The organism is Mesobacillus persicus (assembly GCF_900109925.1).
In the GTDB taxonomy this organism is placed as follows: domain Bacteria; phylum Bacillota; class Bacilli; order Bacillales; family Cytobacillaceae; genus Mesobacillus_B; species Mesobacillus_B persicus.
Window position 1 is genome coordinate 230,687 of the sequence record NZ_FOBW01000003.1, and the last position, 115,343, is coordinate 346,029.

The window sequence follows — 115,343 nt, forward strand, 5'->3', positions numbered from 1 at the left end:
GAATTGAACCGTGCTTAGTAGAGAAGACAAAAAGCAGCAATCGTCTTGGTTGATCGCTGCTTTTTATTGGCTATGGCTGTTTGTTATTAAAACTAGTTAAATTATCTAACTCTGACTTTATTAAATACCCAAGGAATCCCAATAAAAACGATAATACCTGAAATGACCGAAAAGAAAATAAACTCATTGATAACGTCCGCTAAATAAAGGATAAATAATAAAGTAAAAAAGAGGATTCTCCAATAGAATACAAATCTTTTCAAAGTATTTCCTCCTAATCTTCGAAGTTTGAACTGAAACCTACCAAATGTTACTATATTGCTTTCAGCGAGTTTTTGTGAGGAAGAACGCCTATTCTTAAAGTATATATACTTTAGTTAGAATTAGGTGTTTTGGCAGTTTGACTACTCAAAAATGTACATAGAACCATTCACATCAACAGGGATAACTCGAACATTGACATTTCATCGTGTGAGAGGCCAAAAACCCTTGATATGAATGGTTCTTTTTTAAGATTGTGTTGACTAAGAAATAAAAGACAAGAAAATCACTTAATACAACTAGATATAAACATAGAGGCATCTTGATTTATAAAAATACGCTTGCCATGATGGAATGTCTTCATTTTTATGTATTTAAATCCGACTTCGGATAATTTCCTTTTCAGTTCATCATGCGAAAAACCGTTATGAACTTTCGGATGATGGATTTTATCGTTTTTGTCAAAATCAACGATGATTAGCTTGCCATCATTATTTAAAATGGCGAACAATTGTTGTAAGATTTTATCGGTATCCGGAATATGAAGAAGGACTAATGACATTAAAACAATGTCTGCCTTGAGTTCAGGAGTTTCTTGAGTAGTAAAATCTGAATAAAGCACCTTTGAGTTGGTTATTCCTTTGTTAGAAATTTTGGCCTTCGCAACCTCCAACATTTGCTTTGAAGAATCCACCAACAAAATAGAATCTACTAAGTCTGATAACTCTAAACTAACTAGGCCAGTACCACTCCCATAGTCAATTAAAGATTTTAATTTACTATCTCCTAATTCTGATTTTACTTCCTTAACAATCACTTTAGCTAATTCCATTCGTTCTTCTGTATCATATCTTTTTGCCATCTCTTCAAAAACGTTATTATCCATATTCCACTCCCTATTTATCAAAAATGAAAGCTACATAGTGGTCATTATAGCAAAAATCATTATTGAGAGGCGATTCCCTCAAACACTTTGTGAATTGGCCCGATGGTCTCGGAATCTTTGAGTATTCTTTAAGTTGGTTTGGGAAATGAAGGTGTGAGGAAAAGATGGGTTCAGAATTAACTGAAATAAATTTGTCACAAGATTTTACGAACAAACCATTCATAATGAGGTACAATAACACATGTAGATAGGTAAAACCTATTTCATAAAAGAGATAAGGTTTTTCATCTAGATTCAGCGAAAGGAAGTGGAGATGGAAGCACTGTCCATAGGAACGAATAAATGTGAACGGTTGAGCGTACGCCATTGGGATCATATTGAAATATAAATAAAAGCGAGGGAACTTTCATGTGGGTAATTACTGTGTATGGAAAAAACGATATTCAAATGTTTGAGTTTGATAATCAAGAAGAGGCAAAAGAATCTTTTAAGAAAATAAAAGGAAGCAAGGTGCTTAGTGAGGTTATTTATTATAGCGACTTTGATTCAAAAATTATTGAAGAAGCTTATCTAAATTCAAAAGTTTCTTAAAAGAGGCAACCCTTTTTAACTTACATTAATACCACTAAAAAAATAGTTTCCAGTTTCTAAATCGCCGAAACCTCAGTGTGCGGGGGAACCATCTGGATTCAATCGAATCCAAGGGGTGAATCCTTTTATAGGTAGGGCTACTCATGGCCCGAATCCGACAGCTAACCTCGTAAGCGTTATAGAGAAAGAAGGTGGAGCTTATGGCATCCAAGAGATAAGTGTCTACAGGTCATGATAAATGAACTTGTAGACACTTTTTTGTTTTGTGTCAAAGGAGGAAGCAAAAGGTCCGTCCCCATTATGTTTTTCATCAGTTGTCTCTTGAAATGGCCCCTGGTACTTTTTCCAACCATTCTCTTTGTATAAGGAATTTTGTCACCTTTTCTGAGAAGACACCAGCTCTGCCAATTTGTGTTGTATAGGCTGCCAGTAGATCGTGCTTCATAACAGAGCCAAGTGAGAAACCATATTGGGACAATAGGGAGCCAAATAAACCGGCCATATGGGAGACCATGATGCGGTCAGAGAAGACTCTTTTCTTGGAATCTGTTATTTCTGCTGAATAGGTAGGTGGGACGGGTAGTTCGTCTTCCTTTAAAAATTCAGCCAATGTATTATATTGTTTTTTTACAAGCTTAACACCTTCATGGAATAGTTCGGCCGCATCTTCATGAGTTGAAGTTTGGGCAAAGCCTGTAAAAAGAGTTTCCATCATGATAAGGAGATTTAGGATTGAATAAAGATTGGCTATTTCCATACTATTCATTGGGCGAGTAACTCCAAACCATCCATATAAATAACTGGTTCTTTGAATGTCTTCAGGGAATGACGGTGTAGGCAAAGGAGGAGTACGCCAATACATTCCTTTGTTTAGAGTGAGATCTACCACCTTTTCATTTAACTGAATAGCAGAAGTTAAACAATCCTTATGGTATTTACGTACATCCTCTCTCGTGGCTAAAGCTAATGATTTGGAATGAAATTCAAGACCAAGCTGACCTGCAGTAAACAGATAATAGATCATAAACCGATCTGTAAATAGAAGATGTGAGCTGTTATCAATATCTTTTTCAGAAAAACCACTAGGGATTGGAAAACCCTCGTTCGTAAGAATTGTTTTTCTAGTAGTAAGCATGTCGGTCGTGTTTTGTATAGCAAAGCTATATAGATTCTTAATCTCTTCGTCAGTGGCCTGCTCCCGAAAAACGGATAAAAACCACTTTGACATTTCATTAATTGAATAACCTGTCCAAAGATAGCCGAGTTCAGAGGCTGTGAGGGGGATTGAATTTTGGTTACTCATTAGGAGGTCACTCCTTTCTTCATTTTGATATATGGGCGTAGTAAATAACTTGCTACCCTTATCGGATTTATTGATTTTTTCAAAAACAATTTTTCACCCCAATATCCATTAAGTGAGTGGATAATTCGGTCCAATCCTTTATTGGATAGTTGCTCCATTGCGCGCCTCAACACGAGCGCGTCTTCATAGCTTTGGCGAAGCGGCTTCATTAATTCCTCATAGTTACCTAGACCGCATAAATCGTATGCAGCATACACACCACTTACAATAGATGCATATTGACCAAAGCCCATGAAAGGCATCATGGTGCCAAAGTTATTCCCAACATAAAAAGTATTTCCGATTCGAGCTGAATGGCAGATTCCCATGAGGTATTGGGTAATCTGAAATTGATCAGTGATAGGTAATTCCTGTTTAAGCTGAGACTGAACCATTGAATAAAAAGTATCCCAGAGTTCGCTGGTTTCTACATTTTTATTTTCAGGGAGATCTGGAATGGCGATCGTGATGTTTGCCTCTTTTTCTGAATATGGAATTAGAAAGCAATATCCGTAAGGTGCAATGTCGTAATCAATCCACGCCATTACTGTATATTTGTCAAAAGACCCTTCAACCGTTGCCCCTTTTATCGATACGGATAAATCTTCCCTGTAGTTATGTGTCTCCTTTGCATAAGCCCCATCTCCAGTCGCCAACACCACGTGAGTATATTCACTAAGTAATTCTTCATAGGTTTTCTCTGAGTGGTAATGAATGGTTGTCTTTGTTTGTCGTTCTAATTGCGATTCAAAAGCATCATGGTCCCTGCCCCGGATATTTGTAAACCCAAGATGCCCTTCGATGACTGCCTGTTCATTCTTCGAAAAAAGCTTCATTCTTTGAATCGCTGAGGTGGGTTTAAGAAAGATTCCATACTCGTCAGACAAGGAAGCAATGCAATCCTGGACGGGTCGTGTAAAGATATCAAGCAAAGCCTCACCGTTGACAAACCTGTCTCCTACTTCTCTTCTTTTCTCAAAAATGGTAGGAGTAATGCCGTTCTTCTCAAGGGTTATGGCACATGCTAAACCAGAAAGTCCCGCGCCCATAATAGCAATTTCCATATAAACTTCCTCCTAAAATGGCTACAATACGAGCATTCCCTTATAAAAGATAATAAATGTACCCATATTTTCCAAATAACTGGAAGTCGGTGAAGGGGCTTTCCATTTACTTCTTTATATAGCTTTAAGTTGGCGAAAAAGTAATAATGTTTTCGTAAATTGAAGTAAAAGGTACTGGAGAAAGGGTGCTAGACAACGGGAAAGGACATGCAATTAAAAGCTGCCCAGGCACAGGTTTCTTCGGTGGGAATTCCACAACTAATGCTAAAACTAATTTCTATCCTTTAGTTCAAGAAAAAATGCAAGAAATATTAGCTTCTATGCACTAAGGTTTAGTAAATGAGCTTTGGGTTAAAGTCATTCTGAATTGAAAGAAGGATGCAGTTGGTATGTAGGGTTCGCGGAGTGGGTAAGCCACTCTATCTAGCGGATTGATCATATTTACCTCGTAATGCATGTTTGACCGCACAGTGGTTTATCACCCGTGCGGTTTTTTAACTATTCATTTTTCCACAGTGGGCCTATAAAAGGAACAAAGACCTTTTGTTTCAATATATTTTTGTTATCGTCAGCTACTAGTATTTTTTATGACGTTTTTAGTTTGGGTCTTCTTTTTGGTTAATTTTTAGGAAAAACAGGTGAAAAATCAACATCTTCTATCCAGATATTTGCTTCTTTCTGCTTTTCTTGTTTTATCCATACATCACTTCTGTCCGTTGCTTCTTGGCTACGTACCCATATGAGATAGGATCCAACGACTTGCGGGTCTCTATCTAATTCGTTTTCTTTAGGAAATGTGATTTGCTTCTGTTTTCCTGAGCTTAAATCTATCTGATATAAAGAGGTGAACATGGTAGGAACTGGTCCCTCTTTCCACGCTTTGTTCTCCTGTGACCGTGCAACGATTACTTTGGAGGGGGATAGCCACTCCAAATCTAGGTCTACATATCCTTTCGGTGTGTAGTCTACTTGCTTGGTGGATGCCTCTATATCAACAACTTTTGTCATCTTATTTTCAACAAGAAACCGTCCTTCTCCCGAAATATACGCTAATTGGTTGGCTTGCGGTGCCCACTTAAACCAGTCACCAAATCCTAACATCCTGCCGATATCCTTGAACACATTTCCATCTGAAGACAAGACTAATAAAGGATTGCTGTCCATTGCCCAAGAAGGGGTTGGTGTGCCGAGAAAGCTGACCCATTTGCCGTCTTGACTCCATTTAAAGCTACCAACAGTAACAGCAAATAACTCATTTTCATTGATGGGGATTGAGTACAACCGCTTCGCTTTGTTCTCATTAAGATTCATATCCTTTGGAAGACGATACAACTTAATCGGCTCCCATCCAGTGGGAAGACGGTTTGATCTAGCAGACACAATAAACTCTTTCCCATTTGGATACCATTCAAAGCCACTCACACCTAACGACACATTTTCAAATCCATAAGGCCTGCCATCCCTTGTCTTTGTTACATTTAATACCCATCCGGATAGGTAAGCTAGCTCATTTGCAACAGGGGACCAAGTAAAGGAAGAAGTCTCAATACTAGGATAGGGTTCATAGTTTTCTTTCCTTTTTGTATCATAAATCCACAGATTAGATTTTTCCCCCCCCTCATCACCGTCAATATAGGCAATAAACCTACCATCATAGGACCACTGGGGTGAGTAGACATATTTATCTTTGGTAAGCTGTACTTCTTGATTTCCCTCTTTCATCCATAACTGGTGATCACGTACAAACGCAGCCTTCAAAGGCACTTCTGCGTTCGTCACTGAAATAAACTGAAATATGAAAAGCATCAACAATAACAAAATTTTAAATCTCATGGCATATCCTCCCACACATTAGATTTACCTAGATCCTTCAAGTTGATGCTTTTGTTTACGTGGGGACGGTTCCTTTGCTTCCGCTGGAACACATCTGAATCCGTTCCAGTGTTTTTCGCATTTATTGATGAATTTTGAGGATGTAAAGTTCAACAAAATGTTTTTTTATAATTCTGGGTAAAAGGCCCTTCACTCAGAGCATAAGCTCACATATTGTACACTGTAACCTATAAAAAGGAGCGGTAGTATGAGCGATGAGAGAATTTTAGGTTTGTTTGGCCAATCTGGCTACGGTGGTTATGGAGTTTTTCCAGGTTATGGAGGATTCCCAGGCTATGGCGGTTATCCAGGTTATGGAGGATATCCGGGTTATGGAGGGTACCCTGGTCATGGCGGCTACGGAGGATATCACCATGGACACCACGGACATCATCACGGACACCATGGACACCACGGACATCATCACGGACACCATGGACACCATCATGGAGGGCATCACGGCGGAGGTCACCATCACGGTGGACACCATGGGGGCTATAGAAATTAAAGATTCCTAAAAGGAAAAAAACTGGCCATCAGCAGAAACTAGCTGACGGCTTTTTTAGGTATTTAGGGTCAGTCCGGTAAGCAATCTGCCTATTAAAGGTTATCGGTATTAATTCTTGGGGTATCTGGCTCAAGAGCCGCTGCTGCCCTTGCATTTTCATTGTGTCGATCGTTATTGTCTCTTTCTAATTTACTGTCTATATCTACATTCCTGGAAGTTTTCCTTTTGTCAGCCACCTTATCACCTCCTATGGATAAGATGTCCAACTTTAACCTTGAAAATAAAAATAGTTATTTGGGGCAGTCCGGCATGAGTAGTAAAGTCATGAAATGTACATTCTCAGTTCTCTTGAGATTAGTGGAAATTCCGGAGAATATAGTATAATAAATATCCTTGGCAGGGGCACTAGTAGAAAAAGCAGAAACTCTATCGTGGTTTCTGCTTTTTCGTTTTGTATTAATTCATGGAAATTAATAACATCAACTTTTTAGTGAAAACGTACACCGATTGTGGAGCTGAAAAAAAGAGCCAGACATCTGCCAAAAGTCTAGTTGGTTGATGTCTGGTATTATTTGGATTTAGTGTTCAATGGATTCGAAAAGAAAAGATTGTCCATTTCGATAAAATCTCGGATCATAAACTCCAATTTGTTGGTCATCTTCTACGATGACAACAAATGGTGACCACTGCTGAAGAGTTTTGGCCGCTGGATTTTTTGAAAATAAATAGTCTAAGTCCGCATCCTCTTGGGATTCCAGTGAATACAAGGTTTGTTTCGATTGGAAGATCCCATCTTCATATATAGTAACAGTGCCTTCTTGTTTCGTAATCACCTGAAAGGTAGTCGGGATAAAGCCGGCGGATAGAGCAACTTGCTCATAATCATGAGTGTATTTTTGATAAAAGTAATACCCTTGCAAGCTTTGGAGAGCTATGTGTAGAGCGATGATAAGCCAGGCTGCTCGGAAATAGAAGGGTCTATTCGCAATCGGCTTCTTTTTCGATATAAAATACGCACTACCAATGATCACCCAGAAAACAAAATCAATGATTGGGATTGTTCCAAATGTAATACGCATTTGCGAAAAAGGTTCAAGGTAGCCCGTGCCCCAAGCATTAAAGAGGTCACTTGTCACATGAATGACAGCTGCAAGCCATCCTAGAAAAAACAAGCGCCTATCTTTAACTTTAAAGAAAACCAAGCAAAGCAGATAAAAGAGTAAAGCCCAGAGTGGGGTCAGAAAAATAGAGTGGGTAACCCCACGATGCCACATTTGATAAAGGCCTTCGGTATCCCAAGTTTGCGAAATGACATCAATATCAGGAATTTGACTTGCCCCAACGGTCGTGAATAAATAAGCCATCTTTGTTCTGCGATCCATCTTTTCTTTATCAACAGAACCGTATAAAGAGAGCCCGAAAAGTGTATGGGTAATTGTATCCAAAGCTATGTCCTCCGTTATAGGATGAGTGTTTCCTTATTATAACAAAGTGAGTGAAGAGACATACTCTTAGCTACGAACAAACAGACCGTGACTAGGCACGGTCCAGATTTAGTGCAGAAACTTAAGCAATTTGAACAATTTGTAAGGTTGGCAGTTTTAAAAAATAACCCTCAGGGAGTTCTGCGTGTAATTTTACGAGGTCTCCTTCTAGTAGTGAGACCAATTGTGTGGACGATAGAGTATTGGATGTGGTTGTTTCAGTCATCGAAGAGGCTACGATAATTTCATCATTTATTTGAAGGATAAATGTTGCTGGAGTGGTTTTTGGCTCTGCCTCTGCCTCTGCCTCTACATGAACCTTATAGACTATTTGGTACACTCCTGACTTTAAAACTTGTAAACCTGATGCAACCATTTCCATGTCCTGTAGGGGTCCAGCGACTGTAAAGGTCACGTTTCCTGTTTCGGTCATGGTGGTTTGAGAATAAGCAAAACCGTGAGCAGCAGTGAAAGTTCCTGGTGGTCCCGGTTCTCCGCGAGGTCCACGCTTCCCGCGAGGTCCCGGCTCACCCTGAGGACCACGTTTCCCGCGAGGTCCTGGCTCACCCTGAGGACCACGTTTCCCCCGAGGTCCTTCCTTTCCACTTTCACCATCACACCAGCAGAAGCATGGATGGCAATATGGACAAAAATCCATGTTGATTTCTCCTTTCATTAATAGTGTTCTATTAGAATCACATTCGTCTTATTTTTAGATTAATAGCCATCACTGCCTAATGTTAACCGGGACATTAAGAAGTGTTCCGCCCGAACTTGATTGAATGGAAATCGCACGGGTAGCATCCGGTTCAACATCAGATGGTTCAACACGATATTGCCATGCACCAGTAGCATCTACTGGCACTTCTGCTAGCACAGTCCCACCTAGTGTATTTCCTAGATAAATCGTAATGGTTGCGCCAGCACCAGCTACATTGGAAGTCCCTGAAATTCTCCATTCTGTATCACGGGTTCTAAATTGTGCTCTTGTGACAGTTAACGTATCAGCTACTGTGGACACAACCGTATCATCAAATGCGGATCCTGCAGGTCCTGTAGCCGTTAACCTAAAGGTAAGTGGGTCTGTTTGGAATGGAAAAGTGAACGTTGCGGTTGTCGTGTCGGCATTGGCTAAGGAGACTGTAGGGCCAGAAGTCTGTTCCCATTGAACACTCGTGACATCTCCGGTCACACTTCCTGATAAAGTAACTACCGATCCTTGTTGAACCGTTTGATTGGTTCCAGCATCAACGATTGGTACAGGGGCAGAATCAATGACTTCAACGTTAACAGAGTCAGTTGCAGGTCCTCCTTCGCCCTCCACCGTTAGTGTAAAGCTAAGGGTTTGGACAGAATCCGGTGCAGTAAAGGTCGGGGTGGCTGTGTCGGCACCAACAAGTGTCACCGGTGTTCCTGCAGTTTGAGTCCAACTATATGAAGAAATTGGACCTGTCGAGTTTGAACCGTCAAGTGTCACTTCAGCACCAATCAGAACTCTTTGATCAGCCCCGGCATTGGCTGTTACAGAGATAGGGGCATCGGGATTTCCAGTTACGGTGACCGGTACGGTTCGCTCACCACCAGCAGAGGAAAGAATCGTCACTTGATCTGGGGCAAAGGGAGATGTTGCCGTAACTATTCCTTCAGGTGGAACCACTATTTCACCTAAACCGAAATCAACGATTGTCAGCTGAGGATTGCTTACTTCATCACTAGACGCCGTCTCAATGGTTAAGGTTTGCGCATCCGTATCATAGCTTGCTAAAGCAGTAATAAAATCCACTGGTACGACTTCTTTTATACTATGAGGACTATTGTCACTGAGGTTTGCAACCGTAATTGAACTCGGAGGGGTCTCGCCAGTAAACGCAACACGAGCAAAATATTGGCCATTTGTTCCTTGTAAAATTGTCGGGTTCATTCCTGTACCCGATACTTGAATGGTCTGCGGGAGATTCCCATCTGACCAAGCAAACACATCAATGACGCCACCCGTATTGGCTGTTTGACTATAATTGACTCTTGGGACCTCGACTCCTGAAATGGTCGAAATCGTTCCTAAAAGGGAAAATACCCTTGTTTCAATTGTATTGTCAGGATTAAAACCTGGGGTCGTCGAACGGTCTGGTGAACCTATTCCAATTCCAGGGCCTTCAATTCGGAAAATGTTTTGTGGTTGTCCACCTGAATCGATAAATACACTTCCGATTACAGGATGAAGTACATTTGGGTCACCAATGTAACCTTCAGGTGCAACTGGTGTCACCGCGGGATCCCATTGTAAAAATGGTCGCACACGACTGTTAAGAGCGAGTTCAAACTCACCACCATTACATCCACCAATATCTTCAGTAAAATTAATTTCCGCAAACTGATCATCTTCATCATCTAACTGTGCAATAAAGGTATCCACGCCATAAGGATGAGTAACCGTATATTCTGCACCAGGTACAAGCCCCTCCACGCGGATACGGACTCTTCCAAAAACAATTTGATCTCCATCAACCGGTTCTTCGCTCACAAAGGCAGCTTCCAAAGCTAACACAAGGCGAGCCCGTTCCCCAGTACCAGTTGTCATTTCCGCTTCGGCTAATTGATAAAAAGCTTCGCTCGGAAAATTATTAGGAAATGAAACCGGTAAAGTAGGACTCGGTAAGTCTGCAGGCGTAATCCCTGAAAATGGATCCTGAGGATCTACATTCAAACCAAGACGTAGCCCGTTTTCATCCTTGTACCAAACCGGAAAACCATTAAGCGCACTAATTGGTCCAACTTTCAAATCGTATTCCTCCTTAAAAAGGGTGATATAACATACAAAAAGAGCAAAAAACTCCTCAGTATAGTAAATGTACAAGGTAGAAAGATGTGCTGGAAACAGGCTTAATTAAGCGAGGTATTTAGTTTTATCACAGGATAAAACGAAGGCCGAATCCGAATCCCGTTTGGCATTACACATGAAGAAGTGGAAGAAGTTTTCTCCATTGATAGGCAGTATAATAAAGGAGGGTTGCTCAGTGATGCTGATCATCGAAAGCGAAATAACTAAAGTGAAAAGTAATATAATTTAGATGAAAGAAGTGAAGGATTTGATTAAGTATAAATGTCTGCATCATGTAAGTCTTTCTGTTTCAGATTTGGAAAGAGCAAAAGATTTTTATGGGAAAACTTTATGTTTAAAAGAAATACCACGTCCTGATTTTGATTTTCCAGGTGCTTGGTATGAAATTGAGGGACAGCAACTCCACTTGATCGTTGCTCCCACTTCACAGACGATTCGTGAGGATAAAAGCTTATCCAGCAGAGAAGGGCACTTTGCCCTTAGAGTCGAGAACTACAATGATACGCTTAAATGGCTAATCCAGAATGAAGCTGAAATTCTTGAAAAACCAAACGGGAAAAGTGGATTCGCACAAATTTTCTGTGCCGACCCAGATGGGAATTTGATTGAACTAAATGTTGATCAAAGAAATCTATAAAGAAAGAGACACCGGAACATGCAAGAACTGCACTGTGTCCCAAAACCTTTTGAAGAGTTTTTAGGTCCCCTGGTGGAGTGAAGTGTTACTTCAGTGTATCTGAACTAGCTAGAAGCATAGGGATGTTCTTTTCTGTTTTCAAAGAACGTCTCTCTGCTTTAAAGGGAATTTCCTGAAAAATGAAGAATATAGTTCTTTAGATAGGGGGAATTCGAATGAATAAGATCCTTTTGCATATAGAGGGGATGGCGGTGTTGGCATTATGCCTGTATCTCTATGGATACCTTCAATTTAGTTGGATGTTGTTTTTGGTTTTGCTGTTTATTCCGGACATTTCAATGCTTGGTTATGCATTCAATCCCAAAACAGGAGCCAAGGTTTATAACTTATTCCATACATATAGCATATCGATCATTTTCGTGATATTCGGACTATTATTATCAAACCTAACCATTATCGCCATAGGATTAATCTGGACCGCCCATATTGGTATGGATAGAATGCTGGGCTATGGACTGAAATACCCAACCCACTTTAAAGATACGCATTTAAATAGGGTGTGACTAATTGCTTCTATAAATAATATGGGGGAATAGTAGATGGATAAAACCGTCGTTATTACTGGTTCAAACTCTGGGATTGGCAAGGCAGCGGCTTTCAGGTTTGCTGAAGAGGGATACAGGGTTGTCATGGCTTGCCGCAATCTTGAAAAAAGTAAAACGGTCCAGCAGGAAATCATCAAAGCAACCAATCATCCGCAAATTGACCTCCTAGCGCTCGACATCTCTTCTTTTGAGTCCATACACCGATTTCATTCTTACGTGAACGAAGCCTATCCAAAGATCGATATTCTCACCATAATGCAGCCTTTCTGAATCATGGCAATAAAAACTACCAGCTGAGCGATGATGGTATTGAAATCTCTTTCGCCACCAATGTTGTCGGGCCGTTCTTGCTGACCAATTTGCTGGCGGAACAGCTGGCAAAATCGGATGATGCCAGGATTCTCCATGCCTGTACCACCAATATTAGGCATTTTTTTGACCCTAAACGTAAAATTGAATTCGACAACCTCCAAGGAGAGTTTAAGGACACCCGACCCTACAGTACCTATAAGATGTATGGTGATTCTAAGATGGCTTTGTTGCTGCTCACATTTAGGCTCGCCGAAGAACTGAGAAACAAACAGATTTGCGTCAATGCCATTCAGATTCCGGCGATCAAACTCTCGAAGGATACCATCCAAAAGATGCAATCAGGCTGGAAAATCGCCGCAAGAGTTCAGAACTTTTTCAGTGCCCCGCGTGAAACAATGGCCAACACCTATTTCCATCTTTGCACATCGAAAGAATTCAAAGGAATCACCGGCAAGTTATTCGACGCTAAGCGAACAATCATGCAACCGTCTCATTATCCTGACACCTCAAGACAACAAATTAAGCAATTTTTTGACCAGACTGTCTATCCAAAATACGCTACCAGTGAAAAAAATATGGAGCAGGTATGGGAGCTCTGTTCGAAATTAACCGCCGTTGAGGCGTAATAGGAGGATCAATTTCCATTGACCGTCGAAGATTAGCCCCCAGTTCACATCCTTCTGGGTGCTTTTTTCTTTGCTATGAATCTTCAAGATCATCAACCTGATAGATGCTAAAAGGAAGTCAGGTTAATTAAAAATGCAGAAGGAGAACCGTCCCCATGCACTTTAAGAAATTAAAAATCGCAGCTCTGGAAATGAGCTGCGACCGAACAGGTTATTTAGTTTTGTCTAATAATTGCTTAAGAACGTGTTTTTTGTACCTCTCAACTTTACGTTCTTCGTAGGTGCGTATGCCAGCTTCTTTAAGCTTTTCAACATACCAGCCTTTGCTTCCATAATGCATTGAAAAACACCCTTTCTTTGCGTGAAGATTTAGGAATCTAGACTAATTTGTGAAAATGAAAACTCTGTAACGAATTTCACACGTGCCATTGTAACATCTATGAAACTGATAATGAAAGGGGTAAAAAGAAAAAAGTTTAAAAAAGTTCTAAGGCTTTTCCTCAAACTTTGTGGCTTTTAGATATAGAATAGAGTGTACCGTTAAAAACGGTTTTATGATTTACGAATAGAGCCTGCCTATCCAAAATGGAATAAGTGAACGATTAAAAATTAGTAAAACCCGATCTAATTCACGAACTTTATCATACGAATCTAATAGTTCATCGGGTACCAAAGTTCTCCCATAATCCCAAGCGTTCATTTCAATTTGTGTTTTAAGGTTTTCAATTTCTTCCTCATCCCCATACATAAGAGTTCGTAAGTCATATTTGTTTTTCTTATAATCTAGATAATAACCAATTTCATGAAAAAGAAGAATTTTTATAAGATTCTCTTGGGACTCTTTAATTTTAATACGACTTAGAAAACCATTTATATGAAGATAATTAAACTTTATGGTATTGGTAGAAACATTAAAACTCATTGGTGCTATGATGTCATTATTAAACTCATAATTCAATTTCAAATTAAGCTCGAGTAATGTATTTTTGATGATCTTTTCGATATCTCTGATATAAAGCATCTAATCTTCACAACCTTTTTTCTTTCAGCAATTTTCAAGTTTTATTTTATGTAAAAAGCAAACTAGATAAGACATAACTAGTATAGTATACGGTAAAAAGGCATAGGGGAAAAATGATTTAGCTCTTCTTAATCATACGTATTCCTGCTACCTAAAATGGTTTTTGTTATTTGGAATGAGTTGAGGTGAAAAGTTTGAGGCAAATTGCGATTTCTGATATTCATGGTTGTGCAGCAGAGCTTGATTTATTGTTAAAAAAGACAAAAGCTCAGCCAGAGGAAGTGATCTTCTTAGGAGACTATGTTGATTCGGGACCTGATAGTATTAAAGTTTTAGATATGGTGAGCGAGTGGTGTAGTCAGGGGGCAACGGCTTTACTAGGCAACCATGATGATTTATTTTTACAATGGCTAGAGGAAAAGGAAAACCTTCTTTACTATGGCGGCAGGAATGGAGGAATGGCTACCATTAATAGTTGTCTCCATAGACTGGGCATGGATCGGATTGGATTCTCTGAATTACTGAAGGATATAAGAAAAGAAAATCAAATAAGAAAAGTCATTAAAGAACGTTTCCAATCACACATTTCCTTCGTAAGATCACTGCCGTTATTTAAAAAGGATGGAGAGCTGATTTTTGTTCATGCTGGGATTAGTCCGATAAACGGGCTGGAAAAAACAACAAAATTAGAGCTTCTTCATCTTCGTGATGAATTTATTTATGGGTACAATAAGCCTGAGACGGTTATTTTCGGCCATACACTAGCAAGGAAAATACATAATCAAGACAATGTTTACTTCGGTTCAAACCGGGTCATCGGGATTGATGGAGGGTGTGCCTTCGGAGGGCAATTAAATGCACTTATCATCAACAATGGGGAGTTTAGTACAGAAACGGTAGGAAGACTAACAAAAGAGGAGTAGCCGTTCACTTCAATGATTAGTCTAGCTGCACCGTTATTGATGACAATAAACCTCGATAAGCTAAGGTTAAAACTAGGTTAATTTTTGAAAGACATATCACACGGGAGGAAATATATTGGTTATAAAAGCAATCTTTTTTGATCTTGATGATACCTTACATGATCATCTTTTTCCATTATCTAACGCATTGAAAGAAACGCTGCCTAGCTACTATGGGCAAGTGGACGCAGTGGTCTTATATAAACAGTTCCGCCACTTTAGCGATATTCTTTGGAAAAGTTACAATGCCAATGAATTAACTTTAGAGGAGCTTAGAATAAATCGAATCATTCTTGCTCTGGAAAGTTTGCAAATGACTATTACAAGAGAGCAGGCAAGTGAATTCCAAAGTCGGTATGAACATCACTTAGCTCAACTTCAATTATTCCCGGAGGTCCCTGCCTTGCTGGAAACGTTGAAAAATGACGGTTTTATCGTCGGGGTGATTACCAACGGTCCTGTTGAGCATCAGTATAAAAAACTTAAATCACTTGGAATCACAACTTATTTTCATCGGGATTTGATCTTTATCTCAGATGAGGTGGGAATCGCAAAACCCAACCCGCAACTATTCGAACACGTGGCTCGAAAGACAGGGTTTGCACCAAACGAACATCTTTATATAGGAGATACATGGGAAAACGATATTGCAGCCCCAATTAACGCAGGATGGGAGTCCATCTGGTTCAATCACCGGAATAGAGTGAGCGAAACAAATCATAAACCACTTGCATTCATAAACAAGCTGTCGTCGGTACTAGAAGTGATACAAAAGGAAGCAAAGGGACGGTTCTGATGCTTCGAAAGAAGCACCAGAACCGTCCCCATGTTTTTAAATGATCTTTTGTTTTATATCTGCATTATGCGAAATCGTTTGTTTTTTAGGGTAGTTCATAATAATAATCCCAAAAGCAACGAATCCAATGGCGCCAACAATCATAAGTGTTAAACTTTCTCCTGGTATCAGCCAGGCGGATAGAATGGTACCAAAAACAGGCGCAAGGAATTTGTATATGCTCACTTCTCCTGCTTTATTATATTTTAAGAGATTGGTCCATAGAGCAAATGCGATGGCAGAAAGAAAAGCAGCATAAATCAGCAATCCCCAACCAAATGGGGTAAAGGTAATCGCATGTTCATTTAGTTGTGGAACCCCAATGACTAATAAGACGATTGCCCCAATGGTTAATTGCCATCCGGTTAATGTTACAGGCGGGATATCTGTGGCTAATTCCTTTGTCAAAATCGTCGCCACCGCACTTGTCAAACCAGACAAAATCATAAATCCTTCTCCCGTCATTTGAAAACCAAACTCAAAGTCTTGCCCCCAGTTGGCAAGAATAATTCCTGTGAAACCTGCGACAATCCCAAGCGTTTTTTTCCAATTCATATGATCATCTTTATAGTAGAAATGCGCAATCACTACAGCAAGAAAGATTCCACTTGAGGAGAGGATTGCCCCTTGCATTCCGGAAACCTTCGATAAACCGTTATAAAAGAAATAGTACTGGACAGCTGTTTGCATGATTCCCAGTAAGATTAATATGAACAGATGAGATCGTTTAACCAATAATTGCTTGCGGTTGGTGACGAACAAAAAAGTTAATAAAATAACACCAGCTAATAAAAAACGGATCCCCGCAAAGACAATTTGTGCAATCGAATCATTTGCAGCAATCTGTAATTCACTATTACTAATTTTTAACACCGGAAAAGCACTGCCCCATAACAATGTACAAATAACAGCTATTCCTAAAACGCCCCATTTATTTTGAAAGACAGAATTCACTTAATACATCTCCTAAATTTATATGATTAACACTGGTTTATCATAGCACATGATTTATCCAAATACATGAGGGATGCTCAGAAGCAAAGGGACGGTTCTTTTGCTTCTTTGTGAGTCAATAGAAATTAAAATTCTTACGATGCTTGCCTCATTTAGGGTACGTCCCTCTGTATGTTCATCGGCTTATGAAGGGAATAAGGCTCTAGATATAGAAGGTAAATCATATCTAGAACTGAAATCGAAAAAGCAGACGAGGAATATTATCGTCACAATGAGAAAATAAGAGATCTACTAGAATCTTTTTCTGTAAAGATTCACAGTGATTTAATTGAAGTAGTTGAAGGTTGAGTATTTGTAAAAAACATAGCCAGCGTTTTCCGTTGTGATCAGCAGTAAACTAGGGCAGGAAGATTCCTTTAGCAATAAAAACAGCAAAATAAGCTAGTTAACCGAAATTAAACCCTTGGAGGTGAATGGATTGCAAAAGGAAGAACTAAAAAAGCGAGCTTTATCAATCGTCAATATTCCTGCTGATTTTCACCCTATTATAGAGGAATATGCAGAGGAAGAGGCGATGTTTTCATGGATAAATGAGGAACGCAATGAGGGTATCACCATTAATCTAGATCTCGGGGGTCAATTGACTAGATTATCAATTGAAATAGATAATAGTGATCATAATTCGGTTCCTTTGAATGTAGAAAAGAGAAAAGAACGAGCTGAGCAATTTTTACTAAAGTTTTATCCTGACACTTTGAACGAGTTAACCTTTTATGATAGGAAACAACTGGATCATGCTTATCGTTTTTACTATGAAAGGATGGTCATGGACTTACCACTAAGCGGTGCTGGCAGTTTTATTGACGTGGACCCAATGGGCAACATTGTTACTTTCTCTTATAAAAAAGCAGGGGAAATACCTAAAATACCAGCAACTCTGATATCAAAAGAAAAACTGATTGAACATATAGATAATAGACTTTATTTTCAAGAAACAATTTCGAATCTATATACAAATCTCCACAACGTAAAAGAAGATGAACTTCGTTTTGTTTATGAGCCGGAGCCATCTTTCATGAAATATAAAGCGGAGGTATTGACCCCAACCTTGAGTATTATACATGAGGAAGATGTACCTGAAACCTATGCTCCACTTCCAACTCCTTCAAATCCGGCCGTTCGAAAAGATGTATCAATGAAAGCTTTGATTGGAATCACGGAGGAGATGGAAATGATTCGAGAAGTCGATATGGGGGAAGAAACGGGAAAGGTTTGGCGGGATCGCAACTGGAAAATGGAGGAACAGGATTTATCGATAAATGGCTTTTTCAAAAGACATTCAGAAGATACAGTGAAAGCCTTCATTTCAAAGAAAACAGGTAAAGTAAGAAGCTTTTCGTGGTTTAATGAACGGAAGGGGGACCTGAGTCTTTCTCGTGAAGAATGCCTACAAAAAGCGACTGAATTTCTTGAAATGATCCTTCAAGATTACTATAAGTATCTTCAATTGAATGTTCGAGAGAATGAAGATGGAGAGGTAGACGATGCTAGCAAAAAAGAAGCATTTTCTTTCCGGATACATAATGGAAATGGCATACCCGTACAGTTAGAAACTGTAATTGTTGTAGTGAATCGTGAAACAGGACAAATTGATCATTATAATGGACCAAGTTTTGATATGGAACAGTTGAACCAAATTCTTACAGAACCAGCGATTTCAAAAAAGGAAGCAAGGGCCATTTTTTTCAATCACTTGGACTTTGAGTTGGCTTGGAACAAAGATTATGATGCAGAAGCGGAATCTTATATTCTAGTTTACCAAGCATGTGACCGGTTTACGAGAACTCCGATTAGGTATATCGATGCTATGACTGGTAGCGTGATTACTGCAAAAGATAAGTAAATTGGAAGGATTGAAGGAAAGGGGTCAGTCCCCCGAATGAAGTAAGCCTTTACTTCATTGGGGGACTGACCCCTTTTCCCTTTTTTCGTAGTTTTCTAGGCTATTATATATAGAAAAACTGGAAGTATATACAGGTAGTCTGGACCAATTTTTATGACTATTATAAATACATAGCAAATGAAATTCTTTAATGAATTGTAACAACTTTTACAGTAATATGGACGTGGACATAGTAAAATTTGCTTAGAAGAGGACCTAATTTAATGAACGGCTACATACGGAGGGATGGCATGACGAACAGAAAAGAGAAAGAAACATTACTTGGAAAGATTGATGAACTGTTTGATCAAGTGAATGGGGATGTTCAAGAACAATTAATCTTTTATAAGGAAATGTTTCTCACAATGATTCAAAACGCTCCTATTGGGATGTTTGTCCGAGAAGAAGGAAAATTCACCTATATGAATTCACTTTTCTCTCAATATGCCGGTTACGAAGCAGAGGAAATAAATTCAGGAAGAGTAACTCTAGATCAAATTATTCACCCCGATGATTTCCTAAAATACCGAGAAAAAGTCAGTGAAAGATTAAATCCACAAGAGGAAAAAGAACGTTATCGTCTAAGAGTTGTAAAAAAAGACGGAAGTCTCCTGTATACGGAAATTCACCAGATATCCTTTGAGCGAAATGGGAAAGAGGTTTTGGTTGGAAGCATTATAGATGTAACAGAAGAAGTAACTACTCACCAGAAACTTAAAGAAAACAAGGAACGATTTGAATCGCTCTTTTATCATAATCCAGATGCCATTTTTACAATCGACTTGGAAGGAAAGTTTACGGATGCGAACCCTGGGTGTGAAGTGATATCTGGATATTCGGCCGATGAAATCCAAGAAATGACCTTCCCTTCCATTATTATTTCTGAAGATTTGCCACTAGCCATTCATAATTTTGAAAGGTCGATAATGGGATTTACTACGACAAGTGATGTCACCATCACTAAAAAGGATGGTAGTCAAAGGTTCTTAAATGTTACTAGTTTTCCAATGAAAGTCGATGGAGAAATTGTAGGGGCATATGGAATCGCAAAAGATATCACCGATAAAGTTGAATATAATAAAAGAATGGAAGAGTTGGCTTTCTACGATCCGTTGACGAACTTGCCAAATCGAAGATTATTTTCGGATCGACTACAACAGGTAATGGAATATTCGAATCATAACCAATCTCAGGCCGCTGTTCTCTTCTTAGACTTGGACCGGTTTAAATTTATAAATGATTCACTAGGTCACCAATTAGGGGATGAATTTTTAAAAAGTGTTTCCGAACGGTTAAAAGACAATCTGCGGAACACAGATACAATTAGTCGATTTGCTGGTGACGAGTTTGCGATTGTGCTACCTAATATTAAGAAGGAAGAGACGATTAAACTGGCAGAACGGCTTAACCAGGTATTAGCAGAGCCTTTCTCTATCTACGGGCATTCTATTTCTACCTCAGCGAGTATTGGGATTGCTTTTAGTACTGGAGAGGAAGTCAATACGGATGATTTAATTAAAAAAGCAGATACCGCGATGTATTATTCAAAAAGATATGGGAAAAACAATTACACGATTTACTCTGAAGAGTTGGACCACGAGGCAAACTATAAGTTAACGATTGAAAAAGGTTTGAAGTCGGCGGTGACGAATAATGAATTCGTGCTTCACTACCAACCAATTATAGATTTGCAGACTGGGGAAGTCATCGGCATGGAGGCCTTAATCCGATGGAATCACCCACAATTTGGTCTATTATCTCCTGATCAGTTCATTCCTATCTCCGAGGAAAGCGGGCAAATTATTTCAATTGGAAAATGGGTACTCTCTATGGCTTGTACACAAAATAAAAAGTGGCAGGAAGAGGGGCATCCGCCGTTTAAAATAGCTGTAAACATTTCTACTATCCAGTTGCAACAGCAGAATTTTGTTGAAACGGTTGCAAAAATCCTCGAGGAAGTAGGGCTTGATTCGAAGTGGCTGGAACTTGAGGTAACGGAAAGTATCCTCATGGAAGATACGGAACAACTAAAAGAAAATTTAGCAAAGTTAAAGAAACTAGGCGTTTCCATTGCCATTGATGACTTTGGTACAGGCTATACATCCCTTAGTTATTTACGTCAATTTTCCTTTGATCGTGTGAAAATAGACCGTTCGTTTATTAACGATATTGTTGGCGATAAAAATGGCAAAACGATTACGGCAACGATTATATCCTTGGCCCAAAAGTTAAATATGGGAGTTATTGCAGAAGGGGTAGAAGACGATGTTCAATTATCCTTTCTTAAAAAAGAAAAATGCGATGCTGGACAAGGGTATTACTTCAGCCGTCCATTACCAGCAGACCTGCATCGGTTACCTAGAAGTGAAATAACGACGGTTTGATTATGGGTTTTCAGGGTCAGTCCCCAATGAAGTAGCGTTTGCTTCATTGGGGACTGACCCCTTTTTCTATGTTATTCAACAATCGTAAGTTTTACTTCTTTTCTGCCCCATTCCAAAGCATCATCTTGTTCCGGAATGAAGACATCAATCTTGTTTCCTTTAATAGCTCCACCTATATCTTCGGCGGTAGCATATCCATATCCCTCTACGTGGACTTTTGAACCGAGAGGAATAACAGATGGATCAACGGCAATTACTTTTGCATCGGGGTTTTCTTTTAAATTAACTCCTGTTTTCGTAATGCCGATGCAGCCCTTGCATTCTGCGGTATAGGCGGTTGCGGTAACAGTAAGTTCCTTGCCAGACGGTTCAACCTTTTTCGGTTCAGCGGATACTGTCTCTGTTTTTTCTTCTATGTTCTCTTTTCTTTCGGGAAGTTCTTGCTTCACCACTTCTTTAACCGCTTTGTTTTTTTCTACTTTAACGTTCTCTTCTTGAACCTCTATAATTTCTTCAGTCTCTGGGTTCTTTTTAGTAACCTCATTTGTTTTCAAATCTGTTTTTATCTCTTCTTCCATTCTTTCAGACTTAAAATCTTCCGATATATCTTTCTTATTATCATTATCGGTTTTCGTTTCTATTGCATCCTTTTCACTCGTGTATACGGTTAGATCTAAATTAGGATGAATCAGGTTTGACTCTAAATCGTTCCAATTCTTTAAGTCACGAACAGTAACGCCATAGGATCGAGAAATGTCCCAAAGGGTATCTCCTTTTTCTACCAGGAAATTTTCAGAAGGGGATACTTCAAGAGAATCATATGCATAAATGAGATCATCAGATAGACTGTTCCATTGTTTTAGGGAATCAATGGATACTCCATATTTTCTAGATAAATCCCAAAGCGTGTCACCTTTTTGAATAGTAATTTCTTCTGCTTGTACAATAGAAGCGGCTGGTATATAGATTGCCGCTGCTGCAATCAATGATAAGATTTTACGTTTCATTTTGTTGCCTCCCATCGGCTTTCTCTTACTTGAGGACTAGCTTACCATAGTTATCTTTCAGAAAAAGAACAGGGAGATATTAATTATATGTCGATAATAACAAACGGGTAACATTGTTTCAGAAGTAGGAGAAAAGACCTATGTAAATTCTCGAATTAGTGTACCCTTGTAACGCGACGAACAAGATGAACGTAAAAGGAAAGGAGAATCTGATATTTGGGGTTGGGGTACAGGGAGATGTTTGGAAGCAGAAGAACCGTCCCCATGCTTCACCTCACAACACTTCGCTGAATAATATATTCCCATAAATGATTTTTAGATGGACGTTGATTTAAATGGGAAATGAATTCAAATCAATCTTTGGTGCGTGGACGCAAGCAATTGGAACAGTGGTTTCGGCGATCGGAAGTACCCCCTTCCCATATGTGAGTGAACAATCGCTTACCAATATAGATTTGATTGGAAATGTTATGCAGGGAACGGGAAATGCTCTTCAAGCGGATGAAGTAGGAGAGCCACTAGAAAAACTCGGCAACGAAATTCAGGCAATTGGAAATAGTAGTTGTGTTACAGGAATCATTATCGATTTTAATGAGGAAACAAAACAAAAATTAATCATTACAGGGAACTGGTTACAAGCTCTGGGCGGCTTAACGGTCGTTGGTGATCAGCTGAAAGAGCGCTCAAATGGAAATCAGACACTTATTTTAATAGGAAATCTACTGCAGGCGATTGGCAATTCGCTACAAGCCACTAGTGTCACATATGAATTAAAAGATAAGGAAATCATGTATGGTGCAAAAGGAAATCAAGGAGGAGACACAAGATACACCCAAACCTTACATGTTAGTGGTAGCTGGATTCAAGCAGTGGGTTCAGTCATGTGCTTGATTGGACAATTAAAGGAGGAGAGCTGAGGTTTTGGGTGTTATTTTTGGGGTTTAGGACCTTGGTGAGCAAAGTGTTACTTCAGTAGGGTCCAACCCTGATTTTCGCAATTTACGATGACAGAAAAAATCCCACAGACCTCTTTATTCCACGATTTGGTGAAAATAAACATTTGCAATCCAATTGATAAAAATGGCTGAACCGTGGTATAAGTGTAAAAGGAGCAGAGACATTCTGCTTTTTAATTTTGGGTAAGGGCTGGCCTGATCCCATTATGAGAGGATTTGGATTTGAAATGAAAGAAAATTTCTGGCGTGATCTACCACGACCATTTTTTATATTGGCACCAATGGAAGATGTAACGGATGTTGTTTTTCGTCATGTAGTGAGTGAAGCTGGGAGACCTGATGTGTTTTTTACAGAGTTTACAAACTCTGAGAGTTACTGTCACCCGGAGGGAATCAATAGTGTGCGTGGGCGCTTGACTTTTACAGAGGATGAGCAACCAATTGTCGCCCATATCTGGGGGGACAAGCCTGAATACTTCCGGCAAATGAGTATTGGGATGGCGGAACTAGGATTTCGCGGGATTGACATTAACATGGGCTGTCCTGTCCCTAATGTGGCTCAGCATGGGAAAGGAAGCGGTTTGATCCGCCGTCCTGAAGTTGCGGCAGAATTAATACAAGCAGCAAAAGCAGGCGGTTTGCCTGTAAGTGTAAAAACAAGGCTTGGTTTCGCGGAAGTAGACGAGTGGAAGGAATGGCTAACACACATATTTAAACAAGATATAGTGAATCTATCCATTCATCTGCGTACAAGGAATGAAATGAGCAAAGTAGATGCTCATTGGGAATTGATTCCGGAGATTAAGAAACTTCGTGACGAAGTGGCACCTGATACACTTTTGACAATCAATGGAGATATTCCTGACCGTCAAACGGGCTTGGAGCTCGTAGAGAAGTATGGTGTTGATGGGGTAATGATTGGGCGCGGGATTTTCAGTAATCCATTTGCCTTTGAAAAAGAGAAGAAAGACCATAGTAGTAAGGAACTGCTTGATCTGTTACGATTGCATCTGGATCTCCATGATCAATACGAGTTGCGTTCGTTCAAAGCTCTTCATCGCTTCTTTAAGATTTATGTCAAAGGATTTAGAGGGGCAAGTGAGTTAAGAAATCAATTAATGAACACAGAGTCGTCAGATGAAGCTCGTGCATTGCTCAATCACTTTGAGGCAAAGTATCTTGATGGAGTGGGGGAACAGTAAGGGTCGTTAGGTTCCTAGATAACCCAAAACACAGGACTATGGCTTTTAGGGTCAATCCCTCGCTGGAGTAAAGCGTTACTTCAGTAAGGGGCTGACCCTTTTTTCTGTTATGGCAGGGCACGCCATTCAACTCCCTAAAAAATTCGTTAGGTTTTATATATCTTTGTTCTTATATACAAAAAGGCTTTTTGAAAAATTTCCTTAAGATCAATTTGTCCTTTTACTAGTTCATACTCGGCTTCAAATTGATTTCTATCACAAGGGTATTGTTCGCCGTCTGCATCTGTGATTAGATAATCCCCCGGTAGCCCCTTCATCGTACCATTGGATGTTTCAATTGTAATAGACCTTGTTAGCTTCACAGCCTCAACAATAACAGGTTTTTTTCTATACTTAGCCAATGGGTATCAACCTCCTTTTCATTACTAGCCTATGCAAATTGATGTGAATGGGTATAGGCTTAGAAGGCTGGAATAATTGTTAAAGGAACCCTATACGAGATCAGTCCCCCGATTGGAAGTAATGCTTTACTCTACTAGGGGACTGATTCCGTTTTTTTGACCAACCTCCGGCCAATCGACTTACTATTGAGAAGGGAATGAGGGTTTAGATATAGAAGATAAACATATCTAGAGGTGAAAGGAAGGATGTAGATGACTGTTATAGAATCAGTTAAGCGCCCTCAACAAACTATAGTCGAAGGGTATAAAGAGTTGGTGAAAAACTATGAGTCTGTGACTTGTGCTATCTCAGATAATATGGGAAGGGCAGGGGCAATGACTGCTGATATGAAACCATTGTTTGAAGGTATCCGGTTGGCAGGTACGGTAATTACGGCAAAGACAGTTGGTGGTGATTTATCTGCTGTGATAAAAGCGGTGGACCTCGCTCAGCCTGAAGATATTATCGTGGTAGATGCCCAAGGAAATGCGAATTCGGCATTTTGGGGAGAAAATATCACCATGTCTGCCATGAACAAAAGAGTGGCCGCGGCAGTAATCGATGGATCGTTTCGAGATGTAGAGGAAATAAGAAAATTGAAGTTTCCCGTCTTTTCGAAGGGAATCGTACCCAATGTCGGAGCAATTGCTGGATATGGCCATGTAAATGTACCGGTACAATGCGCAGGCTTGCCCGTACACCCTGGTGACATGATTATCATTGATGGAAACGGAATAGTCGTTGTGCCGAATGAAGAAGCGGAAGAAATCCTGAACAAAACAAGATCTCTATTGGAAGTCGAGGACGGGGTTCAAGAAAAACTAAAGGCTGGAGCTACGATTGGAGAACTTATTGATATTGACCAGTTAATGCAAAATGGATTTAACTATCAGGAACGTGCTCTTGAGAAGAGATGACGAGATTCGTAGAATAGGGTCCCCTGGACGAATAAGTGTTACTTCCGTGAGGGGCCGACCCTATTTTTGTGCTATGTATCTTTTCCATATTCCTATATGAAATTTATTGGAACCTCATAGTATCCATATTTAATTTCTTGTTTTTTACTACAATTTGATAGGAACCCCAAGCGACATATAAGGAAATCATAAATAAGACGAGTGCAAATACTGAATGAATAGCACCAAGCCAACCGGAAGTCGTATAGTATTGGAAGTTGAGAAAAAAGAATAACAAAAAGGTCACTGCTCTATAGAATTTAGGAATCCCGCCAGTATGACCAAAAATAAACATTAAAACTGGAATAAACTCAATTCCATTCATCACAGCTCGGTGTTTTTGCCAAAATCCACCATCAACAAAAACAGCTAAGCCTGCTAAAGCAACCTGTGTGACGATCCCAAGCAAAAGAATCCATGATAACAGGAAAAATAAGGTTCGAGAGTACTTTTGAATCTTAGCCTTACTTTTCTCACTCAATCTCATTTGGAAGTCCCCTTCATTTCTATTCTCAAAAACCTAGACATGCACACCTACCATGCATTTTTATTTTTTTAATAGTCTTAAATAAATATATAATAAAATGTGACGAAACCATTTTTAAATTATGAACTCTTTTTGTATGTTTTCTATTAATCCATGTCTAGCTGGAAAACTATTAGACATTTACCGATAAGAAGGGGCATTAGAAGCTTTAAATGAAAGTCATAAAGAGGTAATAAGTGAAATCCTATTTAATGAAGAATTCATAGCGAATACACAATTTGTTTGGAAGTAAAAGAAGGAATATATAATTAAACAGAATAATTATTGCGAGAAAGTAGCACATCGTAGACAGAAACAACGCTTGGATGAAAGAGGTCCCAGCGTTGTTCACCAACCGACTATTTTTAGTTTTTTTATTCGGGATGTGAGGCACTCCACTTTATTTTTTCTTTTTATTATAATAAACCCTTTTTTTAGGGAGTTCATCCAGTCGATCCCCAAAAAATACTTCTGCAATTGGATAGAACGATTCCAGGTTGTCCGAATCATATGGAAAAGTCAGTCTCCCGGTGGTAGAAGGTATGCCTCCTCGTTCCTTAAATAACCTTTTGAACGTACCAATATTATTTAACAGATAGGTAAAGTGTCTTAACAACGTAGCAACGTTAATAATTGCTCAGCACTTCACAAAATGTTCAAAAGTATCTGAAAAATATGTGATTCAAATCACTAGGGCCATATTTTCACACGTTAAGATTGAAGTATAGTCTAAATAGACCTCGCCGGCAAACTTCTATGTGAGCGCTATCCATGGGGCGTAGTTGTTCGAATAAAAGGGACAAATGGAGGGGAAGTTGATGGGTAAAAAAAGGTATATTGCTGCTGTCGTTGTCACTTCAGTCATGGTGTTAAGTGCTTGTACTATTGGAAATAATTCTATGGAAGAGCAACCGGATGAAAAAATCGTGCATGCTGCGGAATCACCAGTGTTCAAACCACATCAAGAGATTAATCAAGAACCAATTCCCCTAAAAGTTGAACGCGTCAGCGAGAATGAAGTAAACATTGAAATGACGTCCCAGATCACAGACATTGAAATAACCAAAGGCAATAACTACAAAGCCTGGACTTTTAACGGTGAAGCACCTGGACCGGTGATTGTCGTCAATGAGGGGGATTTGATCAATTTTACCTTGAAAAACATCGACCCAGCCATTCCACACAGTATGGATTTCCACGCCGTTCACGCCTCCCCAACGACTGATTTTGCTGATGTTATGCCCAACGAAACAGGTACATTCACTTATCCTGCCAACAATCCAGGCGTGTTCATGTATCATTGTGGAACAAAGCCCGTGCTATCGCATATCGCCAATGGAATGCACGGTACGATTATTGTCAAACCGAAAGACGGATACCCGACTGATTCTGAAATCGACCGTGAATTTGTCATCATTCAGAATGAATGGTATAAGTACAACGACTTAGAAGATTTCACCAATGGAGTACCAAGCAATGTTGTCTTTTCAGCTAAAGCTTTAAAAGAGGGCGATGTGAATACAAACGGTACAGTCGGTGCCCTTGTCGAAACTCCACTCCTCGCTAAAGTCGGCGACAAAGTCAGACTCTATATAAACAACGTAGGGCCAAATGAAGTGAGCAGCTTCCATGTGGTTGGCACTGTGTTTGATAACGTCTATGTCGATGGAAATCCTTATAACCTGATGAAAGGATTGCAAACGGTTATGCTTCCAGCAAGTGGTGGCGCGGTCGTTGAATTCACCGTCACAAAAGAAGGCAGCTACTCAATGGTCACTCATCAGTTTAATCACGCAACAAAAGGTGCAGTCGCCGTTTTGAAAGTCACAAAGGACGGTCTTGACGACGGAACCGAAACCAAGGCACACTAGGAATCTTTAGTTAATAAAACCATCCCACGCTGTAAAAGGTAAAAAGGTGGTCTTGAAGATAACTAAACTTTTTGATAAACACCACTTAGAGTCACTAACAAAAGGGAGAAGCCTTCCAACACATCTCTCTTTCTATTAGTGGCTCTTTTCTGATTTTACTTTTCTATCAAATAGTGGCTGGCGAACTTTTTCACATGGTTCCTAACAATTCATCGTCCATTAATAACTTGGTCATAGTTTGTTCATATTTCCACGTTACGCTGGGTACTAGCCTTAATAAAAGGACAATGTGTTTGGAGGGATAATATGTTTAAAAATAAAAAGGGCCAACTTGCAATCGGGGGAATAATCCTTGTGGTTGTTGCACTGATTGTAGGATTAGGTTTCTCAAAACAAGAGACAATCGCAAGTATTGATGGGGAAAAAATCACGAAGGACGAGTTATATGATGTTTTAGTCGGACAATATGGGGCAACTGAACTTTCGGCTCTAATTGATAATAAAATCATCGAGATGGAAGCAGATAAAGAGAAAATAACCGTATCTGATAAAGAAATTGATGAGGAATACAATTCATATGTAGATTCTTATGGTGGAGAAGAAGCACTTTCAGCAGCATTAAAGCAAAGTGGGGTATCAGAAGGTGACCTTAAGCTGGAGATAGAAAACTACTTAAAACTAGAAAAACTCTTGGAACCTCGTATTGAAATTACCGGGGAAGAGCTGCAAACTTATTTTGATGAAAATAAGGAATCCTTTGATGAACTAGAGCAGGTCGAAGCTAGTCATATTCTGGTAGAGGACGAAGCGACGGCTACGGAAGTAGCTGAAAAGCTTGCAGCAGGTGGAGACTTTGCTGAATTAGCAGCAGAATATTCAACGGATACGGCAAATGCAGCAAGTGGCGGAGACCTAGGATACTTTGGCAATGGAGATATGGTAGAGGAATTTGAAAATACCGCTTTTTCAATGGAAGTTGGAGCAATAAGCGATCCAGTTAAAACAGAATATGGCTTCCATATTATTAAAGTTACAGATAAAAAGGAAGCAAAAGAAGCTGTATTTGAAGAGCATAAGGAGAAAATTAATGAAATCTTGTTTAATGAAAAAATTCAAAGTGAATACACAACTTGGTTAGCAGAGAAAAAAGAAGAATACACCATCAAAAATACATTAGAATGATTACGGAAAGGTGAGAGATTAACTTATCGTAGGCATAGAAAGGCGCTTGGATCGAATAATGAACCAAGCGCTTTTTTTTTGATAGGGGACAAACGTATCAGGTAGTCACAGTGACTCTTTCATTCTTCCTCGATAATTACCCCTTCTAGGAGACTATATTGAAACTCCCATTTTTCACTATCGTTTAACTCACTCAAGGAGAGTTCTAAATTGTTTCCTAGAAAAATCGTTTCGCCGTGGATAGCGACGATCATCGCCTCAATGGAAGGATCGCTACCTTGCTTTTTATACACATCACCAATATTCGGCATTTCACCTTGGATACTTGTTGTAGACTGATCAGAATCGTTGCCCGTTAAATCATCTGCCATATTTTTATCAAAATAATCTATAGGATTACTGTCCTTATCACGGCCCGGGACCATCAGTATGTATTCGCTATGTTTAACGCCATTAGACTTATTGGTGATCACCCCTTTGGGCTCAACAGACGATACAATCTCAATTTCGTTTAATGTATAATGATCCATATAATCGGGACTTGGATTCGTAATTAAGATATGGTCCCCTGATTCAGCTCTTTTATCCTTGTGAAGGGTATAAGCCCTATGGTTGAAAATAAAGCTGTCATTATGTTGAGGTTTATATTTTTCAACTTCAGAGGCATTGGTTAAATGCTGTGATAAATCCTTCAACCTGATTAGGTGGACGGACTGTTTGTATATAGGCTTTACGGAATATACCCGGTGTAACTCATTGTTAAAATAAACAAATTGCCCTTTCCTTACTTGGTACAGTTTCATATATAACTCTCCCTTCAATTCGTTTAACTTTTTCAAAAGCTAAGTAATTTAATGAATAATACCCGACATTGTTAACTTTCCCCTGAATTGAGGGGATTATTACCAGTCCATTTACTACTCCCAAAATTTTAAGCGCACAATCTATTTTAATTTGGCTCAACATCTTTGTAAAACAAGAAATATCGGGTTATTACAGGCATTTCAACTGCGGGTAATTATAAAATTTAGGATTTCCTAATATTCAGGATTGCGAACTTTCTTCAAGTGAAATCTTTTGATGAATTGAATCAAAGGTCTAATTAAAAACAGTGCACTACCAATGTAATTAGGTTTATTATAGACTTTAAAATTTCTCATGATTTATCCTCCTGTAGAATTATAACCAGTGTGAATGGTATAAAAACATCAATGTTACTTGTAATTGGTAGGGAATAAAAAAGGACCTTCCGATAAGGAAAGTCCCAGACTGTAGACTAACTCGAAAAAATCGGCTTGACTATAGTCTTTTTTATTTATTCTTCAGGTTGTGCCAGGCACACGAACCATTATTTCGCTACTTTTACTTTCACTTCTTGTACAGATTCAACAGAAGGTACGATATTTTGTTCTTTAGCCATCTGCTTTGCAATTTTTGGTGCACTCCATAGTGGTGGAAGGAGCAAGATAGATACAGGCACGGCCGTTACAACTATAAAGTTTTGTAATGCCTGTATACTTCCTTCACCAATTGCTAGTAGCAATACGGATAATAGACCGAATAAAATGACCCAAAAGACTCTCATCCATTTTTGAGGATGATCTGTTCCTTGTAAGGTGACTGCAACAGTATACGAAATGGTATCAACTGTGGTCGATACAAACACAATACTAACGATCAAAAACCCAATCGCCATCCATAACCCCATCGGTAGTTGGTCCATAATGGCCATTACGGTCGCGGGCATTCCACCATCAGCTAATGGGTTTGAAATGGAACCAGGATTTTTTAGTTCATAAGATAATCCAGTACCCCCAACAATGGCAAACCAGAAATTACTAACTAAAGGAGCAATAATCGATACTGCTACAATAAGCTCTCTAATTGTCCGACCACGCGATATTTTACTAATAAAAATAGCCATCATTGGTGCATACCCTAGGAACCAGCCCCAGAAAAAGACAGTCCAATAACCAAGCCAAGCTTGATCCGCACGATATAAATTCATTTCAAAAAAGTGCTGTAATTGAAAAGCTTGTGCACTGATAAAAGAATCAATTAAAAACATGGTTGGGCCAATAATAAGAATGATGGCTGTTAATAATACAACAAAAATAACATTTAAACGACTTAAAAATTGAATTCCTCTGTCAACACCACTTGCTACAGATATAGCAGCAATAAGGATGAGTGCTCCAACAATAATAATATTCGTAGCCAAAGTATTTGGAACATCAAATAAAAAATGAAGACCATATCCAATTTGCAGACCTAAAAATCCAATAGGCCCCATTGTACCCGCAGCAACGGCAATAATTGAAACGATATCGGCCGTTGAACCGATTATACTTTTCTTAAATATTTTTTCTCCGAAAATAGGATATAAAATGGCACGTGGTTTAAGTGGATATCCTTTGTGGTAATGTGCATACATGAGGACAATGGTCGATAATGTACCCAAACAAGCCCAAGCTAGGAAACCCCAGTGTACAAAGCTTTGAGATAAAGCTGGTATGATTGCTGCTTGTGGTGTCATGCCATCATTGGCAAACAACGGTGGAGTTGTAACAAAATGATAGATTGGCTCTGATGCAGCCCAAAATACACCGCCACTAGCTAAAAGCGTACATAAAATCATCGAAATCCAACGGAAATTACCATTCTCGGGCTTCTCCATTTTTCCTAACCTCAAATTTCCATATCTTGAAAAAGCTAGGATAATTCCAATCACAAAGTTTCCTAGTAATAATAATTGCCAATAAGCACCAAAAAATGTGACAGACCAATTGAAGGATTCGGTTACCCAACCTCCAACCATATCCATATCAATTAATGAAAAAAGGACAAAGAGGAATAAAAACCCTCCACTAACCGCAAATGTAGTCCAATCCGTTTTCAACTTCTTTATTGTTTTCATTCTTTTCCTCCGAAACGTTTTTAATCTTCCGTTGATGATCCTTGATGTCTTGAGGAAAAGTTACGGAACTGAAGTACCACTTGCTCTCTTTCTAATCCGTATACACCTGTTATAGTCGTCTAAGATAATTTCACCCACCATTCTATTAATTTATTTAATTTTAATTACCCAAATTAGCCGAATGTTAAACAGGGTTAATATTATATTGATAAAACATTTCTCAGTCAACCAACTAGATTCATACAACTCTATCAAATCTTGGATAGAGTTTTTTTCATTCTCAAGAGGAATTAGATTACAAACCTTTTGATCTGATTAGTTGGAATGGAGGTTTTTTTTTGAATCTGCGGATGTATTCTGAAACATACCAAACCGATATTCTATTTGATCTTCGTGAGTGAATTGAAGGAATAGCCCATCAAGAACATGATCTTCAGGCTGACCCTGACCCTGCTAACAATCTTACGCCTTGTCATAAAAAAATTTAATTTCATGAAAATCATCCTGTCCACTTTGTCTATTAACCCCTATATGAACAATGAAAGCTATTTACATAGTTGAAAGGATTGTGGTTAATAATGGCAAAATATCGAATGGTGCAGACTGAATTTTGGAGGAACCCGGTTGTTTCTGAGGAGATGACTCCGAAGGAGAAATACTTTTATCTTTATCTGATTACGAACCCGTATACGACTCAAATCGGAATCTATAAAATCACGAAAAAACAAATGGCCTTCGATATGGGCTATTCATTAGCGAGTATTGAATCGTTGATGGAACGATTCATTCATCATCATAAGTTGATTCGTTATAATCCGGAAACAAGAGAACTCGCGATTAAAAACTGGGGCGAAGATAATTTTCATAGAGGCGGGAAACCGGTTATGGATTGCATCCTTTCAGAATTAAAAAAGGTGGAAGATCCTTCACTGATTCAATATGTAGCGGAGACAATTCATAAACAGGAATTTAGCAGCCTCTACGAATCATTTTATAAACAAGAGGAATTGGTTGAAAGCAAGGATGATCGAGATGAGGAGAGCGAAGATGGTGACCTTTTAGAGGGGGATGACGATACGTTATCGTGTCGTTCTACGATACGTGGGCAAAAAGAAAAAGAAAAAGAAAAAGAAAAACAACAACAAGTCTTTAATCTAAATATAGAGAGTAATCCGGACAAGGTGAATCTCTACCAGGATGATGTAAAGAGAGCAGACGTTCAAGAAATTATTGAGTTTTGGGACAAGAATGGATTCGGATTTTCGAACATGAACAGCAAACAGCAGCTGTTAGGTTGGTTAGATGATTCTAGCTTTTTACAGCCGAAAGCAGTGATTTTAAAAGCGATGGAGATTGCCTGTGCCAATAATAGGCGAAGGCTGAACTATATCGTTGGGATTCTGAAAAACTGGGAAAATGAATCCTTGTTGACGGTAAAGGAAATTGATTATTATCAGGAGAATCAAAGGTCTGAGACAAAGTCTAAGATATCAGCCCCATCGTGTCCTGCCGGAAGAGCGATCCCAGGTGAATTTGTCCTCGACCTTACAGCGGGGGAAGAAACATGAGTATTGCTGAAGAAACTCCTTAAAAAGGCTTGCTGAAGGCGGGGAGTCTACTGAAAGATACCGGGTGTTTTCAACCTGAACAGCTTGAGAGTACATATCACTGTAAGCAAAACAAGAACCGTCCCTGTGTATCAATCCTATAAAAGGGTAAAAGAAATAATAGTTGGAGCAAACAGGGAGGTCATCTTAAATGAATAATCATGTAATTGGCGTGTACGAAGATGAACAACAAGCGGCTAAAGTTGTTGAAGAGTTAAAAGCAAAAGGATATACCACTAAGGAAATTTCAGTTATTGCTAGAAGTACAGACGAACATTCTGAAAACACACTGGAAATAAAGCCCTCCACAATGGATGGAGCCGTTGCTGGAGCTGCAACAGGTGCTGCAATTGGTCTAGCGGGCGTTATGGTAGGGTTATCCACTGTATTGATTCCCGGATTTGGCGCTGTGTTGGCGGCAGGTCCGATTATGACAACCATTGGTGGCGCAGTCGTAGGGGCCAGCTCTGGTGCTGGTGGATTAAAGCGTGCCCTTATGGAAATTGGAGTCCCAGATGATGAAGCTGAACGCTATTCAGATGAGGTTCAGAATGGTAAAATTCTGGTCTTTCTTCATCCAAAAGGGTAAATGTAAAGGGGGATTAAATGATCCATGTTTACATAAATACCCGCAGTGATTTTAACTGAAATTCACTAAACTACTTTATTTAAGCCTTTTGCTGGACAATTAATTAATTCATGAATTTCCGATAAGGGTAGCGAGTAAGGTTTCTGTTCTGAAGAATGTGTTATAATCCTGCCGGTGGACGTACGAAAATTCATGGGTTCCTATGTTTGTATGAGTTTGTTGTACTAGCATAGGAACCTTTTTTGTATAGAGATTATCCTGAAACCTGCAATGGGAAAAGAGCCAAAAAAAACACCCGATTATTCGGATGCATACTTCATGATTCCATGTAAATAAACTGAGCTTTCTCGCTGGGTACATTCTCTTACCTTTATTTTCCCTTCACTTTCTAATTCTCCCAGCCATTCATTAATTTTCTTTTCATCTTCTCTTGTTGCCTTTGGAATTTCTATTGAAAACAAATTATTTCGACTGGCACTGCGTAGACTTCTTAATAAACCAATTTTATCCATTGGGTCACCCCTTTATCTATTATTTTCGACATAAAGGCATCTTTCTCCTTTTAATCTGCTCATTTCTTATGGAAGTTCAGTAATAGTTACCATCAATATTTTCTGCCTGACACCCTTGGTCAAAAATAGGGGCCGAACTTTAACGTGAAGATACAACTCTTGACTCAATATCAATTACTGGTAATGAACAAAGATAACTTACATATACCTATATATATACTTGTCCTTAATTAGTTCAACCAAAATAGTGTTAAATATAGAAAAGGTAAGTCATTATTACTTTAGTTTGCTAGGGGAATGGTGGAGTATTCCTTATTATGTGGGTGAGCTCAAGCAACAAATTAAAGTTGCTTATGATGCAAATAACGGAGGAGAAGAGATGCAATTCATAAATAATCTACTTCTAGATACGGGACTAGATCCTAGATTAGTAGAATATCTTTCGGTTGTGATCAAGATTCTACTGATAGGGCTTTTCTGTTTCATAGCAAATTTGATTTCAAAGAAAATTGTCATCAGGATTATTACTCGTATCGTGACAAACTCCAAAGTCAAGTGGGGTCAAATCGTATTGGATCGGAAAGTTTTCCGAAAGTTATCCCACTTTGTTCCTGCACTCATTATTTATTCATTTTCTTCAACTTTCCCAACTCATCAATCAAGCATTGAGAAATTTGCCATTGCCTATACCATCATTGTAGGGCTAGTGTTTATCCAAAGCTTATTAAATGCATTTAATGATATATATCAGACCTTTGAAATATCCAAGGTGAAGCCTGTTAAAGGATATGTTCAGGTGGTTAGCATAGTTATCATGACACTTGGGTTCATCTCGGTTATCTCGACCCTAATAGGAAAGAGCCCTCTTATTCTATTAAGTGGGATTGGTGCTCTCTCGGCCGTTTTGATGTTGGTATTTAAAGACTCGTTACTAGGACTAGTGGCAGGAATTCAGTTGACGGCCAATGATATGGTTCGGGTTGGTGACTGGATTGAAATGCCCAAGTATGGAGCAGATGGCGACGTAATTGATATTTCATTAAATACCGTCATGGTTCAAAACTTTGATAAAACGATAACGATGATCCCAAGTTATGCCCTCATCTCCGATTCATTTATCAACTGGAGAGGGATGCAAAAATCAGGCGGCCGACGGATCAAGCGCTCTTTATATATTGATACCAGTAGTATCACATTTTGCACAGAGGAAATGATGGAGAAATTTGTCCAAGTTCATTATCTATCAGACTACATTATTCAAAAAGAAATGGAAATTGCTGAGTACAATGCCAAAAATGCATTCGATCGAAACAATCCAGTGAATGGTAGGGCCCTTACCAATATCGGTGTTTTTAGGGATTATATCAACAATTACCTCAAGAACCACCCCAAAATCAATCAAAATATGACGTTAATGGTTAGACAGCTGGGACACAGTGAATACGGATTGCCTCTAGAAATTTACGCATTCACCAATGACGTACAGTGGGCAGCTTATGAATCTGTACAATCGGATATCTTTGACCATCTATTCGCAGTCGCACAAGAATTTGGGCTTAGAGTATTCCAAAATCCATCTGGGGCTGATTTAAGAAATATGGTAGAAGAAACAAGTAACCAAGCCTGGATTGGGCAGAGGAGTTATTGAAATAAATCAACTAGTGAATAAAACCGACTGTTTCTATAACACAGTCGGTTATTTTACTTTTAAGGGACCGGTATTGAGCATGAAAAACCAAGTAATACAGGTCCATAGTTCTAAGGATGTTAAAGTTTTTAAATCGAGTTGTGATAGCTCTGAATCTAAAAAAAATTACTGTTTGCTTTTATATTGAGGATATAGGGAATATCTCGTATAATAACCATAGAATAATTTTACGGAAGGCTTTGTTGGGGTATGACAGTCACTCCATCCAATTACTATTATTCATTTAATTGAAATAGCCCCATGGACGTGTAAAAAAAACAATAGCTTTCAGTTGTTTACAACTATTTTAAATCTTGTTATTTTGAAGTTCTAAAAAGTAACAAATTTTATAAAAGAGCTTTCACTAAATATTTAATTAAATTTCGTATAACTCCAATAATATGGTTTGGAGGTCTCTACCAGGAACCAAAAATCCTGATTACGAAGAAGGTACATGATTTGTATCTTCTTCGTAATCAGGATTTTTTTTGTTTTTATAAATCTAAAAATTAATTCAGGAGGACAAAATGAACTTTATAGAAATGCCGAAAATTGAACTTCACTGTCATTTAGATGGAAGTCTTAGATCTGAAACCATTATTGATATTGCCAAGCGTGAGGGCATCCAGTTGCCAAGTTTCGATAAGGACGAGTTGCAAAAAGAGCTAATAGCCCCACTAGACTGTGAGTCTCTCGAGGAATATTTAAAAAGATTTTCACTTCCAAATTTAGTGATGCAGTCTAAAGAAAATTTAAAAAGAATTGCCTTTGAGCTATTTGAGGATGCTGCAAAAGAAAATGTTAAATATATGGAAGTTCGATTCGCCCCATTGCTTCATACGGGGAAAGGGCTTGATGTAACAGAGGTTATTGAAAGTGTTCTAGCGGGAATGAGGGAAGCGGAGTGCCATTATGAAATAAAAGGAAATATCATCCTCTCTTGCATGAGAACGATGTCTGCTGACAGCGCTTTTGAAGTAGTTGAAAAGGGTAAGGAATTTCTCGGAAAAGGTGTAGTGGCGATCGACTTATGTGCAATAGAAGAAGATGGCTTCTGTGGAAGATTCGTAGAACCCATTGCCTTAGCCAGGGAATACGGGTACAGAGTCACAATCCATGCAGGTGAAACGGGAATTGGGAAAAATGTACTAGAGGCGGTTGAACTATTAGGCGCTGAAAGAATTGGCCATGGAGTTTTTATAAAAGATTGTCCTGAAGCATATAACATTGTTAAAGATAGACAAGTCGTGCTTGAAATGTGCCCAACCAGCAATGTCCAAACAAAAGCGGTGCATCTATATAGTGATCATCCGATTTATCAGTTTCATAAAGATGAAATAAAAGTAACGATTAATACAGATAATAGAACGGTATCCGATACTACAATGGCCAAAGAATATGATGTAATTGGCAGCGAGTTTAATCTGAGTGAAGAAGATTACCAACAAATTTATTTTAATAGTGTAGAAGCTTCTTTTGCGGACGAAGAAACAAAAAAATGGTGTTTAGCACAATTGTAAAAAGATCTTGAGGTCAGTCCCCCGGTGGAGTAACGTTTACTAGTTTTTGTGGAACATTTTTGTGAAACAAGATTCTTCGGGTAGTGACAGTCACTCCAAATTCAGGGCTGCAGTTTTGTCGCAAAGTGGCTGTTAAGCGGTATGTTTTTTAGTTTTGTGGAACAATAATGTGAACCAAGAAATATCGCGTTGTGCAGGAACATTTCAACTATGAGACTATTTGACAATAATAAGAAGGCTCATGTATAATAGTGGGTCTTGGACAAGTGAACATTGACTCTTTTAATTTTTATGGATGTGTTCATATCTCGGTTGTTGAAGAATTGGAGAAGCTTAAGAGAAATAAATGAGAACTAACCGTTTTGAAAAGAGGGAATTAAATGACTAAAAAATCCATATACGGTATGACATATGAACAACTAACAGAATGGCTTTTAGGACATGGCCATAAAAAATTTCGAGCGTCACAAGTTTGGGATTGGCTTTATATTAAGCGGGTAACAGAGTTTTCTAGCATGCTCAATGTTAATAAAGAGTGCATTCAATTACTAGAAGATCATTTTTATATCCAGCAATTAACTTTAAATCTGAAGCAAGAATCTTCAGACGGAACGATTAAATTTTTGTTCAATTTGCCGGATGGCAATTTAATCGAAACCGTATTAATGAGACATAAATATGGTTTATCGGTATGTGTGACAACCCAGGTAGGGTGTAATATTGGTTGTAGTTTTTGTGCAAGCGGAATTTTAGCAAAAACTCGTGACTTAACCGGAGGAGAAATTGTTGAACAGATTATCAATGTTCAACATCACCTGGACGAAAAAGGTAAAGACGAACGAGTCAGTCACGTTGTGGTTATGGGAATTGGTGAGCCATTCGATAATTTTGAAAACTTGATTGATTTCTTACAAGTGATTAAGGATCAAAAAGGCCTTTCCATTGGCGCAAGACATATCACCGTCTCGACTAGCGGCCTTTCGAATAAGATTTATGAATTTGCTGACCTTAATTTACAGGTAAACTTAGCTCTTTCTTTGCATGCACCAAACAACGAACTTCGTACGCAAATTATGAAAATTAACCGTGCCTTCCCGATTGAAAAATTAATGGACGCAGTTGATTATTATTTAGATAAGACAAATCGGAGAATTACGATTGAATATATATTGTTGAAGGGTGTAAATGATCATAAGGAAGAGGCTCTACAACTTGCTAAATTGTTTGAAAATAAGCGTCATCTTGCCTATGTAAATTTAATCCCTTATAACCCTGTTAATGAACATATTCAATACGAGAGAAGCGAATTAGATTCAATCCTTGCTTTTTATGATACATTGAAGAAAAAGGGGATTAATTGTGGAATTCGCCACGAACAAGGTACAGACATTGATGCAGCATGTGGTCAATTGCGAAGTAAACAAATGAAAAAAGAAAAAGAAACGGCAAAAGGTTAATTCAGAAATGCCTTGAGGCTAGTTTATTATCATCTATCTAAAAAGCGCTCATTTACAGGAGAAACAATTACTGTAAATGGGCGCTTTTTTAAAAAAAACTTAACAAAAGACAGACAAATAAATTTTCACTGGATTTATCCCGCATTAACGGGCAGAAGCACCCCACTGAGGCAGGGACACAGGTTCCTTGTCCCAAGGGGCCTCGAAGTGGGGGCTGATCTCTTTTTTAAAGTATCCGCTAACTTGAACGACTGCAGTTTTTCCGCACAGTGGCTAATAAGCGGTGTATTTTTTAGTTCCGTGGAACATTTACGTGAAACAAGATTATTCGGGTAGTGACAGGCACCGAAAGTTAGAGAAGCAGTTCTTGGTGAAAAAAAAGAAACTGAAAAATAAAATTCATTTTATTTATTGCTACATTGTTTCTTTGAAAAGTGGGATCAGTCCCCCGGTGGAGTAAAGCGTTACTTTAGTGAGGGTCTGACCCCTGAGAAGTAACGCTTTCTAAATTTTTTGTGGAACATTTTGTGAAACAAGATTATTCGGGTTGTGACAGGCACTCCAACAAAGAAGTTAAAAGATGTATATAAAATATGCACAGGTCTATTAACTAAAGAAATTAAAGAAGAAATCGCTTATTTTATTGCTGTGCGTTCCTTTATTATGAAATCATCAAAAACAGGAACTCCTGATTTAAAGGAAGTAAATGAGCGGATTTCTAAACTCTTTGAAAATGCGATTCTTGAAGATGGAGTTATGGTGTTAACGGAAGCTACAACAAACGAAAGCTTTGACCTACTAAACGAAGAGAATATATCAAAGCTTCGCGCCATTCCACAGAAGAATATTGCAACTACAGTTCTGATGAGAGTTATGAAAGAAAAACTGAAAGATGTTAAAAAGAAAAACATGACTGTAAGTAGAAGTTTTTCGGAGCGTTTTGAAAAAATAATAGAAAAGTATCATAATAGGAACGACCATTTAGACGTTTATGAAGTGTTTGAAGAGCTTCTTAAGTTTAAAGAAGAACTAGAAGAAGCCATTAACGAGGGAACACAACTAGGTTTGTCCTATGAAGAAAAAGCGTTCTTTGATGTTCTAGGATCAGATCCAGATATAAAGTCATTACTTCAAGATGAAACCTTACTCAATATTGCAAAAGACTTAGCTAAGACAGTTAAAGAGCATAGATCTCACGATTGGGATAAGAAAGAAAGTGCTCAAGCTCGTATGAGGTTATATATTAAGAAGGTCCTTCGTAAGTGGGATTATCCACCTAACAAAGAACCAAAAGCTGTCGAAGATGTATTAGAACAGGCGAAGTTACAGGCTGCTAATATGTAGATATTAAGAAATGGGGTATTAGAGTGCACAATCTAAGAAGAATTACACCAATGTGCCCAAAGTGTAGAAGACACAATACTTATGATTATATCCCAGAAATGCCTAATCAACATGAGCCCCAATTACAAGCTGATAACTTCTTTCATGAGATTTATTCAATTGGAAATGCAAAGTATTATTGCATTGATTGTAACTATAAGTGGAAAAAGTATATGGGTAAGAAGCCTTATGAAAGAATTAGAGTAATTATTGCATATGTTGGTGGATATCCTGGCCCATATTGTCAGGTGAAAATTGATTTAGCTGAACAAAGAGTTGAACACAATACTGATTACCCTTTTTCAGACGGATTACCAGTCAACGATAGTAGCTATTTATTAGAAGAGGACATAGAATTATTTCTAACCGAACTTCATAAATGCGATTTTGTTAATTGGGCTGAAGAATACAATACATTTGGGCCTGTAATGGATGGTACTCATTGGAGTGTACGTATAGAATTTGATACTCACTGTGAGATTAAAACAGGAGATAATCATTTTCCACCAAAATGGACGAAATTCTGTAAAGCGATCTCTAAGTTGAGTGGAAATGAGTTTTATTAGAATGATGTTGCTTGTTAAATGGCACTCTTAATGAGTGCTTTTTTGTTACCTCTTGGTAGTAGGAATTATTAGGAGATGTGCACTATTTAGGGGTAGCGGGTTATGACTATGAAAAATACCCATCCTGTCTCAGGAATCAAAGAGATTCTAGTACAGAGGAAGTAGTATTTTATCAAAGGGTGTAACTCGTTTAGTGCAAAGCTGGGAACGCGATGATGTTGCTGTTTAATACCTGAATCGCTTCAACTTGTCATTTGCAATAGCGGCATATGTAGATTTGTCCACATATTTTATAACAAGCACCATTGGCCGTGATCGATCTAAACTCATCCGAACCGTTACTGCACTAAGTCGTCCTCCCTTCTCTAAGTCCAGCAATCTAGTCATAAACAGCAGAAAGACCTTGCCTAATGATTACTACTACGTTGTTTTTCTGCATCGGCTCAACTCACCTGACCTGACCTCTTTTTTTGCGTGACTAAAGAACATTCCCATGGTTATTCTTTTCAGTCGTTGATTATATTTTCGCTTCCTACTAAACGTAAGCCATTTGGCAGAGGTGGTGGCTCTAGCCCGTGATAGTATTACCTTATGTTTGTAAAAAAACTTTTCTATAAACTATTGCAACTTTTTATTACTAGTTTTTGGTAAAATAAATATGGGAGTTTTTGTAATGCTTGATTTTAATTAAGGGGGTACATATTTGAATAAGAATATTAAAGTTATTGCCTGTTATAGTGAAATCATGGGGAATAAAATGCCGAAAGAAGATATTATAAAATTAATTAAAAGAGTTCCTTTGTTGTCATCTTTTATTCTCTTGTCACAGATTTCTAGTGATGGTATTGATGAAACAAGAATAAAAGGAGCTTTTAAAGAGTTATATGAAAAATTTGCGGTAGGAATTTTAAATAATAAATCGCTCCCTTCTAATTTACGGGAGCAAGTGTACAAAAATGTAATAACTAAATTTAATCATGAAGTAGAAAATAATGTTGTTTTTTCTCAACAGAGTATTTTGAATTTATGGAAATGGCTACTAGCTTATGGAGATGTTAATAATATAAATTTACTGCAAGAAAAAACAGCTAGCTTGTCTGCGATTACATATCTTGCGCTTGCAACTAATGATTATCTAGACAATGAGAATAGACAAACAACAGAGGAATTACATTCTGAGGTATTTAGTAACGCTTTTTTTAATCATCAAGAGAATACTTATAATACACTTGCTAGAACCATCTTAATTTATACTGAAATCGCAATGAATAAAGCTCTTTACCATGAAAATGAGTTTTTAGATATAAATCATGATTTCTTTAATGCGTTTGGATATTCAATTAAAGAACATATAGGGTTAATTTTTGGTTTAATAGCTTGCTTTTATAAACCTAGAGAGCTTGGCTCTAGATGGTTGCAAAACCCTGAAGTTCTACTTGCCAATCTTAAGTTTAAAGATCAAGCAAAGGACATGTTATCTTCGTTAACAACTAACTTTAAAAGCATATCTATATGGTCTAAACAAAAATTAGACTCAAAATGGGATTTTATGGAATTTAAGAAAACACCTCTAATAAAACTTGAAGATGATCAATTTATGCCATTTAGTCTAAAATTGCTTTATGAACATCTGTTCATGGGTTTGTATCACAAAATAAGGCATATATATCCCGAAGACGATAGTAGTTTCTTAACTTTTTACGGTAAGCCATTCGAAAGATACGCACAAAACTTAGCTCAGAATTCTGTAAATGAATCCAAGTTACCTTATTCAGTAATTACGGAATTTAGATACAAAAAAACTAAAGATTCTCCTGATATTATGATTAGATTGAATAACAAATTATTAGTTATTGAAGTTAAAAGCTATAGATTAACACTATCTTCTATTACCGAAGCAAAAGAAAGTTCCATAAATAGAGATATGGAAAAAATGGTCATATCCCCACTTAAACAAACACACGATAGGATTAAGGAACTTATAGAGATAGATCATGAAACTGTTAAGGGAGTAGAAGAATACTATTTGGTTGTTGTAAACCAAGGTCACTTCCCCACGATCCCATTATTTGAAAGTAGAATTACTCAGGAATTAGAGAGTTATTTTGATACACCTATTAACGGATATTACCACCTAGATATAGAAGAATTTGAAATGCTTTGTAGTCTGATGGAAAAAAGAAGACCTATATTTAAAGTTCTAGATAATAAAAATGGTGAAAAAAATAAGCTACTTCCCTTTAAAACATTTCTTTACAATAACAGTTATCATGTTATGAAAAACAAATCTCTTGTTGATAAGTTTGATCAAATAGTACAAGAACTTGGAACGATATGGTTTGAGCATTTTTCTGAAAATAGAAATAAAAATAACAGGGTGTAATTTAAAATTACTATCCTAGTTACTTTGATAATAATGAAATTTATAACACAAAGCAACTTCCACTCTCACTTGGATAATTGGTATTGAAGGAGGAGTTGAAATATTGGATTGATGGCTTTTGGTTACGAAAAATTAGAATTACAACTCGTAGATGCGGAGGGAGCAGACAATAAAGAGGAAGAAGATTTTCTCAGGAAAAATAGCAAGTAGCTTTTTTACTAAAGAACATAATGTAGCCATAGCTTTAATTGAAAATTTGAGACCTAATTATAAGTATGATTATATAATGGCCATAAGTCATATAAATAGTTTGCTTAATGTTATTAATTTGGATTTACAAGAACCGAGAACTAAGGAGGCTATTGAATATATCAAACGAAATATTGATTCTGCTAAAACTAACATTTTTAAAACAAAAGAACTTCAAGATTGTATGAAATACTTGTAAAAATTAGAGATGATTTTATAAAAAGAATAATGGATAGGGGTTATTTTATGACTACATACCAGTTTACTAAAAACCAACATACTGTTCCAAGGACTTGGCTTCAACATTTTACAACGGGTAGCAGTAGTAAAATACATGTATTTGATACTCAAAAAAATGTTTACGATGGTTCTGAAAATATAAAGAAGGTAAGCTACATTGAAAATTTTTATGATTTTAACCAAGAGATAAACGAACATTTTATAAATAATGGAGTATTCCAGGAACCAGCAGATGAACAGTTTGTTGAAACAAAACTTTTAGCTAGAAAAGTTGAAAATAATTTAGGGACAGTACTACCTCAAATCCTTCAAAAATTGAACCACCATAAAACAAATATTTTAGAAAAAGAACAAAAGAGTGCTTTTTCAGTTCATATTGCTATTCAAATGTTGAGAACAAGTGTGATGAGAGAATTTTTAATCAAATGTTTAAAAAAGATAAATGAGTTAGGAACAAAAGAACAAAGAGAAGAATATCAATTAGATGTAGAAAAAATGAAGGAATTACATCATTATGGAGTATTAACAAACTTGGAACTGATTACGCATTATGCTCAGGACTATTTAAGTAAGTCTTGGGTTTTTCTAAAGCGCGGCAGTGGAAGTATGCCATTTTTTATTTCGGATAACCCGATTGTTTTCGATAGATTTGGGGAGGGTTACAATTATTGCGTTCCATTATCCTCTGATTATTTGCTATTTCTGGTAGATCCAAAGTATAAGGTAACAATTTTTAATAAACCTGTTTTCCCACAAACTAAACCATATAAAGTTGAAAATTTACAAGACTATGAGAATTCAGTTGTAGAAGTTGATGATAAGATAATTTCAAAACTTAACATAAGACAAGTAGAACAATGTGACCACCAAGTATTTGCAAGTGAGAATAGTTTTGCTTGGTTAGGTGGTATTACTATTAACAAAACTGGTATTTCTAAAATAAATCATCCAGATTTTAAAGAAGAGTTTTTTACGAATTTTATTAAAAATTTATTAGAAAAATAAATTTATGTACTCACCAGCACCTCATGTGTTGCCACATACACTCTGGACAAGTGGAGTGCGGAAACAATACAAAATTTTTTATGTATCCGATTCCTGAATGTAAAAGATTTGGGTTCCCACTCAATGAACCTCCACGTTTGCGATTGCCATATATCTAACCGTACAGTAAGTGTTAAAACTGTACGGTTTTTATTATTCTCCCTTAAAGATACGAGACAACTTTTTATGAAACAAGAAAAAAATCTGTACTGCACTGTACCTTAAAATCTCAAGGAAATTTCCTTTCCCTCCATCCTCCTATCTAGTTTATAATATAAAGATGTCGAATTTTGTTTTATTAGGATATTTTCTATAACATTAATGTAAAAGCAAGTAGGTGAGTAAAATAGACATCATTGAAACTAGAGTAAGAGGCTTCATCGCCGACATCCAACACCCAAAACAAAAGAAGAAGATTAATATAAATGATCTGGAACTGCAGCTACGCAGGCTTTTGGATGATTATTTTGATATGGACGGCTATTCGTTGTTTTACCAGGCGATTCAGACCTTACAAGAGGAAGGTCAGCTGACCCCGCTTAAAAACAACCAATATAATGGTAGAACTCCAGCTTTGTCTTTATTTTACTGGGTTAATATCAAAGTTCAGGATACCAAATGGGACCGTCTTGAGATGATGAAATTGAGTGATCGGTTTGATTTTACCTATTATGAAAATCATCCGGAGTGGCAGACGGAAGAGGAATTGAATCGAATTAAGAATTTATATACGTTTCTTCAATCCAGTCAGATACGGGAGATTGTCTCGTTAGAGGAACGAAGCCTTGAGTTGTTTGGGCATGAAAAGTTTTTACTAGACAGCGATCAATTCCCTGAGGGAAAAGGTTTTTTAACCCGAATTGGTGTATCCGAAGAGCAGCTAAAAGTGGTGAACTACGGGGAGCCGTTTGTGTTTTGGATGAAGCAGGGGAAAGAGATTAAGGATATTCAGCGTGTGTTGATTGTTGAGAATCTATCATTCTTTCATACTGCGATTCATCTACTAGAAAACAACCAACTTGATTATGAACCGGAATTGATCATATACGGGGAAGGGACGAAGATTGAGCGGAGCTTTTCGTTTTTCTTTCGGATGTTTCCACCGAAAAACTACCTTTTCTATTATGCAGGCGATTTGGATGCCTCGGGTTATGGAATCCTTATTCGATTGATGGGAAAGTATCCGGAATGTTGTATTGAACCAGCGCTAAAAATTTATCGTAAAATGCTTGAGTGCCTAGACCAAAAGAATGACCAGAAAACCGGTCAAACGCAAAACCTCAAATACCGTGATGCTTTCTTCCACTATTTTACGGAAGAGGAACAAGTTCTTTTACAACAACTATGGGATGAAAATAAGCGAATCCCGCAAGAAGTGTTAACGATCGAAACATGGAGGAGGTGGACACATGAATGAATCTTGGGAAGGATTCGCGCAGCGGATGCAGCGATTAAATCCCCTATTTGAGCTTGGAAGGGGAATGGAGGTAGGCGAGTTGAAGCCCTATCTCCAAACGGTTCTCATGCAAGTGCTGCTGACGATTTTTTATAAAGAGTTGAATGATGATGACGGCAGACGTAAGTCTGATATCCGCTATATGGTCGAAGATGCGATCAAGCAAATGAAGCTATTAGCGGATGATAAGCAAGTTGACCGGATTACCAGTGGGCTTTTGTATCAGGGGAAAGAAGAATATAGTAAGCCGTTTGAAACTCTTTATTACGATGAACTCAGGCAATCTTGGGAAACGCAAACGTTTCGCTATGTCACGATGGATGAATCGTATACAAATTTAGAACTTGGTGGCTCCATTATTTATAAACTCACCGATGTCGCTCAGGAAATGATTTTTATGAGCAGGGAAATGGCGGAGGAATTCTCGATTACGATTGAACAGCTTTATAGCATGCAGCTGATTAAAAATGGAAACTTCCGCAAAGCGACGCGAAACCTCGATCACCTCATTTCACGTGTTAACCGCTTATTGGCAAAAGAATTCACGTTTCAAAAGGAAATGGTTAATAATCCGAAAATCCTTATCATGGAAGAAGAATGGCAGCGAGCCGACAATCGCGAGGAAATTGAAAAGCAATTTGACGAAGAGAAAACTCATTTTCGGACGATTACAAGCATGATTGATAAAACCATCCACACTAATGAAGGCGAGGATTATATTCAGAAAGAATTGATGCTTCTTCAAGAAAAGATTGGCCATACAAGACAATTGCATGACCGTCTTGCCAAGCTCGTCATTCAAAACATTTCCTATGAGATGAAATTAAAAGCGGAAAATCCGTCGTTGTTTTGGGAAACAAGCCTTGTTTCGTTTAAAGAGCATTTTTATGAAAACTGGTTCATGAAAGAGGGCGTAAAAAGCTTCGACACTATTGAGAGTGTGTTGGGGCCGTTATTTTCACCGAAAAACGAATTTATTTTACCTCTTGATTGGATCTGGGGAGAACAGGAATACGATGAAACCCAGGAAACCGATGTGGTCGTTGAGGAAGAGGCAGAAGAAAGTACAGTTCGTCAGCGCGTGACCGACTGGAATTCGGTCATCAAAGCCTGGAGTTATGTGTTTCAATTTTTACAAACGTACGGAGAGTTTTCGTTAGCTGATTTAGCGACCTTGCCATTAGAAGTGCAGGACCTATGGATTGAAGAATCGGAAACAATTGATTTATGGATGATGTTTGATAAAAAGCCACTGAAGGTGCAAGTGCTGCATCGACAGGAAGAAACGATCAGCGATGAGCGGGAGATTCTGCTTTATAAACTGATGCAGGAATATCCACAATTTCAAGTGTTTGAAGGCTCGAAGATTTTTACAAAATTTGACCATCGTGCCGAGCCTTTCCTCTGGCAGCGTATGAAAATTACACCATTTAAAATTTGTGTAGAGGAGGAGAAAGCATGAGTGCAGAAGCGATTAAAAAAGCGTCGGCCGTCTACTTTACGCTTTTAAAAGAGAAAGTCATTGATGAAAATAGTGAGCATTTCCAGACGTATTTTGACCCGGAAGTCCGACAGACTGTTCTGTTGTTAGCTGACGAATCGGGTACATATATCATCGAATCGGCAAAACGAATTCAATTGGTCGTCCAGCCAACTGGCTCGGTGTTTGCGACGAATTTTACCCATATGAAAGACAAGCATAAGCAAATTGAAACGAAAAAACACTTTCATCTAATTAGTGTTGTGATTATGGCGTTTTTAGCGAGTATTGACCGAAACCAGGCCGCGAAAATTCGTTCGCAGCGTGAAGGAATCAGCTTTTATGGATTGGAACGGCAAGTAAACGATCTGATTATGAACTGGGACAATATGCTAAAAACAAATCCTTCGTTTGGAGAAACGGAAAAAATCGATATGAAGGAAGTCGTGACAACGTGGAAGTACATGGAAGTAGATACCGATGATTTTGGCGGCATGAAAAAGGCCAATCGCCGCACGAGAATCGGCTTAATTACGACAGCGATGCGCTTGTTAGAAACCGAGGGACTGATCGTTGTCCTCGACCGCGACGAGATTCCAAAAGGGATTCCCAAACAAGAGCTATTTGAGCGGATTGAATACTTGTACCACGATTATGATCGGTATGAAATGTTTAAGAAATTAGTGACAACAGAGGAGGAAGCTGAGCATGCCGAAAATCAATCGAATTAGAATTGTTGGCCTCAAGTATGATGGCATGCAAAAGCAATACAAAGATACTGTTTTTAACTTCCATAATGAGAAGACGTCAACCAATGGGTTGATCTCGATGATGAATGGTGGCGGAAAAGGGGTATTCTTGCAAACCATCTTCCAGATCCTCAAACCGGGTACGTCATGGGGAAAGCAAAACAATCGTTATTATCAGCAATTCTTTTTTAATCATAAAGAGCAGTTTATCCCTTATACCTTTCATGTCGCCATTCAATGGGAATTGGACGGTGCCGACCACAGGCATCTTATCACCGGCGGAATGTTCTCAGCCGAGCAGCGGATTTCGATGAGTGATGATACCGAAAATGAAAAGAAAACCTTAGAACAAGAAGCGAAAATTCTTCCGAATATTACTTTTTATACGAGAGAGTTTGAGCGCCAAGAAGAGGCAGCGCTAGAGCATATCCCTCTGTTTGAAAATGAGGAAACGGCCGATACCGAGGGCTTGAAGGACTATTTAAAGTGGAATGGCTATGATGTTTACCGCGATACGAAGAAGCATTATCGCATCCTTGATACGTATGGAATTGACCGCAAAGACTGGGATATTTTAAAGGATATCAATAAGGATGAAGGTGGCGTCGGCAAATACTTTGAGGGCGCCGAGGATGATCATTCGTTGTTCCAAAAGCGAATTATCCCGACGGTCAGTCAGGTGTTGCATCGAACTGAGCATCAGAAAAACGACCTTGTGGAGATTTTTAAAAGTCAGGCAAGTATTGCGAAGGACCTGCCTGTGCTGTTAAAACGAGAGCAAGCGCATAAAGAGTTTTTAGAAGACATTGTCCCGTTTGAAGACCACTTAGTAACTGGAATTCAGCATAAGGAAGTGGTTGATGAAAGCATTAAGGTTGGTCGACAATTGCTAGGTGCGTTGGAGCATTTGTTGCAAGCGGAAAGAGAAACGCTTGTTACGTTAGAAAAAGACCTTGAAAAATTAATGGTGAAGCAAGACGAATTGCGCTTTCAAAAAGACAATTTAGAGTTTGCTAAAGCACATCGCGAGGTTCGCGATTGGGAGAAGAAGTTAGCGGAAGAACAGAAGAAGCATGAAGCGTTACAAGAGGTTGTTCAAGCGAAACAAGACCGAAAAGATGAGCTTGCTTTTCAAGTGCTATTGAAAGAGTGGAGTGAAAACGAGCAAAGCATTCGTGCGCTTTCTCAGCAGATTGCGAAGTTGGAACAGAATAGTGGCTTAGAGCAAGTGAATCAACGCATGGATGAAATTAAAGCAGAAGCGGCCAAGCAATGGGAAGAATCATCTTTAGCGATGAAAGAAGCGATCAAGCAATATTTTGCTTATCAAAAGTTTTTAAAGAAGAAAGCAACCGAGCTGTCGAAACAGGATAAGCAAAAGACAACAGAGGTTGCCAAGCTGAAAACGGAAATCGATTTTCTCTATACGCAAATCCATACCTTTGAGTCGAAGGAAACTACCCTTATCAAGGAATTTGGGGACCGGTTAACTTATGACTTAAAAGGCTTTGTGGAAAGCTTGGCGAAACAGATTGAAGACAAAGAAAAGCTGTTAACTGATTTGCAAGCAAAAGAGAAAGCTTCGAATGAAAAGCAAAATGATTTGGCCACGCAGCATGGAACGATGGTTCAATCGATTGAGTTTTCGGAAGAGAAATGTGAAGAATTAAAAGCAGATAATGAGCAGCAAAAGCAAAAAGAAGCGAAACTCGTTGATAAACTTCATGGGTTGCTGGCTGAAGTTACTGAGCCGTTAACCAATGCTTTGTTGTCAAAGTATAGTCTACAAATCGAGGAATTGCTCGCCGAGAATCGCCAACAGGCGGAGGAACTGAAGAAAGAACTTTGGGAAAACCAGCTTGATCATTCATTAAACGATGAGCCATTTTGGATTGCCAATAAAGACGTCAAAGAGTTAAAAGAATGGATCGATGAGAAGACAGGCATCGATGTGTTTTATGGAACGCAATTTCTGCAATCCTTAAGTCCAGAAGAAATGGCGAAATCTCTGATGACATATCCACTTCTACCATTCGGGTTAGTCGTAAGCAGGCAGCAATGGCAGAAGATCAATCAGCAGGTTCTTTCAGGACGGATGTTTAAAAGTCCGGTTCCGATTTTCATGCGCGAGGAAATGAACAATGAAACGGATGCAGCCTCGTTTGTGATGGTCAATGGAACGGAGCATGAGCTTTTAACTGATAAAAATCAGTTTACCAACTGGAAAATTCAAATTGCGAAACAACTAGACGAAAAGAAAGAAACGCTGGAAGAAATCGAGAAAACAGAAACGTCATTAAGACGGATTTTAAAAGAAATGGATCGGTTTTTATCTAATGACCTATCCAGTGAAATTGAAAGAGCGTTGACTCAAGAACAGAATGTGCTCGCTGCAAAGAAAACGAAATTACAGGAAATCAATACCCAACAAGAGAAAGAAAAAGAATTGCAGCTTCAGCTAAAAGAACAGCGGAAGAAAGCGATGCAAAAGGTCGAAAAGCTTTCCAAAGATGTGGAAACTTTAACTGCGTTTGAAGCGGAGAAAGAGCTGCACCAAGAAAACAAGCGCGTGAAGCTAGAGAAAGAGAAACAACTAGAAGCCTTGGTTAAGCAGCAGCAAGAAGTTAGTAGTGAGTATGAAAGTGTCGTGAATCAACAAAACGACTGGAATCAAACCTATGTCGAATGGAAGCTAACCACCGAACAAAGTATTAAAAGAATCTCGTTCTTTATTGAAGCGGCTGCGTTTCCTACCGAGGAAAAAGCGGAAGCTTCTGAAGAGGTGCCGCGTTTATCATCCAAGATTTTAGAAGAAATCAATGGAAGCATTGGTGAGCTCAAACAGCTTCATAAGTCAAAGGAAGAACAAGCAAGTGAATTAATCAAGATTCAAGCGACAAAGGATTCTGAACAAAAGCAGCAAAAGAAACTAGAGAAAAAACTCCAGGCTCTAAATGAAGAATGGAAAGAAGCAGTCGAGCCAGATGAACCGATTAGCATCCTCGAAAATATGCTACAAACGGCAAGTAAGGATGTAAAGGCAGCGGAAAAAGAAGAACGTGAGCAAGGAACGGCTGTCACGGTAGCTGAAACGTCTTTTAAGCATGCGACCGAGCAGCGTGAAAAGGCAGGAAAGAAGGTTGCCAAGCACGAGAAGCAGCCGGAAGAATGGGAAGAACATGATTTAGAGGTCAAGGAAGTTGAAATTAAAGACCAAACGAAGCTCACGAAAAAAGACATCAAGGACACAGAGAAACAGCAAAAAGAAGCTGAAAATAATATCACCAATTATGAAGGCGATTTGTTTACTTTATCTGTCGTGCTAAAAGAGGAAGCAGCTAGCTTTACCGATGAGGATGTCGAAAAGATTAAGAGTCAAGGAAAGAAATGCATCTTAGCCTGGTGTGATGACCATCAAGGGATTCAAGAAGAAGGCAAAGAAAAGCATGCGAAAATCGAACAATCATTAAGGAATCTTAAGCTTGCGATTGAAGGCAAGGATTGGGAGATTCGTTTTAAAAATGAAGTGTTAACGACACTTGATCATATGGATACACGGCATTATCACCATATCCAAAATGTCGTGAAAAACATGAAGCGTTTTTCACAGAGTGGTTTGGAACAATTGGAGCGCGATAAGGAAAGAGCAGAAAAGGCGCAAAACTTCTGGGCTAGTCGTGCCAGCATGAAAGTGATGGGAATTTCCGAAGCGATTCGCTCAATGATTGCTAAAATGAAGTTGAAAAATGAACGAGGTTCGTTCCCGCTCGTTCAGCTGAAAGAAGATATTTTACCGAAAAAAGCAGAAGAGATTGAGCCACTTCTGAAACAGCATTTCGTTTCAGCGATTAATAAAATAACGAAACAATTTGATCGCATTGATGACCATAATCGCGAATTAGATACTGAGATCAAACAACTGATTAGCGATGAGCAAATTTTATTTGTATCGTTACGAAATCAATATCCTGAACTCCTTGTTTATAACATGCGAACTGATAATGCGTTTATGTACGGGAAACCGCAAAGAGAGCATTATTCCACTTGGCAGACGATTAACCAAGGATCGAAGACGAAATCTGATGGTAGTGGTGGACAAAAGCTATCGGCCCGGATGGTGATGATGATGATGTTATTATCTGTTAAGGGTGAAACCGATCAAAGCTGGGTTCCGTTAGTCGTCGATAATCCATTTGGACAAGCGGCATCTGCACACGTTCTTGATCCGATTTTCGCTGTGGCGGAGAAGCTGAAGTTCCAATTTATTGTCGTGACGCCGCCTGAACTGGTGAAGACGGAAATCAGTCAACGATTTGATGCGTATTATAAATTGGACTTTATACGTGAAAAAGGGAAAGAAATTGTATCGGATACGATTGTTCCGGCATTTCGGATTTATCAGGGCGAAGAAGTGACACAATAAATTTAAGTTAGGGACAGTCCTTGGAACCTAGCTTATAGCACCCACTTATCCTTATGGTAAGTGGTTTTTTTCGTCTTCAACTGACGGATAGGTTCAGGAAGGAGCACATAGTATCATCAAAACTGAAAACAATACCAGAGAGGTGGTATTATTTTTGTTTTACTTTACCCATTTCGCTAGGATCTCTAACTGTAAAAGGAGACGAAAGTATGCAAAATATTCCTGACAAGGTTCATATCGGTGAATTAATAGCTGTTTCCCAGGTCTTTAAACTAAATCCTTTTCAGATGGTCACATTACTAGAGGATGGTTTAATGGAAGTATTCGAAACGAAGGAAGCTTTTTATGAAAAACACGGAAAGAAAGACGATTATGATGAACTAGATGATTGGTGTGAATTAAATAATGGGAAGATTTTTACTAAACCAAAATAAGGGGTGGTGGAACATCATAACCGTATGGGTTTAGGGGCCCCCCTATGCGTTTAACTTATAATTAGGGAACCAATCCTTCACACAAATATAACGCTACAAACAATACATTCCAGCCTCCCTAAACTAGTATAGGGGTAGCCTAACTTGTTAATCCTATAAGTAAGGGAGGTGTTAACTATGGCATTAGATGTACTATGCGAAGTAAATAGCTGTGTTCATAACATCAAAAATGAAAACAAATGTGGAGCAGATCAAATTTATGTAGTAAACCACAAGGAGAAAAACGCTTCTACTAGTGGTGAAACAGACTGCAAAACGTTTGAACCTGCGGGTCTTTAATTTTTTTATCAAGCGACAATCATGGGAGTGGTTGTCGCTTGATTTATGTTTATTATTGATAATGATTATCAATATTATACATGTCATTTTCATTTTTTTAATCATTGATCATTCTGAATATGGGTTCTAAGACAATGTTGATATAATACTATGGGTGTAGAGCGAAAAAAGAACCGCTCATAATTTTCTTTTCAATCTTCTATTTTCCCTTATATTAATAAACCCCCAGATTGTAAACATAAGCCAAAACCCACTAATTAAATAGGCTCCTATGATATCACTTGGATAGTGAACACCTAGATATATACGACTTGTTCCAATGATAATAATGAAAATAGCACTTAGAATGATTAACATAATTCGCCCACTTTGTTTGGGAATATGCCTCCATAATAAAAAACCGATGATGCCATACAATGAAAGTGCCGCCATGGAGTGTCCGCTAGGAAAACTGAAATTCTCTTCTATTACCATTTGATAAAAGGTCGGGCGGCCTCTTTGGAAATAATCCTTTAGTAACACATTTAATGCGGTTGAACCAATTAACACTATCGTAAAGAGAAGTAACTCAACTCGTTGATGAAACACCTTATATAGGATGGCTAGTATGATTAACGAAATAATGATTACTTGGATGGTATCTCCAATAAAACTAAAGAAGTTCATGACAGTAGTTATGAAGGGATGTTCTAATCCTTGTATCGATTTAATGATTTGAATATCGAAGTGTTTTACGAAAATAGAATCATATGTATTAGCTACTAAAACAAACAATCCCAAACAGAGTATACTTAGCAAAAATAAAAAGTTGTATATAGTTCTCAATTATTATCCTCCAACTTACATGGCTTTAATTTTCTATTTTAGACCCGTTCCCTATTTCTCAAACCCTTACTAGTATCTGCTTCATGTGATTTTTAATGCCAATCATTAAATGCCTTGTTAGGTATTCGTTCTTTTAGTTAGGGAAACTCAGTCATTTATCAAAGCAAACAAGACATTGACAAAAAAGAATAGGGGGTTTACAATTATCTCATATTCAAGATATTTTAATTAAGAGTATTTTGTTTCACGTTGTTTGTTGTTTTTTTTAGATTAATATCTCGAATTGAAGATATTAAGGTGTAAATGGAAAGGGGGGGTTACCTTTGGGAAAGCAAACAATGGGAATCCACCATATCACAGCAATCGTTGGTCATCCTCAAGAGAATGTTGATTTTTATGTGGGTGTCTTAGGTTTGCGTTTGGTGAAACAGACAGTCAATTTTGATGATCCGGGTACTTATCATCTTTATTTTGGAAATGAAGGTGGAAAGCCAGGAGCGATCATTACCTTCTTTCCGTGGGCGGGAGCAGAACAAGGAAGGATAGGCGGCGGCCAAGTAGGAGTTACGTCCTATGTTGTTCCAATAGGAGCCATGGCTTTTTGGAGAAAAAGGCTAGAAAAGTTCAGCATTCCTTTTACAATGGCGGAACGTTTTGGCGAGGAGTATTTAACGTTCGATGACCCGCACGGCCTTCACTTGGAAGTTGTCGAAAGAGAAGAAGGGGAATCTAATTCTTGGAGCTTTGGTGAGGTCACACCTGAGGTGGCCATCAAAGGGTTTGGTGGAGCGACGCTCTTATCAACCCGGCCGAACAAAACGGGTGAATTATTAGAAAAAACATTGGGTCTTGAATTTGTCGGCAAAGAAGGGGACTTCGCTCGTTATCGTTCCTCTGCTGAGATTGGAAATATCATTGACTTAAAATTAACTTCGATTGGGCGCGGTCAAATGGGGGTAGGAACGGTTCATCATATTGCCTGGAGAGCAATAGATAATGAGGATCAACTAGATTGGCAAAAACACATGGCAGCGAACGGATATGGAGTCACTTCTGTTCGTGATCGGAACTATTTTCAAGCGATTTACTTTAGAGAGCATGGGGAGATTCTATTTGAAATTGCCACAGATCCTCCAGGATTTGCTCACGATGAATCACTTGAAACCATGGGTGAGAAATTGATGTTGCCATCTCAGTATGAACCACATCGAGAGAAGATTGAAAGAGCATTGCTTCCGTTTGAAGTTAGAGAATTAGATTAACTGTAAGAATTCTAAATCAGACAGTGGAGTAATTTCATTTTAATAGATTACTAAACAACAATCGGGGGTATACAACAATGGGGATTCTATCCAAACTATTTGGAAATTCAACAATAAAGGAGACAGAGAAAATGGAAAATGTTAAAGTAGCAGTGGTATTTTACAGCATGGGTGGAACGAACTATCAATTAGCAAAGTGGGCTGAAGAGGGAGCAAAAGAAGCAGGTACAGAGGTAAGAGTATTAAAAGTAGAAGAGTTAGCCCCTGATTCAGTTATTGAAGGAAATGAAGCATGGAAAGCAACGGTAAATGCAACAAAAGACGTACCAGTAGCGACAAGCGATGATCTTGAATGGGCAGACGCGATTATTTTCAGCGTGCCGACTCGATTTGGTAACATGCCAGCTCAAATGAAGCAGTTCCTTGATACACAAGGTGGTCTATGGGCAACTGGGAAAACAGTGAACAAAGTCGTTAGTGCGATGACATCGGCACAAAATCCACATGGTGGTCAGGAAGCGACGCTTCTTTCCTTATATACTTCGATGATGCATTGGGGTGCAATTATCGCGACTCCTGGTTATACAGATCCTGTTCTATTTGCAGCAGGCGGAAATCCATATGGTACAAGTGTAACAGTTGGTCAAGACGGGAAAATGGTTGAAGATGTTCAAGGGGCGGTTAAACATCAAGCAAAACGTACCGTCACTGTCGCAGAGTGGGTAAAGAAGGGCAATCAATAATTGGAAAAATACCAAAGCTAATCGACAAGTTCGATTAGCTTTTTTTGCGGTTAAGCTTTCCTATGACCCTAGTCCATTCGTTTTTAAATAACTTACATATGCTAGTACTAACACTTTTTAAATGAAGGATGTGATTGAATTGCCTGTAATCATTGGATCGGTTTATATTGGAAAAATTGAAGGCGGGACCGTACATTTCGGTGATGTACGAAATTGTTCACCTAACAACAGTTCAGAATCAGTTAGTGGACAAGGGGAGGACAATAGTGGAGGGTATGTTTATACAAATAATGGAGTAAATGAGAGGAATCGTTTCGAGCGTTAGTAATTGTAAATTTAAAGATTTCCTTAAAAGCGTACAAGCTGCTGTACGTTTTATTTTTGTTTTAGCCACCTCGTTCCAGCTCTTATCATATAACTGGGACCTTATAATGTACTCCCGTGTTTTGTTCCATTGAGTCTTGACCAATGGGAAAAGTATTAAAGGATAAAACGCAACAGTAGACCACTTCTTCCATCCTTGATATAATATTATTTCGGTTTTCGAAAGGAAGGATAGTTGTGAAAAGTGGTTTGCTTTTTTTCGCTCAATTGTTTTTGCTCTGGGCGATATATCAAGTTTCATCCTATATTGTGAGTTTCTTTGATTTGGCATTGCCTGCAAGTGTGTTGGGGATGATTCTTTTATATGTTCTCTTGTCCAACGGCATAGTTAAATTACAGTATATTGAAAAAGCTGCATCATTTTTACTCAAGCATCTCTCATTGTTTTTTGTTCCGTTTGCAGTCGGGTTAATGGATTATGGCGGATTGATTCAGACAAGCGGCCTCCAATTAATTGCGATGATTGCGGGTAGTACCGTCATCGGTTTATTGATAACAGGGGGATTAACACAATTTTTATCAACGAAGAAAACAGCAAAGGAAAAAATCCATCATGAACAACCACACTCTCATTTTCACTCTCATTAGTGTAGTGCTGACCATTATTGTGTATATGGGGGCTAGCAAACTATCGCGGGTGGTCCGGTCTCCGTTCACAACACCAATTTTGACAACAACGATTCTTATGATTGCTATCCTTCAGTTTTCGGGGATAAGTTTTGACGAGTATGCTCCTGCGAAAGACTGGATTACCTCCTTGCTTGGCCCAGCCACTGTTGCTCTTGGGGTTCCTTTGTATAAAAATAAAGACATCATCAAGGAAAAATTAATGCCAGCAGCTCTTGGACTAATCATCGGAACACTGGCAACGATTGTTTCTGCTGTATGGTTATCAAAGGCATTTCACTTATCTGAAACGATTCAGGCTGCGTCTGCGGTTAAGGCCGTCACGACTCCGGTCGCGATTGAAACGGTGATGATTATTGGTGGCGATCCTACTTTAGCGGCGGCTTTTGTTATTGCCTCAGGGATATTTGGGGCAGTATTTGCCCCTGCGATATTAACACTGGTGAAGATCTCGGATCCCTTTTCACGGGGACTTAGTGTCGGAACGGTTTCTCACGGGATTGGCACCAGTCAGGTAATGGCAGAAGGCCCGATTCAAGGGGCAGTCTCGAGTGTGGCAATGGGGACAGCCGCGATTATCACACCTGTTGTGCTTCCATTGTTGTATCGTTTTCTTTGAGGGCGGGACAGACATAGTTCCCTGAACAACAAATTAGTTGAGTTGTTGTAAAATTTGCTCTTTTAATCTACTCCATCCTGAATTATAGTAAGAATAATACTTTATAAGAATATTAATTCTTTTTATACTTGGAGGATACGATGAAATATATTAGCACTCGTGGAAACGTAACGGATATAGGCTTTATTGATTCAGTCATGATGGGACTTGCAAATGATGGGGGTCTATTGGTTCCAGAGAAAATCCCGCAGATCCCAGAAGAAAAGCTACAAGCAATGTCGAAACTGAGCTATCAAGAATTAGCATACGAAATCATTTCTTATTATGTAGATGGTGAAATTCCCGAAAATGATCTGAAGGATTTAATACAAAAAAGCTATGCAACCTTCCGTCACCCGGAAGTAACACCTGTTCAAAAGGTGAAGGATAATATGTTTGTATTAGAACTCTTCCATGGTCCAACCTTTGCTTTTAAGGATGTCGCTCTTCAATTCTTAGGGAATCTGTATTCATATATAGCCAAGAAGACGGGAGAAACCATTAATATTCTTGGAGCTACTTCAGGTGATACAGGTGCCTCCGCCATTGAAGGGGTAAGAGGAAAAGAAGGAATTCGTATTTGTATTTTGCACCCACATGGAAGAGTAAGTAAAGTACAAGAACTGCAAATGACAACGGTCAATGACGAAACCGTTTTAAATTTGGCGATAAAAGGGACGTTTGACGATGGTCAACGAATCATTAAGGAAATCTTCGCCGATTTGGAATTTAAAAATAAATACCATCTTCGTGCCATCAATTCGATTAATTTTGCCCGTATCTTAGCGCAAACGGTTTATTACTTTTATGCGTATTTCCAAGTGGCCAAGGAGACAGGTGCCAAAACTGTAAACTTCAGTGTGCCTACCGGAAATTTCGGGGATATCTTTGCCGGTTTCTTAGCTAAAAAGATGGGTCTTCCCGTTGGCAAACTGATTGTTGCAACAAACGAAAATAATATACTAGAACGTTTTATCGAAGAAGGAGTTTACCAACCAGGTGAGTTCCACAGCACGTATAGTCCTTCGATGGATATCCAGGTAGCGAGTAATTTTGAGCGGTACCTATACTACTTGCTTGGCGAAAATCCAAAAGCCGTTTCTGATTTAATGAAACAATTTAAGACTGAAGGCAAAATTGTTGTCGGTGAGGAACTGCTTGGCCAGGTGAAAGAGGATTATGCAGCTTATGGAGTCTCCGGAAAAGAATGCCTGCAAACGATTAAGTCTTATTATGGTGAAAGTGGGTATTTATTGGATCCACATACTTCATGTGGTGTGGCAGCCTTTGAACAGCGTAATCATACTGGCGAGGTCTGTGTGACCCTTTCAACCGCCCATCCTGCAAAATTTAATGAGTCGATTGCCCTTTGTGACATCGAGCAGGAGTATCCTGAACAAATACATCAATTATTTGATCGACCACAATATCTAGAAGTGGTTGAGGCTGACAATGAGGAAATTTCACAGAAATTAGAGGAGCATTTTCGCTCCACAAGTGTATCTATTTGATAGTGATAGACCGGGAATGCTGCTGTGTTCTCGGTCTTTTTTTGATTTTGTGAAGGATTTAGGGCTGTGTCAGAACTTGCTTATAAATCAGCATTAACGAATCTTTTGATTTAGGATTACCCAATCATAAAGAACGAAGCCCCGATGAATGCTAATCATCGGGGCTTTGTTTCTAGTCACCTTCCTCTTTTCTATGTTTTTACTATAAAATTTTTTATAATGGTAGTAACTATCTATTTTTTATGTAACGGGGGAATGGTATGAAGTTTGTATTAGCGCCGGATTCATTTAAAGAGAGTATGACCGCGAAAGAAGCAGCTCTTGCAATGGAAAAGGGAATTCGAAAGGTCTTTCCCGATGCCGACTGTAGGATTGTTCCAATGGCAGACGGGGGAGAAGGGACGGTTGAATCCCTAGTTCGTTTGACGAAAGGCAGCATGATTCAAACCGAGGTCCTTGGTCCTTTAGGGAAAAAGATAATCGCAAACTATGGTGTCACAGGCGAAGGGGACACTGCGGTCATTGAGATGGCAACTGCAAGCGGGTTGGAATTATTGAAACCAGAAGAACGGAATCCACTCCTGACAACAACCTATGGAACAGGTCAATTGATTAAGCATGCGCTTGATATGGGGGCTAAGAGATTTTTAATCGGGATTGGCGGAAGTGCAACCAATGATGGAGGAGTAGGGATGCTTCAGGCTCTTGGTGTATCTTTTAAAGATCACAAAGGAGAAGAGCTTTCATTTGGCGGTGGAACTTTACAGCAACTAGCGACGATTGATATTAGCGGGCTAGACCCTCGAATTAGCAAAATCACTATCGATGTTGCCTGCGATGTAACCAATCCGCTGGTTGGTAAAAACGGGGCCTCAGCTATCTTCGGACCTCAAAAAGGTGCGTCACCTGAAATGGTTGATGTTCTCGACCAAAACTTAGCACATTATGCCAACATCATTAAACAGGAGTTAGGAATTGATATTGTTGATACGGAAGGTTCCGGGGCTGCAGGAGGTCTTGGAGCAGGTTTGCTGGCCTTTCTTAATGCGCGGCTTAAAAAAGGTGTGGACCTTGTGATTGAATATACCGGTTTCGAGGAAATCGTAAAAGATGCCGATTATGTATTTACAGGAGAAGGCAGTATCGATGATCAGACCTTGTACGGGAAAACTGCATATGGTGTGGCAACGGTTGCCCAAAAATATGACGTCCCTGTGATTGCGTTTGCTGGCAGGATTGGCGACGGAGTCCAGCCGTTATATGATCACGGTTTTACAGCTATTGTCGGTATTTTAAAAGAAGCCACCTCGCTAAAGGCGGCATTAGAAGGCGGAGAACATAATTTAGCCTATGCAGCAGAAAATATTTGCCGAGTTCTGAGAATCAATGAGGGAAAAAATTCTTAGGATTATAAGTTCAAAAACAACTCAAGAAAGCCTTTACCCCCTCCTTTTGGTGGAGGGTGAAGGCTTCCTATATTGGATCGAATTTATTTGTTCGTTTATGTCAAGAAGTAGGAAATGAATCAATTTTCTTAGCCCAATACTCCTTAGCAATCTCTATAAAATAATGAGCTGCATTGCTCAGGTAACTCCCTTTTTTATAACTAGCATAGACTTCCCAAATGGGCTGTTGACGGAGCGAAAAATAAGAGACTCGGGAGCTATCCTTGGCATAGGTAAATGGAAAAATCGAACAGCAGATTCCTTCCTCGACCATATTAAATAGATTTTGACAACTTCTCGTTTCTAAAAGAATATGGGGCGATACGTTTTCTTCAATAATGAGATGCTCGTAGATTTCTCTTAAAGTAGAACCTTTTTGCATGATCGCAAAAGAGTCATTTTCCAGTTGACTTAAGCTGATTATAGGAAGCTTTTCGCCCATTTTCCCTCCTAACTTTCCAAGAGGATGCGTAGTAGGAACACCTAAAATGATTTCCTCGGAACAAATATGAATATACTCATCCTTGGTTTTCTGAAAGTCCTGTAGGGTTAAGAAACCAATGTCAAGGCTTCCCTTAGCTACTTCCTCTTGTTGTTGCCTGACGGTTAATTCTATTGTTTCAATTTTTATACTCGGGTATTTTCTATAAAAAGAAGGATAGGTGCTCGCAAACATTTCAGGACCACGTTCTGGGGTTAAACCGATCACTAGTTTCCCTTTTTTCACATAAATGAGATCATTAATAAGGTTGTACGTGTCTTTTTTTATGTTGACGATCCTTTTTGCATTTTCAATATAAACCTTCCCAGCATCCGTCAGGTGCCAGTTCGTTCTGGAACGGACGAACAGCTGTGTTCCTAGTTCTTTTTCAAGCTTTAACAATTGTTGGTTTAGAGCCGACTGCGTAATAAACAGCTTTTCTGCCGCTTTCGTTATATTATTCTCTTCAGCAATCTTGATGATATATTCTACTTGTTTTAAATCCATAAAAAAGTACTCCTCTTACTCTTAGTTTTTCTTAGAGAAGTCTAAAAGTTAACACTTTTACTTTTAGATAATTACAGATTACGATGTTTTTAAGGAAATAACAACAAGGATATGAGGAGGAATCGCAATGGGTTTTAATCATTTTATTAAAATACATGAAAATGATAACGTTTCCATTACGGTAAATGCCATCCCTGCAGGTACGGTCATTATGGACGATGTCGTTGCGAACGAAAATATTCCCCAAGGTCATAAAATTGCTTTAGGTGATATTGCCGAAGGAGAGGCAATCATCCGTTATGGAGTGATTTTAGGATTTGCTTTACAACCAATCCAGAAAGGCGACTGGATTAATGAATATATGCTCCAGCTGCCAACTCCACCTGCACTAGATGAAATGGAGTTTGCTACCAATCTAGTAACGGATTTGCCTGAGCCACCTGTAAAAACATTTATGGGCTATCCGAATCCAAATGGCGGGTACGCAGGCACAAGAAATATCTTGGGCATCATCACCACGGTACAATGTGTGACAGGTGTTTTAAATAATGCCGTAAAAAGGATCAAACAAGAATTGCTTCCACTATATCCGAATGTAGATGATGTGGTCGCGATTAATCATGCCTATGGTTGCGGGGTAGCAATTAATGCTCCGGAAGCTGCGATTCCGATTCGAATGATGCGGAACATGGTGAAACATCCTAATTTTGGTGGCGAAACGATGGTAATTTCATTGGGGTGTGAGAAGCTTACACTGGAAATGATTTTAGAAGAAGAAGAGATTTCACCAGATAATATCGTTATTTTACAAGAAGTAAAAGGCCATGATGCCATCATTTCGGAAATTATGACGATGGCCAACACGAAAATGAAAAAGTTAAATGAACGAAAGCGAGTGGAACTTCCACTTTCTGATTTATGTGTCGGAATGCAGTGTGGGGGTAGCGATGCGTTTTCTGGAGTGACGGCTAATCCAGCTGCAGGCTATGCTGCGGATATGTTAGTGCAAGCTGGTGCGACGGTGATGTTCTCTGAAGTAACCGAGGTTCGCGACGGTGCCCATATTATAGCTGAACGATGTGTGAACGAAGAAGTTGGTAGAAAACTAGTCTCTGAGATGAAATGGTATGACCAATACTTAGAGAAGGGACAAGTAGATAGAAGCGCGAATCCAACACCTGGGAATAAAAAAGGTGGCTTATCAAATATTGTTGAAAAAGCGATGGGATCGATTGCAAAGTCAGGTACTTCGCCGATTGTAGAGGTTCTATCACCTGGGGAGCGGCCAACGAAAAAAGGAATGATCTTTGCGGCAACCCCTGCCAGTGATTTTGTATGTGGTTCATGCCAATTGTCTAGTGGAATGACACTTCAAGTTTTTATGACTGGTCGTGGAACACCATACGGTATGGCAGAAGCACCAGTGATCAAGGTTTGTAGCCGAAATAACATGAAAGATATGTGGGAAGATTTAATCGATATCAATGCGGGTCCAATCGCGACAGGTGAAGCAACGATTCAAGAGATCGGAACGCTGTTATTCAATGAAATCATTGATGTTGCTAGTGGGCGTAAGCAATGTTTGGCTGAAAAGTATGAACTCCATAACGACTTTACGATTTTTAATCCAGCACCGATTACGTGATAACGGCTCGGATGAACTTAAGAATATCATCTAGAACTACTGTACTAGCATCATACAGTAGTTCTTTATATTGCCAAAATTGATGTGGGTTTCTGTCGATTTATGAGTTAAGATGGAATTAAATTTCGATTCGATCCTTAAGGGGGTAAGAAGATGAGAATTACTTCTGAGTTAGCGCATCCGATTATTTCAAAGCTTAAAGCTCTAGTAAACTTCAATATTAATATCATGGATGAAGAAGGGGTCATTGTAGCTAGTACAGACCCAAATAGGATGTATCAAATCCATCAAGGAGCCTTAAAGGTTATTAATTCGAAGGAAGAAATTGTCATCTATCCAGCTGATGAGAGCTTGTATGTAGGTTCAAAGCCTGGAGTAAACTTACCAGTCGAACATCAAGACCTTATTGTTGGGGTCATTGGCATTACCGGTAATCCAGATGATGTGTATAAGTTTGCACAAATTTTAAAGGTTACTGTGGAAGTCATGCTACAAGAAATGGAATTATTTAATAAACTCCACTATGAAAATAAGATAATGGAGAATTGGGTGTTAGAGCTCATTCATCCTCATGAATTAAACTACGCAAAACTGGAAACAGACGGAAAGCACTATTTAAACCTGAATCTAAACGAAGAGATTTCCGTTTTCCTCATTCGTTTTCCTGATTTAAATTACCAAAATATAACCGAAAACAATATAGTGCCATTAAAAAAGGATGAACGGTTAAATCAAATAAGAGCCCTTATTCCTAAGATCTCCTTTTCAGCTTTTCTTGATGATGTTCATTGTTTAATTGGGATTCCCCATATGAAGGAAAACTATTATTCAGTTGCTCGGTCAATAAAGGGCTATTTTACGAGTCAAAAGCTAGCCGTTCAAATTGGAATTGGTCAATCTTATAGTAAGATTAATGGCTACCGTAAGTCCTACTTAGAGGCAAAAGATAGTTTGATGCTATTGGACAATTTCCCTAATGATGATCATATAGCCCATATTTCCGACTGGGGTTTTATTAATCTTCTTCAACAAGTACCGAAAGAACGGCTAGAAAGTTTTTATGGGCAATATTTAGGGGGAAAGCTGTCCCTTAACGAAGAACAAGTACTAACATTAAAAGCGCTGTTCGACCACGACCTAAATATGAAGCTAACTGCCGAGGCTCTTCACATTCATCGTAATACGTTGTTGTATCGGTTATGTAATATCGCAAAACAAACAGGTTTAGATCCAAAAAGTTTCCATGATGCGATGATTCTAAGAATGTTAATGGTAGTCGAAAAAATAACGGAAAATTGAAAATAGTGCAAATGCACAATTCCCTAGTCTAAAAAGCTAGGGAATTTTGTGTAAGAGTCCGATGAAACCGCATTCATAAATATAGTTTAATAAAGATGTAGTTAATACTTTAGAAAAAGGTGGGGTAAATGAAAATCGTCATTGCTCCCGACTCCTTTAAAGGTAGTCTCACAGCCTTAAAGGTTGGGACCATTATCAAAGAAGCATTTAGTAAGGAACTGCCAGATGTAGATTTAGAAGTCATTCCAATGGCTGATGGGGGTGAGGGAACACTAGATACACTCATCTATGCAACAGATGGAACCCGTAAAAGTCTAACCGCGTCAGGACCGCTATTAGATCCAGTTGAAACAGAGTATGGAGTATTGGGAGACAACAAGACAGCTGTAATTGAAATTGCAGCGATATCAGGGTTACCAATGGTCCCACCTGGTAAACGAAACCCAATCTATACATCAACGTTCGGGATCGGAGAAGTGATCAAACAGGCATTGGAAGATGGTTATCGTGAATTAATCGTCGGACTTGGCGGAAGTTCAACGAATGATGGTGGACTTGGTATGCTACAAGCGCTAGGTGCTAGATTTCTAGATGAACAAGATGAAACATTACCGTCTTTTGGAAGCTCGCTTTTCAAGTTGAAACGTGTTGATTTTACCGGTCTCCACCCATTGTTGAAGGAAGCAAAGTTTACGATTGCTAGTGACGTAAACAATCCGTTAACCGGTCCGAATGGTGCAACCTATGTTTTTGGACCGCAAAAGGGAATAGCGGATTCAGAGCTTGAAGCTTTTGATCAAGCAATGGGAAGATACGCGAATTTAGTAGAAAATCAAATAGGACTAGACCTGAAGGAGCAAGAAGGTGCAGGGGCAGCTGGTGGTTTAGGATTTGCCTTTCTCATTCTGAATGCAAGAATAGAATCTGGTTCAAAGATTGTTGCTGATGCTACTAGATTACAAGAAAAAATCGTGAATGCCGATTTTGTGATTACAGGTGAAGGGCAAAGTGATTATCAAACCTTACTAGGAAAAGTTCCTTCGTTTATCTCGAGCATTGCGAAAGAAGCAGGAGTAAAGACCATCCTTCTGTCCGGCAGTTTAGGAAAAGGATATGAAGCTTTATATGATCACTTTTTAAGCTGTCACTCGATTGCAACTGGGCCGATGAGTTTGGGAGAATGCATGGATAATGCAGAAATTCTTCTATATAACCAGGCTAGAAATATTGCTTTATTGATTAAAGGTATTTCAGAAGAATGTAATAATCAAGTTTCCATTTAAAAAGGTATTTTATTTTACCATTATAGTAAGCGTTTACATTATAAATCCTGTAGGGAGGTTAGTAATAATGAAAAAGATTTGGGTATTTGTACTAATTTTAATGTTGGGTGCTGTATTAGCCGCTTGTGGTGGAAGTTCAGAAGAAGCTTCAAGTGATGCCGAAGGTTCTGATGATACTACAAAAGTAGATATATCAAGGGTTCGGGTTTTGATTGGTTCAAGTTCTACTGGTGGAGACACGTACCAAAATGCAGATGCAGTTACTAGATATTTGGAAAAAGAACTAGATACAAATATGAAAGTTGATGCAGTTGGTGCAAACCGTGCATTTGACGAGCTTGCCAAAGCTAAAACAGATGGTAGCTCGATTATGTTCTTCCATGATATGTCTTACCTTGGCGTAGAGTATGGTAGTTTCCCAGAAGAATATTCCTTAGATAATTGGAAAGTTGGACCGATTGTCGCAATCAACCCAGGGAATGTATTCTTATCAAAAGCAGATGCACCTTATAACACAATGGTAGAAGCTGCAGAATGGTTAAAGGCTAATCCAGATAAAACAATCACAGTTGCGATTGAAGCAGGTGGAGTTTCTCAAATCAGCTTTGATGGTTTCTACATTTGGGCAAAAGAAACATATGGTGAAGAAGTATCTAGCCGAATTAAAGCTTATATCACTGGTTCCCAAAGTGACAAGGACCAAGCGTTATGGGATGGAAATGTTGATATCATTCATGGAGCCATTTCATCAAATGTTCAATACACGGAAGACGGCGTTGAAGATAAAATTAAGATGAAATTTTTAGGAGTTACTTCAAAAGAACGTGTTGAAGGCTACGATATTCCAACATTTGCAGAGCAAGGCATTCAAGTAAATGGCCAAGATTTTGTGTTCGCAAAAGAATACTTCTTCTTACTTCCTAAGGATATTGATGAAAACTTCGCAAGCAAGTTAGATCAAGGAGCTGCAAAGGTTGTTGAAAATGCAGACTATGCTAAGGACTTAGGTGTGAACGCATTCTATGTGAATCACTACTCTTTAGAAGAATCTCAAGCTTATTTAACTGAAAAAAGAGACTTCATGAGATACATTATTGAAAATGGTGCGGATTTAAACGAAATTACTGCAAATTAATTAAATTTATGAGGAAGTGTTACTTTCGTTCGTGATACTTCCTCATCTCCACCTAGCAAAAATGGACTGAAGATGGGAGCAGGTGAGATCATGAAAGAATTGTTAACAATCGATATTAAATATGATGAATACCATATTATTTTTCCGAGGATTATCATGGGTATTCTCATTTTATTAGTAGTATTGATGTTAATTAAGGCCCTAATTAAAAGATTGAAAGATGGTAGTTTGACTCAGTTCAAATTCAAATTCTTTGAAGAAAACTTTGACAAACTGAAACTGTTTGGAACCATTGGGCTCATTGTGGTGTATGTGTTTTTCTTGGAGATTATTGGCTTTATTGCTTCTAGCATTGTATTCATGTTCTTGTTAACGATTTTGTTAAAAGGTAATTTCCAACGAAAAACAATCGTTATTTCCGTTATAAACTCTGTGACAACCTCTATATTGGTTTGGTTTTTCTTTGGATACTTATTCGATATCACTTTACCGTAAAAGGCGGTGACCATTCATGGAAGCGTTTGAAATATTAACGCCATTATCTATTATCCTATGTATACTGGGGGTTTTTGTTGGAATCATTTTTGGTGCGATTCCAGGGATGACGGCGACAATGGCGATTGCAATTTTCCTGCCAATCACCTATGCATTGGATTTAATTGACTCTCTAGGCTTGCTGTTAGGTTTATATGTTGGGGGCATTAGTGGTGGTTTAGTCCCTGCAATTCTAATGAATATTCCTGGAACTCCTTCTTCGATCTGTACGACCTTTGATGGCTACCCGATGACCCAAAAAGGACAAGGGGAAAGAGCATTAAAGGTAGGAATCACCGCTTCACTTATTGGAGGAGCCTTCAGCTTAGCGATTTTATATTTCTTTGCACCAGTGTTAGCCTCTGTTGCAATTGACTTTTCTTCTGTTGAAAAGTTCTTGATTATCTTATTTGCCTTAACAGTTATTGCCTCCCTATCTAGCGGTAGCTTACTTGGTGGGATTTTCAGCGGTTTTCTCGGCGTATTTATCAGTTTAGTTGGTTTCTTCGCTGATAATAATCAACTGCGTCTTGTCCCATCCTTTTTGGAAAACCAATTGTATTATGGCTTTGCCTTGCTTCCAGTATTGATCGGATTATTTGCAATCACGCAAATTCTTCAGGAAGCAGAAAAAGGAATGAAAACAGCGAGTCATCAAAAGTTTGAATTTGATAAGAAGGAGAAGTTTTCCTTCAAGGTTTTTAAAGGGCAATGGATCAATACTTTCCGTTCCTCTGCGATTGGTACCTTTGTTGGGATTCTACCTGGGGTAGGTGGAAGTGCTGCATCGATTCTAGCTTACTCTCAGACGAAGAACTTTTCAAAGAACCCTGACCGTTTAGGAAAAGGGGAGCCAGAAGGAGTTATTGCCAGTGAGGCTTCGAATAATGGACTAACTGGTGGCGCATTGATTCCACTATTATCTTTAGGGATTCCAGGGGATAGTACGACAGCTGTATTAGTTGGAGCTTTCTTGCTTCAGGGAATCCAAGTTGGCCCACTATTTATTACACAAAATCCTGATTTATGGAGTGGGATTGTGTGGGCGCTCGTAATTGCCAATATCGTTATGTTCTTGTTAATGTTCTTAGCCATCAAGTACATGGCGAAAATCGTTTTCGTACCAAAGCAAATCATCTATCCAATCATCATTGTTATGTGTGTGGTTGGAGCTTATGCAATCAATAACGGCGTATTATTTGATGTTTGGACACTCGTACTCTTTGGTCTTGCAGGTTTTGTATTTGCAAAGATTGGAATCCAGGTGGCTCCATTATTAATTGGATTCATTTTAGGAAAAGACTTAGAAAAATACTTTATTGACTCATTAAAAGGTAGCGGTGGAGATTTAACGATCTTTTTTACAAAAGGACCAATCGCGATTGTGCTTTGGGTACTTATCTTTGCATCGATTATTTTCTCACTCTATCAATCTTGGAAAAGTAAAAAAACAGGTAACGATATCAGAAATGCCGCTTAATTAAGTAGATAGGATAGGAGGATCTTACATGTTTCAACCGAAAGGGATTATCCCTGCATTAGTCACACCGATGGATCGAAGTGGGAACTTACTGGAAGATGGTCTTCGTGAGGTCATTGATTATACCATTGAAGGTGGAGTTCATGGCGTATTTGTACTAGGAAGTACTGGGGAAATTTATGGATTAGATACGAAGCAAAAACAACGGGTGTTGGAAATCACGGTTGATCACGTGGCAGGGCGTGTTCCTATCTATGCTGGAGCAAGTGAAATTACCACAAAAGATTGTATTCAAACAACACAGCTTGCCGAAAGCATCGGCGGCATTTCCGCTGTATCGGTGTTGACTCCTTATTTTATAACACCAAATCAAGAGGAATTGAAAGAACATTACAAGGCAATTGCTGGCTCTACGAACCTACCAATCATTCTTTATGGGAATGATGAAAAAACGAATGTTAGCATTTCGCCTGATACAGCGGTGGAACTAGCTGATGTGGAAAACATTGTTGCGATTAAAGATAGTAGTGGCGATATGTCAAAGATGGGTGAGTATATTAGAAGGACTCAAGGCAAGGATTTCTCCGTATTAGCTGGTCGAGATACATTGATTTTTGGCAACCTTTGCTACGGTGGCTCAGGTGGGATTGCGAGTACTGGAAATGTAGCACCAGCGATTGTAGCTGGAATCTATGATGCGTATATCGCGGGAGAATTCGAAAAGTCAAGGGAACTTCAGTATAAACTAGCTCCATTACGATTGGCATTTGGCTTGGGAAGTTTCCCAGTTGTGATGAAGGAAGCTCTAAATCTAGTAGGGATCAACGCTGGGGTTACCCTAGGTCCTATTAATGAAATGAGCCCACAAAATAGAGAAAAGCTTATTCAGGTATTGAAAGACTTAAATCTTTATCAAGTTCGCGTATAACGGCACTTTGCATATTTGGCCGTTAAATATAAATAAATGATATGGGAGTGTTTGAATATGAAAGTTGGATTTATCGGATTAGGAATTATGGGAAAACCAATGAGCAAAAATTTAATTAAAGCAGGTTACCAATTAGTTGTACTTGATCGCAACCAAGCAGTGACTGATGAGCTAGTGGTTTTAGGGGCAGAACTAGCAACGCTTCCTAGTGAAGTGGCACAATTGAGTGATGTTGTTATTACGATGCTACCGAACTCTCCACATGTGAAAGAAGTAGCACTTGGTGAAAACGGGTTAATTGAAGGGTTCACAAAAGGGAAAGTAATGATCGATATGAGTTCCATTGCGCCTCTAGCATCTCAAGAGATTGCTGCTGCGCTTTTAGAAAAAGGAGTAGAAATGTTAGATGCACCTGTAAGTGGGGGAGAACCAAAAGCAATCGACGGAACACTTTCTGTCATGGTAGGCGGAAACAAAGAAGTGTTTGACCAATATTATGACTTGATGAAAGCAATGGCTGGATCTGTTGTACACACTGGTAAAGTGGGAGCAGGAAATGTTACGAAACTAGCAAACCAAGTCATCGTTGCGCTTAATATTGCGGCAATGTCCGAAGCGCTTGTGTTAGCGACAAAAGCTGGCGTGGAACCAGAATTGGTTTATCAAGCAATTCGTGGTGGATTAGCAGGAAGTACTGTATTAGATGCAAAAGCTCCATTAGTAATGGATCGCGAGTTCAAGCCTGGCTTCCGCATTGACTTGCATATTAAGGACTTACTGAATGCATTAGAAACAGGCCATGATGTGAATGCGCCACTTCCATTAACAGCTTCTGTACTTGAAATGATGCATGGATTGAAAGCGGACGGATTCCAATTTGAAGATCACTCCAGTTTAGTTAAACACTATGAAAAATTAGCTAATGTTGAAGTTTCTAGAGAAAAGGTACATTCTTAATCGTATTTACTGATGATAAAGGAGAGATCAAGCATGAATTCAACGGTAGCAAAAGTAAGTACGACTCCAGTCATTACAGAGATGTCCGTTGTTCCGGTAGCCGGACATGATAGCATGCTATTTAATTTGAGCGGGGCTCATGGACCTTATTTTACTAGGAATATTGTCATCTTAAAAGATAGCAGTGGAAACACAGGCGTTGGCGAAGTTCCTGGCGGAGAAGGAATTCGGAAAACGTTAGAGGATGCGAAGGCTTTAGTAGTCGGTGCTTCCATCGGAAACTATAACAATGTTTTAAATAAAATGAGGCAAACCTTTGCCGACCGTGACTCTGGTGGTCGGGGCCTGCAGACCTTTGATTTAAGAATCACGATTCATGCGGTAACGGCGGTGGAAGCTGCTTTACTAGATTTACTTGGCAAATATCTCAATGTTCCTGTTGCTGCATTGCTTGGTGAAGGTCAGCAGCGTGATAAGGTGAAAACACTTGGGTATTTATTTTACATTGGTGACAGGAATAAGACAGATCTTCCATACTATAGCAATCAAGATAGTGATGTTGAGTGGTATCGCATCCGTCATGAAGAAGCGCTGACTGCAGATGCTGTTGTTCGTCTAGCTGAGGCATCTCAGAAACTCTACGGATTTAAAGATTTTAAGTTAAAGGGTGGAGTTTTAGAAGGCAAGGAAGAAGTAAAAGCGATTCGTGCTTTAGCTGAAAGATTCCCAGATTCTAGAATTACCTTAGATCCGAATGGCGCTTGGTCGCTTGAGGAAGCGGTTAGCTTGTGCAAGGATTTACATGGAGTTCTGGCTTATGCAGAGGATCCTTGTGGAGCAGAAAATGGATATTCTGGCCGTGAAGTAATGGCGGAGTTCCGTAGAAGAACAGGCCTGCCAACAGCAACAAATATGATTGCAACGGATTGGAGACAGATGGGGCATACAATTTCCTTACAGTCCGTGGATATTCCACTTGCAGACCCACATTTCTGGACAATGCAAGGCTCAGTACGGGTTGCGCAAATGTGTCATGAATGGGGCTTAACATGGGGTTCTCATTCCAATAACCACTTTGATATTTCCTTGGCAATGTTTACGCATGTGGCGGCTGCCGCTCCTGGTGAAATCACGGCAATCGATACTCATTGGATTTGGCAGGAGGGCATTGAGCGCCTAACGAAGGAGCCAATGAAGATTGTTGATGGTCATATCGCGATTCCTGATAAGCCAGGCTTAGGGATTGATGTGGATATGGATCAAATTGAAATGGCCCATGAGGTTTATAATAATATGGGATTAGGTTCACGCGATGATTCCGTGGCGATGCAATTCTATATTCCGAATTGGACATTTAATAATAAGAAGCCTTGTTTAGTGCGATAAGAGTTTAGGCGTCGGAATCCTTATGAGGATTTCGACGTTTTTTTATTTAGTTCATTGAAACGAGCCAATAGACTTACAATTAATCTTGATGAACATCATTTTGGGGTTGACCTGGTCTTTTTAAGTGGATAGTAGGAAGCAGGACACTAGTGACAAAAACACAAAAAATGACTAGAATAATAGAATGAATAGGACATCAGGGCTGACTGAATCTGAGGTGGATGATGAAAGTAAATAGACTTCCAATGGCACTGCAAACAAAGATCATTGGGGCGAATATCATAAATGCGTTATTTATTATTTTAATATTCGCAATCATATCTATTGTTATTGAATATCGGCAAGTTGAAAAACAAATGGGCAATCAAGCTTTGCAGTTGGCGATTGCTGTTTCCTCGATGCCGTCTGTTATTGCTGCATTTGAGGAACAAGAGCCATCTCAAACGCTACAACCGATCATGGATAACATTAGAGAGCAGACGGGGGCAGAATTTATCGTTATCGGAAATACAGATGGGATTCGCTATGCTCACCCGGATCCAGAAAAAATTGGCTTACATATGGTTGGTGGAGACAACACGAAAGCGTTACAGGGACAATTTTATATATCGAAAGCGCAGGGTTCCCTAGGCAAATCGATTCGAGGAAAAGGGCCAATCGTGAACGAGGACGGAAAAATCCTTGGTGTGGTATCGGTTGGGTATCTAATGTCAGATTTAAAGGAAAATGTCATCCAACGTTCGGAGGAAATAGGGGTCATTGCGTTTGGTGTTGTGGTCATTGGTGTGTTTGTTAGTTATCTCCTTGCAAGAAATATCCGTAAGACGACTCTAGGATTAGAACCGCATGAAATGACTTCTCTTTTTTTAGAAAGGAATGCGATTCTTTACTCAATAAAGGAAGGGATCATCTCAGTTGATAAAAATGGCTATATCACGATGATCAACCAATCTGCTAAAAATTTGTTAAACGTGAAGGACGATGTTGTTCATAAAAAGATGGAAAATATTCTTCCTCATACAGAGGTGTCCAAAGTATTAATGACAGGAATCCCTGAACGTGACCATGAAATTACCCTAAGAAACAAGAGCATTATTTTGAACCAAACCCCTATTATTGAAAATGAACAGGTTATTGGTGCCGTTTCAACCTTTCGTGATAAAACAGAGATTAATAAGATGCTAGAAACTTTGACTGAGGTTCAAAGATATTCGGAAGACTTACGAGCACAAACCCATGAGTTTTCGAACAAATTATATGTGCTTTCTGGTTTGTTACAACTAGGCAAGTATGATGAAGCAATCGAGATGATTCAAGCAGAATCTTCCGCCCATGAGATTCAAAATAAGATTATTTTCGAGCAAATCCAGGACCCTAAAATTCAGGCTTTACTTCTAGGGAAACTAGGCAAGGCTTCGGAGAAAAAAATTCAGTTTATCATCGATGACAATTGTAGCATCGAAGAAATTCCAAGCCACATTTCCTTTGCGGATATCACCTCGATTATCGGAAACCTAATTGATAATGCCTTTGATGCAATTGAAGGGAAAAGAGATGGCCGGGTGACGTTCTTTGCGATTGATGTTGGAGACGATCTGGTTATTGAAGTAGATGATAATGGTCATGGAATCTCGGTACAGGAAACAGATAAAATCTTTGAAACCGGTTATTCCACAAAGGAAGGTAAGAATCGTGGGTATGGGTTAGCGATTGTGAATCGGGTTGTAAACAACTTGAATGGTTCAATTGAAGTGCAATCTAAAAGTGGAGATGGGACCGTTATATCCATCTATCTGCCAAAAACAATCTAGGAAATTCGCATTTTATGAAAGGGGGATTGGATATGATAAAAGTAGCGATTGCAGAAGACGATTTTCGTGTTGCTTCCATTCATGAACAATTTTTAGAGAAAATCGGTGGATACAAGGTTGTTGGGAAAGCGTTAAATGCATTGGAAACGTTCAGTCTTCTCGAAAAAGAAACGGTAGATGTATTGTTATTGGATAATTATCTCCCGGACCATAGTGGTGTTTCACTTTTACCGGAATTAAGAAAAAAACACCCAAAACTAGATATCATCTTAATAACGGCATCCACTGAAGGGGCGGTCGTTGAATCGTCGATTCGGAATGGAGTTTTAGATTATATTGTTAAACCAGTCACGTTTAATCGGTTCAAAATGGCTTTAAATAAAGTAGTTAGTCGAAGGGAACTGTTTGAATCAAAAGATGAATTTAATCAATCGGCTATTGATCAAATTTTTACCGGCAATTCAACGAAAACGACTACCGTAGAACTCCCTAAGGGGATTGATCCTTTGACATTGTCAAAGGTGGAAGAGACATTGAGGTCTCTTGAGCATGGGATCAATGCAGAGGCTTTAAGTGAGTATTTAGGTGCTTCTAGAACGACGGCAAGAAGGTATCTGGAATATTTAATTTCAATTGGAAAGGCAAAAGCGGAGCTAGAGTATGGGATTGTTGGCAGACCTGAGCGGAAATATTATTTAGTTTAAACGTCAGTATCTTCTATTTATAGAAGATGCTTTTTTTTGTGTCTCAGGAAGGCTTAAACCTCTCCTGAAGTGGATTGTGTCGATTCCGTGAACAAAATGAACAAAATAAACAGAATGTTTTCTATAGAATTAAAATTGGTAACGGTTACATTTACATAATTCTGATTTATCTTTGAAGTAAGGATGGTAACGAAATTTTACGAATTCGAATAGAGGGGGAAATAAAATGAAAAAATTAGCAGGAATTGTTTCAATATTGATGCTTCTGTTAGCGGTTGGGTGCTCTAGTCAGTCATCATCCAATGCTGGCGAGACAAATGAAAATGGAGAATGGAGCCCAACACAACCAATTGAAATTACGGCACCAGCCGGTCCAGGTGGTGGATGGGATACAACAGCACGTATGGTATCTCAAGTGTTTGAGCAGGAAGAAATTATTGACCAACGTTTACCAGTCGTAAATAAAGCTGGTGGCGGCGGAGCGATTGGTTGGGCTTATATTGCCGGTAAGAAGGAAAGCCCATACCACTTATTTGTTGCCTCACCACCATTAGTGTTGGTTCCTTTAAATGGCCAGTCGGAATATGACCACGAAGACTTTACGCCAATTGCTAATGTGATTGCTGATTACGGTGCTTTCGTCGTCAAAGCGGATGCAAAATGGGATAACCTAAACGAGCTGTTTGAAGATATGAAAAAGGATCCAGCAAGTGTGAGCGTTATTGGAACTTCTTCACCAGGAAGCATGGATCATATGCAGTTTGTGAAAATTGCTAAAGCAGCAGGTGTAGATGTTGCGAAGATTAAATATCTTTCTGATCCAGATGCAGGGGGATTAACTGCTGTTCTAAACGGAAGTGTAGATGTTTATACAACAGGTGTTGCTGAAACGATTGAACAAGTGAAAGCAGGAAAGATTAAGGTCCTTGGTATTACTTCTGAAGAGAGATTAGAAGGAGAGGTTTTAGAAGACTTCCCGACAGCCAAGGAGCAAGGAATTGATGAAACGTTTGTCAACTGGAGAGGTTTCTTTGGACCTAAGGACATGGATCCAGCTGCAGTTAAATTCTATGAAGAAAAGTTTAAAGAGTTAAATGAGTCTCCAGCATGGGACGAAATCCGTAAAAAGTACGGCTGGGGAGAGCTTTATATGAATAGTGAGGAGTATAGCGAGTTCCTAAAGACGGAAGCAGAAAGCATGAAGACTTTACTTGATGAATTAGGGCTGGCTCGTTAAATTTCTATTTAAATAGGAGCAGAGACGAAAGGTAGAACAGTTGCATGTTCTATCTTTCATTCTATCAAAAAGAGGTGAAAGAAATGTTAAAAAAGATGAATCAAAGAATTGCGCTCATTCTAGCGGCTATTGCGGTCTTCTATTTATTTTTAAGTTATAACTTACCGAAATATCCTAACGCCATTATTGATGCGGATGTTGTTCCGATTGGGCTAGGCTATCTTTTATTATTCTTATCGGTGCTTCTATTTCTTGATAAAACCGTTGAAACAGAGGCAGAAAAGCAAAAAAGAAACATATCAAAAAGTAATCTATTAGTATTAGGTGTTGTATTTGGGTTTATTTTAATCTACATTTCCTTGCTTGAGATTTTAGGGTTTTTACTTATGACGGCTATTTTTATCTTTGGTTGTTCCCTATTCTTAGGTTATAAAAAGCATGTAACGAATGGAATCGTTTCTGTTGTGTTCTCTTTTGCCATCTATGCTCTATTTAATTACTTACTTCGAATCAATCTACCATCAGGAATTTTGCCGTTTTAAAAGGGGGGGAAGAGAATGGATGCATTTCAAGGGTTAATGTCGGGATTTCAAGTGGCATTTAGTTTGCAAGGACTTTTGTTTGTTTTTATTGGTGTATTTGTTGGTACCTTTATTGGGATGATGCCCGGATTGGGACCGATTAGTGCGATTGCAATTATGATTCCTATCACGTATACCATGGATCCAACGGTTGCTTTAGTGATGATGGCAGGTGTTTATTATGGAGCGATATTTGGTGGATCTAGTTCATCAATCCTCCTAAATGCTCCGGGTGTGGCTGGAACGGTGGCGACCTCATTTGATGGCTATCCGATGGCGCAGCAAGGGAAAGCAGGAAAGGCACTAGCGATCGCAGCCATCGCTTCTTTCACCGGTGGTACGGTCAGTGTTATTTTACTGATGCTCTTTACTCCTGTTCTATCAGCTGTGGCTGTTTCGTTTGGGCCAGCTGAATACTTTGCGTTAATGTTTATGGGGCTTACGGCGATTGCTAGTTTATCGGATGGTTCCACAATTAAAGCCTTCATCTCGGCAACTCTAGGATTCATTGTTGTAACAATCGGGATTGATAGCCAAACAGGAACGAGCAGGTTTACGTTTGGGAATGCGAATTTGCTAGAGGGAATCGACTTTTTAGTTATTGCCCTGGGTTTGTTTGCATTAGCTGAAGTGTGCACCCTCGTGTTGAACCGGAAAGATGATAGCATGAACAATAATAAAGATTTAGGTAGTTTGCGAATTTCCAAGCAGGATCTGAAGGAAATGAGCGGGCCGATGACAAGACAATCGTTTTTAGGGTTTATCATTGGTGTTTTACCGGGCGCAGGAGCTACTATTGCTTCTTTTATTGCTTACATTACTGAGAAAAAAATTGCTAAAAATCCAGATGAGTTTGGAAAAGGTTCCGTCAAAGGGTTAGCGGCACCTGAAACGGCAAACAATGCCGCGACAAGTGGAGCCTTTGTACCATTGCTTAGTTTAGGGATCCCAGGTTCAGGGACGACCGCTGTTTTATTGGGTGCCTTTCTCGTATTAGGTGTCCAGCCAGGACCTTTATTGATTCAAGACCGACCAGAAATCTTCTGGGGAATCATTGCTAGTATGTATGTCGGAAATATCTTTCTATTAGTCTTAAATCTACCTTTAATTCCTTACATCGCAAAAGTGTTAAGAATCCCAAGACCTTTGCTGATTTCATTGGTCATCATCTTTAGTTTAATTGGGGTTTATGCGATTAGCTTTAACACATTTGATTTGTATCTCTTGGTTGCATTTGGTGTCATCGGGTTCCTGATGAGGATGTTTTCATTCCCGCCAGCTCCGTTTATTCTCGCATTTATTCTTGGCGGAATGATGGAACAGGCGTTAAGACAAACGTTAACGATTTCAAATGGTAGTTTTGGAATCTTTTTGGATAAGCCGATTGCCTTAACGCTGATCATTGTAAGTGTGATTACGATGTTGGTTCCACTGTTCACTAAGAAGAAAAAAGCAAACGTGGAGAAGAATATTGATGAAAGTGTTTAATGGAAGGTAAAAATAAAAAGAAGCTTGTGAAGAGAGTCTCTACTACTTTCTTTACAAGCTTTTTTTTATTAGGTGATTTCACAATGGTTATGGGGGTTGGTTCCCTTAGTCTATTAAAGGATAACGAAGTGGGGGACTGCCCTTTTTTTCGAAGCAGGAGAACCGTCCCCATTCTTCCCGAAGCGCCTCGATTAGCACATCCACTTCTTTTTTTGTATTCATGTGTGAAAAGCTGACCCTTAGTGCACTTTCTGCTAACTCCCGGCTTAACCCGAGGGATTCTAACATGGAAGGCCCTCGGGAATAATTGGATTTGCAAGCGGCTGCACTGGAAATGAAAATCTCTTTTTGATCAAGCACATGTACAACGTCTCGGTTATTCAGACCAGGTAACGAGAAATTGACGATATGAGGTGCTCCAAGTTTAGTTGAATGGATGACAACTTCAGGTATCTGATCGGCTAATCTTTCGATGCAATAGTCCCGAAGTTCTTTCATATGGGTGGTGTCCTTGATCATGTTTGCAAAGGTGATTCGTATAGCATCACCAAAGGCTGCGATAAAAGGAGTGTTTTCTGTCCCCGAGCGCAAACCACGTTCCTGGCCACCACCGAGATTATTAGAAAACATCTTCGTCCCATTCTTTACATAAAGGGCACCGATCCCTTTCGGACCATGAATCTTATGGGCGCTTATGCTAATCAGGTCAGCACCGAGGTCTGCAGCAGTGAAGTTTAATTTCCCATAGCCTTGAACCGCATCACAATGTAATAGCGCAGGGGAGTTTTTATCGGTAATGATTTGTTTTATTTTATTGATAGGAAAAATAGACCCGATCTCATTGTTAACTAACATCGCGCTAACTAGAACGGTGTTTTCTCCAATGGCATTTTCAAGTTCTTCTAGGTCCAGCTCACCATTGTGTGCTGAAATATAGCTTACCGTCCAGCCTTGTTTTTTAAGGTCGCGGATGGTTTTTGTTACCGCTGGGTGTTCTGCCACTGTGGTTACGACATGCTTTCCATGCTTAACGTTAGCAAGACATGCGCCCTTAATGGCAAGATTATCAGATTCTGTCCCACCCGAAGTAAAATAGATTTCATCAGAATCTACCTCAAGAGAATCGGCAATGATTTGTCGAGCCTTTTCAACCTCAGATTTGCTTTCTTTCCCTAAGCGATGTAGTGACGAGGGATTGCCATATAACTCCGTAAGCATTTTTACAACCTTCTCTGTTACTTCTGGGTAAGGTTTGGTTGTGGCACTGTTGTCTAAATAGATTTCTGGCATGTGTAATCCCTCTTTCTAATGATAAAGAAACCATTTCGTTCTAGTTGATCTACCTAGATATTTTATCAGGTTTCAGAATAAGGAATCTAGAGGTTTTAAGTAAAGACGTTTCCTGTTTATTTGGATGACCCGGATTATAGTGTCCATGATTTCCGTTCTTCCACTTGTGCTTGGGTTACCGCTACATCTCATTGGTGACCTAACTCCGTCTAACCGCTTCAACTTAGGTCATCAATCTACCTTATTGGTGCCCTATCTTTGTCTAACCGCTCTGAGTTAGGTCACCAATGCGCCTTGTTGGTGCCCTTTCTTGGTGTAACGACTCTGAGTTAGGGCACCAATACGCCTCATTGGTGCCCTATCTTTGTCCAACCGTTCCGAGAAAGGTCACCAATTAGTTGAAATCTAGTATATTTTTACAGGAATAGGGAACCCTAATTTTATTGTGTCTATCGGAGCGAACCTAAACTTTCTTTAAAATTTTTACCAGTCTTACATAGATGTAAAGGAGGAAAATGCTTGCGTCAGTTTACAAAAGGTTTAATGACGATTAGTTTATTAGTCGTCGTGATTGTTGGATGCAGTAATAATGAAGTAAAGCAACATTCTACAGAGAATTCAAAGGTTTTGGAGACGAGGAATAGCGGCGAGGTTGAGATTCTTCGGGGGAAGTATCCATTTCCTAATGGTGTGACGGAAACGGGAAGTGGGGATCTTGTTTTGACAACTCCAGCGGGGACATCTAGAAACGGAAAAACTCCAGCATTTTATATCGATCAGGATGATGAGCTGATTCAAATTGGGTTTGATGCGGACGAGTTTGATGGAAGCAGGCAAACGTTTATTTATGTAGATAAGGTGTATGTAAAACCAGATAATTTTGACAATCGAAAAGACTCATCCATCGATTTGCAGGGAACGATGTTGACACCTGGAAGACATACGGTCTCATTTATCCAGTTTGAAAATGATGATCCGAACGGTGGGGCGGTTACTAGTTATAACGAGGCTCATTATGAGGTAAGGGAAAAAGATAGAAGGTGAACGTTATTGTTGCTCATCGGAAAATGCTATGATACTATGGCGTTAATTTCATAATTGCCTTATCAGATCGGTGAGGTAGAGGAGCGGATAATAATAGTAATTCATCGGAGTATGACATCGATGAGGATGGATGAAAGGATTGTTCGCCGAAGCGCCATTCGGAGTCAAACGATTGGTTGCTGGGATGCTTTCTGAATAAGAAGCAGACTGTCATGCTTTTTGTATGTGCATGGAGGACTACTGATCGAAATGGAGGATAACGTATATTGTCATATTGCAATGATAGGTTATTTTCTATCATTGCTTTTTTGCGTTTTTTAGGAATAGCTTTGAAGCCTCCTATCCCCCTTCAATCGACTCCTCTACATAGTTCGTTTTACATCACTCAGCATTGGCCTCTCGTTATGATTAGCTTTTAAAAGGGGAGAAACATCTTGCGAAAAATCTACACGAACGGGAAAATCTATACATTTAATCCACGTAAGCCGATTGTCCAAGCGGTTGTTATCGATAACGGGCGATTCACGGATATGGGATCAACGGAAGAGATGCTGCTTCAATGGGGCAGATCTGGCGATGTGGTTGATTTAGAAGGAAAAACGGTGACACCGGGTTTGATTGATAGTCACCTTCACCTTTCAATCATTGCTGATAGTTTTACCAACCTAGACTTATCAGGGGTGACATCGAAGAATGCAATGCTTGAACAAATTCAGGAACGTGCCAATCAACTAGAACCGGGTCAATGGTTACTTGGAATCGGTTGGGATGAGAACCTGTTTACCGACGGAAGAATTCCGACGATTGCTGAACTAGATTTTGTCTCGCCAGCAAACCCGCTTCTGTTAACGAGAACTTGTCAGCATGCGGCGGTGGTCAATAGTAAGGCACTTGAAATTAGCCAATATCATCCGGCAATGACGGTTCCAGAAGGCGGAACGATTGTCCTTGATGAAAGAACGAAGCAACCGACTGGTTTGTTACTTGAATCTGCGATGACCTTAGTAAGAGAGCATATCCCGGGCCATTCTTTCGAGACGTGGAAGGATGTTATGCGTAAGACGATGCATTTTGCGATGTCAAAGGGATTAACAAGTGTGCATACGAATGATCCCTTGTACTTGGGAGAGTTTGAGAAAACTTGGAAGCTCTTTGATGAGCTTTTAAATGGAGAACAAGTGGGGTTGCGGAGTAATCTTTTAATCAATCATGAGTTTTTACCTGAATTAAGAGAGTTTGGAATGTATACAGGTTACGGAAATGACACCTTGCAAATCGGTGCCGTAAAAATCTTTGCTGATGGGGCGTTTGGACGAAGAACCGCACTTTTATCACAACCTTACCATGATGACCCAGAAAATTATGGTGATGCGATGTATGATCAAGAGCATTTATACGATATTGTCAGACGAGCACGTGAGTTGGATATGCCCATTGCCGTTCATACGATTGGTGATAGAGCATTGGAGAATGTGCTTGATGTGTTGGACCGAGTCCCTGCAACTATGTACCGTGATCGACTCATTCATGCTCAAGTTCTTCGCGAAGAATTGATTATGCGTCTTGCTCATCCTAGTAGAATTGCTGATATTCAGCCACGCTTTTTGGCCAGTGACTTCCCTTGGGTGGAGGAGCGGCTTGGAAAAGAGAGAATGAAGCTTTCGTATGCCTGGAAAACATTGATGGATGCAGGAGTGATTTGTGCAGGAGGGTCGGATTCGCCGATTGAACCGCTTGATCCACTCCTTGGAATCCATGCAGCTGTTACCCGTAAAAAGCCTGGCCAAACGCATAATGGATATTATCCAGAACAAAAACTTTCAATGGTTGAAGCTTTCCGTTTGTTTACAGAGCTAGGAGCGTATCCTACGAATGAGGAAACCGTGAAAGGGACGATTGCCCGGGGCAAACTCGCGGACATGACGGTGTATTCGGCCAACCCTTTTGAAATGGACGATGCGGATGAACTGTTAACAACAGATATTGAAATGACGATTATTGGTGGGGAAATAAAATATCGTAGGAACTAATTTCTGTTCCTATTGAATTTAAATCATCCCGGTCTAATTAGTTTGAAAGAGTAGGTGGGATCTTGAAAGTAATTGGGATTGATTTATCTGGCCCTGCAAATCACAAGGATACGGTTTTGAGTGTTTTTCAAGTGAAGGACAACCGATTAGTTTTTGAAGAAATGGTTGTCGATGCTAATGATGAAATGATTATCTCGACGATTAAGGCAGCGGCTTCAATAGGAGAAGTTGTGATTGGAATCGATGCGCCGCTGTCCTATCAGGATGGTGGGGGAGATCGTCCTCAGGATAAAAGCATTCGTCAGATCATGAAAAGTTATGGACTTTCAGGGAGTAGCATCATGCCGCCAACCTTAACGCGCATGGTTTATCTAACACTGCGTGGAGTGAGTTTGACGCGGCGAGTAATGATGATGGATTTTTATGAGAACATTCAGTTAGTTGAAGTGCATCCAGGTGCGGCTATTGGAACTCGCATTGGCAAAGAGCATTTAAGTCATGCTCTTTTATATAAAAAAAATGAAGGATCCAGTAAATTCGTTCTAGAGTGGTTTGATAAGGTTGGTATGGTTGGGGTGCCGGAAACATTGTACTTTAGTTCCCATCAAATCGATGCATGTGCGGCAGCTTTGGCGGCCTGGCATTGGGCGGATTCGGACAAACAACCAACATGGCATTGGAAAACCACTTCTGCTGCTCATCCTTTTGAATTTTGCTGCTAGGTTTGAGCGTCATTCTGATTTAGTTAAGTCCCCACTTTTTAAAGCGGGGACTTTTTAATACCAGTTTTAAAGAACAACCTTCTCGACTTCCAATGGATGTAGGGCGTTTGTGGTGTTGATATAAAGAAACGCATCGTATCTTTCTGACATGACGGATGGGACATAGTTTCCGTATTGTTCGTGCATAGGATTATAAACCACGCCAATCGCACGGTGGCCAATTCTTCCTTTATAATCATCCTGATTATTTTTAGTGAAAATCAGCAACTTGTCATGCGGACCGGCTTGGTGCATGCAGTCCTCCCAGCTTCCTTGTTGAGCTGGTGGGGCAATCATTCGCTCGAATTCCACTCCCCATTCATCCGCGGCAATGACTGTGCCACGATGGGTGCCAAATCCAAGGATAAAGACATTTTCTTCTCCTTCTTGTTCTCGCATAAGCTGTCCGACATTGACCATCCCTTCGTCGGCCATGTCGGTGGCTCGCGCATCTCCAACATGGGTATTATGTGCCCAAATAATGCCTTTCGCTTGTTCGCCATAATAGGAACTGATTTTATTAATCACGGTCACCATGTGGCGATCCCGTATATTCCACGACTCATTATTGTCGGTGACCATGGTTCGATAATAGGTTTCGGCATTTGCGGTGATGAGCGCATTGACTTCAAGGTTTAACCGACCTTCTTCATAGTAGCTCGTATATCGCTTCTTATTTAATGTGATATCGGTGAGAAGCTGCACGACTTCGTCTTTACAGTCTTCAGCGTAAAAAGCTCCTGAAACCCCATATAATTGCGGATCGCGGTTAAACGGTTCAAAACAAGCAAAGGCTTTTCGTGCGGTTTCGAGATCAGGAGAGTTTGTTTTTTCTAAATAGGCGATGACTTCTTCCATTGACTCCCACAAGCTGTAGACATCAAAACCATAAAAGCCGACTTTTTGCTCGGTAGGCAGTTTCTCGTTATAAGTTTTCAACCATTCGACAAGATCAATCATTTCTTCATTCGACCACATCCATGTGGGCCATCGTTCAAAAGCGGTTAAGGCTTCTTGGGCACTTTTGTGTGTGGTGTCGTAGCCTTTTATGTAACGGTTCACTTGTTGACAGGCTGGCCAGTCGCCTTCGACAACAATAAAGTTATAGCCTTTTTCCGTGATTAGTCTTTTAGAGAGTTCGGCACGGGTTTTGTAATACTCAGAGGTGCCGTGAGAGGATTCTCCGAGTAAGGCATACTTAGCCTGACTCATCTGATCTAAAAGGAGATTATAATCTTCTTCTTTATTCAGAGCAGTTGCATCCCTTTTGATTGCTTGAACTAGGTGATCAGTCATGTAATATCCCTCGCTTTGATTGTTGTTGTATCTTTATTACTCCTCGTTGGTTGGGAATTGAGCGTTAGTGTATTAACAGTGGTTTCGTGTAGTTGATGAGAAAATAGACAAAAAACTCAGCATTAATTGTATTTTCCGCACGAAGGTTCGGTTTTAACCAATAACAGCCATGAAAAATATTGTCAAAAGTGCTCAGGTGCTTCCAGAAAACTGGATGGTGCCTGGCACCTACCAGAAATTGGTGGTTTTCTTATGGGCGGGGTTGGGGAAAAAGGCTTTATGTTTACGAAAAGGTCATAGGGTGAAAAATTTTTTTCAAAAAGGAATCATTTTCAATGTTTATATAGTAATAACGAGAAAAACGAAGAAAATCGATGTAATACACTGATATAAACGCTTTCATCTGTTTTGTGAAAAAATAAAAATCATGGTAAGGTTTTTTTATCTATGACGGCTCGACTTTGATGAGAGTTCAAGGTCAATAATAAAAAAAATTATAAAAGAGGTGTTTTTTTGAGTTCGAAAGTCAACTTAATAAAAGAAGAGTGGTTCGGCAATGTCAGAGGAGATGTACTGGCAGGCATTGTTGTTGCTTTAGCTCTGATCCCGGAAGCGATTGCGTTTTCGATTATTGCTGGTGTCGATCCGATGGTTGGATTGTACGCTTCGTTTTGTATTGCTGTTGTGATTGCCTTTGTAGGTGGAAGGCCTGGGATGATTTCTGCTGCTACTGGAGCAATGGCGTTACTAATGGTGACGTTGGTCGCTGATCATGGTTTGCAGTATTTATTTGCTGCGACGATTTTAACGGGAGTTTTACAGATTCTATTCGGTGTCCTTAAATTGTCGCGGTTTATGAAGTTCATTCCTCGTTCCGTGATGATTGGATTTGTAAATGCCCTAGCGATACTGATTTTCATGGCGCAATTGGACCAGTTCATTGATGCGACATGGGTGATGTATACAATGGTTGCGGGGGCTCTTGCTATTATTTATTTATTGCCTAGAGTAACCAAAGCCGTGCCTTCGCCATTAGTGGCTATCGTTGTGATTACCGTGATTGCGATTATGACGAACAGTGGTGTGAAAACAGTAGGGGATATGGGAGCTATAACTTCCGCTTTACCAGCTTTCTTCATTCCAAACGTACCTCTTAATCTAGAAACCTTACAGATTATCTTTCCATACGCATTGGCATTATCAATCGTAGGTTTACTTGAATCTTTATTAACAGCTAATATCGTTGATGATATGACGGATACGGCGAGCGATAAAAATAAAGAGTCAAGAGGACAGGGGATTGCGAACATTATTGCTGGATGTTTCGGCGGGATGGCTGGATGTGCGATGATTGGTCAGTCCGTGATCAATGTAAAATCCGGTGGTCGAGGTCGACTTTCTACCCTCGTTGCTGGTGTGTTTTTACTTTTCTTAATTTTAGTATTAGGAAATATCGTTGTTCAAATTCCGATGGCTGCGTTAGTAGGGGTTATGATTATGGTTTCCATTGGAACCTTTGATTGGTCATCTGTTAAAGGGCTAGCTAAGACGCCAGTGACTGACTCCATTGTCATGGTTACCACGACATTAACAACGGTAATTACTCATGATCTGTCTAAGGGTGTGTTTGCTGGAATTATTTTAAGTGCGATTTTCTTTGTTGCGAAAATCTCGAAAGTTCACGTTACTTCTCGAATTGAGGGGGATCAGAAAATCTACTCTGTCACAGGGCAGGTGTTCTTTGCCTCCGTTGATGAACTGATTGCCGCTTTCGATTACAATGACGAGCATAAAGAAGTTGTCATTGATTTTACACAGGCGCAAATTTGGGATGACTCAGGTGTTGCAGCCTTAGATAAAATCGTTCTTAAACTAAGAGCCAACGATGTTCACGTTCGTTTAACAGGACTAAATCCACCAAGCTCTAAATTAATCGATAGGCTCGCGGTTCACCGTAAGCCAGGTGCAAAATTATCAGGACATTAAGCACGTGTTTTTCACGTGCTTTTTTTATAATTTATATCGTTTTAACCGATTGTAAGACTACTTCTTGATTAAACAGATGCTTTAATAAAAAGAAAAATTGGGAGTGGAGATTTCGATGTTTAAAAATATCATGCTTGCTTACGATGGCTCGAAACATGCATTAAGGGCAGCCGAAAAGGCAGCCTTTTTGGCAGAGAACACAGAAGGAGCGAGTATCACCATCGTATATGTGGTAGATAGTGCAACTTCTAAAGAAGATGTTCTTCATTTCGCTTCTAAGGAAGTCATTAATGAAACGAGACGGAAGCGTTTGAAAACCGTTGAAGACCTTTTAGAGGAGAAAGGCGTTTCCTATAAACACGAAATTTTACATGGGGAAGCTCCAGAGCAAATTGTCGGTTTTGCTAATTCTCAAGAGTTTGACTTAGTGGTGGTTGGAAGTCGTGGGCTGAACGGTCTTCAAGAAATGGTATTAGGTAGTGTTAGCCACAAAGTCGCTAAACGCGTAAAGTCACCAGTGATGATCATTAAATAAGAATAATGGAAGGACTCCAAAGTGGGGGTCCTTTTTTTATGGGGAAATCATAACGAAAAAAGCGTAAGCGCTTTCTTCGTTCGTGTGGTAAAATATAGAAATAACAGATGCAACGTGCAAACATTCATATAACTTCTTTTGAAACACATCAATTGAAAATTGATCGTTTGATAGAGGAGGTTGATTGATGTTTAAAAATATTCTTTTAGCTTTTGATGGATCAGAAAGTTCTTTACGTACCGTTTCTCAAGCATTAGAAATTGCCAAGTTAACGAGTGATTCTAAAATCTGGGTTGTGTATGTACTCACGGATAAAACATCAAGCACAGAGGTACTCCATCTTTGGGAGGCTGAAGGAATCAAAGAAGACCGACTACACAGATTTAAGTTAGCCGAAGAGGCTGCTGTGGGACATAACATCAACTATGAAATTAAACTTTTAAGAGGAGAACCAGAATCGAAAATTATTGAATTTGCCACTGAGAAACAGATGGATATTATCGTTATCGGTTCAAGGGGGCTGAATCCTTTTCAAAGCATGATTTTAGGAAGTGTTAGCCATAAGGTAATGAAAAAGGCAACGTGCCCTGTCATGATTATTAAATAAAGTGTGCTCTAGATAATAAGAATGCCAGCAGGTCTATTTAAAGTTTTAAATAGATTTGCTGGCATTTTTTTCACTTCTAGGCACTCAAATATGAATCAATTACCACTCCATTTATTATCTATAAATGGAGTGAATGGTGGTTCCTATTGAAGTGTCAATTAATAAAATCCACGGCCGTATCCGCCGCCATAACCTCCACCAACGTAGCTAGAACCAACGATGATTAAGAGGATAAACAGGACAACAATCAACGCAAATCCTGATCCATAACCTGCTCCTGCACTCATGAACTTCACCCCCTTCAGGGAAGGATTACGATATTCTATGTATCAACTAAAATCTGTGTGTGGACGATGACAGACGATATCAAATTTATATGCAAAAAAAGGCACCATCCAGAAACTGGATGGTGCCTGGCACCTGACAGTGTTTTTCCATTAGTGGAAAGTGACGGTCTTATCTAGGGCAAGGCGGTGGTGTTCATAGCCTTCTGCATCCGCACGGCCAAATGGGACCATTGAAGCGAATTTGATATGTTCAGGTAGATCAAGTAGTTCTTTTACCTTTTCTTGATCAAACCCGAGCATTGGGACACTTGAATAGCCGAGTCCTTCAATTGCCAATAGTAAGAAACCAAGGGCAATATTCGTTTGTGTTAACCCCCATTGAGCTCTCTCCTCGACACTCATACCGCCAAAAATAGAGGAAAGATTGGCTACTTCTTGCTGTTTTCGGTCATCTGGTAAGCCAGGGTGGACCGTTTCAGTTAAATTGGCTAAAACATCTTCCATATCGCTTATCGCGAGGATAACAGCGGGAGCCGATGTGACTTGCTGTTGTCCATAGGCTGCTTCTTGAAGTTTTTCCTTTAAATCTGAGTCCGTTACGACATGAAAACGCCAAGGCTGAAGATTCCATGCACTCGGTGCTAGCCTGACGAGTTCAAAGATTTGATTGAGGTCTTCCTTTGGTAACGGTTCTTGTACAAATCGACGAATGCTATGACGGGACTCGATGGCATCTTTAACAGAAAGAACTTTTTGCGTTGTTTGAATAGCCAAAAGTAACATCTCCTTTCGATTTGAAAAACCACGTAGGGAAAACCTACAGAATTATTATGTACACACAGCTCTAGATGAAACGAAAGACTTGCTGGTAATTAGGAAGATCGTGTTGGTGTAAAAAAATGGATGGTGCCAGGCACCACCCATTTTTTGGCATTAGAATGAAGTGGTGGTGAAGTAGGACAAGATAACTTTGTATTCATATTGTCTATGATTGTAGGGCGAAAAGCTGAATTAGAAGGTGATTTTGTGAAAAAATTTCCAAGGATTATTGTTGGTTTGCTGTTCATAGTCGTGGCAGGGTTTGGTATTCTTCAATTTGTTCATTTCGATTATGGCTATGTACCAGCAGAAGATAAGATTGTCTCCTATCAATCCAACAAGCGAAACAGCTATGATTTGTGGGGAGAGCATATCACAGATGATCAAGCAAAGGAGATTAAAAAAACAGAGGAAGGTCGTCAAAAACTTTCAGCAAAAAATGGAGCGATTGAAATTGATGAAGACCTTCTTGAATTGGGACGGAAAACCTTTTATGAGGAGACGTTTGGAAATGAATATTTCTTTACGGATGTGCTGGGTGTACTTGATGGCCCATTTACTCTCGGAAATATTACCAAAGCGATTCTCGCTCTGAAGGGAGAAGGGACGAGTAATTTACGGGTGGAGCTTGCAGAGGACATCACGCTAGGGGACAAAACATTTAAAAAGGGTGAAAAGATTGATACGGGGATTGATGTAGCGAAAGGGAGTCATGTTCCACTTGGTATGCCCGTTTCGGTAGGAGACGGCCGCGTGCGAGTGGGAGTTAGTTGTGCCGCCTGCCATGCCACGGTTGACCCTGGTACGAAAAGGATTATCGAAGGGGCACCAAATCAGGATTTTGATGTCGGATTGTTATTGGCAATGGGCACAAACTCAACAGCATTTTTTACTCACACAGATGTAGAAAACATCAAGCAGTATATGGCGGAAAAGACTCGAACGGTAACCAATACAGAAGGGAAAGCAGAGGCATTGCCAGATATTCACCAACTTGAAAAAGCGGTTGATGATAATTTTGTCAATTGGCCAAAAGGTAGTGTGGATTCTACAATTGATTTAGAAAGCAATCCCGCGCAAATTCCAGATTCTTTTACTTTAAAAGATCATCCATATGGATGGAGCGGTTTCTCGATGGCTGGACCTTTCAAAGGGTTGTCGGTCTTTAGTCATAATGTTCATTCACAAAATACCGACTCTTTATCACAAGCGGAAATAAGTGAGCCTATTCTTGGAATCGATAAAGAAGTCTACTATGGCACCATCCTTCAAAATGCTGCCAACCCAGATTTTCGTTATGACCCAAGTACAGAAGGTAAACCATCGGAATTTTTTAAGAAAATTGATCCAACACCAAATGCGGTTGGAATTAATGAACTCGTAGTAAACCCAAACTACCTGAAGGTTTCCCTTGCTGTACCTGATGGGGTGATTGTCAGTAGTCCAGGATATAATTTCAACGAACAAATCAATGGTGCTGCTGCTTGGCAAAATACGATTCAACCACCGAAGCCGAAGAAGAAATTCAATCAAGATACGGTCAAAGCTGGGCGAGAAGTTTTTGAAAAGGCAAATTGTATCTCTTGTCATGCAGGTAAAGAGTTATCGAATCATAAAATCATTTCGGTGAAAACAATCAAAACAGAACCATCCAGGGCGAAGGCATTAAAAAACACGGAAAGAATCTTTGGAGAAGCTCTTTATTATTCACCTGACACGCCCGTCCCATTACCAAAAGATCCAACCATACTTAAGGTCCCAACAGACCATTTAGATCCTGAACAAATCAAACTGGCATTTGGCCACGGGGACTCACCTGGTGGGTATAAAGTCCCGAGTATCATCGGTTTGTATTGGACAGCTCCCTATTTGCATGATGGCGGAGTTTCGATTGGTCCAGACTTACACAAGGATATAGGCGTCCCAGGTACGCTTCGAAAAGGAATTCTGCCCGACCCAGCTAACAGTATACGAGCAATGGTGGATAAGGAAATACGGGAGAAAGTCGTCAGGGAAAATAAGAAAGATGCCGGCTTGAAAAAAACCCATATTACTGGGGAAGGGCATGAGTATTGGGTAGACGAAACGACAGGCTTTACGAAGGTAGAGCAGGATTCATTAATCGAATATTTGTTGTCTGTCTATAAAATTGAAGATAAAGAGGAATAAAGAAGGGGGCGTATAGTGACAGTTCAAATAAAGATTTACTCAGATTATGTTTGACCGTTTTGCTTTTTAGCGGAGTTTCCGCTTGAACAGGCAATTGAAGAAAAAGATGTCGAGATTGAGTGGATGCCTTTTGAGCTGCGCCCTTATCCGACGGAAACGTTAAAACCTGAAGGAAACTATCTGCAGTCCGCATGGAAAAATAGCATCTATCCAATGGCCGAGCAGATGGGGGTGAAAATCGGTTTGCCTACCGTATCACCACAACCATATACACATTTAGCTTTTGAAGGATACCAATATGCAAAGGCTAACGGCAAGGGAAATGAATACAACCATCGCATGTTTACGGCCTTTTTTCAGGAAAGTCAGGATATTGGAGATATCGAGGTGCTCACTAAGTTAGCAGGGGAACTTGGACTAAATATAGAGGAATACAGGCAGGTACTCGAAACTAGAAAATATAAAGAGGTACATGAAATGGCGTTGGAGCATGCTTATTCTGAAGCTAAAATTAAAGCTGTACCGACGTTTGTCATCGGTGACACTGTTCTTCAAGGGATGCGACAGAGAGAAGTGTTTGAACAAGTAATTGAAAATGAAATGAAGAAACACGAGTGAAAATACAGAGGAGGACAGATTGTTCATCAGGACAATTGTCCTCTTTTTTTGGTTGGTTCTTTTTGAACATTATTGAGGTATGTATCGGTATTTAGTAGTTGTTGAGCTAGCTGAGTTCGGGATTTTTCTAAAAGACATATTTCTGTCAAGATGTTTTTAACATCTTGTGAACTTGTTCACGTACCCATCATTTTTACGGTAGAATCTGATATATTAAGAGTGTAATCAAATAAATCATTTATTCGAAAACGAAAGGAAGCGATCTTCATGTTCGCCACATTTTTAAGAGAAAACAAAATTGCAGCAGGTATTCTTACCGTTATTCGCTTATATCTTGGGTACGCTTGGATGGTAGCAGGTTGGGGAAAGTTAACAGGAGGCTTTGACGCTTCAGGTTACCTAAATAATGCAGTAGCCAATCCGGTGAAAGGTCCAGATGGAAATGCTGTGTATGGCTGGTATGTAAACTTCTTAGAGGCATTTGCCATTCCAAATGTTGGACTGTTTAACTTTATCGTTCCACTCGGTGAATTCCTAGTTGGTGTTGGTTTACTACTCGGCTGCCTAACAACTGCAGCAATGTTCTTTGGACTTGTGATGAACTTCAGCTTCTTCTTAGCAGGAACCGTATCTCATAACCCAACAGACATCTTCCTTGGCGGAATTATCCTATTCGCAGGCTACAACGCTGGCCGCTACGGCTTAGACCGCTGGGTGATTCCATTCATCCGCAAAACCATCAACAAAAAAGCAGAAACAAACACACTAAGCAAAACTGCCTAACTCCCAAATTCTGGATGGTGCCTGGCGCCATCCAATATTTGTAATTTTAATAATAAGCCGAAGTTAGCGTCCCCCTCGCTAACTTCGGCTTTATTTGTTTTTCCATTAAACTGGAAGGTGCCTGGCACCTATTTTTTTTGAGATAATTGAAATGAATGAGGGAGAATTCTCGTTATACTGTATGAAGAACGGTACCGTTTTGATAGGAGGGCATTATGGAAGAGGAACGGCAGTGGATTGAAGAGGTGCTGGCTGGCAATAAGCAGGCCTATGCACAGATTATTAATAAATACAAAAATCAATTATATGCGACGATTCTTAGGATGACAAAAAATCCTCAGGATGCACAGGATTTGGTTCAGGAAGCCTTTATTAAGGTCTATCATCAACTGGGGAAATACGAGGGGAAAGGCACGTTTTCTAGCTGGATCTATCGTGTTGCCATCAATCATTGTATGGACGAGTTTAGAAAGAAACGCTATAAAATGCAGCAGCTTGAGATCAGTGAAGATCAAGTGGTGAATTCAAATCATCCTGAAGTGATTTTTATGAAAAAAGAGAAAAATAGGCAGCTAGAAAAGTTAATTGGCACTTTGCCTGAAGAAGAACGAATCATTATCCTTTTGCGATATGTAAACGAGTTAAGCTATAGCGAAATCAGTGAACTAGTCGAAGTTCCTGTTTCAAGTGTACGAAACAAGCTGCATCGAGCAAAGAAAAAGCTCCGAGAAACAATCAAGCGAGAAGGAGGCGATTTTCATGAATTGTCCAACAACAGATGAACTTTTCGATTACCTAGATGACCAGTTAACAGAACAAGAGCATGCCAACGTCAAAGCTCATCTACGATTTTGTAGCGAATGTAGGAATCTAGTTGATACCTTAAAAGAGGATCAACAATTTTTAAAAGAAACATTGCACTCTCCAACCTTACCAGATCATTTTGCGTCAATGATCTTAGATGAGCTTGAGCCCTATGAACCGCAACTGAAACGACCGAAAAAGAAACCATGGAAACGGGTGATGATGCTAGCCGCGGGAATCGTGTTAGCTGTGGGGCTTACGACGACCTTAAATTCTAGCTTTGCGGAGTGGATTGGTGGGTTGTTCACAACCGAGCAAGTCGATGAAGGGTTACGAATGGCGTCGGATGCAGGACTTGCAGAACGAGTGAATCTCGAGGTGACCAACGAGGACCTTACCTTCAAAGTGGAAGACATCATCGCCGATACTTCACGGGTGGCACTATCCTATCAAATTTTAAATAATAATGGAAAAATTCAAGATACCTATCTTGAATTGGGTGAAGGTGGGAATGAAATCACCGCCATCGACCAAAATGGCAGCAAACTCGAGATGTTAAGCATGGGTTGGCAAGACGGATCGGACTACGGGTTAATTGAATTTTCATTACGAGAGCAGGAAGGGTTAGAAGCGCTAACGATCAAATTCGATTTAGTCGAGCTCGATGGGAAAAAGGGTCATTGGGAACTTGAGGTCCCAGTTGATTTAAAAGAAAGCCTAAAGTACACCAAAAGCCTCCCATTAGCGGATGCTGTTACAGATAAAGAAGGGGTTACAATTCAAATGAAGGAGGTTCAATTCGCACCTTCTGCGAACGAATTACTTTATGAAACCTCCTTCACGAACGAAGAGCAAACAAGGATTGAGGCTGAAATCAAGAGGCTGGAAATGGCCTTTGGCGAGGAAAGCACAAATTCCTTTACCAATTATGGGACAGCCATTCAATATCATATAGAAAATGAGCAAGGGGAGACGCTCTATTACCATAATACTTTCCACGAGCAAGGGCATCCGAGTGATCGAGGGTTGTTGCAAGGGTCAGGACGGCCAACCGATAAACTAGGTCACATTGCTTGGAATGAATCTTTTGTTCCACAAAAAGTGGAGGACAAACTAACTTTTGTCTTAGATGGAGTGATTAAAACCGTTCCTTCTGACTTTTCGATTAAAATAAAGCCAAAGGAACTAAGGAAGTATCCCGTTTCATTCGCATACGAGGGGAATTTTATGACAATTAAAAAGGCCGAAACGGAAAATCATTACTCCCTTCGCAAGTCACTCATCCCAATTGAAAAGGAAACCATTTTTACAATAAAAATGGAAGGCGGGAAAGAAGCCCCCTCATCAGATTTGGGAGCTTGGGTACTAGTAGATGACAAAGGAAAAACGTACATGACCTACCATCGCGGGTCGATCCTAGATGAAAAAGATGAAAACGGTCGCTTTAAAACAGACACGGAACTCATCACATATGATCTCGAGGAAGTTCCTGAAGAATTAACGTTACACCTCCTTTCTGTTACACGATATGAGGAATTGAAGGAGAAGTGGGAAGTTCCGTTGTATGAAGTGGATTAATTCAATTCTCAGCAATGAAAACAAGCTAAGTTCAATGAAAAAAGACGTGATCACATAACGGGTTCCGTTTCCTCTCACAAACATTAAAAATGTACGTTAAAATGAGTGCCAATTCACATAGGAAATTGACACTCATTTTTTATTGGTGTAAAGCCATTTGGGCGGAAATTGCATATGAATTTGTTTAGGAAAATGCACCCCAAATTGTAGAGGTAAAATGGCTAGTGTACCCCTACAATTTTACCTACAATTTGATATACAAATTGTCTTACCATAATGCTTAGAAAGCAAGTTGTAATTGGATATATATGTTAAAATGAAATAAAGTTTGTGAAAAAATGCACTCATACTAACGAAGCAGTTTAATGCAAGAAGGAGAATGAAAGGTGGCAATAATTTGTTTAAGGAAAGCATTAGATTTCCGTTAATATTTTTTGTAGTATCAGTTATTTGGCAGTTAATTGCTAAAAAAGAGGTTCAGTGGATTGATAATATAGGGGTATCTTTTATAATGTTCTTGATGTTTCTACTTTATAATTGGTCAAAGAAACCCTATAAGTGGAAGAAGAACAGTGATGAATAAGTATTTTCTAAACGGGATGCTATAACAAAAGAGGGGAAATTAGATGTTATTAGAGATTCTACGGATAATTATTATTTTTATGATACTTGGTGGAGTAGGAGGGGCGATTATAGGAAACATTTACACAATCAATGAGGCAACTGAATCTTATTCGTGGCTTGGTGCAGTAGCTATTTTATTACTACTATTTGTTTTGTATAGAAATAAATTACAATTCTCAGGATGGTATAAAGGAGAAGGTAGAGCAAAACTTCCAAAGTCTGTCTCCTTAACATTAATTTTGAGTTCAATACTGCTCATTCTATTACCATTTGTATTAGGTGCTTTATTAAGCTAACGAGCAGCTTTACTTCAACAGGAAACAAAAAATGGATATATTAAAAATGGGCTCAGTGTGAACTGAGCCCATTAATTTTTTATTGCAAAACATCTACAAAAGGGAGTACAAATTGGGTTGCATTTTCGACTGCATTTTCGGATTTTGTGATAGGAACGGAACCCTTTATGATCACCACGTCTTTTTTTTATTCCATCGCAGCCGTTAAATTTTCCATCATCGCTCCGTCCATTGGACCAACAATTTTCTTAGTGATGACTCCATTTGTATCAATCATATAGCTTGTCGGAATGCTAAATGCTTGATATTGCATGCCGATGGATCCGTCTTCGTCTAACGGGATTTCGAAGGTGAGACCATAATCGGTTACAAACTCTTCAATTGCGGCTTGACCTTTATCCATGTTTGTTAGGTTGACGGCTAAAATTTCAATATCATTTTCTTTGTTCTTCTCATAAAAGTCTTGCATGTGAGGCATTTCTGCTTTACAAGGAGGGCACCATGTCGCCCAAAAATTCAAAATGACCTTTTTTCCTTGGTAATCAGAAAGCTTCACGGTTTCTCCATCTGGGGTTGTAAGTTCAAAGTCAGGCGCCGCTTTTCCTTCCTTTACCTCGGAGAGATCAGCTCCTGGAATCTCCTCACTTGTCGGATCTAATTCTTCCGTTGAAGGCTCTGCCACCTCTTTCTCGCTTTCTATTGAGGATGGCTTCCATAGATTAACGAATACAATAGCAACAGCCAGTAAAATAATTGCGATTGATAATAGATTTTTATTCAATGATTCCGTCCTCCTTGTTCATATCTAGATAATAAAAAGGCAGTGATACCAAGCCAAAGGAAGGTAAGTGCCTCGACAGAAAGGATCGTGTCAAACATGCTTAACATCAAAAGCTCTAGTAAAATAAATAGGATAAATGGCTGAGCTGTTAGGCGTTTTTGCTTCCTTTTAATTGAAGTAAGCAGAAATAAATAGCTTACTAGTAAGATAAACTGAAGAACAAGCCCCACCACATCTTTTTCCAAAATGAAACTTAGTGCTTTGTAGCTAATGAAGAAAGATAGCAAGACTTCCGCTGATTCAGCATAAACAGTAGGATATTTCTTCCCCGCGAAGAAAAGTAAATAAACGGATAGAAGGGCTAAGGCAATGAAATGACCTGCTGTTCCCCCATTAAAATAAACAATCGATAGGGGCATATCTAGAAATAATTGAAAGTTAAAGAGAATATAAGTAAGTTTCCAAGTCAGAAAATAGAGGAAGAAACCATTCCAATACCAATCTTCCAGCTTCGTGCGTGTAATCGCCCAATGTAAAACCGACGTAATAAAAAGAGCTGCCACAACAGCTAGCCAAATGGTAGGAAGCGATAGGCTACCAATTTGCAGATAACTCATCGTCCTTTACCATGAAGGGGGACGGACTGAATGGTAAAAGTAATGTCAATCGTGTTGATGACAGATTGAATCATTCCGCAATTTTTGACCACTAAATGAGCAATCTTCTCCGCTTGTTGAGCTAATAAAGCTTCTTCGGTATGGACGAAGGCGGTAAAGGAGAGCTTTTCAATTCGATTCGAGTCATACGGATTTCGAACGGCGTCGACCTCGATCTCAAGTGACTGATAAGGAACGTGCTTTTTCGTTAAAATAATTCGTAGCAAATTTCCGCTACACCCGGTTAAGGAAGACAAAAAGAGCTCAAACGGACGAAAACCATTGCGTTCGTTAGGCGAAATGGGAAGGGAACCAAAACCCAAATCGCCACTAATTTTTTCATTTTCGATGATAAATTTCATGTGAACACTCCTTTTAACATGATTATCGCTAGTGATTGTTAAGGAATGATTAAAATTAGAATTTAAAATAGGAGTATTCTATTCCTTAACCGGCAATTCAATCGAAAATGCATGGTTGGTCCCGTTCGTCTCCAGCGCAATTTTTCCATGATGAGCAGTGATAATGCTTTTCGCGATGGCAAGGCCTAAACCTGCACCGTCAGCCTTCGTACTTCTTGATTCCTCAATCCGATAAAAACGTTCAAAGATTTTTTCCTTTTTATCTGGATCAATCCTTTGTCCTTCATGGGAAAAGCGAATCTTGTATTGATTCCCCTCCATTGCTCCGTGGACCTGCAACCGACTCCCGATGTTATAATTGAGAATATTTTGCAGAAGGTTGGTAACTACCTGCTTAAGCCCGTCGGGATTTCCTACAATCACGGCTTGATTAATGTCGATATCAATATCGACAAATTTTTCAGCTAGCTTCAATTGAAAGGTCGTTAAGGTTTCTGTTAAAAGCGGTTTCATCTCAACTGAGACAAACTCTTTTTCTAAAAAATAGTTCCCATGGTTCCAGAAGTTCAACTCGGTAATGAGTTCAACAATGCGGGTAATTCTACGAGATTCTTCGAGTAGGGAACCAAATAATTCTGGGTCTCCCTCGACTACGTTGTTTTGCAAAGCTTCTAAATACCCATTGATGTTTGTCAGAGGGGTGCGAAGCTCATGGGCAATGTCGCGAAGCATTTTTTCTCGTTGTTCCTGAACTGAAATCAGGGTTTCAGACATACTGTTAAAGTTCTCAATCAATTCTTTCATCTCGCCTGATGATGTTATCTTCACGATAGCAGGGGATTTGCCCTCTTTCATTTCCTTGGCCGCCCTCGACAAATGATTGATGGGACCGATGATTTTTTTGACCGTGAAATAATGGAATAAGCCAGCGATCACAAAAGCAAAGATTCCTACTTTCCATAGAAACCCATTTAATGTCGCTACTAATTCCTGGCCAACGACTTGTTCGGAATTCACCAAGTAGCAGGCATAATCTTTAACGGACAATCCCGCAAGCAGAATCACAAATAAAATAACGATGCTATTAAGGGCAACAAGCCTTGATAAAAGGTTGGATAACTTCTTATAAAGCCACAAACTTATACCCCATTCCTCTTACCGTCTGAATATAATCCTTTGGAGTCTTTTCCTTAATCTTTTCGCGTAAATGCTTGATATGGACATCAATGGTTCGGTCCGATACACTCTTCTCATTCTTTTCATAGATAGACATAAGAATTTGTTCACGTGATAAAACTTGATCAGGGTGCTGCATGAAAGTATGAAGCAGCTTAAATTCAAAGTGTGTTAGCTCTAGTTGTTCTCCGTTAATCCAGGCTTCACCTTTTGCGGGTTTAATGGTGAATCCAGTAAAACTTAACTTGCCACAGCGGCTTGCCGTTCTTCTTAAAACAGCTTCAACTCTTCCCATCAGTTAAGCAGGACTGAACGGTTTGACCACATAATCGTCAGCACCTAGTTTAAATCCTTGAATTCGGTCCTTTTCAGAGACCTTTGCTGTAAGCATAATGATGGGCATCATGCTTTTTAAGTCTTCTCGAACCCATTTGGATATTTCCTCGCCACTTACTTTCGGAAGCATCAAGTCGAGAATTAAGATGCAAGGATCCAGCGCTTCGATTTTTTCTTTTGCTTCTAACCCGTCCACTGCTTCGGTCACTTCATATCCTTCTTTTGATAAATAGATTTTTAAAAGTTGCCGGATCTTTGGATCATCCTCGACTACTAAAACGGTTTTTCCAATCAAGCTTTTTTGGCTCACCCTTGCTCCCCCTTATAAATCAAATAAACTAAAAGCCGAAAGCCAAGCACTGATTTTCTGCATTTGTCCACTTAAGACGAGAAAACCAAGCCCGACCATAATCATCCCATTTACAACGGCAAGTTTCGCTAAATATTTGTTTATGGTTCTTATTGTTTTTAAAGAATAAGAAATCACAATCGAAATAATTAAAAATGGGATCGCCATCCCTAATGAATAGGCTCCTAACAAGAAAACGCCTTGCGATAACGTATCCGATGAACTCGCTAGTAATAATATCGAAGACAGGGCTAGTCCCACACATGGAGACCAACCAGTAGCAAACGCCATCCCTAGCAAGATCGAGCTAAAAATATTTTTGGACTTTTGTTCCGACTGAATTCGTTTTTCCTTCATTAATACCTTGAATTTTAACAGTCCCGCCATCTGTAAGCCAAAAATAATGATAAGTAAGCCCGCGATTTGCATAATCAACACGCGGTATTCTGAGAGGATTTGGCCAATAAAGCTAGCAGATGCGCCAAGAGCAACAAAAATAATACTAAAGCCAATAATAAATCCGATGGATCTTAAATAAAGGGTTGTTCGATTCACAAGCAATTTGGAGTCTTCAATCTTTCCTCCTGTTAAATGGGTAATATAGGCTGGCAGGAGGGGGAAGACACATGGAGAGAAGAAAGAAAGGATGCCACCTGCTAAAGCAAAAAATATTCCGATATCATTCATCAACACTCACTCCTTTTCAGGTTGATTATGAGTGCCAATTGTTAAAGTTTAATTAAAAGCAAGTGAAATATCGCAAAAAAGCAGAAACCAAAAATCATGAATTGGTTTCTGCTTTTTACTCACATCAGTCTTCAAGAAGTTCCTTCAATCCATTTCTTTCTAGATTGATTTCGGCAGCTGTTCGTACTTTTAACCTTCTAATTACAGCTAACGGTGGGCACCAGCCTTGCAGAGCGTGCTGAATCATAAAGACACTCGCAATTCCGGAAAGGACCAGCCATTTTTTCCTTCCTAAAAGTCCGTATAAAGATGAAATCAAAACGATAGAGGCAAAATTCACTTCAAGGACTCGTTCCGTATCCCATTCATGATCCAATTTGTGGAGACGCGCTTGTATTTCTTCCTTACTTTTTGTTTTATAGTCGTTTAGGTTCAAATTCGTTTGTTCTTGTATGGAATCATTAATGGAATCAGCAGTGTTCCTGTTTACTTTTGTAGTGGTAGGGGGAAGAAAGGTGCTTCTAAATTGCAAAAGTATCACTCACTTTCAAGTTGTCGGGATGATTTCTCACTATTTTTCAACTCATTTATTTTAGCATTTCCTCATTAAATGGTTTTATCAATTGAAGGAATAGGGTCAGCCTAATAATTGCTATCAGGACATCGTTTTCTGACCAAAATACTATGTATTGTTTCAATAACTGGAAGAGGTAAAAAGGCATTAATTTTTAGCGGGAAAGGATAATAAAGAAGATGAAAGGAAGGGAGGATGGTTATGGACGTTAATAAAGTACTTGATGCAAAAGGGCTCGCCTGCCCAATGCCAATTGTCAAAACAAAAAAAGAAATGACCACGCTTGAACCAGGGCAAGTCATGGAAATTCAGGCGACAGATAAGGGATCGACAGCAGACCTCAAAGCCTGGGCGCAGAGCACGGGAAACCAATACCTAGGGACCGTTGAGGATGGCGATACATTAAAGCATTATCTTCGCAAAGCGAGTGCGGAGGAAGAGAAAGAGGAAAGCAAGCATCCTCATGTCATGAACCTTGGGGATTTGCAAAACAAGATTGAGGGAAATGAAAAAATTACAATTTTAGATGTCAGAGAGCCGGCGGAATATGCCTTCGGTCACATTCCCGGGGCTATTACCATACCCCTAGGGGAACTTGAGAAAAGGTTTGAAGAACTGAATAAAGACGATGAGCTCCATATTATTTGCCGAACGGGTAGCCGAAGTGATTTGGCCGCTCAGCAACTAACAGAAAAGGGATTTAAAGATGTTAAAAATGTCGTGCCAGGAATGAAAGAATGGACAGGCGATGTGAACCAAAAACACTAGTTCAATAAGGAGGAAATAGAATGAAGGTAGCAATTATTGCAGCAAATGGTGGGATGTTTGACGCGTATAAAGTCTTTAATATTGCCACAGCGGCGGCTGCAACAGACGCAGAAGTGGGCATCTTTTTTACATTCGAAGGATTAAATCTTATTCATAAGGAAGGGCATAAAAATTTGCCAATGCCTGCTGGTACTGAGCATTTTCAAGAGGGCTTTAAAAAAGCAAATGTCCCACCGGTTGAAGAACTCGTAAGTATGGCAACAGAAATGGGTGTGAAAATGATTGCCTGTCAAATGACGATGGATGTTATGAGTTTGGAAAAAGAACAATTTGTAGAGGGAATTGATGTTGGTGGTGCAGTTACTTTCTTAACCTTCGCTAAAGATGCCGATGTTACCTTAACTTTCTAAATCTATCTTAAACAGCTAAGGGGTGAGAAAATGGCTGAAGAGCAAGCAGTAAAAACAATTAGCGTAAAAGAGTTAACTAGAAAAATTCTGGACCACGAAAAGGTATTTATTTTAGATGCCAGAAACACTGATGATTTCGATGACTGGAAAATTGAAGGGGAAAACGTAGAGGTCATCAATGCCCCTTATTTTGATCTGCTTGATGGTGTCGAAAGTATTGTGGACAAGATGCCTAAAGAACAGAACATTTACGTGGTTTGTGCGAAAGGTGGCTCTTCGGAATTCGTCGCAGAACAATTGGTCGAGGCTGGTTTTCCTAATGCCTTTTCTGTTGAAGGAGGCATGAAATCATGGAGTGAACATTTAGAACCGATAAAAGTGGGCGATTTAACCGGTGGCGGTGCCATCTATCAATTTGTTCGAATTGGGAAAGGCTGCTTATCTTATTTAGTTGAATCAAATGGTTCATGTGCGCTAATTGATACCAATCGAATGCTTGAACCTTATGAGGAGTTTATAAAAGAACATCAGTTAAAGTTGACGCATACACTCGACACCCATCTCCATGCGGATCATATTTCTGGTGGTAGAAAACTAGCAGAAAACCATGGGGCTAAGTATTATCTTCCCCCTAAAGATGCGGATGAAGTTCAATTTGAGTACAATCATGTTCATGACGGGGATGAATACAAGATTGGCGACAAAACCATAAAAGCTATATACTCCCCGGGGCATACAATTGGGAGTACCTCTTATATAGTAGATAATCAATATTTACTGACAGGAGACATCCTGTTTATCGATTCCATTGGCCGTCCAGATTTGGCTGGTAAGGCAGAGGACTGGGTTGCCGATTTAAGGGAAACGCTCTATAAACGCTATAAAGAATTAGCTGATGATTTAATTGTTCTGCCGACTCATTTTATGACCCATCATGAAATGAATGCAGATGGATCCGTTTCAGAAAAGCTTGGGGTTTTATTTAAAGAAAACCATGGGTTGAATATTGAAAGCGAAGAGGAATTTAGAAAAACCGTAAGTGAAAACCTTCCACCGCAACCGAATTCTCATCAAGAAATTCGGGAAACCAATATGGGCAAGATCACTCCAGAAGAAGAGCAACAGAGAGAAATGGAGATTGGTCCAAATCGTTGTGCGGTTAGATAGTTAGGATGGAATGAACGTAAAAAAGAGAGACCGATTGGCGTGAATTCGCAATTCACGCCTTTTTTGAGTATTACCCTGTTAGGTATTTTACAAACCACAAATACTATGAAATAATGGTTTTCCTTAGCTAAAACTAAATAAACGGATTCGTTTTAAAAAAAATTCATTAATACTGTTGACATTATACCTATAGGGGTATATTATTAACCTTGTCAGCACGACAATGACCAATCAACATAACCATGAAAACTTGGTTATGAAAACAATACTGAAAGGTGGAGTCAAGTTGGAATACGTTAATTATGTCCTCATTGCGATCATCGCTTTTGTTTTTATCAAGCGACTGATTCCTGTTAAAGGAATTAGGCATATATCAACAGGTGAGCTTAAGAATGAATTAAAGGATAAAAACAAACAGTTCATCGATGTTCGTACCCCAGGAGAGTTTAAAGGAAATCATATTCGGGGATTTAACAACCTTCCTTTACATCAATTGGCTCAGAAATCCAACAGTCTGCAAAAGGATAAGGAAGTTGTGGTCATTTGTCAGAGTGGAATGAGAAGCCAAAAGGCATGTAGCCAATTAAAAAAACTAGGATTTACAAATATAACGAATGTAAAAGGCGGAGTTAGCGCCTGGAGACCATAAGGAGGCAACGAAACGATATGAAACAATTATCTGTTAAGGAAGTTGAAAATTTATTAAAAGAAAAGCAACCGATAAATATCATAGATGTAAGAGAAGTGGATGAGGTGGCAACAGGTAAAATCCCAGGAGCGATTCATATTCCGCTTGGGCTATTAGAATTCCGTATGCAAGAGTTAGATAAAGCAAAAGAATACATCATGGTGTGCCGCTCAGGTGGTAGAAGTGCTAGTGCTGCTCAATTGCTTGACTACCATGGTTATAAGGTAATCAATATGACAGGCGGCATGATGTTGTGGGAAGGTCCTACTGAATAATTTTTTTATCACTTTCAATACCCCTAGGGGTTAAAATATAAACAACGTAAAATAGGAGGAAGAAAAATGAGTAATAGAGTCGCGATTATTGCTAGTAATGGTGGGTTATTTGATGCTTATAAGGTGTTTAATATCGCAACGGCTGCAGCTGCAACCGATCAAGAGGTAGCTATTTTCTTCACATTTGAAGGATTAAACCTCATTCATAAAGAAGCGAACCAACAGCTTCCAATGCCTGAAGGCAAAGAACATTTTGCTGAAGGATTTGCTAAAGCCAATGTTCCTGGTATTCCGGAAATGGTTGAAATGGCTCAAGATCTAGGTGTAAAACTAATTGGTTGCCAAATGACAATGGATGTTATGGGATTAGAAAAAGAAGCATTTGTTGATGGCATTGAAGTCGGAGGAGCAGTAACCTTCTTAGAGTTTGCACAAGATGCAAATGTAACTCTCACATTCTAAATAAGTGATTGTTTTCTTAAAGTTGTTGTTAAAATCTTAAAGCCGATTTTAACGTGTAAAAAGCTATTTTGTAAGAATCATATTAAGTTTGCATGCTCTTTTCGAATAGTGTTAAAAGTCCGTTTATACGCGAAAAGAGCCTAAAAAATTTTACATTAAAATATACCCTAGGAGGTAAGATAGATGACAGTAAAAGCAATGAATTCAAAAGAAGTAACAGCTAAGGTGTTTAACAAAGAAACTATGTTTATTCTAGATGTTCGTAACGAAACGGATTTTCAGGATTGGAAAATTGAAGGAGAAAACTTTCAATACTTCAACATTCCTTACTTTGAGTTACTAGATGGTGTGGAAGAAATCATGGATAAAATTCCAGCTGATATGGATGTTTTGGTTGTCTGTGCAAAAGAAGGGTCTTCTGTGATGGTTGCGGAAATGCTTTCTGAGGAAGGTCGCGATGTGGCTTACCTTGAAGGTGGTATGAAAACTTGGAGTGAACATTTAGAGCCAGTTAAGGTTGGCGATTTAAAAGATGGCGGAGAGCTTTACCAGTTTGTACGGATTGGAAAAGGGTGTCTATCTTACATGGTTGTATCAAATGGCGAGGCAGCCATCATTGACTCTACTCGTATGACGGATATCTACCTTGATTTTGCAAAGAATATGAATGTTAACATCACTCATGTTTTTGATACTCATTTACACGCTGATCATATTTCTGGTGGTCGTGTGATTGCAGAGCAAACAGGTGCAACTTACTGGTTACCACCGAAGGATGCAACAGAAGTTGTATTTGAATACCAGCCACTTGAGGGTGGGAATGATGTGAAGATTGGTGAAACGAACATCAATATTCACTCTCTATACTCACCAGGACACACAATCGGGTCAACGTCCTTTGTAATTGATGAAAAGTTCCTTCTATCTGGTGATATCTTGTTTATCGATTCAATCGGAAGACCTGACCTTGCTGGTTTAGCAGAAGACTGGGTTGGCGATTTAAGAGAAACGCTTTACAAGCGTTACCGTGAGTTATCAGATGAACTAGTGGTACTTCCAGCCCACTTTATGATTATCGATGAGTTAAATGAAGATGGAAGTGTCTCTGAAAAGCTAAGTACATTGTTTGCTAAAAACCATGGCTTGAACATTGAAGACGAAAACGAGTTCAGAAGTTTAGTGACGGAAAATCTGCCACCGCAACCAAATGCATACCAGGAAATTCGTGAAACGAATATGGGTAAAATTACCCCAGATGCAGAGCAGCAACGTGAAATGGAAATCGGACCAAATCGCTGTGCGGTACGTTAAATCATAAATTATTTTTTACAACAGGGGGATGTTTTGAATGGAATCAACAAAAGTATTAGATGCAAAAGGGCTTGCATGCCCAATGCCAATCGTAAAAACAAAAAAGGCAATGAATGAGCTTGAAGCAGGTCAAGTACTAGAAATTCACGCGACGGATAAGGGTGCGAAGAATGACCTACAAGCTTGGGCAAAATCTGGCGGTCATGAACTTGTTAAACATGAAGATGAAGGCGATGTTCTGAAATTCTGGATTAAAAAGGGGTAAATCATAGGGAACCAATTTGGTTCCCTTTTTAAAAGGGGGGAAACTTGATGGACTTTGGCTTTATACTTACAATCTTTTTAATTGGTTTTATCGGTTCATTTATATCCGGGATGCTGGGTATAGGTGGTTCGATTATTAAATATCCGATGTTATTATATATTCCACCGATGCTAGGTTTCGCTGCATTCACTGCCCATGAAGTTTCGGGAATTAGTGCCGTGCAAGTGTTTTTCGCGACCATTGGTGGGGTTTGGGCTTACCGTAAGGGCGGCTATTTAAATAAATCGTTAATTACTTATATGGGTGCTAGTATTTTAATTGGTAGTTTTATTGGTGGGTACGGTTCTAAGCTGATGTCGGAAGCTGGAATCAACTTAATCTATGGAATCTTGGCACTAATTGCTGCCGTGATGATGTTTATTCCTAAGAAAGGCATTGACGATATTCCACTTGACCAAGTAACGTTTAATAAATGGATTGCGGCTACGCTATCTTTAATTGTCGGAGTCGGTGCCGGGATTGTTGGGGCAGCTGGGGCGTTCTTACTCGTTCCGATTATGCTTGTTGTCTTAAAAATCCCAACGAGGATGACGATTGCCTCCTCATTGGCAATTACCTTGATTTCTTCCATTGGAGCAACGGTCGGAAAAGTCACGACAGGACAAGTGGATTGGGGTCCTGCTGCCGTGATGGTTATTGCTAGTCTAATTGCTTCTCCAATCGGAGCGATACTCGGGAAGAAAGTGAATACGAAAGTGCTCCAAATTATTTTGGCCGTGTTGATTTTGGCTACAGCAATTAACATCTGGATGGATATTTTATAATAAAGGTCAGGTGATCTCGTTGGAAAAGGAAAAGAGAAATGATTGTGGACCTACTGGTTCCTGAGGAATCAATTCTAAGCCAATCCCAGGTCGTCGTAAAAGCGTTCCGCCCGTTTGACCTGGTGTTTGGGTGTGGCTCCTGGTAGGAGCCGGTATGTTGATATCGAATTGGTTATAAAAAAGGAGGCTGATTACAGTCTCTTTTTTTGTACTTTTTTTGAAAGTGTAACTTACTTAATACCTGTAGAGTCAATTTCAATAATGGTCGGTTCGTATCTTGAGATGACATCCACTTTGTGATCAATACAAGCTAAAGAGTAATGAGTTAATTTTTCTTTTGATTCCTTATGGATACGATCTAAGTAATTAGATTGCTGATAGATTCGAAAGGCTTCACCCTGGAAGGTCTCCGTATTGTTCCAAGTTGTAAAATCGTCATAGATGACCGAATAGGTAACATAATTTTTAAAGTCGATTTGTAAGGTTTTAACTTTGCTATCTGGGTGGGGGAAAATGAGTAAGTCAGTTGGATTCTCGCTTTTATTAACGATGATCCTCAGTTTTACTTCATTTGTTCTTGGTTCTAAGATCTGCTCAAATGAAATATGGTCCCCCGTTTCTTTGGTTAACTCCTCGAAAGTCATGTTCGTCACCTCAAATGTACCTCACAGATGGAATGGTCAAGCAATAAACCGGCATTTAGGAAAGCTACTACAGCCTTTGAACTTGCCCTTTTTTCCTGTTCTTACAACCAATTGACCACCACACCGAGGGCAAATATTGTTCAATACCTTTTGATTTCGTGTGTTTTTATCAGTTTTGAGATCTTCTACATGCTGTTTACTTTGCTCTTTTTTCGCTTTGCGGTCTTTTAAAATAAATCGAGACAATAAATGATTTATTTTTTGTCTTTCCCAATATAATAGTAGAATACCATACTTAAGTCCTATATTAGGTTAATATATTCTATTATTATCCAATTTGTTTGTGGTAGTCTTATACATATAAAAATTCGGTTGAAAGGGAGAGATTTCTTTGCCACAAATAAAAACGGAAAGACTTGAAATGGTTACACTAACGGCTGATATGATGGAGGCGATTTTAAAGGGAGCAACGGAGGATTTCGACTATCAGTTAGCAGCTGAGTGGCCCTTAGATGTATATAAACAATTTTTCAACTACAAGATTGAGAGATTTCGTAAGTATCCTCATGAGAACGAGTGGGAAGGTGTCATCATTGATAAACAAGAGCAACTCATTGTTGGGGATATGGGATTTAAAGGTGGACCTGATCAAGAGGGGATCATTGATCTTGGGTACAGCATTGTCCCTAGCTATCAGGGAAGAGGCTATGCTACGGAAATGGGGAAAGCGATGGTAGAGTGGGCAGAGGCCAATCCAAATGTAAAAAAGATCGTCGCTACTTGTGACCCGGATAATCTTGCCTCGATTCGGGTGTTGGAGAAAATAGGGTTTAAGCGAACGAAGCAGACGGAGGAAAGTATTTTTTGGGTTTACTAGGGAAAGGTTCTCTGTTTTTACTATGGGGATCGGTGGTTCAATGCACTCGTTTTGAGTGTTTCGGAGGGAGTTAGGAATGCTAGTGTTAGACGCCCAGTTTGATTTTTATGTTAAGGGATCAACTCAAAATCAAGCTTCTGCTTTTGCAACCGTTGTCGGAGAACCGATACGGTTGTATTTTTTTACATGACTTCTCCAATTTAAGAATATATATAACCAAACGAAAGGAGGCGGGATAATGACATCAAGGAATCCAACTGATAAACCCGTGGGCACAATCCATGTGGTGGATCCTTCTCCTTATAATTGGCTTTATGTATTATTCCATACAATGGAAGAACCGGTTCGAGCCGACCGAGCGGGGCGTGTGATTGCGTCACTGGCCTCAAAGGCAAAATGGATAAACCAGACAACTCTTAAAATCGAACTGCGAAAAGGCGTCCTTTTTCATGATGGTGAAGAATTCACCGCAAAGACAGTGAAGAGGAATTTCAACGAGCTTCAGAAATGGAACGCGCCGCACCCACCGGGGACTTGGCTCAACTTTCCGACCGGAACGACTTTGAAGGTAGTCGATGACTATACCGTCCAATTTCATTTTCCCAAGCCTGATGGTCTTGCGCTTGGCAAAATGCGTGGCAACCATATGGGGAACTCGCAGTTTTATCAGTCGATTGGCTTTGGTTATGCAAAGCTTGGCACAGGTGAGGGACATTGGTGAGTATTGGATGCACCAGGCCCGTGGGGCACTGGACCATTTTTGTTATCAAAAGGGTACTCTTCGATCAACAATGTACCAGCCATCATAAAAAAGAAACCGTTTGAAGCCACGTGGTTGACGGTAAAGGAAAACAGGACTCCCAGCGTGGTGCTTGATGCCAATCAAAACTATTGGAATAAGAATCGTGGACCAAGATTGAATAAAATTGTTTTTCGGAATGATGTATCTCAAGAGCAGGCGCTGCATTTATGTACAACAGCAGAGGGGCAAGTCGATATCGTGACACAGGTTCAGCCAAAAGATGCAAAAAAGGTCATCATGTCAAGCTACGCCAAGTTAGTCACCGCCAAGGGAAACCAAGTTCTTGCCGGCGTATTTAATCGGTTTAAAAAGGATGTTAATTTTAATGATCGTAACCTGCGCTTAGCTTTGAATTTAGCGGTGGACCGAGAGGAATTGGTTCAACGTGGTTTTCATGGCTATGCCGACCCTGTCCCAGCGATGACGCCACCTTGGGCGATTGATTACCCTGAAGATTTGACACCAAGGGCGTATGATCAAGAAAATGCTCGTGCGTTATTAAAAAAGGCAAACTGGCCTGAGGGAAGAAAACTTAAACTGGCTGCCACTAAAAAACAAACGGCGATTGCAAAACTCATCGCAAACCAAATACAAAGGACGTTGCGTCTGCGTGTTGATGTAATCATCATACCCGAGGAGCACGAAGTCAATTGGATGCGCATAGTAGCCGAGAAAAAGCTTGTTCCTGCTTGGGATATTCTGTTGGCGAATGCAACCGCGTTATTTTATGAGGATACGCCAGCTTTTTTCCACCGGGAATTTTTCGGAGCGAATGGGGCGTTAAGAGCGGGGCCAGAACTCCCCCAATTTAATCAATTGTTTCAGAACATGGCTGGAGAAGTAGACAAGAAGAAGCGGGTGGAGGTAGCAAAGGAAATCGATCGCTATGCGTTTAAGGAAGTTCTTGCTCTCTTCCTTTGTATCCCACAGTCTCTCTATGCGGTAAACAAACAAGTGAAATTTCACCCATACAGAACTACCTTTGAATTAGCAGAAACCGAAGTCACAGTGGACCATTGGTCGAGACGGAATTATCCAGGGCGTGCGTAGGCATGACCTGGATTTTTTTATGGGTAAAAAACGCTGAAAATCATGTTAACGGCTTCAAGCTAAAATAATCTAAAGCTTGATTCACAGAATCGAGATCATAGATTCTTTTCTCAAGACAAAATTGAATGACTAAATCATAAGTATCACTTTCCGACAAGGAATAGCCTGCCGCACTTAAAAGCTCATCGGTATTGTCGTAATCCAACTCAAGGGCCAAGGCAAGAGCAATCACGGTATTTTTACGAGGACGGTAGTTTGGAATCGAACGGATTTTCGAAAAGTGTTTACGATCCATGCCTGCACGTTTATAAACATCTGCATCACGATAGCCTTTCTGGTCGATAAATCCAAACAGCACTTGGCTAAGTGTTGGCTTACGATTGGCGTCAATAAAATCTTTTAGTTCACTATGTTGGACATTCTCAAGAATATTGAAGTCGCTGTCCATGTTCATTTCAGAGGATTTACAAATCATTTCGTTTTGGTAACTATGTATATACCTTTCTAACTCTAGTAAAATCTCTTTTTCGAGCATAGGGTCTACCTCCTAAAATGTCGCTTTACAGGCGACCAAAAAATGGATGAACTTAAGTACTATTGTATCAGAAAGAATTATTAGGAGGATGAATTCTATGAATACTAACTTAACTGAGATTATTTTTTTATTGGACCGTAGTGGCTCAATGGCAGGGCTTGAAAAAGATACAATTGGTGGCTTTAATTCTTTTATTAACAGGCAGAGTCAACTAGAGGGAGAAACGCTTGTTACCGCTGTTCTGTTTGATGATGAATATGAAGTGTTGTGGAATGGGGGTGCAGCAAAGGATATAAAATTAACCGAAGAAGACTATTATGTGAGAGGATGCACAGCCCTTTTAGAAGCGGTAGGTAAAACCATTCTAGATGTCGGCTATCGCTTATCGAAAACGGATGAGGAACAACGACCGGGAAAGATTTTGTTTGTGATAACGACAGATGGAATGGAAAATGCCAGCCGTGAATTCACTTATAAAAAAGTAAAAGAATTGATTCGCCATCAGCAAGAGAAATATCGCTGGGAATTTATTTTTATGGGCGCCAATATCGATGCAGCGGAAGAAGCCGATCAACTCGGCATCGCAAAGGAAAGTGCCTTCACCTTCGAAGCCTCCGAAAAAGGCGTCGAAGTCATGTACGAGAAGGTGGATGAGATTGTGTCGGTAAAGCGGAGGGGAATTTCGGACTTTTAAGATTGGTTCTGTTCAAGGAAATTGATTTCACTCAATGTTGATAGGAGCGGAAGGCACTCGACTCCTCGAAAATGAAAAACGCATTTTCTCGTGCGTGGGCAGATTCAAAGATGTAAAATTCAATGTCCTGCGGGAGTACGGGGCAGGGGAGACCCCACAGGCGCTTCAAGCGCCGAGGAGGCTCCCCGGCACGCCCGCGGAAAGCGAGTGCCTGGAGCGGATATCAACATAGGTTTAACTGAGTCTAAAAACTTAAATGTTAAAATTGGTAATTTAACTGATTGACAAACCACAGCGAACTAGTATATATTAATATTAATTATTTGAATAGTTCTCCTAAAGGGGAGTAGCTTTTACAGCAGAGTCGTCATTTCGGAGGTCACGAATCTCCCGGCTTTGTTGGCAACGATACCGTTGTTAGCAAGACCTTTACCAATCTGGTAAAGGTCTTTTATTGTTTTTAAAACCTTTACCATAGTCTGGTAAAGGTTTTTTATTTGTTCTGTTAAATAGTATTAATTTTCACGAAAAGTTGATTGTAGCGGAAGGCGGTTGACTCCTGCGGGAGCAGCGGGACAGGTGAGACCCCGCAGGAGCGCAGCGACGAGGAGGCTCACCGCCCGCCCCGCGGAAAGCAAACGCCTGGAGCGTAAATCAACATACTAGTTAAGCAGAGCCAAATCTTAAAGACCTGATTCAGACCAAACTACGAACATTCAATAATAGAAAACTTTTAAATGAATGGAGAGAGGGTAAATGAAAAAGAAAAAAGTAACTTTTATTGAATTGGTGAAGAAAAACAAGGAAGCGCTGATGAACGATCCGAAAGAAATAGCTAGAATCGAAGAGCGACTAGAGGCTAAGCATTCAAATAAACGTTAGGATAACGATAAAAAAACCAGGAGGGTATTCATGTTACTAAGAAAATACATGTCACTTGTAGGAATTGGTTCAGCACAAATTGATCTCATTCTTGAAAAGGAAACCTACTATCCTGGTGAAACGGTAAAAGGAGATTTTCAGATTAAAGGCGGGACCATCGAGCAGCAGTTGAAACGGATTGAGTGTGACCTGATCAGAAAGGACGAAATATTGGGGAAAGAGGAGGTTATTCACACCGCTACCATTTTAACCTCCTCAAAGATTCAAGCGGAAGCAGTCAATCAGATTCCATTTGCATTTACGCTCCCCGAGGAGATGGATGTTTCCACTGAAACGCAACTTTACCGGTTTACCACAAGGTTGTTTTTTACCCAAGGTGTAGCGAGTGCGGATCAGGATGCTATCAAGATTGTCAAGCCGGCCGATGGAGAGGTAGCGGAGGCGTAGCCCTACAGAAAACATAAACTCAAAGACCAGACATAATGATATTTAGGAGGAAAAAATAATTGGAACTTTCGATTTTACTAGAATATGGCGGAGTGTTATTACTCCTCATTGCCCTTGAAGGCTTGCTTGCTGCCGATAACGCATTGGTACTGGCGATTATGGTTAAGCACCTTCCAGAAGAACAAAGGAAAAAGGCGCTGTTTTATGGTCTTGCTGGGGCGTTTGTGTTCCGTTTTGCATCCTTATTTGCGATTTCCTTCCTTGTAGATGTTTGGCAAGTTCAGGCGCTTGGAGCCTTATACCTCCTATTTATCGCGATTAATCATATCGTAAGGAAACTCTATTTTAAAAAACTTGAGGGGCAAGTTGAGAAGGAAAAGAAAAAATCAGGATTTTGGGGTACGGTATTTAAGGTGGAATTGGCTGATATCGCGTTCGCGATTGATTCGATCTTAGCTGCATTTGCTTTAGCGATGACTTTACCAAATACAAACCTACCAGCAATTGGTGGAATGGATGGCGGAAAGTTCCTAGTGATCTTTGCTGGTGGTTTAATCGGATTGATTATCATGCGTTTTGCCGCAAACCTATTTGTTACCTTGCTTAATTCGAGACCGGGGCTTGAAATTGCTGCCTTTGCGATTGTTGGTTGGGTAGGTGTGAAGTTATCAGTGTTAACATTAGGGCATAAGGACATTGGCGTTATTCCATATGACTTTGCCCACTCCACTGAGTGGAAGTTATTCTTCTATACCGTATTGATTGGAATAGCTGCAGTGGGTTGGTTCTTGTCGAAAGAGAAGCAGGAACAGCGAGCAGCGTAACATAATACAATAGTTAAGCATGCGGGTTCAGTTAGAATGCAACTCGCATGCTTTGATTTTTCTAGAGGGCTCTATTCTCAACCTTTGTTGCTAACTGTTATAAATAGAACTTTAGAGCTAATTTTCCCACGAAAAATACCTATAATATAATGAGGGAAAGAGCTTGCAACTTACTTTAAGCGTACCAAATAGCTTTTTCATCGTTAAAATCGGGTTTTGGATTTTAAACAACAATCTTTACGAAAAACAGCCTTATAGACTGGAAAGGGGGAATTGGGTTGAAATCATTCAGTGAATTAGCTAAAAGTGTGTCGTTCACGAGGAAGGGCTCGAAGGTAAAACTGAATGACAAAGATCCTGCTCTCGAATTGATTGGTACAGGGAGAAGCGCCTACGTTTTTAAAATTAAAGACACGAACAAGGTTTTAAAGGTATTCTTTCCTCCTTATGAACAGATTGCGCAAAAAGAAGCAGAGATTTATAAAATGCTTTCAGGTAACATTTATTATCCATCGATTTATGATTCAGGTGAACACTACTTAGTTATCGATTATATTGCTGGAAATACATTGTTTGATTGTTTGGTAAAAGGAATTGAGGTAACCGCGAACGAAATCAGGGAAATTGATAAGGCTCTATCGATGGCAAGAGAAAAAGGGTTGAATCCCTCTGATATCCATTTGCGAAATATTATCCTAACAAAAGATGACCAAGTCAAAATCATTGATGTGGCTAGGTTTAAACAAACAAAAAAATGT

General features: G+C 39.5%; 113 protein-coding genes, 1 pseudogene and 3 riboswitches (1 of these 117 cut by a window edge). Of the genes and pseudogenes, 80 read left to right on the forward strand and 34 right to left on the reverse strand.

Going from position 1 to position 115,343, the window contains the following annotated elements; genetic code table 11:
* Positions 1-101 precede the first annotated feature (101 nt).
* Entirely contained in the window at positions 102-263 is a 162-nt protein-coding gene (locus tag BMX30_RS23435) for a hypothetical protein (protein WP_170843804.1), read from the reverse strand.
* Positions 264-547: 284 nt separating this feature from the next.
* On the reverse strand, positions 548-1,147 hold the full coding sequence (locus BMX30_RS06210; protein ID WP_090742350.1) for a class I SAM-dependent methyltransferase: 600 nt from the start codon (positions 1,145-1,147) through the stop codon (positions 548-550).
* Positions 1,148-1,555: 408 nt separating this feature from the next.
* On the opposite strand from BMX30_RS06210, the gene BMX30_RS06215 reads away from it, so the two are divergent.
* Positions 1,556-1,738 carry a hypothetical protein gene (locus BMX30_RS06215; protein ID WP_090742353.1) on the forward strand — a complete coding sequence of 61 codons (183 nt, stop codon included), beginning with the start codon at positions 1,556-1,558 and terminating at the stop codon, positions 1,736-1,738.
* Positions 1,739-1,790: 52 nt separating this feature from the next.
* A riboswitch (cyclic di-AMP (ydaO/yuaA leader) is annotated at positions 1,791-1,929 on the forward strand.
* 119 nt (positions 1,930-2,048) lie between these two features.
* Here BMX30_RS06215 and BMX30_RS06220 read toward each other — a convergent pair.
* The 3 genes from BMX30_RS06220 to BMX30_RS06235 form a co-directional block, all read right to left on the reverse strand.
* Positions 2,049-3,041: a DUF3231 family protein gene (locus BMX30_RS06220; RefSeq protein WP_090742356.1), complete on the reverse strand. Its 993-nt coding sequence runs from the start codon at positions 3,039-3,041 to the stop codon at positions 2,049-2,051.
* On the reverse strand, positions 3,041-4,144 hold the full coding sequence (locus tag BMX30_RS06225; RefSeq protein ID WP_090742360.1) for an NAD(P)-binding protein: 1,104 nt from the start codon (positions 4,142-4,144) through the stop codon (positions 3,041-3,043). Before BMX30_RS06225 ends, BMX30_RS06220 begins: the two co-directional genes overlap by 1 nt.
* A gap of 618 nt (positions 4,145-4,762) precedes the next feature.
* Complete coding sequence (locus BMX30_RS06235) at positions 4,763-5,977, reverse strand: translocation protein TolB (RefSeq protein WP_090742363.1); 1,215 nt, start codon at positions 5,975-5,977, stop codon at positions 4,763-4,765.
* A 247-nt stretch (positions 5,978-6,224) separates the two neighbouring features.
* Between BMX30_RS06235 and BMX30_RS06240 the strand changes: the two genes are divergently transcribed.
* Complete coding sequence (locus tag BMX30_RS06240; RefSeq protein WP_090742366.1) at positions 6,225-6,524, forward strand: hypothetical protein; 300 nt, start codon at positions 6,225-6,227, stop codon at positions 6,522-6,524.
* A 92-nt stretch (positions 6,525-6,616) separates the two neighbouring features.
* On the opposite strand, the gene BMX30_RS23440 is transcribed toward BMX30_RS06240, so the two are convergent.
* From BMX30_RS23440 to BMX30_RS06255, 4 genes are all read right to left on the reverse strand, one after another.
* Positions 6,617-6,760: a hypothetical protein gene (locus BMX30_RS23440; RefSeq protein WP_170843805.1), complete on the reverse strand. Its 144-nt coding sequence runs from the start codon at positions 6,758-6,760 to the stop codon at positions 6,617-6,619.
* A gap of 342 nt (positions 6,761-7,102) precedes the next feature.
* Positions 7,103-7,969 (reverse strand): metal-dependent hydrolase, encoded by an 867-nt coding sequence (locus BMX30_RS06245; RefSeq protein WP_090742369.1) that lies wholly within the window; start codon positions 7,967-7,969, stop codon positions 7,103-7,105.
* Between the two features lie 121 nt (positions 7,970-8,090).
* Positions 8,091-8,666, reverse strand: a complete 576-nt coding sequence (locus BMX30_RS06250; protein WP_090742373.1) for a collagen-like protein — start codon at positions 8,664-8,666, stop codon at positions 8,091-8,093.
* 69 nt (positions 8,667-8,735) lie between these two features.
* Positions 8,736-10,787, reverse strand: coding sequence for a PKD domain-containing protein (locus BMX30_RS06255; protein ID WP_090742375.1), 2,052 nt, complete (start codon positions 10,785-10,787; stop codon positions 8,736-8,738).
* A 307-nt stretch (positions 10,788-11,094) separates the two neighbouring features.
* Between BMX30_RS06255 and BMX30_RS06260 the strand changes: the two genes are divergently transcribed.
* From BMX30_RS06260 to BMX30_RS23865, 4 genes are all read left to right on the forward strand, one after another.
* On the forward strand, positions 11,095-11,484 hold the full coding sequence (locus BMX30_RS06260; RefSeq protein ID WP_090742747.1) for a VOC family protein: 390 nt from the start codon (positions 11,095-11,097) through the stop codon (positions 11,482-11,484).
* A gap of 215 nt (positions 11,485-11,699) precedes the next feature.
* Entirely contained in the window at positions 11,700-12,047 is a 348-nt protein-coding gene (locus BMX30_RS06265; protein WP_090742378.1) for a DUF4260 domain-containing protein, read from the forward strand.
* A 36-nt stretch (positions 12,048-12,083) separates the two neighbouring features.
* Positions 12,084-12,359: an SDR family NAD(P)-dependent oxidoreductase gene (locus BMX30_RS23860; RefSeq protein WP_244532509.1), complete on the forward strand. Its 276-nt coding sequence runs from the start codon at positions 12,084-12,086 to the stop codon at positions 12,357-12,359.
* 260 nt (positions 12,360-12,619) lie between these two features.
* Positions 12,620-13,027: a hypothetical protein gene (locus tag BMX30_RS23865; protein ID WP_244532510.1), complete on the forward strand. Its 408-nt coding sequence runs from the start codon at positions 12,620-12,622 to the stop codon at positions 13,025-13,027.
* Between the two features lie 211 nt (positions 13,028-13,238).
* Here BMX30_RS23865 and BMX30_RS06275 read toward each other — a convergent pair whose 3' ends face one another.
* Positions 13,239-13,367: a DUF2639 domain-containing protein gene (locus BMX30_RS06275; protein ID WP_090742380.1), complete on the reverse strand. Its 129-nt coding sequence runs from the start codon at positions 13,365-13,367 to the stop codon at positions 13,239-13,241.
* 219 nt (positions 13,368-13,586) lie between these two features.
* Positions 13,587-14,048, reverse strand: a complete 462-nt coding sequence (locus BMX30_RS06280) for a hypothetical protein (protein ID WP_090742383.1) — start codon at positions 14,046-14,048, stop codon at positions 13,587-13,589.
* Positions 14,049-14,242: 194 nt separating this feature from the next.
* On the opposite strand from BMX30_RS06280, the gene BMX30_RS06285 reads away from it, so the two are divergent.
* Together BMX30_RS06285 and BMX30_RS06290 are read left to right on the forward strand one after the other, a co-directional pair.
* A complete protein-coding gene (locus tag BMX30_RS06285) occupies positions 14,243-14,971 on the forward strand; it encodes a metallophosphoesterase (protein ID WP_211482055.1) in 729 nt (242 codons plus the stop codon).
* 115 nt (positions 14,972-15,086) lie between these two features.
* Positions 15,087-15,806 carry an HAD family hydrolase gene (locus BMX30_RS06290; protein ID WP_170843806.1) on the forward strand — a complete coding sequence of 240 codons (720 nt, stop codon included), beginning with the start codon at positions 15,087-15,089 and terminating at the stop codon, positions 15,804-15,806.
* Positions 15,807-15,842: 36 nt separating this feature from the next.
* Here the strand turns inward: BMX30_RS06290 and BMX30_RS06295 are convergent, their stop codons facing one another.
* Positions 15,843-16,799 (reverse strand): DMT family transporter, encoded by a 957-nt coding sequence (locus tag BMX30_RS06295; RefSeq protein ID WP_090742392.1) that lies wholly within the window; start codon positions 16,797-16,799, stop codon positions 15,843-15,845.
* A 469-nt stretch (positions 16,800-17,268) separates the two neighbouring features.
* Between BMX30_RS06295 and BMX30_RS06300 the strand changes: the two genes are divergently transcribed.
* On the forward strand, positions 17,269-18,702 hold the full coding sequence (locus tag BMX30_RS06300; RefSeq protein ID WP_244532519.1) for a YcdB/YcdC domain-containing protein: 1,434 nt from the start codon (positions 17,269-17,271) through the stop codon (positions 18,700-18,702).
* Between the two features lie 290 nt (positions 18,703-18,992).
* Positions 18,993-21,125 (forward strand): sensor domain-containing protein, encoded by a 2,133-nt coding sequence (locus BMX30_RS06305; RefSeq protein WP_090742398.1) that lies wholly within the window; start codon positions 18,993-18,995, stop codon positions 21,123-21,125.
* Positions 21,126-21,196: 71 nt separating this feature from the next.
* Here the strand turns inward: BMX30_RS06305 and BMX30_RS06310 are convergent, their stop codons facing one another.
* The gene (locus BMX30_RS06310) at positions 21,197-22,132 is read right to left on the reverse strand and encodes a LysM peptidoglycan-binding domain-containing protein (RefSeq protein ID WP_090742401.1); all 936 of its coding nucleotides are present in this window, start codon (positions 22,130-22,132) and stop codon (positions 21,197-21,199) included.
* A gap of 335 nt (positions 22,133-22,467) precedes the next feature.
* Between BMX30_RS06310 and BMX30_RS06315 the strand changes: the two genes are divergently transcribed.
* Both BMX30_RS06315 and BMX30_RS06320 read left to right on the forward strand, forming a co-directional pair.
* Positions 22,468-23,049, forward strand: coding sequence for a DUF6944 family repetitive protein (locus tag BMX30_RS06315; protein WP_090742404.1), 582 nt, complete (start codon positions 22,468-22,470; stop codon positions 23,047-23,049).
* A gap of 266 nt (positions 23,050-23,315) precedes the next feature.
* A complete protein-coding gene (locus BMX30_RS06320; RefSeq protein ID WP_090742751.1) occupies positions 23,316-24,290 on the forward strand; it encodes a tRNA dihydrouridine synthase in 975 nt (324 codons plus the stop codon).
* Between the two features lie 146 nt (positions 24,291-24,436).
* Here the strand turns inward: BMX30_RS06320 and BMX30_RS06325 are convergent, their stop codons facing one another.
* Positions 24,437-24,691 (reverse strand): hypothetical protein, encoded by a 255-nt coding sequence (locus tag BMX30_RS06325; RefSeq protein WP_090742407.1) that lies wholly within the window; start codon positions 24,689-24,691, stop codon positions 24,437-24,439.
* Between the two features lie 252 nt (positions 24,692-24,943).
* Between BMX30_RS06325 and BMX30_RS06330 the strand changes: the two genes are divergently transcribed.
* Positions 24,944-25,648, forward strand: coding sequence for an RraA family protein (locus tag BMX30_RS06330; protein WP_090742410.1), 705 nt, complete (start codon positions 24,944-24,946; stop codon positions 25,646-25,648).
* A 103-nt stretch (positions 25,649-25,751) separates the two neighbouring features.
* Here BMX30_RS06330 and BMX30_RS06335 read toward each other — a convergent pair whose 3' ends face one another.
* Positions 25,752-26,174: a DUF6220 domain-containing protein gene (locus tag BMX30_RS06335; protein ID WP_090742412.1), complete on the reverse strand. Its 423-nt coding sequence runs from the start codon at positions 26,172-26,174 to the stop codon at positions 25,752-25,754.
* Between the two features lie 902 nt (positions 26,175-27,076).
* Between BMX30_RS06335 and BMX30_RS06340 the strand changes: the two genes are divergently transcribed.
* Both BMX30_RS06340 and BMX30_RS06345 read left to right on the forward strand, forming a co-directional pair.
* Positions 27,077-28,084 (forward strand): multicopper oxidase domain-containing protein, encoded by a 1,008-nt coding sequence (locus tag BMX30_RS06340; RefSeq protein ID WP_425283741.1) that lies wholly within the window; start codon positions 27,077-27,079, stop codon positions 28,082-28,084.
* Between the two features lie 306 nt (positions 28,085-28,390).
* The gene (locus BMX30_RS06345; protein WP_090742418.1) at positions 28,391-29,266 is read left to right on the forward strand and encodes a foldase protein PrsA; all 876 of its coding nucleotides are present in this window, start codon (positions 28,391-28,393) and stop codon (positions 29,264-29,266) included.
* A gap of 119 nt (positions 29,267-29,385) precedes the next feature.
* Here BMX30_RS06345 and BMX30_RS06350 read toward each other — a convergent pair whose 3' ends face one another.
* Together BMX30_RS06350 and BMX30_RS06355 are read right to left on the reverse strand one after the other, a co-directional pair.
* Positions 29,386-30,069, reverse strand: coding sequence for a hypothetical protein (locus BMX30_RS06350; RefSeq protein ID WP_090742421.1), 684 nt, complete (start codon positions 30,067-30,069; stop codon positions 29,386-29,388).
* A gap of 545 nt (positions 30,070-30,614) precedes the next feature.
* Positions 30,615-32,183 carry a BCCT family transporter gene (locus tag BMX30_RS06355; RefSeq protein ID WP_090742424.1) on the reverse strand — a complete coding sequence of 523 codons (1,569 nt, stop codon included), beginning with the start codon at positions 32,181-32,183 and terminating at the stop codon, positions 30,615-30,617.
* Between the two features lie 578 nt (positions 32,184-32,761).
* Between BMX30_RS06355 and BMX30_RS06360 the strand changes: the two genes are divergently transcribed.
* Complete coding sequence (locus tag BMX30_RS06360) at positions 32,762-33,751, forward strand: DnaD domain protein (protein WP_244532511.1); 990 nt, start codon at positions 32,762-32,764, stop codon at positions 33,749-33,751.
* A gap of 190 nt (positions 33,752-33,941) precedes the next feature.
* On the forward strand, positions 33,942-34,379 hold the full coding sequence (locus BMX30_RS06365; protein WP_090742427.1) for a general stress protein: 438 nt from the start codon (positions 33,942-33,944) through the stop codon (positions 34,377-34,379).
* A gap of 299 nt (positions 34,380-34,678) precedes the next feature.
* Here the strand turns inward: BMX30_RS06365 and BMX30_RS06370 are convergent, their stop codons facing one another.
* The gene (locus tag BMX30_RS06370) at positions 34,679-34,891 is read right to left on the reverse strand and encodes a hypothetical protein (RefSeq protein WP_090742430.1); all 213 of its coding nucleotides are present in this window, start codon (positions 34,889-34,891) and stop codon (positions 34,679-34,681) included.
* A gap of 379 nt (positions 34,892-35,270) precedes the next feature.
* Between BMX30_RS06370 and BMX30_RS06375 the strand changes: the two genes are divergently transcribed.
* From BMX30_RS06375 to BMX30_RS06435, 13 genes are all read left to right on the forward strand, one after another.
* Positions 35,271-36,539, forward strand: coding sequence for a mechanosensitive ion channel family protein (locus BMX30_RS06375; RefSeq protein WP_090742757.1), 1,269 nt, complete (start codon positions 35,271-35,273; stop codon positions 36,537-36,539).
* 402 nt (positions 36,540-36,941) lie between these two features.
* A riboswitch (purine riboswitch) is annotated at positions 36,942-37,040 on the forward strand.
* A gap of 65 nt (positions 37,041-37,105) precedes the next feature.
* Positions 37,106-38,098, forward strand: coding sequence for an adenosine deaminase (gene add, locus BMX30_RS06380; protein WP_090742433.1), 993 nt, complete (start codon positions 37,106-37,108; stop codon positions 38,096-38,098).
* Positions 38,099-38,478: 380 nt separating this feature from the next.
* Positions 38,479-39,555: a dual-specificity RNA methyltransferase RlmN gene (gene rlmN, locus BMX30_RS06385; RefSeq protein ID WP_090742435.1), complete on the forward strand. Its 1,077-nt coding sequence runs from the start codon at positions 38,479-38,481 to the stop codon at positions 39,553-39,555.
* A 549-nt stretch (positions 39,556-40,104) separates the two neighbouring features.
* Complete coding sequence (locus BMX30_RS06390; RefSeq protein WP_244532512.1) at positions 40,105-40,899, forward strand: DUF3387 domain-containing protein; 795 nt, start codon at positions 40,105-40,107, stop codon at positions 40,897-40,899.
* A gap of 50 nt (positions 40,900-40,949) precedes the next feature.
* Positions 40,950-41,504 carry a hypothetical protein gene (locus BMX30_RS06395; RefSeq protein ID WP_139195380.1) on the forward strand — a complete coding sequence of 185 codons (555 nt, stop codon included), beginning with the start codon at positions 40,950-40,952 and terminating at the stop codon, positions 41,502-41,504.
* Positions 41,505-42,207: 703 nt separating this feature from the next.
* Positions 42,208-43,887: a nuclease-related domain-containing protein gene (locus BMX30_RS06400; protein ID WP_090742441.1), complete on the forward strand. Its 1,680-nt coding sequence runs from the start codon at positions 42,208-42,210 to the stop codon at positions 43,885-43,887.
* Between the two features lie 495 nt (positions 43,888-44,382).
* A complete protein-coding gene (locus BMX30_RS06405) occupies positions 44,383-45,381 on the forward strand; it encodes a DUF4238 domain-containing protein (RefSeq protein WP_170843807.1) in 999 nt (332 codons plus the stop codon).
* Between the two features lie 376 nt (positions 45,382-45,757).
* A complete protein-coding gene (locus BMX30_RS06410; RefSeq protein WP_090742447.1) occupies positions 45,758-46,837 on the forward strand; it encodes a Wadjet anti-phage system protein JetD domain-containing protein in 1,080 nt (359 codons plus the stop codon).
* Entirely contained in the window at positions 46,830-48,338 is a 1,509-nt protein-coding gene (locus tag BMX30_RS06415) for a hypothetical protein (RefSeq protein WP_090742450.1), read from the forward strand. The genes BMX30_RS06410 and BMX30_RS06415 overlap by 8 nt, the downstream gene beginning before the upstream one ends.
* Positions 48,335-49,087: a DUF6063 family protein gene (locus BMX30_RS06420; protein WP_090742454.1), complete on the forward strand. Its 753-nt coding sequence runs from the start codon at positions 48,335-48,337 to the stop codon at positions 49,085-49,087. The genes BMX30_RS06415 and BMX30_RS06420 overlap by 4 nt, the downstream gene beginning before the upstream one ends.
* Complete coding sequence (locus BMX30_RS06425) at positions 49,065-53,528, forward strand: coiled-coil domain-containing protein (RefSeq protein ID WP_090742458.1); 4,464 nt, start codon at positions 49,065-49,067, stop codon at positions 53,526-53,528. The genes BMX30_RS06420 and BMX30_RS06425 overlap by 23 nt, the downstream gene beginning before the upstream one ends.
* 209 nt (positions 53,529-53,737) lie before the next feature.
* Positions 53,738-53,962 carry a hypothetical protein gene (locus BMX30_RS06430; protein ID WP_090742462.1) on the forward strand — a complete coding sequence of 75 codons (225 nt, stop codon included), beginning with the start codon at positions 53,738-53,740 and terminating at the stop codon, positions 53,960-53,962.
* A 177-nt stretch (positions 53,963-54,139) separates the two neighbouring features.
* Entirely contained in the window at positions 54,140-54,301 is a 162-nt protein-coding gene (locus BMX30_RS06435; protein WP_090742464.1) for a DUF1540 domain-containing protein, read from the forward strand.
* 177 nt (positions 54,302-54,478) lie between these two features.
* Here BMX30_RS06435 and BMX30_RS06440 read toward each other — a convergent pair whose 3' ends face one another.
* The gene (locus tag BMX30_RS06440) at positions 54,479-55,126 is read right to left on the reverse strand and encodes a phosphatase PAP2 family protein (protein WP_090742467.1); all 648 of its coding nucleotides are present in this window, start codon (positions 55,124-55,126) and stop codon (positions 54,479-54,481) included.
* A gap of 323 nt (positions 55,127-55,449) precedes the next feature.
* Between BMX30_RS06440 and BMX30_RS06445 the strand changes: the two genes are divergently transcribed.
* From BMX30_RS06445 to BMX30_RS06475, 7 genes are all read left to right on the forward strand, one after another.
* Positions 55,450-56,388 (forward strand): ring-cleaving dioxygenase, encoded by a 939-nt coding sequence (locus BMX30_RS06445; protein WP_090742470.1) that lies wholly within the window; start codon positions 55,450-55,452, stop codon positions 56,386-56,388.
* Between the two features lie 131 nt (positions 56,389-56,519).
* The gene (gene wrbA, locus BMX30_RS06450; RefSeq protein WP_090742760.1) at positions 56,520-57,131 is read left to right on the forward strand and encodes an NAD(P)H:quinone oxidoreductase; all 612 of its coding nucleotides are present in this window, start codon (positions 56,520-56,522) and stop codon (positions 57,129-57,131) included.
* 139 nt (positions 57,132-57,270) lie between these two features.
* Positions 57,271-57,456, forward strand: a complete 186-nt coding sequence (locus tag BMX30_RS06455) for a spore germination protein (protein ID WP_090742473.1) — start codon at positions 57,271-57,273, stop codon at positions 57,454-57,456.
* A gap of 236 nt (positions 57,457-57,692) precedes the next feature.
* Entirely contained in the window at positions 57,693-58,103 is a 411-nt protein-coding gene (locus tag BMX30_RS06460) for a CidA/LrgA family protein (protein ID WP_244532513.1), read from the forward strand.
* Positions 58,069-58,761 (forward strand): LrgB family protein, encoded by a 693-nt coding sequence (locus BMX30_RS06465; RefSeq protein WP_090742479.1) that lies wholly within the window; start codon positions 58,069-58,071, stop codon positions 58,759-58,761. The genes BMX30_RS06460 and BMX30_RS06465 overlap by 35 nt, the downstream gene beginning before the upstream one ends.
* A gap of 140 nt (positions 58,762-58,901) precedes the next feature.
* Positions 58,902-60,311, forward strand: a complete 1,410-nt coding sequence (thrC, locus tag BMX30_RS06470; RefSeq protein ID WP_090742482.1) for a threonine synthase — start codon at positions 58,902-58,904, stop codon at positions 60,309-60,311.
* Between the two features lie 260 nt (positions 60,312-60,571).
* On the forward strand, positions 60,572-61,717 hold the full coding sequence (locus BMX30_RS06475; RefSeq protein WP_090742485.1) for a glycerate kinase: 1,146 nt from the start codon (positions 60,572-60,574) through the stop codon (positions 61,715-61,717).
* Between the two features lie 100 nt (positions 61,718-61,817).
* Here the strand turns inward: BMX30_RS06475 and BMX30_RS06480 are convergent, their stop codons facing one another.
* Positions 61,818-62,744, reverse strand: coding sequence for a LysR family transcriptional regulator (locus BMX30_RS06480; protein WP_090742488.1), 927 nt, complete (start codon positions 62,742-62,744; stop codon positions 61,818-61,820).
* Positions 62,745-62,871: 127 nt separating this feature from the next.
* On the opposite strand from BMX30_RS06480, the gene garD reads away from it, so the two are divergent.
* From garD to BMX30_RS06550, 14 genes are all read left to right on the forward strand, one after another.
* Positions 62,872-64,389, forward strand: coding sequence for a galactarate dehydratase (gene garD, locus BMX30_RS06485; protein ID WP_090742491.1), 1,518 nt, complete (start codon positions 62,872-62,874; stop codon positions 64,387-64,389).
* Positions 64,390-64,542: 153 nt separating this feature from the next.
* A complete protein-coding gene (locus tag BMX30_RS06490) occupies positions 64,543-65,688 on the forward strand; it encodes a CdaR family transcriptional regulator (RefSeq protein WP_090742494.1) in 1,146 nt (381 codons plus the stop codon).
* Positions 65,689-65,816: 128 nt separating this feature from the next.
* Entirely contained in the window at positions 65,817-66,971 is a 1,155-nt protein-coding gene (locus BMX30_RS06495) for a glycerate kinase (RefSeq protein WP_090742496.1), read from the forward strand.
* A 67-nt stretch (positions 66,972-67,038) separates the two neighbouring features.
* Positions 67,039-68,106 (forward strand): tripartite tricarboxylate transporter substrate-binding protein, encoded by a 1,068-nt coding sequence (locus BMX30_RS06500; protein WP_090742498.1) that lies wholly within the window; start codon positions 67,039-67,041, stop codon positions 68,104-68,106.
* 90 nt (positions 68,107-68,196) lie between these two features.
* The gene (locus tag BMX30_RS06505; protein WP_170843808.1) at positions 68,197-68,601 is read left to right on the forward strand and encodes a tripartite tricarboxylate transporter TctB family protein; all 405 of its coding nucleotides are present in this window, start codon (positions 68,197-68,199) and stop codon (positions 68,599-68,601) included.
* A gap of 16 nt (positions 68,602-68,617) precedes the next feature.
* Positions 68,618-70,120, forward strand: a complete 1,503-nt coding sequence (locus BMX30_RS06510; RefSeq protein ID WP_090742501.1) for a tripartite tricarboxylate transporter permease — start codon at positions 68,618-68,620, stop codon at positions 70,118-70,120.
* A gap of 28 nt (positions 70,121-70,148) precedes the next feature.
* The gene (gene dapA / locus BMX30_RS06515) at positions 70,149-71,048 is read left to right on the forward strand and encodes a 4-hydroxy-tetrahydrodipicolinate synthase (RefSeq protein ID WP_090742503.1); all 900 of its coding nucleotides are present in this window, start codon (positions 70,149-70,151) and stop codon (positions 71,046-71,048) included.
* Between the two features lie 57 nt (positions 71,049-71,105).
* Positions 71,106-72,005 carry a 2-hydroxy-3-oxopropionate reductase gene (garR, locus tag BMX30_RS06520; protein WP_342028061.1) on the forward strand — a complete coding sequence of 300 codons (900 nt, stop codon included), beginning with the start codon at positions 71,106-71,108 and terminating at the stop codon, positions 72,003-72,005.
* Between the two features lie 33 nt (positions 72,006-72,038).
* Positions 72,039-73,391 carry a glucarate dehydratase gene (gudD, locus tag BMX30_RS06525; RefSeq protein ID WP_090742509.1) on the forward strand — a complete coding sequence of 451 codons (1,353 nt, stop codon included), beginning with the start codon at positions 72,039-72,041 and terminating at the stop codon, positions 73,389-73,391.
* A gap of 221 nt (positions 73,392-73,612) precedes the next feature.
* Positions 73,613-75,202: an ATP-binding protein gene (locus BMX30_RS06530; RefSeq protein ID WP_090742512.1), complete on the forward strand. Its 1,590-nt coding sequence runs from the start codon at positions 73,613-73,615 to the stop codon at positions 75,200-75,202.
* 32 nt (positions 75,203-75,234) lie between these two features.
* The gene (locus BMX30_RS06535) at positions 75,235-75,906 is read left to right on the forward strand and encodes a response regulator (RefSeq protein ID WP_090742515.1); all 672 of its coding nucleotides are present in this window, start codon (positions 75,235-75,237) and stop codon (positions 75,904-75,906) included.
* 226 nt (positions 75,907-76,132) lie between these two features.
* Positions 76,133-77,143, forward strand: a complete 1,011-nt coding sequence (locus BMX30_RS06540) for a tripartite tricarboxylate transporter substrate binding protein (RefSeq protein WP_090742518.1) — start codon at positions 76,133-76,135, stop codon at positions 77,141-77,143.
* Positions 77,144-77,226: 83 nt separating this feature from the next.
* The gene (locus BMX30_RS06545; RefSeq protein ID WP_090742763.1) at positions 77,227-77,685 is read left to right on the forward strand and encodes a tripartite tricarboxylate transporter TctB family protein; all 459 of its coding nucleotides are present in this window, start codon (positions 77,227-77,229) and stop codon (positions 77,683-77,685) included.
* Between the two features lie 15 nt (positions 77,686-77,700).
* Complete coding sequence (locus tag BMX30_RS06550) at positions 77,701-79,212, forward strand: tripartite tricarboxylate transporter permease (RefSeq protein WP_090742522.1); 1,512 nt, start codon at positions 77,701-77,703, stop codon at positions 79,210-79,212.
* Positions 79,213-79,317: 105 nt separating this feature from the next.
* On the opposite strand, the gene BMX30_RS06555 is transcribed toward BMX30_RS06550, so the two are convergent.
* Positions 79,318-80,502: a cysteine desulfurase family protein gene (locus BMX30_RS06555; protein WP_090742525.1), complete on the reverse strand. Its 1,185-nt coding sequence runs from the start codon at positions 80,500-80,502 to the stop codon at positions 79,318-79,320.
* A 519-nt stretch (positions 80,503-81,021) separates the two neighbouring features.
* Between BMX30_RS06555 and BMX30_RS06560 the strand changes: the two genes are divergently transcribed.
* The 3 genes from BMX30_RS06560 to BMX30_RS06570 all read left to right on the forward strand — a co-directional run bounded on the left by BMX30_RS06560 (position 81,022) and on the right by BMX30_RS06570 (position 84,298).
* The gene (locus BMX30_RS06560) at positions 81,022-81,546 is read left to right on the forward strand and encodes a hypothetical protein (protein ID WP_090742527.1); all 525 of its coding nucleotides are present in this window, start codon (positions 81,022-81,024) and stop codon (positions 81,544-81,546) included.
* Positions 81,547-81,614: 68 nt separating this feature from the next.
* A riboswitch (Lysine riboswitch) is annotated at positions 81,615-81,794 on the forward strand.
* A gap of 186 nt (positions 81,795-81,980) precedes the next feature.
* Entirely contained in the window at positions 81,981-83,576 is a 1,596-nt protein-coding gene (locus BMX30_RS06565) for an amidohydrolase (RefSeq protein WP_090742530.1), read from the forward strand.
* A gap of 62 nt (positions 83,577-83,638) precedes the next feature.
* Positions 83,639-84,298, forward strand: coding sequence for a DUF429 domain-containing protein (locus BMX30_RS06570; protein WP_090742533.1), 660 nt, complete (start codon positions 83,639-83,641; stop codon positions 84,296-84,298).
* Between the two features lie 66 nt (positions 84,299-84,364).
* Here the strand turns inward: BMX30_RS06570 and BMX30_RS06575 are convergent, their stop codons facing one another.
* Positions 84,365-85,633 carry an erythromycin esterase family protein gene (locus tag BMX30_RS06575; RefSeq protein ID WP_090742536.1) on the reverse strand — a complete coding sequence of 423 codons (1,269 nt, stop codon included), beginning with the start codon at positions 85,631-85,633 and terminating at the stop codon, positions 84,365-84,367.
* A 513-nt stretch (positions 85,634-86,146) separates the two neighbouring features.
* On the opposite strand from BMX30_RS06575, the gene BMX30_RS06585 reads away from it, so the two are divergent.
* From BMX30_RS06585 to BMX30_RS06595, 3 genes are all read left to right on the forward strand, one after another.
* Positions 86,147-87,619, forward strand: coding sequence for a SulP family inorganic anion transporter (locus tag BMX30_RS06585; protein ID WP_170843809.1), 1,473 nt, complete (start codon positions 86,147-86,149; stop codon positions 87,617-87,619).
* A gap of 115 nt (positions 87,620-87,734) precedes the next feature.
* On the forward strand, positions 87,735-88,154 hold the full coding sequence (locus BMX30_RS06590) for a universal stress protein (protein WP_090742542.1): 420 nt from the start codon (positions 87,735-87,737) through the stop codon (positions 88,152-88,154).
* Positions 88,155-88,341: 187 nt separating this feature from the next.
* Positions 88,342-88,761, forward strand: coding sequence for a universal stress protein (locus BMX30_RS06595; RefSeq protein WP_090742545.1), 420 nt, complete (start codon positions 88,342-88,344; stop codon positions 88,759-88,761).
* 158 nt (positions 88,762-88,919) lie between these two features.
* Here the strand turns inward: BMX30_RS06595 and BMX30_RS06600 are convergent, their stop codons facing one another.
* Both BMX30_RS06600 and BMX30_RS06605 read right to left on the reverse strand, forming a co-directional pair.
* Positions 88,920-89,048, reverse strand: coding sequence for a YjcZ family sporulation protein (locus tag BMX30_RS06600; RefSeq protein WP_090742548.1), 129 nt, complete (start codon positions 89,046-89,048; stop codon positions 88,920-88,922).
* Positions 89,049-89,198: 150 nt separating this feature from the next.
* Positions 89,199-89,822 (reverse strand): nitroreductase family protein, encoded by a 624-nt coding sequence (locus tag BMX30_RS06605; RefSeq protein ID WP_244532514.1) that lies wholly within the window; start codon positions 89,820-89,822, stop codon positions 89,199-89,201.
* A 213-nt stretch (positions 89,823-90,035) separates the two neighbouring features.
* Between BMX30_RS06605 and BMX30_RS06610 the strand changes: the two genes are divergently transcribed.
* From BMX30_RS06610 to BMX30_RS06640, 6 genes are all read left to right on the forward strand, one after another.
* On the forward strand, positions 90,036-92,036 hold the full coding sequence (locus BMX30_RS06610) for an electron transport protein (RefSeq protein ID WP_090742553.1): 2,001 nt from the start codon (positions 90,036-90,038) through the stop codon (positions 92,034-92,036).
* Positions 92,037-92,051: 15 nt separating this feature from the next.
* Positions 92,052-92,654 carry a DsbA family oxidoreductase gene (locus BMX30_RS06615; RefSeq protein WP_090742556.1) on the forward strand — a complete coding sequence of 201 codons (603 nt, stop codon included), beginning with the start codon at positions 92,052-92,054 and terminating at the stop codon, positions 92,652-92,654.
* Positions 92,655-92,921: 267 nt separating this feature from the next.
* The gene (locus tag BMX30_RS06620) at positions 92,922-93,437 is read left to right on the forward strand and encodes a DoxX family protein (RefSeq protein ID WP_090742559.1); all 516 of its coding nucleotides are present in this window, start codon (positions 92,922-92,924) and stop codon (positions 93,435-93,437) included.
* A 215-nt stretch (positions 93,438-93,652) separates the two neighbouring features.
* Positions 93,653-94,219 (forward strand): RNA polymerase sigma factor, encoded by a 567-nt coding sequence (locus BMX30_RS06625; RefSeq protein WP_090742564.1) that lies wholly within the window; start codon positions 93,653-93,655, stop codon positions 94,217-94,219.
* Complete coding sequence (locus BMX30_RS06630) at positions 94,197-95,819, forward strand: DUF4179 domain-containing protein (RefSeq protein WP_090742769.1); 1,623 nt, start codon at positions 94,197-94,199, stop codon at positions 95,817-95,819. Before BMX30_RS06625 ends, BMX30_RS06630 begins: the two co-directional genes overlap by 23 nt.
* Before the next feature lie 626 nt (positions 95,820-96,445).
* Positions 96,446-96,739, forward strand: coding sequence for a hypothetical protein (locus BMX30_RS06640; RefSeq protein ID WP_090742570.1), 294 nt, complete (start codon positions 96,446-96,448; stop codon positions 96,737-96,739).
* A 187-nt stretch (positions 96,740-96,926) separates the two neighbouring features.
* Here BMX30_RS06640 and BMX30_RS06645 read toward each other — a convergent pair whose 3' ends face one another.
* From BMX30_RS06645 to BMX30_RS06675, 7 genes and pseudogenes are all read right to left on the reverse strand, one after another.
* Positions 96,927-97,520, reverse strand: coding sequence for a peroxiredoxin family protein (locus BMX30_RS06645; protein WP_090742573.1), 594 nt, complete (start codon positions 97,518-97,520; stop codon positions 96,927-96,929).
* Positions 97,517-98,137 (reverse strand): hypothetical protein, encoded by a 621-nt coding sequence (locus BMX30_RS06650; RefSeq protein ID WP_090742576.1) that lies wholly within the window; start codon positions 98,135-98,137, stop codon positions 97,517-97,519. Before BMX30_RS06650 ends, BMX30_RS06645 begins: the two co-directional genes overlap by 4 nt.
* Complete coding sequence (locus BMX30_RS06655; RefSeq protein WP_090742579.1) at positions 98,134-98,538, reverse strand: OsmC family protein; 405 nt, start codon at positions 98,536-98,538, stop codon at positions 98,134-98,136. The genes BMX30_RS06650 and BMX30_RS06655 overlap by 4 nt, the downstream gene beginning before the upstream one ends.
* A 78-nt stretch (positions 98,539-98,616) precedes the next feature.
* Positions 98,617-99,675, reverse strand: a complete 1,059-nt coding sequence (locus BMX30_RS06660; protein WP_090742582.1) for a HAMP domain-containing sensor histidine kinase — start codon at positions 99,673-99,675, stop codon at positions 98,617-98,619.
* Positions 99,662-100,360: pseudogene (locus tag BMX30_RS06665) on the reverse strand (response regulator transcription factor). The gene BMX30_RS06660 and the pseudogene BMX30_RS06665 overlap by 14 nt, the downstream one beginning before the upstream one ends.
* Positions 100,361-100,372: 12 nt before the next feature.
* Positions 100,373-101,086, reverse strand: a complete 714-nt coding sequence (locus tag BMX30_RS06670) for a cytochrome c biogenesis CcdA family protein (RefSeq protein WP_090742585.1) — start codon at positions 101,084-101,086, stop codon at positions 100,373-100,375.
* 124 nt (positions 101,087-101,210) lie between these two features.
* Complete coding sequence (locus tag BMX30_RS06675) at positions 101,211-101,618, reverse strand: YgaP family membrane protein (RefSeq protein ID WP_090742588.1); 408 nt, start codon at positions 101,616-101,618, stop codon at positions 101,211-101,213.
* Positions 101,619-101,855: 237 nt separating this feature from the next.
* Here BMX30_RS06675 and BMX30_RS06680 point away from each other — a divergent pair, with 237 nt between their 5' ends.
* The 9 genes from BMX30_RS06680 to BMX30_RS06720 all read left to right on the forward strand — a co-directional run bounded on the left by BMX30_RS06680 (position 101,856) and on the right by BMX30_RS06720 (position 107,830).
* Positions 101,856-102,428 (forward strand): sulfurtransferase TusA family protein, encoded by a 573-nt coding sequence (locus BMX30_RS06680; protein ID WP_090742590.1) that lies wholly within the window; start codon positions 101,856-101,858, stop codon positions 102,426-102,428.
* A 20-nt stretch (positions 102,429-102,448) separates the two neighbouring features.
* On the forward strand, positions 102,449-102,838 hold the full coding sequence (locus BMX30_RS06685) for a DsrE/DsrF/DrsH-like family protein (RefSeq protein WP_090742594.1): 390 nt from the start codon (positions 102,449-102,451) through the stop codon (positions 102,836-102,838).
* 30 nt (positions 102,839-102,868) lie between these two features.
* Positions 102,869-104,005 (forward strand): MBL fold metallo-hydrolase, encoded by a 1,137-nt coding sequence (locus BMX30_RS06690; RefSeq protein WP_090742597.1) that lies wholly within the window; start codon positions 102,869-102,871, stop codon positions 104,003-104,005.
* A 286-nt stretch (positions 104,006-104,291) separates the two neighbouring features.
* Positions 104,292-104,654, forward strand: coding sequence for a rhodanese-like domain-containing protein (locus BMX30_RS06695; protein ID WP_090742772.1), 363 nt, complete (start codon positions 104,292-104,294; stop codon positions 104,652-104,654).
* 17 nt (positions 104,655-104,671) lie between these two features.
* Positions 104,672-104,968 (forward strand): rhodanese-like domain-containing protein, encoded by a 297-nt coding sequence (locus BMX30_RS06700; protein WP_090742600.1) that lies wholly within the window; start codon positions 104,672-104,674, stop codon positions 104,966-104,968.
* 66 nt (positions 104,969-105,034) lie between these two features.
* Positions 105,035-105,430 (forward strand): DsrE/DsrF/DrsH-like family protein, encoded by a 396-nt coding sequence (locus BMX30_RS06705; protein ID WP_090742603.1) that lies wholly within the window; start codon positions 105,035-105,037, stop codon positions 105,428-105,430.
* A 183-nt stretch (positions 105,431-105,613) separates the two neighbouring features.
* Positions 105,614-106,741, forward strand: a complete 1,128-nt coding sequence (locus tag BMX30_RS06710; protein ID WP_090742606.1) for an MBL fold metallo-hydrolase — start codon at positions 105,614-105,616, stop codon at positions 106,739-106,741.
* Between the two features lie 37 nt (positions 106,742-106,778).
* On the forward strand, positions 106,779-107,006 hold the full coding sequence (locus tag BMX30_RS06715; protein WP_090742609.1) for a sulfurtransferase TusA family protein: 228 nt from the start codon (positions 106,779-106,781) through the stop codon (positions 107,004-107,006).
* A gap of 47 nt (positions 107,007-107,053) precedes the next feature.
* Positions 107,054-107,830 carry a sulfite exporter TauE/SafE family protein gene (locus BMX30_RS06720; RefSeq protein ID WP_090742613.1) on the forward strand — a complete coding sequence of 259 codons (777 nt, stop codon included), beginning with the start codon at positions 107,054-107,056 and terminating at the stop codon, positions 107,828-107,830.
* A gap of 230 nt (positions 107,831-108,060) precedes the next feature.
* Here BMX30_RS06720 and BMX30_RS06725 read toward each other — a convergent pair whose 3' ends face one another.
* A complete protein-coding gene (locus BMX30_RS06725) occupies positions 108,061-108,474 on the reverse strand; it encodes a hypothetical protein (RefSeq protein WP_090742615.1) in 414 nt (137 codons plus the stop codon).
* A 36-nt stretch (positions 108,475-108,510) separates the two neighbouring features.
* A complete protein-coding gene (locus tag BMX30_RS24200) occupies positions 108,511-108,720 on the reverse strand; it encodes a topoisomerase DNA-binding C4 zinc finger domain-containing protein (protein WP_342028062.1) in 210 nt (69 codons plus the stop codon).
* A 145-nt stretch (positions 108,721-108,865) separates the two neighbouring features.
* Between BMX30_RS24200 and BMX30_RS06735 the strand changes: the two genes are divergently transcribed.
* The 3 genes from BMX30_RS06735 to BMX30_RS06745 all read left to right on the forward strand — a co-directional run bounded on the left by BMX30_RS06735 (position 108,866) and on the right by BMX30_RS06745 (position 111,203).
* A complete protein-coding gene (locus BMX30_RS06735) occupies positions 108,866-109,351 on the forward strand; it encodes a GNAT family N-acetyltransferase (RefSeq protein WP_090742621.1) in 486 nt (161 codons plus the stop codon).
* 238 nt (positions 109,352-109,589) lie between these two features.
* Complete coding sequence (locus BMX30_RS06740) at positions 109,590-110,072, forward strand: ABC transporter substrate-binding protein (protein WP_244532515.1); 483 nt, start codon at positions 109,590-109,592, stop codon at positions 110,070-110,072.
* A gap of 3 nt (positions 110,073-110,075) precedes the next feature.
* Positions 110,076-111,203 carry an ABC transporter substrate-binding protein gene (locus BMX30_RS06745; protein ID WP_244532516.1) on the forward strand — a complete coding sequence of 376 codons (1,128 nt, stop codon included), beginning with the start codon at positions 110,076-110,078 and terminating at the stop codon, positions 111,201-111,203.
* A gap of 40 nt (positions 111,204-111,243) precedes the next feature.
* On the opposite strand, the gene BMX30_RS06750 is transcribed toward BMX30_RS06745, so the two are convergent.
* A complete protein-coding gene (locus BMX30_RS06750) occupies positions 111,244-111,738 on the reverse strand; it encodes a hypothetical protein (RefSeq protein WP_090742624.1) in 495 nt (164 codons plus the stop codon).
* Between the two features lie 97 nt (positions 111,739-111,835).
* Between BMX30_RS06750 and BMX30_RS06755 the strand changes: the two genes are divergently transcribed.
* From BMX30_RS06755 to BMX30_RS06775, 5 genes are all read left to right on the forward strand, one after another.
* The gene (locus BMX30_RS06755; RefSeq protein ID WP_090742627.1) at positions 111,836-112,432 is read left to right on the forward strand and encodes a vWA domain-containing protein; all 597 of its coding nucleotides are present in this window, start codon (positions 111,836-111,838) and stop codon (positions 112,430-112,432) included.
* Between the two features lie 756 nt (positions 112,433-113,188).
* Positions 113,189-113,314, forward strand: a complete 126-nt coding sequence (locus BMX30_RS06760) for an FbpB family small basic protein (RefSeq protein WP_090742630.1) — start codon at positions 113,189-113,191, stop codon at positions 113,312-113,314.
* A 30-nt stretch (positions 113,315-113,344) separates the two neighbouring features.
* Entirely contained in the window at positions 113,345-113,761 is a 417-nt protein-coding gene (locus BMX30_RS06765) for a sporulation protein (RefSeq protein WP_090742633.1), read from the forward strand.
* Between the two features lie 59 nt (positions 113,762-113,820).
* A complete protein-coding gene (locus BMX30_RS06770; protein WP_090742636.1) occupies positions 113,821-114,585 on the forward strand; it encodes a TerC family protein in 765 nt (254 codons plus the stop codon).
* Positions 114,586-114,863: 278 nt separating this feature from the next.
* A protein-coding gene (locus BMX30_RS06775) for an RIO1 family regulatory kinase/ATPase (protein WP_090742639.1) crosses the window boundary here: on the forward strand, positions 114,864-115,343 show its 5' portion. It continues 135 nt past the right edge of the window; the window shows 480 of its 615 coding nt (coding positions 1-480); its start codon is at positions 114,864-114,866; the stop codon falls past the right edge of the window.

Coding starts and splice junctions, on each gene's coding strand:
- BMX30_RS06210 (WP_090742350.1), bottom strand. CDS start 1,147: ATGGATAATAACGTTTTTGAAGAGATGGCAAAAAGATATGATACAGAA.
- BMX30_RS06215 (WP_090742353.1), top strand. CDS start 1,556: ATGTGGGTAATTACTGTGTATGGAAAAAACGATATTCAAATGTTTGAG.
- BMX30_RS06220 (WP_090742356.1), bottom strand. CDS start 3,041: ATGAGTAACCAAAATTCAATCCCCCTCACAGCCTCTGAACTCGGCTAT.
- BMX30_RS06225 (WP_090742360.1), bottom strand. CDS start 4,144: ATGGAAATTGCTATTATGGGCGCGGGACTTTCTGGTTTAGCATGTGCC.
- BMX30_RS06235 (WP_090742363.1), bottom strand. CDS start 5,977: ATGAGATTTAAAATTTTGTTATTGTTGATGCTTTTCATATTTCAGTTT.
- BMX30_RS06240 (WP_090742366.1), top strand. CDS start 6,225: ATGAGCGATGAGAGAATTTTAGGTTTGTTTGGCCAATCTGGCTACGGT.
- BMX30_RS06250 (WP_090742373.1), bottom strand. CDS start 8,666: ATGGATTTTTGTCCATATTGCCATCCATGCTTCTGCTGGTGTGATGGT.
- BMX30_RS06265 (WP_090742378.1), top strand. CDS start 11,700: ATGAATAAGATCCTTTTGCATATAGAGGGGATGGCGGTGTTGGCATTA.
- BMX30_RS23860 (WP_244532509.1), top strand. CDS start 12,084: ATGGATAAAACCGTCGTTATTACTGGTTCAAACTCTGGGATTGGCAAG.
- BMX30_RS23865 (WP_244532510.1), top strand. CDS start 12,620: ATGGCTTTGTTGCTGCTCACATTTAGGCTCGCCGAAGAACTGAGAAAC.
- BMX30_RS06275 (WP_090742380.1), bottom strand. CDS start 13,367: ATGCATTATGGAAGCAAAGGCTGGTATGTTGAAAAGCTTAAAGAAGCT.
- BMX30_RS06280 (WP_090742383.1), bottom strand. CDS start 14,048: ATGCTTTATATCAGAGATATCGAAAAGATCATCAAAAATACATTACTC.
- BMX30_RS06305 (WP_090742398.1), top strand. CDS start 18,993: ATGACGAACAGAAAAGAGAAAGAAACATTACTTGGAAAGATTGATGAA.
- BMX30_RS06310 (WP_090742401.1), bottom strand. CDS start 22,132: ATGAAACGTAAAATCTTATCATTGATTGCAGCAGCGGCAATCTATATA.
- BMX30_RS06315 (WP_090742404.1), top strand. CDS start 22,468: ATGGGAAATGAATTCAAATCAATCTTTGGTGCGTGGACGCAAGCAATT.
- BMX30_RS06320 (WP_090742751.1), top strand. CDS start 23,316: ATGAAAGAAAATTTCTGGCGTGATCTACCACGACCATTTTTTATATTG.
- BMX30_RS06330 (WP_090742410.1), top strand. CDS start 24,944: ATGACTGTTATAGAATCAGTTAAGCGCCCTCAACAAACTATAGTCGAA.
- BMX30_RS06335 (WP_090742412.1), bottom strand. CDS start 26,174: ATGAGATTGAGTGAGAAAAGTAAGGCTAAGATTCAAAAGTACTCTCGA.
- BMX30_RS06340 (WP_425283741.1), top strand. CDS start 27,077: ATGGTGTTAAGTGCTTGTACTATTGGAAATAATTCTATGGAAGAGCAA.
- BMX30_RS06345 (WP_090742418.1), top strand. CDS start 28,391: ATGTTTAAAAATAAAAAGGGCCAACTTGCAATCGGGGGAATAATCCTT.
- BMX30_RS06350 (WP_090742421.1), bottom strand. CDS start 30,069: ATGAAACTGTACCAAGTAAGGAAAGGGCAATTTGTTTATTTTAACAAT.
- BMX30_RS06355 (WP_090742424.1), bottom strand. CDS start 32,183: ATGAAAACAATAAAGAAGTTGAAAACGGATTGGACTACATTTGCGGTT.
- BMX30_RS06360 (WP_244532511.1), top strand. CDS start 32,762: ATGGCAAAATATCGAATGGTGCAGACTGAATTTTGGAGGAACCCGGTT.
- BMX30_RS06365 (WP_090742427.1), top strand. CDS start 33,942: ATGAATAATCATGTAATTGGCGTGTACGAAGATGAACAACAAGCGGCT.
- BMX30_RS06370 (WP_090742430.1), bottom strand. CDS start 34,891: ATGGATAAAATTGGTTTATTAAGAAGTCTACGCAGTGCCAGTCGAAAT.
- BMX30_RS06375 (WP_090742757.1), top strand. CDS start 35,271: ATGCAATTCATAAATAATCTACTTCTAGATACGGGACTAGATCCTAGA.
- add (WP_090742433.1), top strand. CDS start 37,106: ATGAACTTTATAGAAATGCCGAAAATTGAACTTCACTGTCATTTAGAT.
- rlmN (WP_090742435.1), top strand. CDS start 38,479: ATGACTAAAAAATCCATATACGGTATGACATATGAACAACTAACAGAA.
- BMX30_RS06395 (WP_139195380.1), top strand. CDS start 40,950: ATGTGCCCAAAGTGTAGAAGACACAATACTTATGATTATATCCCAGAA.
- BMX30_RS06405 (WP_170843807.1), top strand. CDS start 44,383: ATGACTACATACCAGTTTACTAAAAACCAACATACTGTTCCAAGGACT.
- BMX30_RS06415 (WP_090742450.1), top strand. CDS start 46,830: ATGAATGAATCTTGGGAAGGATTCGCGCAGCGGATGCAGCGATTAAAT.
- BMX30_RS06420 (WP_090742454.1), top strand. CDS start 48,335: ATGAGTGCAGAAGCGATTAAAAAAGCGTCGGCCGTCTACTTTACGCTT.
- BMX30_RS06425 (WP_090742458.1), top strand. CDS start 49,065: ATGCCGAAAATCAATCGAATTAGAATTGTTGGCCTCAAGTATGATGGC.
- BMX30_RS06430 (WP_090742462.1), top strand. CDS start 53,738: ATGCAAAATATTCCTGACAAGGTTCATATCGGTGAATTAATAGCTGTT.
- BMX30_RS06435 (WP_090742464.1), top strand. CDS start 54,140: ATGGCATTAGATGTACTATGCGAAGTAAATAGCTGTGTTCATAACATC.
- wrbA (WP_090742760.1), top strand. CDS start 56,520: ATGGAAAATGTTAAAGTAGCAGTGGTATTTTACAGCATGGGTGGAACG.
- BMX30_RS06465 (WP_090742479.1), top strand. CDS start 58,069: ATGAACAACCACACTCTCATTTTCACTCTCATTAGTGTAGTGCTGACC.
- thrC (WP_090742482.1), top strand. CDS start 58,902: ATGAAATATATTAGCACTCGTGGAAACGTAACGGATATAGGCTTTATT.
- BMX30_RS06475 (WP_090742485.1), top strand. CDS start 60,572: ATGAAGTTTGTATTAGCGCCGGATTCATTTAAAGAGAGTATGACCGCG.
- BMX30_RS06480 (WP_090742488.1), bottom strand. CDS start 62,744: ATGGATTTAAAACAAGTAGAATATATCATCAAGATTGCTGAAGAGAAT.
- garD (WP_090742491.1), top strand. CDS start 62,872: ATGGGTTTTAATCATTTTATTAAAATACATGAAAATGATAACGTTTCC.
- BMX30_RS06490 (WP_090742494.1), top strand. CDS start 64,543: ATGAGAATTACTTCTGAGTTAGCGCATCCGATTATTTCAAAGCTTAAA.
- BMX30_RS06495 (WP_090742496.1), top strand. CDS start 65,817: ATGAAAATCGTCATTGCTCCCGACTCCTTTAAAGGTAGTCTCACAGCC.
- BMX30_RS06500 (WP_090742498.1), top strand. CDS start 67,039: ATGAAAAAGATTTGGGTATTTGTACTAATTTTAATGTTGGGTGCTGTA.
- BMX30_RS06505 (WP_170843808.1), top strand. CDS start 68,197: ATGAAAGAATTGTTAACAATCGATATTAAATATGATGAATACCATATT.
- BMX30_RS06510 (WP_090742501.1), top strand. CDS start 68,618: ATGGAAGCGTTTGAAATATTAACGCCATTATCTATTATCCTATGTATA.
- dapA (WP_090742503.1), top strand. CDS start 70,149: ATGTTTCAACCGAAAGGGATTATCCCTGCATTAGTCACACCGATGGAT.
- garR (WP_342028061.1), top strand. CDS start 71,106: ATGAAAGTTGGATTTATCGGATTAGGAATTATGGGAAAACCAATGAGC.
- gudD (WP_090742509.1), top strand. CDS start 72,039: ATGAATTCAACGGTAGCAAAAGTAAGTACGACTCCAGTCATTACAGAG.
- BMX30_RS06530 (WP_090742512.1), top strand. CDS start 73,613: ATGATGAAAGTAAATAGACTTCCAATGGCACTGCAAACAAAGATCATT.
- BMX30_RS06535 (WP_090742515.1), top strand. CDS start 75,235: ATGATAAAAGTAGCGATTGCAGAAGACGATTTTCGTGTTGCTTCCATT.
- BMX30_RS06540 (WP_090742518.1), top strand. CDS start 76,133: ATGAAAAAATTAGCAGGAATTGTTTCAATATTGATGCTTCTGTTAGCG.
- BMX30_RS06545 (WP_090742763.1), top strand. CDS start 77,227: ATGTTAAAAAAGATGAATCAAAGAATTGCGCTCATTCTAGCGGCTATT.
- BMX30_RS06550 (WP_090742522.1), top strand. CDS start 77,701: ATGGATGCATTTCAAGGGTTAATGTCGGGATTTCAAGTGGCATTTAGT.
- BMX30_RS06555 (WP_090742525.1), bottom strand. CDS start 80,502: ATGCCAGAAATCTATTTAGACAACAGTGCCACAACCAAACCTTACCCA.
- BMX30_RS06575 (WP_090742536.1), bottom strand. CDS start 85,633: ATGACTGATCACCTAGTTCAAGCAATCAAAAGGGATGCAACTGCTCTG.
- BMX30_RS06590 (WP_090742542.1), top strand. CDS start 87,735: ATGTTTAAAAATATCATGCTTGCTTACGATGGCTCGAAACATGCATTA.
- BMX30_RS06595 (WP_090742545.1), top strand. CDS start 88,342: ATGTTTAAAAATATTCTTTTAGCTTTTGATGGATCAGAAAGTTCTTTA.
- BMX30_RS06600 (WP_090742548.1), bottom strand. CDS start 89,048: ATGAGTGCAGGAGCAGGTTATGGATCAGGATTTGCGTTGATTGTTGTC.
- BMX30_RS06610 (WP_090742553.1), top strand. CDS start 90,036: ATGATTGTAGGGCGAAAAGCTGAATTAGAAGGTGATTTTGTGAAAAAA.
- BMX30_RS06620 (WP_090742559.1), top strand. CDS start 92,922: ATGTTCGCCACATTTTTAAGAGAAAACAAAATTGCAGCAGGTATTCTT.
- BMX30_RS06625 (WP_090742564.1), top strand. CDS start 93,653: ATGGAAGAGGAACGGCAGTGGATTGAAGAGGTGCTGGCTGGCAATAAG.
- BMX30_RS06630 (WP_090742769.1), top strand. CDS start 94,197: ATGAATTGTCCAACAACAGATGAACTTTTCGATTACCTAGATGACCAG.
- BMX30_RS06640 (WP_090742570.1), top strand. CDS start 96,446: ATGTTATTAGAGATTCTACGGATAATTATTATTTTTATGATACTTGGT.
- BMX30_RS06650 (WP_090742576.1), bottom strand. CDS start 98,137: ATGAGTTATCTGCAAATTGGTAGCCTATCGCTTCCTACCATTTGGCTA.
- BMX30_RS06655 (WP_090742579.1), bottom strand. CDS start 98,538: ATGAAATTTATCATCGAAAATGAAAAAATTAGTGGCGATTTGGGTTTT.
- BMX30_RS06670 (WP_090742585.1), bottom strand. CDS start 101,086: ATGAATGATATCGGAATATTTTTTGCTTTAGCAGGTGGCATCCTTTCT.
- BMX30_RS06680 (WP_090742590.1), top strand. CDS start 101,856: ATGGTTATGGACGTTAATAAAGTACTTGATGCAAAAGGGCTCGCCTGC.
- BMX30_RS06685 (WP_090742594.1), top strand. CDS start 102,449: ATGAAGGTAGCAATTATTGCAGCAAATGGTGGGATGTTTGACGCGTAT.
- BMX30_RS06690 (WP_090742597.1), top strand. CDS start 102,869: ATGGCTGAAGAGCAAGCAGTAAAAACAATTAGCGTAAAAGAGTTAACT.
- BMX30_RS06700 (WP_090742600.1), top strand. CDS start 104,672: ATGAAACAATTATCTGTTAAGGAAGTTGAAAATTTATTAAAAGAAAAG.
- BMX30_RS06705 (WP_090742603.1), top strand. CDS start 105,035: ATGAGTAATAGAGTCGCGATTATTGCTAGTAATGGTGGGTTATTTGAT.
- BMX30_RS06710 (WP_090742606.1), top strand. CDS start 105,614: ATGACAGTAAAAGCAATGAATTCAAAAGAAGTAACAGCTAAGGTGTTT.
- BMX30_RS06715 (WP_090742609.1), top strand. CDS start 106,779: ATGGAATCAACAAAAGTATTAGATGCAAAAGGGCTTGCATGCCCAATG.
- BMX30_RS06720 (WP_090742613.1), top strand. CDS start 107,054: ATGGACTTTGGCTTTATACTTACAATCTTTTTAATTGGTTTTATCGGT.
- BMX30_RS06725 (WP_090742615.1), bottom strand. CDS start 108,474: ATGACTTTCGAGGAGTTAACCAAAGAAACGGGGGACCATATTTCATTT.
- BMX30_RS06740 (WP_244532515.1), top strand. CDS start 109,590: ATGACATCAAGGAATCCAACTGATAAACCCGTGGGCACAATCCATGTG.
- BMX30_RS06750 (WP_090742624.1), bottom strand. CDS start 111,738: ATGCTCGAAAAAGAGATTTTACTAGAGTTAGAAAGGTATATACATAGT.
- BMX30_RS06755 (WP_090742627.1), top strand. CDS start 111,836: ATGAATACTAACTTAACTGAGATTATTTTTTTATTGGACCGTAGTGGC.
- BMX30_RS06760 (WP_090742630.1), top strand. CDS start 113,189: ATGAAAAAGAAAAAAGTAACTTTTATTGAATTGGTGAAGAAAAACAAG.
- BMX30_RS06765 (WP_090742633.1), top strand. CDS start 113,345: ATGTTACTAAGAAAATACATGTCACTTGTAGGAATTGGTTCAGCACAA.